This is a genomic window from Cronobacter sp. HA18003, assembly GCF_011605905.1.
GTDB lineage: Bacteria > Pseudomonadota > Gammaproteobacteria > Enterobacterales > Enterobacteriaceae > Cronobacter > Cronobacter sakazakii.
Map to the genome: position 1 here is coordinate 57672 of NZ_JAANQO010000028.1, position 85158 is coordinate 142829.

Below are 85158 nucleotides of genomic sequence, written 5' to 3' on the forward strand. Positions count from 1 at the left end.
CTGAATGCCGCATGTCCCGCGCCACACGCGCGGGATACAACTTCTTTCCGGTGGCGTCCTGCCACTGAAAATTGTCAGGCTGTGCTAAGGCCTGCCATATCCCTCCGCCACAATTGTCTTAATCATCAGGAAACGGTTCGGTGAAAGAACGCCCTGGTGTTAGCGATCAAAAAGCAGACCGATCAGCGTTTGATAGTGACTTTCTTCTTCAACGCTGGACGCCATTTCAAGACGACTAAGCAATTTGGTGCAAATACTTTTTTTATTCAGGAGACGACCATCGCGCAGGATCTCTACGACGATTTGCCCTAATGTTTCTTGCTGAGTCGGCAGAGCCGCTTTATCAAAGTATCGGGCAATGGCATTAGCTGTATCCGGAATGTAACCGTTCTGACGCATATGTCACTCCTGTTAAAATTTCGTAACTACGCAAGGAATAGTTAGCAGTATACTAATTACGTGAATCTTGTACACCGTTATTGTATAAGTTAGCGATCTTTTTTTGCGCAAATAATAACTAGTTCATTAATTTCATGTGGTTACAGTAAAATTTATTTTTAGCTTTTGGTCTGAAATTGTACTTATTATGCATCCTGGCGTGCAAAATATGCCGTTTTGCCTTGTACAAGGCGGGATGGACGTAACCATTTTGTAAAAACCTGTACAGAAACCCACCTGAGCCTCAGTCGCTAAAATCCTTACCTGACTCATTATTTGTCTCTTTATAGACATCACTGCAAGACGCCCGGCAGGTCATCTGTTAAGGTGGCTGCTTATTCACCTATTCACAGGATGCATGATGCTCACAACCATAATTTATCGCAGCCATATCTGCGACGACGTTCCGGTCACCGTGCTGGAAGAGATGGTGGATGCAGCGAATAACAAAAATGGCCAGGCCGACGTGACCGGCATTCTGCTCTTTAACGGCCGCCACTTTTTCCAGCTGCTGGAAGGCCCGGAAGAAGGGGTTAAAGCTATCTATCGCGCCATTTGCGCGGATACGCGTCATTACAATCTGGTGGAGCTGCTGTGCGACTACGCGCCGTCGCGTCGCTTCGGTAAATCGGGTATGGAACTCTTTGATTTACGGGATTATGAGCGTGACGAAGTGCTCCAGCATGTGCTGGATAAAGGCACCTCGAAATACCAGCTGGTGTACGGCGACCGCGCGCTGCAGTTCTTCCAGACGTTTGTCGAAGCCACTGAAAAAGAAAACTATTTTGAGATCCCGCCGGGTGACAGCTGGGATTTCATCATCGAAGACGACGGCGTTCAGGCGCCCGCGTCTGTCAGCGCGCGTACCGATTGTACCTTCGCGTTTCAGCCGATTATCGACCCGCTCTCCCGCGAAGTGGTCTCGCTGGAGGCGCTGCTGCGTACCCCTGACGGCGCGCCGCCGCAGACGTTTTTTGAAGGTCTGGAAGGCGAAGCGCTGTATGAGGCCGATCTGAAGAGCAAGAAAACGGCGTTTGAAATCGCCGGCGCGCTGAATATTGGCCAGCAGACGCTGTGCGTAAACCTGCAGCCGATGACCCTGGTGAAAATCCCTGGCGCGGTGGAGTTTCTGGTACAGGAGATCCACGCCAACGGGCTGGTGCCGGATCAGGTGATTGTTGAGTTTACCGAAAGCGAAGTGATTTCCCGTCTCGATGAGTTTACCGGTGCGATTCGCCAGCTAAAAGCGGCGGGGCTGCGCGTGGCGATTGACCACTTTGGTGCCGGTTTCGCCGGGCTGTTGCTGCTGGCGCAGTTCCAGCCAGACCGCATCAAAATCAACCGCGAGCTTATTCGCGATGTGCATAAGAGCGGCCCGCGACAGGCCATTGTGCAGGCGCTGATCAAATGCTGCGCGTCGCTGGAAATCGCGATTTCTGCCGTGGGCGTGGAGAAAGCCGAAGAGTGGATGTGGCTCGAATCCGCAGGCATTACGCTCTTCCAGGGGCATCTTTTCGCAAAACCAGCGCTCGGTGGCATTCCTGCCGTCGCCTGGCCTGAAAAAAAGTTCGGCTTGTAACGGTTTGACCTTCTCTCTGGCGCATGTCAAAGCCGCATGCGCCATCTCTCTGTGATTTAATGCATTTTATGTACACTTTTTTGTTGCCCGCAGCACGTTGAATTCATACCCTTATCAACCAGACGGCTCTTAAATTAACTTCACGGTTGTACAATTATTAAAAATTGTACAAGCTAAGGGGAGTTAACTTTTTGAGAGATTCCTGTGTCGGTTTTGATCGTGAGTGAAGATCCTATGGCGTTTTACAGCATTGGCGAGATAGCAGAACGGTGCGGGATCAACCCCGTGACGCTACGCGCCTGGCAGCGGCGCTATGGCCTGCTAAAACCTCAACGCAGCGAAGGCGGCCACCGCCAGTTTGATGAAGATGACATTCAGCGTATCGAAGAGATTAAACGCTGGATCAAAAGCGGCGTGCCGGTCGGCAAAGTGAAAGCGCTGCTGGATAAAGATGTCGTGGTGGGGCCGGAAGCGTGGAATGTGGTGCAGGAAGAGATGATGGGCGTGGTGCGCCAGGCGCGGCCGGCGACGCTGCGAGCCAAAATCACCGCGCTGGTGCGTGAAAACGCCGTGGACGGGCTTATCGATAACGTCTTTCTGCCGGTACGCCATCGGTTAAGCCTCGATCAATACACCGCACCGTCGATGCGCAGCATGATGGATGGCGCGCTTATCGAATACGCCACGCTGTTTCTGGCCGAAGCGCGCAAAAAAACCACCAAAGAAGCGCTGCTGATGGGCTGGGGCAATGTGGATCGCGCCCGCCTGTGGCTGGAAGCCTGCCGTCTGGCGCACCAGGGCTGGCATATTGATTTACTCGCCGAGCCGCTCGATTTGCCGCACCCGGAGCTCTTTCCCAATCAGCACTTTTTCGTCTGGACTGACGAGCCGCTCAACGCTGAGCAGCAGGAGCGCGCCGCGCACTGGAAGGCGCAGGGTTACGCCATTACTTTCCTGACCGGGAATAAATCCGCGTAACGGTAAACATGTCGGTCATTCACTGAACCGCAAAAAGCCCGGCACCGGCCGGGCTTTTTGTTGCGCTTAGAACAGCGCTCAGAACGTTTCCCAGCTTCCCGCGCCATCGACAGCCAGCGTCCTTGAAGGAACCATCGCCGGTCGCGCGACTGGTTTTTTCACAATGGCGTCGCCCAGTTTGAAGCGCGAGATAAGCTGCGACAGTTCGCCCGCCTGCTGTTCGAGCGACGCGGCGGCGGCAGAAGATTCCTGTACCAGCGCGGCGTTCTGTTGCGTGGTGGAATCCAGTTCGCTGACGGCCTTGCTTATCTGGTCGATACCGCGGCTCTGCTCATCCGAAGCGTGAGAGATTTCCGTCATGATCCCGCTGACGCCCTCGACGGAGGAGACGATATCCTTCATGGTGGCGCCCGCTTTGTTGGCCATTGCAGAGCCAGAACTGACGCGGTCTACCGATTCCTGAATCAGGTTTTCAATCTCTTTCGCCGCCTGTGCGCTGCGGCTCGCCAGCGTTCTGACTTCACCGGCGACCACCGCGAACCCGCGACCCTGTTCGCCCGCCCGGGCGGCTTCCACAGCGGCATTCAGCGCCAGAATATTGGTCTGGAAGGAGATGCCATTGATGACGGTGATGATATCTTTGATCTTGTTTGAGCTGTCGGTAATGGTCTGCATGGTTTCGACCACATCCCAGACAATTTGCCCGCCGCTGCGCGCATTCTGCGCGGCGGTGTTCGCCAGCGTGCTGGCCTCGCGGGCGTTATCGGCATTACGTTTCACGGTTGAGGTTAACTCTTCCATGCTGGCCGCGGTTTCCACGACGGCTGCCGACTGCTCTTCGGTACGCGACGCCAGATCGGTGTTGCCGATGGAAATCTGTGAAGACGCCGAGGCGACATACACCACTGACTCTTTAATCTGGGTAATCAGCTCACGCAGTCTCAGGTTCATGGTCGCCATCGCGGCGCTCAGACGGCCCAGTTCATCGGTGGAGCTCGCTTCAATCTCCGCGGTCAGATCGCCTGCGGCGATTCGCTCGGCAACGCTCAGGTTATAGCGGATTTGCGACGTCATCTGACGCGTAATCAGCCAGGCGATGAACAGGCCGATAACCACCGAGCAGAGCGCGACAATCAGCACGATATAGATAACATGGGCGATTTTGGCACTGCTTTTATCCGCCTGAAGCTGCGCCAGCTCTGCGGTGGCGCTATTGAGCTTGTCGGCAACGAGCGTCATGTTATCCGCGCCGCCTTTTGCGTTTTTCAGCGCGAGGCTGTAGGCATTGACCGCGCTGTCGAGTGTACTGAACGCTGACTGCAACGCGGTAACGGAACCCGCGAGAGGGGAGGTGGCGTCACTGTTGAGGCTGGCGAGTAAAGCAAGCGCCTGCTGTGTGTCAGCCGTAAATTGCTGCTGCCCGCTGACGCCGCGTGATGAAACGACAACGCCCGCGTCTGAGCGAATTTTCTCAATAAAATAGAGCAGATTAGCACTGCTTTTCGACAGTGACTCGCTGTTACGCAAGGTTTTCGTGACTTCATCAAAAACGGGCTGTTGGGCCGCGGCCAGCACGTTTTTGCTCTGCTCAATGCTGGCGCTTTCAAGGCTGATAAAATTGCTGCGCGCCTCGCTGTACTCTTTTACCCGTGAGCCCAGCGCCTCAAATAACACACCAGCGTCTTGTTCCCAGGTAAATTTATCGCCTTCTTTGATTTTTTCCGCCATTTTATTAATGGCAGCCAGATTCGCCTGGGCCGCTTTATCGTCATGGGTTAACTGATAAGTGAGACGGTTGCGTCTGGCGGTATTGAGATCGTTATTAATCTGATTAACCAGTTGCTCTTTATCAGAATGCTCGCTGATAGCCGAAAGCTGTTTAATATTAATGGCAGAGGAGATGATGATAACGCCAACTAATACTGAAAAACCGCCAAATAATTTCGCTGCTACGGAAAGATTTTTAAAAATACCGGGTTTGCCTGTCATTGTTGATTCCTCAGCTGCTCATCATAATGATATCACCCGTTCCGACGCCGCCTTCGGGCGCGCCGCAAGCGTGCGCGTGCTTTTAACGCGTCGGGCCAGTTATAGTCTGTTTAATCCATAAGTGTTATCGGCAGGTTATTAGTGTTTATGCAGGATATATCTTTAATCTTTTTTACGTTTCAGATAAATCAATGGGTTGGTTATTTTTCTTATTCTGTGTTTGTGACGAAACTAACAATTTGAGAACGGTGTGGCGTTATTTTTCAATGCTTTTCATAATAACCATAAGCCTGCTCAGAATATTGACTGGTGGCGGATTTATTAGCAGGCTAATTCAGCTGAGAAAACATCCGATAAAAAGCTTTTGAGGACAAATGGCGCTGCGCCTGGCGGGTAAACTGGAGACGCATTCATTATTCATTCGAGGTGGATATGTCTTTTACTCATATGCGTATCGCAAGGCCAGTCACCAGCCTGGAAACTTCTTTCCGGCTCTGGTCGCAGGGGCTCGGCCTTGTACGACTGGGAGAATTTACCGATCACGCAGGCTTCAGCGGCGTGATGCTGGGGCGCAAGGATTTGCCCTGGCACCTGGAATTTACGGTATGCCTCGATAGTCCTGTTATACCGTCGCCCGGCCATGAAGATCTGCTGGTGCTCTATTACCCTGAGCACGACGAATGGCAGCGCGTATGCCGCTCGCTTGAAGAAGTTGGGTTTATCCGCACGCCCTCTTTTAACCCTTACTGGGATATGAACGGGCAAACCTGGATGGACCATGATGGTTATCGTGTAGTGGTGCAAAATCAGGCGTGGTAATGCGTTCTGCACTGTCGCATCAGTAATCAGTCACACACTAAAGCGATAACCTCATGGCGCACCGGCTGTCACGCGCAAAGCCGTGCGCGGCTTCTTCATCAAGCAGACGTGCCAGCGCGTCCGGCATATCTGCTTCTGAAATCACGCTAAACCCCAGACGCGCATAAAACGGCTGATTCCACGGCACGTTTCGGAAGGTGGTAAGCGTCAGCGCGGTGAGCTGTTTTTCCCGTGCATGGCGAATGGCGTCGGCCATCAGCCTTTTCCCAAGCCCCATTCCCTGACAATCGCGCTTTACCGCCACGCCCAGAATGTGCAGCGCGCCGTCAATATAATCGCCGTTAATAAACCCGACGGGAGCGTCATTCGCATTGACCACCACGGCGGAATAGCCGCGCTCACACAACCGGCGATGTAAATCGTCGGGCTGAACGCCATCGGTCGCCACCCAGGCGAGCGCCGGGATCGTCTCAAAGGCGCTGTCTGCCGAGCGCTCAATGGCTGCCAGGCTTGCGATATCGTTGATTACGGTCTTTCTGATTCTAAATGTCATTTCGGGCTCCCTGTTATGCCGTATCCATATTTCGCCCGCGGGCGAAGCATCGTTTCTTCATCACTTTACACTGCAACAACATTCCGTGATGGAGAAAGCCCATGATAGCCGTTTTATTTGAAGCGCAGGCGCTGCCAGAGGCGCAGCAACGTTATTTTGAACTCGCCGCCGCGCTGAAGCCGCTGCTGGCGGATGCGCCAGGTTTTATCGACCTTGAGCGGTTTCAGAGCCTCACCGCGCCCGAGAGAATTCTCTCGCTCTCCTGGTGGGAAAGCGAAGCGGCGGTGCGGGCGTGGAAAGGCAACCTGATGCATCAGGCCGCGCAGCAGGAAGGACGGGAACATATTTTTGCCCATTATCGTATCCGCGTGGCGCAGGTGCTCCGCGACTATTCCTCTGAGACAAAGGATAACTCACATGTATGATATCCACGTGATCATCAGTAACACGCCGGGCGCGCTGGCGACGCTCGGGACGCTGCTTGGTAAAAATGGCGTCGGCCTTGAAGGCGGCGGCGTGTTTTCACTGGCGCAGGAAAGCCATGCGCATTTTCTGGTGGAAGAGGGCGAAACGGCACGGCGCGTGTTGCAGGACGCCGGGTTTACGGTGCAAAACGTCACCCGTCCGCTTATCCGTAAACTGTCGCAGGCACGACCGGGCGAACTTGGCGAGATAGCCCGCGCGCTCGCCGAAGGCGGCGTGAATATTCTTGTGCAGTACAGCGATCACGCGAACCGGTTGATTCTTGTCACCGATAATCCTGAACAGGCAGAAAAGGTAACCAGACCATGGGCAATCCCGGACGACACCCCCTGACAGACGCCGACACCGCGCCGGAGCTTGGACAGGCGATGTCGGGCGTCGCGGCGGCGATGGCCGATCCGTCGCGCGTGGCGATGTTGTGCGCGCTGATGGATGGCCGGGCGTGGACGGCGACAGAGCTTAGCGCGGTGGCGGATATCGCGCCGTCCACCGCGAGCGCGCATCTCGCGCGGCTGCTCAGCCACGGTCTGGTGGTTTGCCTTTCTCAGGGGCGGCATCGCTACTACCGGCTGGCGGGCCATGAGATCGCCGGGCTGCTGGAGACGCTGATGGGCGTCTCCATGAATCCACAGCGCCAGCCAGTGTCCAGCACACCCGGACATTTACGCCAGGCGCGCACCTGCTATGACCATCTGGCGGGCGAGCTCGCCGTGCAGCTCTACGCGTTTATGCTGGAGGAAAAATGGCTGACGCCGGACGGCAATGCGCTCACCGAACGCGGGCGCGAGCGTTTTACGGCGCTTGGCGTACCGCTTAATCCAAAGCCCCGGCGCAAAGCGTGCTGCCCGTGTCTCGACTGGAGCGAACGGCGTTATCACCTGGGCGGTGATGCCGGTGCGGCGCTACTGACGCTCTTTTTACAGGAAGGCTGGCTTCTGAGAACGCCAGGCTACCGGGAAGTGACCGTCACCGCCGCCGGGCGCGCTGCGCTGCAACGCGTCTTCGCTGTTAATGGCGCGGTAACAGTCTGAAAACCGCACGATAATTCATCGTCCCGTCATGCAAACACTATACTTATCAGCCTTGGACCATCGCTAAATGAGGAACCACTGATGAGCACGATCAAGACGCAGGACGGCACGCAGATCTATTACAAAGACTGGGGCGCAGGCAAACCGGTGCTGTTCAGCCACGGCTGGCCGCTGGATGCAGACATGTGGGACAGCCAGATGAATTTTCTGGCTGAGCGCGGCTACCGCGTGATTGCGTTTGACCGTCGCGGCTTCGGGCGTTCCGATCAGCCGTGGAACGGTTATGACTACGACACTTTTGCGTCTGACATCAACGACCTCATTGAGGCGCTGGATCTTCACGATGTCACGCTGGTGGGCTTCTCCATGGGCGGCGGCGATGTGGCGCGCTATATCGGCAACTACGGCACGTCGCGCATTGCGGCGCTGGTGCTGCTGGGTGCGGTGACGCCGGTGTTCGGTAAAATCGGCGATTACAGCCAGGGCGTGGATCTCTCTGTTTTTGAAGGTATTCGCGATGGCCTGCGTAAAGATCGCGCGCAGTTTATCAGTGATTTCGCCGCGACGTTCTACGGCACCAACGCAGGCCAGACGGTGTCGGAAGGCGTACTGACCCAGACGCTGAATATCGCGCTGCTGGCCTCGCTGAAAGGGACTATCGACTGCGTGACCGCCTTCTCGGAAACCGACTTCCGCGGCGACCTGCAAAAAGTGGATGTGCCGACGCTGGTCATTCACGGCAGCAACGACCAGGTCGTGCCGTTTGAATCCACCGGTAAAGTGGCGGCGGAAATGATTGCGAACGCGGAACTGAAAGTATACGACAACGGCCCGCACGGCTTTGCTGTGACCCATCAGGACCAGCTGAACGACGATCTGCTGGCGTTCCTGAAATCCCTGTAAGACAGCTCTGGCTGGCCGGTTTTCCGGCCAGCGTATCACTGCGGCGTTACGCCTCCCCGGAGGCCTCTTTTCCCACCAGCAGCGTGGTTAACACGAACGATATCACCAGCGCCATAACGACGCCTGCCAGCGCAAAGATAAAATACGGGCCGATATAGGCGGGCAGGCTGAAAATACTCGACAGAATGTAACCGTACAGCCGTACGCCAAAGAACGCGATAAACGCTGAGGCCAGCGAGCTTGCGATCGTTGCGGAGATAAACGCTTTTTTATAGCGCGTCAGGACGCCAAACAGCGCGGGTTCAGTAATGCCCAGCAGCGCGGAGATGGCCGCGGACAACGTGACGGTTTTCTCGTGGCGTGTTTTATTCAGGCGCCAGATGGCAAATGTCGAGCCAGCAATCGCCATATTCGCCATAAACATCATCGGCATCAGCATGTCATAGCCGCGATCGCTGAAGTTTTGCAGCGCAATTGGCGTCATGGCGTGGTGCATCCCGGTCAGGACGGCCACCGGGCGGATCGCGCCCACAATCAGCCCGGCGAAACTCGCCGAGACACTAAAGAGCCCTTCGATAAACAGCGCCAGCCCTTTGCCAAGCCAGATACCAATCGGGCCTATCACCACCAGCGCCGCCAGCGCGCCAATAAACAGGGTTAACGTGGGCGTAAACACGGTTTTCAGCACGTCAGGCATGATGTGGTCGACCCAGCGGTAGATGTAGCTCAACGCCAGGACAGAGAAAATCACCGGAATGACGCTTGCCGAATAGTTAAACACCGAGACCGGAATGGCATTGAGCAGCCAGAGCGCGCTGACCGCGCCTTCCTGGTGCGTCGCCAGCGCTTTGGCAGCCTCAATCAGCGACGGATACATCAGGCACGCGGCGACAGCAGCCGCCAGATACTCATTGACCTTAAAGATTCTGGCGGCAGAGACTGCAAGCAAAAAGGGCAGAAAGTAAAAGACGCCGCTGGCGATAAGATCGATGATCACGACCGTATCGCTTTTGGCGGAAACCACTTTCAGGGCGACTAAGCCTGCCAGCAAGCCCTTGATCATCCCGGCTCCGGCAATTGCCGGCACAATCGGGCCGAACACGCCAGAGACCGTATCCATAAAGAGCGATACCAGGCCTTTGCGTCCTTTGGCGGGCGTCGTGGCGGCTGCGGGTTTATCGCCCAGCGCGCTGAGCATTTGTTCGTACCAGCTATTCACCTTCGGCCCGATGATGACCTGAAACTGATCGCTCTGAAGCTGTGCGCCCAGCACGCCGGGGAGCTTTTTAATCGCAGTCTGATCGACTTTATCATCATCAACTAAATCGAAGCGCAGCCGCGTCATGCAGTGCCAGACTTTATTAATATTCCCCTGGCCGCCGACCAGACGAATAATATTATTAATGGCTTCTTGCGTCCCCATAATGACTCCTGCCGAATGTTGTTGTCGTTTTAATGGTCCTGTGAAGGATAATTAAACCTTTTTGACAAAACAAACCAATAAAAGTTGATTCTGCTCACATCTTTGCTTCTGGTGTGGATTGAAAGCAGTGTAATGGTAAAATTGGTATGGTTTATTGGTGCTTTTAAAAAGAAATTACTGACCAAAATAAATAGTCAAAAAAAGGGTTTACCCGCCATTATTTTTAAGGTCATGATATTGACATTCCGTATTTCCATAGCGCTGCAAAGGAGTGATTTCGTGACGCCTGTGAACATCAAAAATATCGAATGTTTTATCACCCGCCCGGACAGGCATAACCTGGTGACGGTTCGCGTGACGACCGACCAGGGCGTGACGGGGCACGGCTGCGCCACGTTCCAGCAGCGCCCGCTCGCTGTTAAAACGCTGGTGGAGGAGTATTTACAGCCGCTGCTGACGGGCCGTGATGCGAACAATATCGAAGATCTGTGGCAGATGATGAACGTCAACGCCTACTGGCGTAACGGCCCGGTGATGAACAACGCAATATCGGGCGTGGATATGGCGCTGTGGGATATTAAAAGCCAGCTCGCCGGTATGCCGCTGTACCAGCTTTTCGGCGGTAAATCCCGTGACGCGATCCCGGCATACAGCCACGCCAGCGGCGACACGCTGGACGCGCTTTTTGCGTCCGTGGATGCGCTCATCGAACAGGGATATCGCCATATTCGCTGCCAGCTCGGTTTTTACGGCGGCACGCCTTCCGGCCTGCACGCGCCGGAAAACCCGACGCCCGGCGCGTGGTTCGATCAGCAGGAATATATGCGCAATACCGTCGATATGTTCCGCGCGCTGCGTGAGAAATATGGCTGGAGCCTGCATTTTCTGCATGATGTTCACGAGCGTCTGTTCCCGCAGCAGGCCATACAGCTTGCGAAACAACTGGAGCCTTACCAGCCCTATTTTATTGAAGATATTCTGCCTCCCCAGCAGAGCGCCTGGCTTGAACAGGTACGCCAGCATAGCTGCGTGCCGCTGGCGATGGGCGAGCTCTTTAATAACCCAAGTGAATGGCACGATCTGATCGTCAACCGCCGTATCGATTTTATCCGCTGCCACGTTTCGCAAATCGGCGGGATCACCCCGGCACTGAAGCTTGCGCATCTGTGCCAGGCGTTCGGTGTGCGTCTCGCGTGGCATGGCCCGGGCGATATGACCCCGATTGGCGTGGCGGTGAACACGCATTTAAACATTCATCTGCATAACGCGGCGATTCAGGAATTTATTCCGCGCTCGGCCATGACCGATCGGGTTTTCCCCGGCGCGCCGGAGGTGAAAGACGGGTTTATCTATCCGCCGGTCAATGCCGGCATCGGCGTCGGATTTAACGAGGCGCTGGCGCAGGCGCATCCGGTGATGTATCGCCCGCATGAATGGACACAAAGCCGCCTGCCGGACGGCACGCTTCACACGCCCTGATGCTGGCGGCGGGTCAGCGTGTCGCGGTTATACGGAATGACATAGGTGCAGGTGTAGTTGATATCAATAATATCGCTCACCTCAAACACGCGACCGCCTTCCAGAATGCCTCTATTGTTAATATGCATCGCCGGGCTGCCTTTCTTGCAGCCCAGCAGTATCGCCTGTTCGCGGCCCACGCTCACGGCGCGGTAGGTGGTCAGCAGGTGCGAAATCGTCAGCCCTTTACTCAGCACATATTGCTGAATGGAATGCTCAATCACCTGTTGGTTAAGGTCAGGAAAATCCGCCGCCGGCATGCTGGAGATTTCCAGCTGAACCGGCGCGTCGTCGACATAGCGCAGGCGGCAAAAATGCCAGATGAAGCTCTCCTCACTAATGCCGAAAATCTGCTGCGCCGCTTTGTCCGGGCGCTTTTTATGCAGGCTAATCATCCGGTAGCGAATTTGATCGAAGCGTTTTTCGGTAATCGAGTTATACACCAGCGGATTACTGCGCGCCTGCTCGTTGATCCAGGCGCCTGAGCCCTGAACAATCCGCACCACGCCGATGCTCACCAGCTTTTCCAGCGCCTGGCGAATGGTAAAACGCGAGACGCCATATTCTTCCGCTAACTGCCGTTCCGGCGACAGCTTCCGCGGGCCAGTCGTAGTGTCCTGGTAAATTTTGCTGAGCAGATCCTGAGTCACAAACTCTGTTTTATTCATTATCTTTACCTGCATAACGTCGGCGGGGCGCGGGGTCAAGCGTATCATTTAGCGGCGTTTTTTTCAGTCTGCCGGAAGGAAAGCTGTGTGGTGAATCGCTGCGGGTAAGCGTGAGGCAGGGGCTGCCCGGAAGCAAAAAACAGAAAAGTCATTCCACATGAGCGGCATGCGGAATGACTTTAACATCAGGACTTATCAGCCATATTTACGCGCAAAGTTTTCATCGGTATCACACAGATAAATGATGAACTCGACAAACGCGATAATCGAAGGAATAAAGGTCCAGCAGAAGATGAGATAAAGTAAGCCCTGGCCGATTTTACCTAAATAGAATTTATGTGCTCCGAAACCGCCCAGGAAAAATGCGAGTAACGCGGCGCTGATTCTGTTTTTATTCCCGCCAGTGAATTGCGTCGCACCGCACTGCGGGCAGGCTCTGGCCGATTCATGAATTTCTTTCCCGCACCCGCGGCAAAACACCATCGACATTTTGGTATCCTTATTGTCGTTATTGATTTCTACGAAACGATTGCTGTTCAGCGCAATAATACGCTTTTAGTGCATTAAGAGATAACCCTAAATAACGGGCTGAACGGCACTTATTCAGTGCGATCGAAAAGAGGCATCATGTTACTGGAAAGGCTCACTACGCTCGAACAAAGCCTGCATGGCGACCAGCGCCGCGACCCCGCCTGGCTTGAATACCTGCTTCACCCGCAGTTTTGCGAGGTGACACGCTCCGGTGTCCTGGTCAATCGGGATGAAACAATTGATGCGCTGACACAGGAAACCGGCACCGCGTTTATTGTGAGCGATGGTTTTTCGCTGCTGTCGGTAAACGCCGGTAGCGCTATTCTGCGCTACCGCACGTGTACGGCCGAAGGCCATCGTCCGGCATGGCGCGCGTCGCACTGGGTAAAAGTGGACGAAGCCCGCTGGCAGCTTATTTTTCATCAGGGCACGCCTGCCGTCTGAACATTATCCGTCATGTTACCGTTAACGGTGTGAGCCTGTACTCCGCACGGTTAAATTATTGTCACCAGACGGGCGTAAGCCCCTCCAGAAACGGCCGCCGATACCGATAACCCCTGAAGCCATGTTGGTGATTTCCGGGGAACCGTTTCGTGACTCTCAGACAGTTTATTTCCTACCGACTTGGGTTGAGCACGTCGCTTGGCCGAAGTCTGGCTGTCTTACTTCTGTTCCTCCTGGTGGGCGGGATCGGCACGAACGTACTGGTGTTTATGCACTCCTGGGATGATGAGATAGCACAGGCCGCCAATAAGGCAGTCAACCTTTCTGTCGCCCAGGTGCGTCAGGCGGAAGATACCTTTATGGCAGTCGGCCAGACGCTTGATGACGTGCGCGCGGCGGTCAGTGCCGGGCAGGCCGCAACGTACCATAGCTATCTGGTGCGCCTGAAAGCGCGTCAGCCGCTGCTCGACGGGCTCTATTTCTACAACGCGCAGGGCGTTATCAAAGGTTCTTCATCCGGCATCAGCGGCATTCCGGGCGATATCACGCATCAGGACTATTTCCAGTTTCATTATGAGAACCGCCAGACCGGCATTCATATCGGGCGCGTGATTAAAAGCCTGGCGTCCGGTGAGCTTGTGATCCCGGTATCGGTGAGAGTTAACGATCTCAGCGGTGGCTTCGCGGGCGTGGTGCTCGCTACCGTTAAGCTTGACTATTTCCGCCGCTTTTACAGCTATTTCGAGCTCGGCCCGCGCGACATGCTGGCACTGCTGCTGACTGACGGTTCGGTGCTCTGTGTGCGACCCTACGATGAAGCGAAAATTGACATGAATATTGCCGGCAGTCCGCTGTTTACCCGCGAGCTGATTCGCGCCGACCGCGGCACCGGCACCTGGGTGGCGTCGCTCGATCATATTGAAAGGGTATTCGGCTTTGCCCGTACGGAAAAACTGCCGCTGGTGGTGGTCGCCGGTTACGATCGCGCCGAAGTGCGTATGCACTGGCTGCGTAATAATCTGCCGGGTCTGCTCTCCAACTTTATGCTGCTGCTCGGGTTTCTGCTGTTCAGTTCTGTGGTGTTTCGCAAAGTGCGGGGCAGCATTCGCGATCAGCAGGAGCTCAAACAACTGCGCGACGAGCTTCTCAAAGCAAACCAGACGTTTAAATCGATGGCGATGGCCGACAGCCTGACGGGGCTTGCCAACCGCCGCAAGTTTGATACCACCCTCGCGAAAGTGCTGGCGGACGCCGCGGCTACAGGAAGCCCTGTGTCGCTGATTATGCTCGATATCGATTTCTTCAAGCGCTACAACGACAGCCGCGGCCATGCCGCCGGGGACGCCTGTCTGCGGCTTATCAGCAATACGTTGCAGATGGTGACGCTGCGCACCAGCGATCTGGTGGCGCGTTACGGTGGAGAAGAGTTCGCGATCGTGCTGCCGGATACCACCGGCGAAGAAGCGCTGGCGCTCGCGCAGCGGGCTGTCTGTATGGTCAGGGAAAAACATCTGCCGCATCCGTCGACGGATCTGCCGGAGCAGATCGTCACCATCAGCGCCGGTTGCCATACGGTGCGGGGCAACGGGCGCGAGGACGCATTCAGCGTACTCATTCGTGGTGCCGATACTGCGCTTTATCTTGCGAAAAACCACGGGCGTAATCAGGCATACCGGTTCTCAAATACCATTGCGACCGGCAATGATAAATCCATTTATGCGGCTTAGGGCGCGTGGAGCAGGGCAAGGCGTGCGTGGGTAAACGACGGGGATTCACCGTCAGGCGCGTTCCCCTGACGGTGTGGGGGCTTTAATGCTTACTGACACGCGCCAGGAACGTGTCCCACTGCGCTTTCAGGGCATCGACATGCGCTTTTTCGAGTGTGGAGAGTTTAGAAAAGTCTGCAAAGTTATCGTTGATTTCACTGTGCAGGACAAGGCCTGGCACACTGCTGTTCGCCTGCTGCTCCAGCACGGCGCGACGCTGTGCCAGCATGTTTTGCAGGCTTTTTTCACGCTCTTCTTTGCTTTGCCCGACATTGACGGGCGTGTCACTGCCGGACTGCACGGCGCTGGTTTTGTCGGTTGAAATAGCGACCGTTTCCGGGGCTTTTTTACGGGTGTAATAATCACTGCTTACGGCGTAGCTGTCCTGCATGGCGGGTACGATGGCGGTCACTTTCCGAACTCCTTCCGGTTGAAATAGCATCAGGAAGCTTATCGGCCTGTTAAATTAACCCTTTAGGGCTGTATGGTTTTCCCTACCTGTTCTGGGAGGGGCGGTATTTTTCTCCGCGATTAATTACATTATTAATACTTCATTTTCTATTAAATATGAGATTTAAGATAAATCGCAGGTTCGCTTTTTTATTAGCATGGAGATCATGATAAAACCCTTTTGTTTTATAACGTATTCTTTCCAGAGCAACGCATCGGCAATGGGTGTGATATTTTTTCCTTATTACCTTTAATAAATTTCATTATGATTTTCTTTATCCTGATCCCGGGGTTTTTTGTGAACCACTCCACATTTAATTCGTTCATAACGATTAATGCTCCTGCAATAAAAGTGAAACACATACAGGATATACGCGGAAATAATTCGAATGAGATTCGTCTTAATTTCCGGAGCGGTATTGTTTAGCGTTTTGAATGAACTTACAGTGAAACCGAATTATTTGCCTCCGGGCTTTGCTTATTCTCACCTGCTATCTGATAACACGGAGTATTACATGGCTATTGATATGTTCCTGAAAGTGGAAGGCGTGACCGGCGAATCTAAAGATGCTAATCATGCCAGCTGGATCGATGTCCTTTCTTTTAACTGGGGCGCAGCGCAGCCGGGCAATATGGCGGTCGGCGGTGGCGGCGGTGCCGGTAAAGTTAACTTTCAGGATTTAGCCGTACAGGCCATTGTGGATAAAGGCACGCCCGCCATTCTTAAATTCTGCGCCAGCGGTAAACATGTCAATAAGGTGGAGCTTTCTGTCTGTAAGGCCGGTGGTCAGCAGGTAGAATATTCAAAAATCGTTCTTGAAGATGTGCTGGTGACCCGCACGGAATTCACGGGCGTGGGGCAGACAGATACGGTTCTTGTCAGTTACTACTTCCAGGCCGCGAAGGTGAATTTCCATTACTGGGAACAGTCGAACCAGGGTACCAAAGGTGCGGAAACCAAAGCCGGTTGGGATATTAAACAAAATAAAGAGCTCTGATAAGAAAGGAGTGGCAAGATGGCAGAAATTAACTCCATGATAAATGCCCTTCTTTCCGATCGGTCCCACTTTACTGAACAAGAAATACATACCATTATCGACTTCGTGAATGAACTCGATGATGACATGCTGTATCAGTTTGAAAATGCTGAAGAACGCAGCGTAATGTATAGCTATGAGCAATTGCTGGCCAGTTCCAGACCTATTGGCATCAATAATGGCGGGCGCGATATCGAGCTGGGGTTACTTAATTCGGGACCGAATACGACGATTCAGAATAACAGTAATTTTTTCAACCGTTTTAATACTCGCGTACCGCTTTTAGGCCGCCGTGCGGGTAACATTTATAATGAAGCCACCAAAATCTCTTATGATTATGCCGGAAAAGTTATTGCCGGCATTGGTGGGATTTTTGGTGTTTCCGCCGGGGTCACTGCGGTTGTCACAACAGGGAGCGAAGCGGCAAAAGCGGCGTCTACAACCGGGGTTCGTACCGCATTTCTGGTCGCAGGCGGTTTTTGCGGGGTTGTGGGTGGCTTTCTGGTACTCCTGCGCAATACGATGTCAGACAGACAGACGGCGAATAACAAACGCTTTCTGGAAACCGTAAAAAAGGCCGTGAAAATCCGTACCAAAGTGAATAAGTTTTTCGAAGAGACCAATAACAAGGTAGTGAAAGATCCGGCGAAAGCGAAAACACAGCTTGAATCCGGTCTTGCCTCACATCCGGCCCGCTTCGCGGCAGGCCCAGGCGGCTCGACGGTTTACGCCGATTTGTCGCCGGTCGAAAAGCTCATCACCGAGGATTTCGCGACACAGCACTATGATATCCGCTCAAAAGTGGTTATCAGCCGTGGCAATCCGTGGCAAATCACACTCACTACGCTGCGTGGCGGCACTAAGCAGTTTACTCAGGAAGAGATGACCGTACTGCAGAATATCGCGAGCCGGTTGTAGCGTTCCCGCATGCGGCGGGCAACCGTCGCTTTGCTCTCCTTTCTCCGGCGGCGGCGTTAGCCCCGCCCGCATCTTTTCTCTCCGGCTCTGGTCATGGTTATGACCTCGGGCAATGCTGAGCGCTTTTTTATACAGATTATTCATAAACGGCCCAAAACATGGCGCAGTCGAATCCTGCCTGACACACTTTTCCTGTGTTTAACCACTACAGGAGAAACCGAATGACGCTACGTTATGCGCAATGTATTGAGGCGTGTTACGCCTGCGCGACGGCGTGCGATCGCTGCGCGGCGGCCTGTCTGAAAGAAGACGATCTGGATATGATGCGAGAATGCATACGACTGGATATGCAGTGCGCCAGTCTGTGTCGTCTGGCCGCGCAATTCATGGCACAGGAGAGTGAATTAGCGCACCAGGTATGTCAGCTCTGCGCGCAAATATGCCGCCAATGCGGCGAAGCGTGCGGCAAACACGAGGCTGACCATTGCCAGCAGTGCTCGCAGGCGTGTCTGCGCTGCGCTGAGGCCTGCCATAACATGCAGGCCTGATGGTCTCTGTACAGGGATGTATGGCCGCGCTGCTGCGGTCTATACCACTTTTTTTACAACATTTTTATACGCAGGGCAGTTTAATAAGCGGATCTGTCAGTCGATTGTTTTGAGGCCTGGTTTTGCTACAGCTCGCTCCTGCAACATCTTCGCGTCCCGCCATTGTCATTCATCTGTGTGGTTTTCTGGTATTGCTCTACAGCTTTTCGATGCTGCCTCCGATGCTCGTTGCGCTGTTTTGCAAGGATCGCAGTTATTTTTCTTTTCTGATGACCTTTGTCATTTTTTTTGTGCCGGGCTGCGCTGCATGGCTTGCCACACGCCGCCACATCGCGCCGCTCAAAACCCGTGACGGTTTTCTGATTATCGTGCTGTTCTGGATCCTGTTTTCCCTTATCAGCGCAATGCCGTTCTGGCTCGATAACGCGCTCGGCCTGAACGCCGCGCAGGCGCTTTTTGAAGGGGTATCCGGCATAACGACGACGGGAGCCACCATCATTAACGATGTGAGCGGGCTTCCGAAGGCTTACCTTTACTACCGCGCACAGCTCAACTTTATCGGTGGTCTTGGCGTTATTGTTCTCGCGGTTGCCGTGCTGCCGCTGCTTGGGATCGGCGGCATGAAACTGTATCAGTCTGAGATGCCAGGGCCTTTTAAGGAAGAGCGCTTAACGCCGCGTCTGGCTGATACGTCGCGCACGCTCTGGTTCACCTATGTTTTGCTGGGCGCAGCCTGCGCCGTGGCTTACCGTATAGCGGGCATGCCGTGGTTTGACGCGCTGTGCCACGGGCTTTCAACGGTTTCTCTTGGCGGGTTTTCCACGCGTAATGAAAGCATCGGCTTTTATGACAGTTATCCGGTCGAGCTGGTGGCGGGGCTGTTTTCACTGTTATCCGCCGTGAATTTTACCGTCTGGTTTGTCGCTTTCACCCGGCGAACCCTGAAGCCATTTCGCCGCAACGCGGAGCTGCACTTTTTTCTTCTGGTCACGCTGATTATCGTGCTGCTGACCGCCTGGCAGGTCTGGCATGAAGGGATGTACGATCTGACGGGCAGCCTGGTTCACGCCTTCTTTCTGGCAAGCTCAATGATTACCGATAATGGCCTTGCGACGTCAGACTATGCGAGCTGGCCTGCGCATACTATCGTCATGCTGTTGTTGGCGAGCTTTTTTGGCGGGTGCGTGGGGTCAACCTGCGGGGGGATTAAAGCGCTGCGCTTTCTGATCCTGTTTAAACAAAGCCGTAATGAGGTGCATCAGCTGGCACATCCGAGGGCAATTTTAAGCCTGCATGTCGGACAGAGTGTGGTCAATGAGCGTGTGCTGCGCTCGGTATGCAGCTTTTTCTTTCTCTATATGCTGGCCAGTATTTTGTTTATCTGGGCGCTGACCTTAATGGGCTATGATCTGCTGAGCGCTTTCGGCACGGTGGCCGCCTGCATCAACAATATGGGGCTTGGGTTCGGTGTGACGGCGGCGAGTTTTGACACGCTTAGTGACGGCGCAAAATACCTGATGTGTCTCGCGATGATTCTGGGACGCCTTGAGATCTATCCGTTTCTGATCCTGCTGTCGCGGTTTTTCTGGCGTGCGTGAGTCTGGCGGTAAACGGCCCCCTGAACGGGAGCCGTTGCCTGCGCTTAACGCATTACCGACCTTGCGGAATCAAAACCTCGCCATCTTCTTTTGTAAACGGGCCTTGCTGCGGATCGGGCAGAATAGCCAGGACTTCTTCTGAGGGACGGCACAGGCGGGTGCCGAGCGGCGTTACCACAATCGGGCGATTAATAAGAATCGGGTGCGCCAGCATCGCATCCAGCAGCGCCTCATCACCGATTTTCTCATCGTCCAGCCCGAGCGCCTGATACGGCTCGACATTTTTGCGCAGCAACGCCCGCACGCTAATTCCCATATCGCTTATCAGCGTCTTCAGCTCGTCGCGGGGCGGCGGCGTTTCCAGATAAAGAATAATGGCCGGCTCCACGCCGCTGTTGCGGATAAGGCCAAGCGTATTGCGTGAGGTGCCGCAGGCCGGGTTATGGTAAATCGTAATCGGGGTCATCAGGGTTCTCCGTCAGGGCGCGTTTTGCCGCGCCCTGGACCAGGTTAAAAGGAAAGGCGCAGGGCGAGGGCCGCAAGCGTTACCAGCAGCACCGGCAGGGTCATCACAATGCCTGCCCGGAAGTAATAGCCCCAGCTAATCGCAATATTTTTCTGCGCCAGCACATGCAGCCAGAGTAGCGTGGCGAGACTGCCGATCGGCGTGATTTTTGGGCCCAGATCGCAGCCGATGATATTGGCGTAAATCATGGCTTCTTTAACCACGCCCGTGGCGGCACTGGCCTCAATGGAGAGCGCGCCAACCAGCACCGTCGGCATATTATTCATCACCGAGGAGAGCGCGGCGGTCAGAACGCCCGTCCCGAGCGTCGCTCCCCAGATCCCGTGTTGTGCAAAGACGTTAAGCAGGGCGGAGAGATAACCAGTCAGCCCGGCGTTGCGCAGGCCATACACCACCAGATACATGCCCAGCGAGAAAATGACGATTTGCCACGGCGCGCCTTTCAGCACTTTGCGCGTATCGATAACGTGTCCCTGGCGTGCTACCAGCCAGAGCAATGCCGCTGCCACGGCGGCGACCAGACTCACAGGCACGCCGAGGGGCTCCAGCGCGAAAAACCCCACCAGTAGCAACACCAGCACCAGCCAGCCAGTCATGAAGGTGCGCCGATCGCGGATCGCCGTCTGCGGCGCGCTGATTTTTTCACGATCGTATGTCGCCGGAATGCCTTTGCGGAAAAAGAGGTGCAGCATCACCAGTGAAGCCGCTACCGAGGCGAGGTTTACCGGCACCATCACAGCGGCGTAATCGCTGAAGCCGAGCGAGAAAAAATCCGCGGTCACGATATTCACCAGATTCGAGACCATCAACGGCAGGCTGGCGGTATCGGCGATAAAACCTGCCGCCATGACAAACGCCAGTGTGGCCCCGCGGCTGAAGCCGAGCGCCAGCAGCATTGCGATAACAATCGGTGTGAGGATCAGCGCCGCGCCGTCATTGGCAAACAGCGCCGCCACCATCGCACCCAGTAAAATTATGCAGGTAAACAGCCGGGCTCCTTTACCGTTGCCCCAGCGAGCCACGTGCAGCGCCGCCCAGCGGAAGAAACCGCACTCATCCAGCAGCAGGCTGATGATAATCACAGCGATAAACGTCGCGGTGGCGTTCCAGACAATATTCCACACCACCGGAATATCGCTGAGGTGTACCACGCCGGTGAGTAGCGCAAGTGCTGCGCCTGCCGACGCGCTCCAGCCGATGCCGAGCCCTTTCGGCTGCCAGATAACCAGAACCAGGGTCAGGATGAAAATCGCACCCGCCAGAAACATACCGCTCTCCTTGACTGAATTTCATGGCTTTGATGCCAGTGAACGACGTAACAAATATGATTATTCATATATGTATTAACAAAATTTTTAGCCGCAGCGTCTGGTGTTTGCCGCGTTTTGCGTGGCCAGCGACGCAATCGCTTCACGTTCGCATAAAAACGCCTGCTCAATCACCGCAGCAGCCCAGGCGGGCATATGAGGCGAAAGCCGGTAGTGGATCCACTTACCGTCGCGGCGATCGCTGAGCAGGCCGCTGTCGCGCAGCAACGCCAGGTGACGGGAGATCTTGGGCTGGGAGAGGTTTAACGTGGCCGAAAGCTCGCAAACGCACAGCTCGCCCTGGGCACGCAGCAGAAGTGCGAGGCGCAACCGGGTGTCATCAGCCAGTAATTTAAACAGCTGTAGCGGCGTGAGAGACATCATTCACCCTCCATAAAACAGTGGAGGGTAGTGTGGAGCGCTCAAACACTGACGTCAACAACATATTCGTATTTCCGAATATGTTTAGTGGATTAGTGATATTCCTGTTGTGATAGCACCGCCTGCAACTGTGCGCGCGCTTCGCCCTGCAGACTCAGCAGCGGCTCCGGCAGACAGGGCGCCGCGACGCGTCCGCAGATTTCCGCAGCGGCCGCAATCACCCGCAAACTGCCGTGGCGGCGAAATAATTCCCACAGCGGTTCAAACTTCTCGTTCAGCGCCGCGGCCTGCGCCTCGTCGCCCTTCAGCGCGGCGTCGGTCAGCGCCCGGATGTCGCGTGGCCATAATCCGGCGACGACAGAATAGAACACGTCGGCCCCGGCCAGCAGAGCACTGGCGGCCTGCGGATCGCCACTGGTGCCAAGGGTGACGGTGGCGGGGATCTCGCGGCGCAGGGCGGAGATTTTCGCGGCCGCCTGGGCGGCATCGCTGAACGGGCTGAGTTTAATCGAGCCGATATTGGGCAGGCGCGCCACGGCGCACAGTAATTCCTGGGTAAAGGTAAAGCCCGTCGTGGCCGGATTATCATAAATGCACAGCGGTACCGAAACCGCGTGCGCGACACGCTCATAAAGCCGGTATGCCTCTTCCTGACTGAGCGGCTGATAGGAGAGCGGCGAGAGCAGCAGGCCGCGCACGCCTGCGCGCTGGGCGTCATCGGCGAGTTGCAGGATATCGTCCAGGCGCAGCGCGCCGATGCTCGTTATTACCGGAATATCCTCTGCGGCCCCGATCGTCAGCGCCGTGATGCGCGCGCGTTGCTTCCGGGAGAGGTAAGCGTAGCTGCCGGTGGAGCCGAGCGGGGCAATAATATCCACCCGCGCAGCCGCCAGATTTTCAATCAGCGACACAAAGGTTTTTTCATCCACCCTGCCGTTAATCAGCGGCGTCAGCGGGAAAGCGGCGAGACCTTTAAACATGGTGTTTCCTTATTAAATGGCCTGTCAGCGTGCAAATTTCTTCGAGCCTGCCACGCAGAGGATCACCCCCAGCGTCACGGCCAACATCAGCGCGCTAACGTGTTCATTGAGCAGCGTCGCGGCGAGCGCGAGGCCGAGAAACGGCTGTAAGAGCTGAAGCTGGCCGACGGCGGCGATCCCGCCCGCGGCAAGCCCACGGTACCAGAAGATAAAGCCGACCAGCATACTGAACAGCGATACATACCCGAGAGACACCCAGCCGGCAGGTGCCACCGTACTGAACGAGGCGGGCTGCGTCAGCCAGGCGGCGCACAACATCAGCGGCAGCGCGAGGATCAGCGCCCAGCCAATTGTCTGCCAGCCACCGAGCTGGCGCGACAGCGCTGCGCCCTCCGCATACCCTAAACCACAGAGCACTACGGCGGTTAGCATCAACAGATCGCCCTGTAGCGAGATCCGCACATTACCGGTGAGAGCAAACCCTGCCACCAGCATGCTTCCTATTAATGAGAAGATCCAGAAGGCCGGGCGGGGGCGCTCGCCGCCGCGCAGTACGCCGAAAAGCGCCGTCGCCAGGGGGAGCAGGCCGATGAACACCATTGAATGCGCGGACGTCACATGCTGTAGCGCCAGCGCGGTCAGCAGCGGAAACCCCACCACCACGCCTGCGCAGACGATAGCAAGCGACGCCGCCTGCCGCCGCGTTGGCCGCGTTTCACGTCGCAGCATTATCAGCAGCAGCGCCAGCCCTCCGGCGATGGAGGCGCGGGCGAACGTCAGAAAAAAGGGTGAGAAATCGCCAACGGCGACACGCGTGGCAGGCAGCGAACCGCTGAAAATAACCACGCCCAGCAGGCCATTCAGCCAGCCTGCCCATGGGCCCGGACGGGACGGATTTTCCATAACACTCTCCTGATAAATTGCGGCCATTGACGCCCGCCATCGTAGAGCGCTAGATTCATGACAATCAAAAAATTGTCATGGATACATTGCCGTGAAAGCGCGCTACAAAACGCTAGTCGATCGCTATGCATCGGCCATCCGCAGCGGTGAGTTAACCGCAGGCGTTCAGTTACCCACGCACCGGCGGCTGGCGGCGGAACACCATGTCTCGCTTGCCACGGCGACGCGCGTTTACGCCGAGCTGGAGGCGATGGGGCTGGTGAGCGGTGAAACAGGGCGGGGAACCTTTGTAAGGGATATCGCGCTGCCGCCGGGGCTGGGCATTGATCAACATGCCGTGGCGGCCGATGCGCTGGATCTGAGTTTTAACTATCCCGCCCTGCCAGGGCAGGCGGAACGGCTGCGCGACGCGTTGCGCCAGCTTGCTTCGGCCGGTGATATCGAGGCGCTGTTACGTTATCAGCCGCACGCCGGACGCGCGAAAGACAGAGAGGCTATCGCCGCGTATCTGGCGGGCGCAGGGCTGAAGACCTCGCCGGAGAACGTGCTGGTGGTGAGCGGCGCGCAGCATGGCCTTGCGGTGTCGGTGATGAGCCTTCTGCGCCCCGGCGATGTCGTGGCGGTGGACGCGCTGACTTACCCCGGTTTTAAAGTGGCGGCACAACTTTGTCATGTTGAGCTGGTGGCGGTGCCGTTTACCCCGCAGGGGCCGGATCTCGGGGCGTTGCAGGCGCTCTGCGAAAAGCGTCGTGTGCGGGCGGTTTACACGATGCCGACGCTGCACAACCCGATCGGCTGGGTCATGACGCCGCGCCAGCGACGCGCGCTGGTGGCGATTGCACGGCAATACGATCTGTTGCTGATTGAAGATGCGCCTTACGCCTGGCTGGTGAAACCCGCGCCGGTGCCGCTCGTGGCGCTGGCACCAGAAAGAACGGTGTATGTGACCGGGTTTTCGAAGAATATCGCGACGGGCTTGCGCGTGGGCGCGGTCGTCTGCCCGCCGCGTTTTCGGAGCGCGTTCGAACGAACCATCCGCGCCACCGCCTGGAATACGCCTGCGCTGATGACCACGCTGGTCTGCAACTGGCTGCGTGACGGCACGGTAAACCGGTTTGAGGTGCTGAAGCGCCGCGATGCGCGGGCGCGCCAGCGTCTTGCCAGGCAGGCGCTGGCTCCGCTTGAGGTGATGGGCAATCCGTCATCCTATTTCCTCTGGCTGCCGCTGCGGGAAGGCGTCCGGGCCGAGCAAGTGGCGCAAAAACTGCTGCATAAAAAGATTTCGGTTTCGACCGCCGAGCCGTTCAGCGCATCACTTCATACACCCCACGCGATACGGCTCGCACTCGGCTCTTTACCGCTGGAGACACTACGGCAGGCGCTTGAAACGATCCGGGAAACGATACTGTATGAGGAAAATCTTTAGAAGCCCGGAGAGGCGGCCTGCTGCCAACATCTTTGTTGCTCAGGCCGTAGCTTCGATAATACGCTCCCGGACGGTGTTGTCGTATATTTTGTGTCCTTATGATTAATGCTCTCCAGTATATAAATTATTAATTATTCAGCGCTGGCATTTTCCCGAAATAATTCTCGATAATTAAGTAGGGGGTGTTGTTATCTGGCAGGAAGAAAAATAACGTTACTGAAAGACAACTGAATTTATTCGTGAGGCTGGTGTGGGTTTAATATTTTTTATGCCAATTGTTTTCGCGGATTCATTCCTTGGATACATGATATTAGTCCATTTTCTTTGCCTTTTTTAAGGAAAGGATGATAAATTCCAGCGCAATTGTTACGCGCTGGAAATAATGTTTTTTTAATTAAGTATATGAATGCTTTCGGACACGGGGGTACGCCCTGATATCGCTAATGACGAAAATAATTTGCCATTAATACAGGTTCGAAAATGGATAGATTGTCATTTTTTTAGCAAAATTCATTTACATTTGCCGTTGTTCATTGTCTTGTGAATAACCACGATGCGCGTAGCATTTATCAATGTAACTCTCTGTTTTAAAGCTCCTTGTTCATTGCCGTAAGCGCAGTGAGATGTGGTGGGCGGAGTCTCGCGGCTTCCGGTTCTCCACAACCTGAAACCTTATTGTGAAGGAACACGTCATGTCTGGTTCATTTCAGGAAGAAATTCCTAAAGCCCGTATTAACCTGAAGTTAAATCTGCACACCGGCGGCGCGCAGAAAAAAGTTGAGCTGCCGCTGAAATTACTGGTCACCGGCGATTTCAGTCACGGCCAGGAGCACCGGCCGCTGTCTGAGCGCAAAAAAATCGACATAAACAAAAATAATTTCGACAGCGTGCTTTCGGAATTTTCACCGGCGCTGAATCTCGCCGTGGAAAATACCCTGACCGGTGACGGGTGCGAAGAAAACGTGCGCCTGACCTTCCGCCAGATGAAAGATTTCGAGCCGGAGCAGGTGGCGCGGCAAATTCCCCAGCTGAAAGCCATGCTCGCGATGCGCAATTTACTGCGCGACCTGAAATCCAATCTCCTTGATAACGCCACCTTCCGCAGGGAGCTGGAAACCATCCTGAAGGATCCGGCGCTGAGCGATGGCTTACGCGCGGAACTGGCGTCGCTGGCCCCGAAACACGCCTGAGGCGCACCGGGTTTATTACGGATTAACGAGAGAAATGCTGATGTCTGTTCAGAACACCCCCACTGCTGCCGGCGCCACGCAGGTGCAGGAAACCACCGGCGGCGTTTACGCCTCGCTGTTTGAAAAAATTAACCTTCATCCGGTCGACGCGCTTGATGATATCGACGCCTGGCAGGACAGCCAGCGCCTGGCGGACGCCTCCGCCGATGAGCGCGTGACCGCCGCGGTCCGGGTTTTCCTGGAGCGCCTGAAACAGTCCGGCCAGCAGGTTGAAAAGCTCGACAAAACGCTGCTTGACCACCATATCGCTGAGCTGGACCGGCAAATCAGCCGCCAGCTGGATACGGTGATGCACCATCCGGAGTTTCAGCAGGTGGAATCGCTGTGGCGCGGCCTGAAGCATCTGGTGAACCGCACCGACTACCGCCAGAACGTGCGCACGGAAATTCTCGATATCGCCAAAGAGGATTTGCGCCAGGACTTCGAGGACGCGCCGGAAATCATCCAGAGCGGCCTCTACTGGCACACCTACACGGCGGAATATGACACGCCCGGCGGTGAGCCGGTGGGCGCGGTGATTTCCTCGTATGAGTTTGACGCCAGTGCGCAGGATATGGCGCTGCTGCGTAATATTTCTAAAGTCTCCGCCGCGGCGCACATGCCGTTTATCGGTGCCGTTGGCCCGAAATTTTTCCTCAAAGATTCCATGGAAGAGGTGGCGGCGATTAAGGATATCGGCAACTACTTTGACCGCGCCGAATACATCAAGTGGAAATCCTTCCGCGACACCGACGATGCCCGCTATATCGGCCTGACCCTGCCGCGCGTGCTGGGCCGCCTGCCGTACGGCCCGGACACCGTGCCGGTGCGCAGCTTTAACTATGTGGAAGAGGTGAAAGGGCCGGACCACGAAAAATACCTGTGGACCAGCGCGTCGTTTGCCTTCGCGGCCAATATGGTGAAGAGCTTCATTAATAACGGCTGGTGCGTGCAGATCCGCGGCCCGCAGGCGGGCGGCGCGGTGCAGGACCTGCCGATTCATCTCTATGACCTCGGCACCGGCAATCAGGTGAAAATCCCGTCGGAAGTGATGATCCCGGAGACGCGTGAATTTGAGTTCGCGAACCTCGGTTTTATCCCGCTCTCCTACTACAAAAACCGCGACTACGCCTGCTTCTTCTCGGCGAACTCGGCGCAGAAACCGGCGCTGTACGACACGCCGGACGCCACCGCCAACAGCCGCATCAACGCGCGCCTGCCGTACATTTTCCTGCTGTCGCGCATCGCGCACTACCTGAAGCTGATTCAGCGCGAGAACATCGGCACCACCAAAGACCGCCGTCTGCTGGAGCTGGAGCTGAACAACTGGGTGCGCGGTCTGGTGACGGAGATGACTGACCCGGGCGACGAGCTGCAGGCGTCGCACCCGCTGCGCGACGCGAAAGTGGTGGTGGAAGATATCGAAGACAACCCGGGCTTTTTCCGCGTCAGGCTGTACGCCGTGCCGCATTTCCAGGTGGAAGGCATGGACGTCAGCCTGTCGCTGGTGTCGCAGATGCCGAAAGCGAAGTCATAAGGCTGTCGGGATGAAAATCTATCGCCCGTTATGGGAAGACGGGGCCTTTCTGGCCCCGCAGCAATTTCAGCAACAAGCCCGCTGGGACGCCTGGGTCGCGGATACGGTTGCCAGAATGACCCTGGCGAACCCGTGGGGAGTGCTTTGCGCAGAATTTGACGAAGGCGCGTTAACGCTCGCCAGACTCAATGCGACGCGCCTGGTGGTACGCTTTGCCGACGGAACGCTGATTGACACCGATCTTGCCGATAATTTACCGCCAGTATGCGATTTATCCGGGCTGGAACAGGAAAGTGTCGACGTTTTACTTTGCCTGCCGCTCCTCAGTGCAAATGGCGGCAATCTGGAGAATAGACAGGACAGCGCCCGTCCGCGACGCTGGCAGTCTGAACGGGTAACCGTTCAGGAGCTGGCGGGACATGAGCGTAGCGAGCTGGCTGTTCTGCGCCACGCACTGACGCTTCGCCTCTCAGGTCAGGATAACGGCGCCTATCTCACCTGCCCGGTGGCGCGATTACAGCGCAATCTGCAAGGGCAGTGGGTAATGGATAAGCGTTTCATCCCGCCGATGCTATCGCTGGCGGCAAGCCCTGTGCTGTGCGGCGAACTCCACGATCTTTTACACCGCCTGCAGGCCAGGCGGAAACGTCTGATGGCGATGCGGCGGGAAAGTAATGAGCGTATGGCTGATTTCGCCGTGGCGGACGTTTCTTTGTTCTGGCTGTTAAATGCCCTGAACAGCGCAGAGCCCGTTTTAAGTGAGCTCTATCAGTTTCCCTCGCGTCACCCTGAAATCCTCTACCGTGAGCTGGTAAGACTGACTGGCAGCCTGCTGACCTTTTCGCTTGAACATCACGCGGAGGAAATCCCGGCGTATCAGCATGAGCAGCCGGAACAGGTATTTCCGCCGCTTTTTGCTCTGCTGGATACGTTACTGGAAGCGAGCCTGCCCTCACGTGTCATTGCTGTCGCGCTGGAACAGGGGCCGGACTGTGAGATCTGGCGAGGGAAGTTACACGATGCGCGGCTGCGCGAAGGGGCGGATTTCTATCTTTCGGTGCGTTCAGCGCTGCCGAATCACGAACTCCAGACACGTTTTCCGCAATTGTGCAAAGCGGGCAGCCATGACGACGTTTCAGAGGTCGTCAATATCGCGCTCAGCGGTATGGTAATCAAACCGCTCAGTCATGTTCCTGCAGCGATTCCGCTGCGTCTTGAGAATCAGTATTTCGCGCTGGATCTGACCACCGATGCCGCCCGCGCCATGCTCGACGCCGGGAACTGCGCCTTCTACACGCCGCAGTCTCTCGGTGAGGTAAAACTGGAACTGTTTGCGGTGCTGCGGTCATGAAAAAAGATGAAATAAACCTCATAAACAGGGTGTTTTATCCTGGCTGGCTGATGGTCAGCCAGTTACGCAGCGGGCAGGCGATCAACGATGGTGAAGCGCTTTATCGCCGCGCCTGCCAGTGGATCACTACAGCACGCCAGACGCTGACTGACGCAGGTTTCAGCGAGGCGAGTTGTGAAACGATGGTGTATGCGTACTGCGCGCTGATCGATGAAAGCGTGATGAACCGTGACAGGCAGGACGACGGGTATCGTAAATGGCGCCAGGATCCGTTACAGGCGCGTTTTTTCAGCACGCTGAATGCAGGTGAAGAGCTGTGGGAACGCATCCGCATTGCCCTTCGCGATCCTGCGCCGGACAGTGCCGTGCTGACCTGTCTGTATCGCACTCTGCAGCTGGGTTTTGTCGGCCTGTACCGCGCGCAGGATGACGAGCGGCGCGAAGATGTGGTACGCGCACTGAGTGAATATGTCCCTCCGTTTGAGCTGACGCAGGGGGAATCTGTTGTAGTCAGCGCCTCCCGCCTGCGAAGCGGACGTCGTTTCTACTGGCTGGGGTGGATCGCGGGGATAGTGACGCTGGCGGCGCTGTGGCTTGCGTTTTCCGCTGCGCTGACGCGCCAGGTTGCGCAAATAGCAGGGCAGGGATGACGGATGCGTGAACGAAACCGCCCGCTTTTTACTCTCTTTGCCACAGTGCTGGCGCTATGGCTGGTGCTGGGGTTCTGGCCCTTTTCTGCGTTGAATAAGCTTTTACTGAGTGTCGGTATCCTTCTGACAGGCGGGGCAGCGCTGTGGTACCTGCGGCGTTATAGTTTGCGTCGTCAGGCTTCGTGCGCCCAGGTGGCAGCCGCTCTTTTGCCGCCGGAAAATTTCCAGGGGGCGCTGGTGTTGGTCGGCGGTGACACAGGAGCACTCTTTCCGGCAGGGGGTGATTATCGGGAAAGCCGACAGGGCTGGTATCTTCGCGCGGCAAATGCAGAGCAGCTCCCTTTACTGGCGCAGCATATTGCGCTCACCCGGCCTGCTCTGGTGTCGCAATTGTCGATTCTGTTGGCTGTCGTGCCTGAGCAGCAGGTCTGCGATGACACGCTGACGCAGTCGCTGCGGGTATGGCACAGAAGTATTCTGGCGTGCCGTAACTGGCTTAATGGCTTGCCGCCCGTATGGAGCGTGGTCTGGCTCAACACGCTTGATGCCGGTGGTAACACCCTGTGGTTTACCCTTACACCGGGGCGTCCGGGTTTACAGGCCCGGCAGGCTGACCATGTGACATTACCGATAGCAGAGTGGCAGCGGGAGCCCGCTTTCAGCCCATCACGTTTATCTCCGGTACTCTGGCTGGATAGCGTGATGGCTTTTATTCACCGGTATATCTGTCAGCCACTCGCCAGCCCTCAAAATGAGCTTCCTGCGCTGCCTCTCGCTGCAGTGGGTGTTTGCATGACGTCTGTTGAATCAGTGGTTGATAACCTCTGGCATAAGCAGATTGCCAGCATGACCACACTCCCGCCTTTGACACAGAAATCCAGTGAACCATTGCCATTGCCCGATATGTTGCTGGCGTCACTGCCTTGCTGGCGAGGCATTAGCTGCAGAATGCGGGATCTCCGCATCGCGGGGGTTATCACCTTCTTGTTTATCGGGCTGGCGTTGTGTGCCTCGTTTATGAATAACCAGCGGCTGGTACGTCGTATTGGCGACCATCTTGCGCGTTATCACCATCTCAGCGGGATGCCACCCGCACCAAAAGCGCAGGCACAGCAGCGCCTGCGTACTGACAGTCAGCTGCTTGATGACTGGCTGAGGCGCGGCGAACCGCTGCGTTACGGGCTTGGACTCTACCAGGGCGAGAAACTGATACCGCCATTAGACGCGGCCATCAGTGACTGGTCAGCGCCTGTCTCATCACCTCCGGTTAACAAGAACATCATTACCGAACCACAGACGATCCGCCTGGACGCGCTTTCGCTGTTCGACACCGGTCAGTGGCGGCTGAAAACCGGCTCCACGAAAGTGCTGGTGAACGCGCTGGTGGGCATTAAGGCCAGGCCGGGCTGGCTGATTGTGGTCGCCGGGCATACCGACGATGTGGGCGACGAACGCGCCAACCAGCAGCTGTCGCTTAAGCGCGCCGAAGCGGTGCGCGACTGGATGCGCGACACCGGCGACGTGCCGGAGAGCTGCTTTGCGGTGCAGGGCTACGGCGAAAGCCGCCCGGCGGTGCCCAACACCACGGCAGAAGGGCGGGCGCTGAACCGTCGCGTTGAAATCAGTCTGGTGCCGCAGGCGGACGCCTGCCGGCTGCCGGACATTCCCCTGCCGCCCTCACAGGATGAGAGCGGTACTCAACCTTAAATGGAGACAATCCCATGGCAATTCCTGTTTATCTCTGGCTGAAGGACGACGGTGGCGCGGACATCAAGGGTTCCGTTGATGTGAAGGACCGCGAGGGCAGCATTGAGGTGGTGGCGCAGGAGCACTCGCTGTACATCCCGACCGACAACAACACCGGCAAGCTGACCGGCACCCGTATCCACACGCCGTTCCTGTTCACCAAGGAAATCGACGCCTCCAGCCCGTATCTGTACAAGGCGGTGACCACCGGCCAGACCCTGAAGTCCGCCGAGTTTAAATGGTACCGCATCAACGACGCGGGCCAGGAGGTGGAGTATTTCAACACGAAGCTTGAGAACGTGAAGCTGGTGAAAGTGGCGCCGCTGATGCACGACATCAAGGAGCCTTCCAAGGAGAAGCACAACCATCTTGAGCGCATTGAGCTGCGCTACGAAAAAATCACCTGGACCTACAAGGACGGCAACATCATCCATTCCGATTCGTGGAACGAACGTACCACTGCCTGACCCAGCCAGCAGACGGGAGACCGTCTGCTTTTTTGTCTGCAGAGCGCCTGGTGCGGATGTTCTGCAGACAAAAAATATCACCACTCCGCCCCTGTGCGCTTCGGGTAACAGCGAGGGGCGGTAGCGTGTCTGAAAACAGAGGAAGATGAGCATGGAACACCAGTCAGCCGTATTACTGCGCCGTTTAAATCCATACTGCGCCCGCGCGCTGGAAGGCGCTGCGAGCCTGTGCCAGGCCCGCGCCCACGCGGAAATTTTGCCCGAACACTGGGTACTGAAACTGTTTGAGCAGGGCGAGGGCGATCTCACCGTGCTGGCCCGCCGTTACGAGTGGGATATGGATGCTATCTGGCTGGATCTGCTGGCTTACCTTGACCGCCTGCCACGCTCGGTCAAAGGTCGACCGCAGTTGTCTGACAATCTGGAATCGCTGCTGAAGCAGAGCTGGCTTATCGCTTCACTTGAAAACGGCGAGGAGATCCGCAGTGTGCATCTGCTGGCCGCGATGATTGAGATGCCAGCACTGCTTTCCTGCGATGGCCTCTGGCCGCTACTGACAGTGGGTCGTAGTCAGCTTGAGCGGCTGCGCGGACTGCTTGATGCGCAGTCAGACGAACGCCCGGAGGCGCAGCAGGAAGCGCTGTTATCCCGTGCGCCTGCCGGTGAAACAACAACGTCACCTGTAACGCTCCCCAGCGACCCGACAGAGGATCCGCTTTCCGCAAGGCCAGGACTGAACAAAGCGCTCCAGGCGGTGCTGGATAAATTCACCCAGGACATTACAGCGAAGGCGAAAGCCGACGGTATTGATCCGGTTTTTGGTCGCGATAACGAAATCCGCCAGATGGTGGATATTCTTTCGCGTCGGCGTAAAAACAACCCGATTCTGGTGGGCGAGCCAGGCGTCGGGAAAACCGCGCTGGTGGAAGGACTGGCGCTGCGCATTGCTGAGGGCAATGTGCCGGAGAGCCTGAAGTGTGTCACCTTGCGTACCCTTGATCTTGGGCTTTTACAGGCAGGCGCAGGCGTGAAAGGCGAGTTTGAGCAGCGACTGAAAAATATCATAGAGGCTGTACGTCAGTCGCCGACGCCGGTCCTGCTGTTTATCGACGAGGCGCATACCATTATCGGTGCGGGCAACCAGGCGGGCGGCGCAGATGCGGCTAACCTGCTGAAACCGGCGCTGGCACGCGGTGAACTCAGGACCATTGCAGCCACCACCTGGAGCGAGTACAAGCAATACTTTGAGCGTGACGCTGCGCTGGAGCGTCGCTTCCAGATGGTGAAAGTCGACGAGCCGGATGACGACACCGCCTGCCTGATGCTCAGGGGGCTCAAGTCCCGCTACGCGCAGCATCACGGTGTGCATATCACTGATGATGCGGTCAAAGCCGCCGTCACGCTCTCACGCCGCTACCTCACTGGTCGTCAGCTTCCTGATAAAGCGGTGGATCTGCTGGATACCGCTTCGGCGCGCGTGAGAATGAGTCTCGACACCGTACCGGAGCCACTGACGCAGCGGCGTGCCCGTATCAGCGCACTGGCGATGGAAAAACAGGCGCTGCTGGAAGATATCGCAATGGGTAGCCACGCCCACAGCGAGCGGCTGGCAGAGATTGAAGAGGAAGAGGTCAATATCCTCACGGAACTGGACGTACTGGAAACGCAGTACGGTCAGGAAATTACCTTAACAGAACAGTTGCTGGCCTGTCGCCGTGATCTTTCCCGGCAGGCGGAGAGCGCGTCGCTGCAAAGCGAACTGGCGATTGTGCAGCAGGGCACTCCGCTACTGGGGCTGGACGTGGACGCGCGTACCGTGGCGACAGTGATTGCCGACTGGACCGGCGTACCGCTTTCATCCCTGATGAAGGATGAACAGACGGAGTTGCTGAGCCTGGAGCAGCGGCTGGCCGCCCGGGTGGTTGGTCAGGACGTGGCGCTGGAGGCCATTGCACAGCGCTTACGCGCATCGAAAACCGGGCTGGCATCAGAAAACGGCCCGCAGGGTGTGTTCCTGCTGACCGGGCCGAGCGGTACAGGTAAAACCGAAACCGCGCTCGCGCTGGCGGACACGCTCTATGGCGGCGAGAAATCGCTGATTACCATTAACCTCTCGGAATACCAGGAACCGCACACCGTTTCGCAACTCAAGGGCTCTCCTCCGGGTTACGTGGGTTACGGCCAGGGCGGCATCCTCACGGAAGCGGTGCGCAAGCGCCCCTACAGCGTGGTGCTGCTGGATGAGGTGGAAAAGGCGCACCGCGATGTGATGAACCTCTTTTATCAGGTGTTTGACCGCGGTTTCATGCGCGATGGCGAAGGACGGGAAATCGACTTTCGCAACACGGTCATTCTGATGACCTCCAATCTCGGCAGTGATCACATCATGCAATTGCTGGACGAAAAACCGGACGCCAGCGAGACCGATCTGCATGAACTGCTGCGTCCGATATTGCGCGATCACTTCCAGCCAGCGCTGCTGGCGCGATTCCAGACGGTGATTTATCGCCCGCTAAATTCGCAGGCGATGCGCACCATCGTGGAAATGAAACTGTCGCAGGTCAGCCAGCGCCTGAGCCGCCACTACGGGCTGACGACGCATATTGATGAGAGCCTTTACGACGCTCTGACCGACGCCTGCCTGCTGCCGGACACCGGGGCACGCAACATCGACAGCCTACTGGCGCAGCAAATTCTGCCAGTATTGAGCCAGCAATTGTTATGCTACAGGGCGGCAGGACAGAAACCCCAGCACCTGACGCTTGGCTGGAGTGAGGAAGAGGGGATTTTGCTGGAGTTTAAACATGACTGAAGAAACTAAGGATGAGTTCAGAATCAAAGAAGGTGGTATCAGGCTGCTTACGCCAGGTGAAATAATGCTGGCGCAATCTGTTTTAAATCCACTATTGACTATTCGAAAGTCTGGATCCACAGGGAAAGTTATCTGCCCTTCAATCTTCAGAATAGAAATGCAGCAATGACCCCTAATGGTGAAATTTATTTTCGTGACCATTACCGGGATGATTTCTCTCAGTCTACAGATCATATGCAACATATATTTATTCATGAAATGAGCCATGTCTGGCAACGCGAGAGAGGAATGAACGTTATCTGCCGGGGCCTGGTGAGTTGGCTGGTTAGTTATCGATATACACTTGATGGTCGATTGCTCAGTGAATATCCAATGGAGCAACAAGCACAGATTATTGCGGATAATTTTATTTTGCAGACATTTGGCTATGAAATATGGAGTCACCTTGAAAATCAAAAATACCCTGACATCACCCTCGATGGGGATATTTCTGAAACGGTGATACGTGCCGGTTACAGAGCGACTTTAAAGGGGTTCCCATGGTAAGTGAGAACAACGTTAATACGTTTAACCTTCTGTTTTTATCATTTGCTTGTGTTTCAATCCTGACGGGATGTCCGGGGCCCGGTGACATAATGCGCTTTGATGAAACCGCAAAGGTGAGCAGCAGAGGGAGGGATGTTTGTATAAATATTGATAATGCACAGGATTATCAGCCAGTGGATATCGGGATAAATCTAAGGGGAATACCCCCAAAAGAGAAAAAGTTTGATTTTTCACCAGGTCTCAGGATTAGTGCCGGGGAGCTGTGTATTCCTCCTTCATACTATAGTTTTGAAAATGGTAATAAGTATATTGTTGAATTTGTACTTCATGCAACTTCAGGAGTTAAGGATCCGAGAAGTTTTGTTGTCGGTGTTGGAGTAAATAATAATCATGTCTATAATTTTCCTTTGAGCGAACGTGAATTCGCAAGGCCGTATGGTTCAATTCAGGTTCCAGAATAATAAATATCCGTATTTAACGACGCATTCGTAAATATGGATTTTACATTGGGGAATCTACACATCGTACTGGTTAATCAGGCAAGAGTATTTATCTCTTGCCTGCATATCATGACCGGAAAATTATTTCAGATAAATATTTATCAAGTATTACAGCTCTTGCCTGCGCCTTTAAGGCATGGGGCCGTAATCACCTTTTTCGTGCTCGCTGAGTACCCCTGATTAAACCTGTTACTTGCCGTTGGCAATAAAGTTATGGACAGCAGATTACCCCAAGGAGCCAATATCATGAGTCGGACCGATACGCTTAAAAATACCCTGGCTGCGCTAACGGGAAGCAGGTTGAACCGCTACCGTCTGGATATTCCGTCATGCCCTTCATTACTGGATGTCGAAGATTTTAGCGGCGTCGAGGCAATGAGCCAGCTCTACCACTATGACATCCGGTTCACCAGCAGCGACCTTAACATTGATGCCACGCAGCTGCTGAGCAAACCGGCCACGCTGACCATGGGTGCCGGCCCACTGACGGGGCTGGTTGAGCAGAATGTGGTGCACGGCGTGGTGACGCACTTTAAGCGTATCAGCGGCTCACGCGACCAGGCGACATACCAGATTAGTATTGAGCCGTTTCTGGCGCTGCTCGGTAATCAGTTCCGCACCCACCGCTTTTTCGTCAATAAATCAGTACCGGAAGTGGTGGAGCAGATCCTCCGGGAACACGGCCTGCACGAGTGGGAATATGAGTTCCGCCTTAAACAGGTTTATCCGCCGCGTGAGCAAATTAATCAGTACCAGGAAAATGACCTGGCGTTTATCGAACGTCTGCTGTCTGAGCTGGGAATATTTTATTTCTTTACCCTGCAACCAGACGCCAGGACGGAGGTGGTGCATTTTGCCGACAGGCAGAGCGCCTGGCAGTTTGGTAAAACACTGCCGCTGAACAGCCCGTCAGGCGCGCATGACAACGGTGTGGATTCGGTGTGGGGCGTGAGTGTACGGCACAACGTAGTCGAACGCAGCGTGACGGCCAATGATTACAACCACCGACAGGCGCAGAAAATACTGATGTCCGCCCCGGCGGATATGACCCGGGGCGACGGAGAGGGCGTCACTTACGGCGATGTATATCACTATCGTCCGCGCCATCTTGAGCGAGGCGACAAACTCGATCCAGCAGCGGAAACCGGAAATTTCTGGGCGCGGCTGGAGCATGAGCGTTTTCTGTCTGAGCAGACCCGCGTAACTGGCAGCAGTACCGACCATACGCTGAGCCCGGCACAGGTGCTCACCATTACTGAGACCGCCATTCCGCCGACGCTGCCGGATGAGATCGACAATGGCGTCGTCATTATCAGTGCCGGTTACTCTGCCAGCCGTAAAAATGCACTGCACGTGGCGTGGGTGGGAATGCCCTACAGCGAAACAGTGTGCTGGCGTCCGCCGTTGCTGCCGCGCCCGAAGGTCAGCGGCACCATGACGGCCCGGGTGACCAGCGCCCGGGCGGGGGATATCTACGCCTGGCAGGACGCGGCCGGTCTGTACCGGGTGAAGTTTGACGCAGACCGTGACGACAAATCGCCCGGCCAGGAGAGCATGCCGGTACGCCTGGCGAAACCCTACGGCGGGGACGTGTACGGGTTTCACTTCCCGCTGATACAGGGCACGGAGGTGGCGATAGCCTTTCACGAAGGCGACCCGGACCGGCCATATATCGCCCATGCGCTGCACGATTCGCGCCATCCGGACCACGTGACGGAGGCGAACAACACCCGCAATGTGATACGCACGCCGGCCAACAACAAGCTGCGGATGGAGGACAGACGCGGCGAGGAACATATCAAACTCAGTACGGAGTACGGCGGCAAGTCGCAGCTTAATCTGGGACATAACGTGGATGCGGGGCGGTCACTGCGTGGCGAAGGCGCAGAGCTGCGCACCGACAGATGGGTGAGTATCCGCGGCGGCGCCGGGGTGTTTATTACGGCGGACAAGCAGTCAGCGGGCGATAAAATGCTTTCCATGAAAGAGGCGATTGCGCAGCTGGAGAACGCGCTGAGCATCGCGCGGAGCCTGTCGGATGCGGCAGAAAGTGCAGACGCGCTGCCGTCGGATATCCGGAGCCAGGTGACGCTGACGAACGCCCTTAAAGACCTGGTGAAACCGGGGATGGTGCTGAATGCGCCGGAAGGGGTGAGCATCACCAGCCCGCAGGCGGTGCGCGTGGCGTCCGGCAGCGCGAGCGTGGGGATAATGTCTCAGCAGAACACGGACATCAGCGCCCTGAGTCGCGTTACGGTGGCGGCGGGTGAGGCGGTGAGCGTGCTGGCGAAACAGGCTGGTATGAAGCTGTTTGCGGCGAAAGGGAAAGTGGAAATCCAGGCGCAGGATGATGCGCTGGAGGCGCTGGCCAAAAAGGAAGTCACCGTCACCAGTACGGAAGGTCGGGTGGACATCACGGCGGCAACAGAACTGGTGATTAACTGCGGGGGCGCCTATATCCGGCTCAGCGACGGAAATATCGAACTGGGATGCCCCGGAAATATTTTACTCAGATCAACGAATGCGCAAAAAATGTCTCCTTATGAATACAAGGGAAACAGCTGGTCAAAATTGGGCAAGGGAAACGGAGTTATTTTAAGAAATCAGTATGGCGATCCGGTAAGAGATGCGAATGGTAATATCGTCTATGAGATGGAGGAAAGTAAGCGGCCTTCTCCGGAGGTTATGAAAAAGGCATTGCAGGCTCAGAAAGAGATGCTGCTTAAGAGGAAAGCCGAACTGGAACGCTGGAGCGAAGAGGATCAGAAAGCCTTTAAAAAAGCGTTTGGACGTACAGATGATGCTTCCAGAAAAAAGATCGCTGCTGCGGTTGACAAAGAAATCGAACTCAACGACTCAATGTCCTACGATAACTTCAAGTTTGCCGATCAGAATGTACATGCATATGTTTTTCAAGGAGACACAGAGGACCATTTTATCTATATAGGTAATAAATTTTCTGGAGATCCTTTAACTGGCCCGGATTCTCAGGTAGTGACTCTCAGCCATGAAATGTCACATTATAATGATGTTTTGGGAACTGATGATATAACTATCGGAAATATGGATTTTGAGAAAGCTGCGATTAATTTTGCGCAAGACTGTTCAGATAATGCGCTTGATAATGCTTATAACTTTGAAAGGTATTTTCAATGAAAATGATAATCTTGTATATGTTTCTTGCTTTTTTGACGATCACAGGAGAGAGCATGGCTGACGAAATTAATAGTAATGGATATTATAACCATCGTTATAATAAAAGAGAAAGCCTACATTCAGTGTTTAGGGTTGCTGGCGATGGTGAAAAATATGCATACGATATTAATGATTCGCAAAATGAAATTATAAAAAAACAAGAGGGCATTTTATTCTCTTTGTCTATACATAATGTTATAAATGATCTGTACGCCTACGTCAGTATCAAAAACACCGGTAAAAAAATCTATACGCCTGGAAAGGAAATCTTTATGCTTTTAAAAACCAACTTTCCGGAGATTTTTTCAATGTAATTTCCGAAAAAACAAGAATGGATTATCTCGGCGTTAAAGTTAACTTCGGATCTGCGCCTGATTCTGTAGAGGATTATATTGAAATAGTGCCGGGTAACGAACTGACAGAAAAGATAAAGCTAAGTGGTTATTATCAATTTTTACCGAGTACTCATTCATATGATATTGGTACAGTCACTATACCTTTTATGCGTAGCCCCAAGGTTGGGAAAAATTATCTTACACCAGATAACTTTTTTCTGGCCAGAAGTAACCGGGTTGCTCTGACAGTCGACGGAAACAAACTCAACGACAAGATAATTGACTACTATACAGTAAGATAACCTTCCTTCCTGTTTATACGGTGATGCCATGCAAACTTAATATTGAAATTCTGGGAACCAGCAAATCAGTCTGGAATATGAACGGAGATAAAGCATGAAGCTGTCCATTACACTATTGTCAGCGTTATTACTGACAGCCTGCAACAGGGTGTTGTCTGCGAACGAGCAGGGTGAAATAAAAGCGCCTTTTGATGAGTGGTACTTCACCTTTACCACGCCCCGGGCGTTGCCGGCGCAGGTTACGCTGGTAAAAATGCTCGACATCAACGGGTACGCCAGGATTTTCCGCACGATAGACCAGCCCCAGGGCAGCAGTGTGGGAAGCTGGGATCAGTATGCAGGGATGGGGCCATCTCCTTTTAACCAGGCCCCCTCACCGCCGACTATCATGATTTTCTGCTGGGATTCGATCATTGACAAGAAAGTGTACGAGACCACGCTGCTGTTCGCGCCCGAAACCTGGCATAAAATGCTGAGCACGGAGAAAAGTAACTACAGCCCGAAAGAGATTTATTACTTTCAGTATATGGTTATCGGTCTTGCGCCGGAAGGCAAAGTACGGGTGTGGCTGAATAATAATGGCCGTCCTAACCTTGAGCAAACGAAGACGGAGATTAAAACCAGGTCAGGGAAAGATCTCAATATGTGCAAGGGAGTTACGGGAAGTGATTTTTCCAAAGGTTATAGCAATACTACTAAAAATTTTATAAAAGGGAAAACCTATCCCTACGGAAACTGGTGAGCTAACAGTTATTTATTCGGCCTAAATTAAATTCTGTATTCTTTTCCTGCTAATAAACGGAGAATAAAATTGTCAAAAGGATTCGTCGTGCTGGGCGATAAAACTACGCATGGCGGCGTGGTGATTTCTGCCTCTTCAACAATGGTAGTCAATGGGCGCATTGTGGCACTGGTAGGAGATAAAGTAAACTGCCCGGTTCCAGGGCATGGTACGAATAAAATTATTGAAGGCTCGCTAGAGTGGATTTCAGATGGCAAGGCTATTGTAGTTAATGGATGTCGGTGTGAATGTGGCTGCCAGGTCATTTCTGCTGACCCGGAATGTTCAATAGGATGAGTAATGAGCTGGGAAAGGAAGAACGCTGTTGTAACAGAGTTGCCTCCGGCACCATCATTATATCGATGGCTGTGCACAGGCGTTTTAGCATTCATCGTGGGAGCATTATTATTTGTACTTCATGCGTCCAGTAAAATAAATGTGTTATCAGCGATTAATATCTGGGCGGTTTCTTTTTTACCTATCATAGCATGGCTTTTGATCTTTTTTGTCAGATGCTATTTACGCCTGCGGGAGGTAAAACAGCATCTTTTTTTGCAGAAAGAAGCGCAATACAGTCAGCAACAATGGACGCAGTGGGCTGAGCGCTATGTTGCTATTTTAGCCAGCGCTGTCATGCTGCCCGACCATTTTTCTGCCCGCGATTTTGGGACAGAGCGTGTGCAACAATACGGACTTTCTCGCAGATTAGTTTTTCCTGTCGGTAAGAAGAGAGATGATATCAGTACCCTCAGATTACTGATCGGCGCTGTAGAAAATGAGCTGCGGGATGTTTCTGCAAAGTTGCCATTGCAAATTACGATAGTGAGCGATTGTCCTTGTGATCGTTTGACGGATGATTTCTTCACTGTCTGGCATGAATATCTGACTCAACCGATTACCCCAGAAAATTTGCGAATTACAGCTTCACTCTCTTTTTCGGCCGTAGAAGAACGACTAAAAAAAGCAGAGCTGGCGGCTGAATTAATTCTTGTGATGCAACTCAGCGGAGAAGAAAACTATTCCGATGGTTTGGCGGCGCTGTTGCTGGCAAGTGATGATGTAGTGCGCAATTGCGGTATGCCATACCCCACATCTGGATATCCGGGCAAGGGAAGGCGTCAATAACAATGAGAGCGGGGCGGCGCTGGCGACGGTCGTGCGTATTTACCAGCTGAAAGACCGTAAGGCGTTTGACAGCACTGATTACCCCTCGCTATTCGCCGATGACAGCCAGGCCATTAAAGCGGATCTGGTCGCTGAAAAAGATATCCAGCTGCGGCCAGGAGAATCATTCTCACTGGATATGCCTCTGGAGGAGACGGCGCAGTATGTGGCCGTGGCGGGGATGTTTATGGCCCCTGACGACACCAACGATAGCTGGCGTCTGGTGCTGTCACGCGACGATCTCGAACCGGATACGCCGAGAATTATTGAGGCCAGCAATAATCGCCTCACGCTTCAGCCGGTTAACGACAAATAAAGAAAGGGCCACCCGCAAAAGTGGCCCTTTTTATTACTTACAGGCCACCAGATCGGCCATCTGTTCAGCGTTCGGCAGGCCAATTATCTGCTGAAGCAGTCGGTCTTTGTTCAGATAATAAATCGCTGGCGTGCCATTCGCGCCAAGTTGCGTCATCAGCTGCTGGTTATACTGAATCTGCTTAAAGGCCGCAGGCGACGTTTTTTCCGGCAGCGCCGGTTTGTTTTTCCCGGCTGAGCTTTCAAGATCCTGCCAGGTTTTTTGCGGATCGTCGGAGCCCAGCACCGCGGCGGCGTAGCGCCCGCTGTCCGGGCGGATCACGCCCACCAGCAGCGTTTTCAGGCTGATGCTTTTATCGTTGAGGTACGGCTGCGCCTGCTCCCAGAACTTATGGCAGTAAGGGCAGAACGGATCGGCGAACACCACCACTTTGCACGCGGCCTGCTCGCTGCCTTCGTGAATGCCCTTCGCCTGATCCAGCGTTTTCCACATTTCGCGCCCGGCCGGGATGTACAGCTCGTCGTTAATCAGCTTTTCACTGAGGTTATTACCCTGCGCGTCATACATATAGCCGGTGATGACATGCTTTTTATCGGGCGTCAGATAAAGCGTCACGCCGGTATCCTGATATTTACCGAGCCACGCCTGAACGCCGCCCGGTGCGGTGAAAGGCTTGATAATCGTAATGCCCTGTTTTTCCAGCTGCTTTACCGGCTCCGGTAAATCATCAGCCTGCGCGTGGAAAGCCGCGAGCAGCGCGCCCGCCATCAGCATCTTTTTCATTTTCTGTCCTTATTCATTGTCTGAGAGGTGGCCGCGCCAGCGTTATCCAGCGCGCTAAGCAGTTCCGTTTTATTGAGCAGCGAGGAGAGCATTTTGCCATCCGGTATAGCAGGGCCGAACACGGCGTTAAACGGAATGCCGCTTGCGCCGTGGCGGCGCAAAAATGTTTCAATCTCTGCCGAGGGTTTGCTCCAGTTACCCTGTAACAGCACCACGTCATTCTGATGCAACGCGTCTACGACATCGGGGCGGTGCAGCACCATCACTTCATTGACCTTACAGTTCAGGCACCAGTCGGCGGTGATATCGACAAGCACCCGTTTATGCGCGGCAAGCGCGTTTTCGAGCGCCGCCTGGCTGAAGGGCTGCCAGTGAAGCGGCCCTTCGCGGCGGCCGTCCGGTGCAGGTGCCAGAAACGCATATAACCCGGCACCGAACAGCACGCCGAACGCCAGCGTTCGCAGATTTTCCCGATGGCGCGGCAGTTTTACTGCGCAGCGCCAGAGAAACAGCGCAATCATCAGACCGCCTGCGATAAGAACGTAGCGCGCGCCCCATTCCTTCGCCAGCAGCGACATCAGCCAGAGGCTGGAGCCGAGCATCATCAGCACCAGCACCAGGCGCAGCTTACTCATCCACGGGCCGGGCCGCGGCAGCCAGCGCGCCACGCCGGGCATCAGGCTGACGAGCAGCCACGGCAGGCTCATGCCGGTGCCGAGCGCGAGGAAAATCAACCACAGCTCCGGTAACGGCGCGGCCAGCGCAAAAGCGACGGCAGTGCCGAGAAAAGGCGCGGTGCAGGGCGTTGCCAGCAGCGTCGCGAAAGCGCCTTCCAGAAAACTGCCGCCCACGCCCTGGCCACCCGCCGTGGCGAGCCGGGTAGTGAGCGCGGCGGGCAGCCTGATCTCTATCACGCCCGCGAGGCTAAAACAGAAAGCCCAGGTGACGACCGCCATCGTGGCGATAAATCCGGCATGCTGGAACTGAAATCCCCAGCCCGTCCACGCGCCCGAGAGCCGCAGCGCGCTCATGATGGCCGCCAGCACCATGAACGAGAAAATCATCCCGGCGCTGGTGGCGAGAAAGCGGATGCGGGTCTGGCGACGGTCCGCCTGCGCCAGCGTCATCAGCGAGGCGAGCTTCATTCCCATCACCGGCAACACGCAGGGCATCAGGTTCAGAATAAGCCCGCCGAGCAGCGCCACCGCGACGGCTTGCCAGAACAGCGGCGCGCCGTCCGGTTTTACCGTCATCTGCTGGCTGGTGGTCCCACTGCTGAGCACCAGCGAAACCGCCTGAATACGGCTGGCGTCTGTAGGTTCGCCACGTTCGTTGAGGGCGGTGAAATGTGCTGTGAGCGTGTCGCCTGAAGGTTCCAGCACGGGCACCGAAAGCGACACGTTGTCAGGGTTATCGGCAAACAGCGCCGGTTGCGGCCAGCCATCGGGTGAGGTCGCCGTCAGGCTGAGCGTCGAACCGCGAGCGGAGACGTTCTTCACCGTAATGTTGCCGGTGTCTGGCGGAACGGTCGCCATTGCCGCGTTCCAGTCATCATCAAAACCAGGTGACGAACCATCGGCCAGATCAACATCCAGCGGGAAGGTGTTCACCACGCAGAGGTTGCTGCACAGCGAGAGCGTCAGCGTGCCGCGCAGCCGCGCGGTTTCAGTGGTGGTGACTTCCAGCGGGAAGGTCACGCCGTCATGATAGCCGACCGAGCTGAACCCGGCGGCGTCAAAGCGCACCGGCTGCGGCCAGTGCCAGGTGGTCTGCGCTGGTGTTGACCAGTCAATAACGGGCCGGAACCCGCCGTCGCCGGGTGTTCGCCAGTAGGTTTTCCAGCCTTTATCGAGCGTGATAGCCAGCAGCAGACGCACTTTACCGTCGGCGGGCGCGCTGCTGCGCACCTGAATATGGGCGTGGGAAGGCTGCGCCGGTAGCAGCCAGCCGCTGTCCGCAGCCCAGGCCGCAGACATGCTGAGCGCCAGAAGCCACAGGCTTCTGAAAAGCATTTTCATCTATTTTCTCCATGAATAATTAACTGAACAGGACGAACCCGGTCAGTCATTCACGGAAGACGCAGTTTTTAAGGTGTATTCGTAATAGCGGAGGGCGCGGGATCGCATCCGGCAGGGCGCGGACGTTCACGGTGACCAGCACAGCAAGCAGGATAACCAGCAGGCCGGGCAAGAGAATGATGGTGTCGAAGTGGAGCGGCTGCGCGGCAAGGAGTGAGTGTGCGCTGAGTTCGCACGGGGAGAGCGACGGCGTGGTCGCTTCATGACCACTGTTTTGCGTCGCGAGGCTGATCTCAGCCGCTTTGACCTGCATCTGATGCAGAATGCTGGCGCGCTGAGTCAGGCAAATCAGCATCACGCAACAGGCAATGACCAAAAGCAGTGTTGCTTTCAGTTGCCGGTTTTTTGTGTAAGCGGAGCCTGCGGTCGTCATCATCGGCAAAAGAATAGTGAGCGCCCGGTTATCGGGCAAGCGCTGTTTTGTAAAGTAATCATGACAATTCACGCAAAGCCATTCAGCGCGGCAATAAAACTCGCCCGCAGGCAAGCTCAGCCGCGATCGTCTTTCGGCCCCAGAAAATAGAACGCGAAGGGAAGCGAGATGATAAACGAGAACGGCACGCTGTAAATCAGCACCCACGCGCCCTGCATGATAAACATCGACGCGCTCCAGTGCTCCATCGGCATGTTGTACTGTTCTTCCACGCCCTCAAACGTGACGCGGGAGACGACCGTCAGAACGGTGATGAAAACAATCACCAGTGCCGTCAGAAATTTTTTCCCGTCACGGGTACGCAGTTTTTCCAGCATGATCTCTCCGGTTTGTTTTCCCGCGGTGTTTTGGTGTTTGTACCGGCTGGCGACGCCATGTAGTTGCATAAACAGCGAGAATGAAAAGTGGCGCAAGTGTATCGTAAATGGCAGACAAATGTTACGGTCTGGAGGCAGATGCTGCGGTGTCGATATCAAATTCCATAGTGCGCGCAATCTATCTTATGTTAAATAACCATATTGTGGCTGATAATTTCCGGTTTTCAGTTGCCACTCTTCTCCATGTCATGCTTACTATAAAACGTTTATCACAAAGCCGGATCCTGGGCTTATCAACAGCGTAAACGACAAAGAGAAAAGCATTTTATGACAGCTCCAGAACTGACGTTTTATGTGGATGATGAAGGAATTTCCGTTGACCTGGTGTTGTCGGCGTTTGGCGAAAACCCTGTCCAGTGCATAAATCTGGATGCTGATACAGTCGATAAAAAATACCAGGCCGATATTCAATTTCTTATTAAGAATCAAAATGCTTTTTTTGAGAAAATCACTGATGAAGCCAGGGAATACTGCCAGCGAGTGTATGGTTGCGCTGCAAAAAATCTTCTCCTGATAAAAATTTATCTTTCTCCTGAGACGGAAAAAAGCGTTGGATTTATGTTTTCTGTCGATGTGGATCCCGAACACGGATTGGGATTAAAATTCAATGGGTTGCAGTTGATAAAAACAGGTAGTAGCGAAACGGCATTTTTATAGTGTTTTAAAGCAATCTGGCGTGAACTTATCTTTAGCTGTCAAGATAAAATCTCTCCTGGTAGATTGAAAGAGCCAGTCAACATAACTCAGAGAAGGAAAAGTATGCCGGTTTCCTGTGGAAAAATGATTACAGAAGCGGATATCCAGCGCCTGGAAAAAACATACTGCATCAGCTTGCCTGAAGATTATAAAACGTTCCTTCTGTTAAATAATGGCTTTGTGGTTAAAAGCCCGGATTATTGTAATTTAGCGTATGGCGGTGTCGATGAGGGCGCTATTGCGTTTAATGCCCTGTTTGGGTTGGGGACTGAAAATGAATACTGTGATATTGAGTATAATAATGAAGAACTATTCAGTGAACTGGATTTTATCGACAGCAAATTAATCATCGGCGACGATCCGGGTGGTAACTATTATTTGATGCTGAATGGAGAACGCCAGCAGGGCATATTTTACTGGGACAGAACGCATCTGCATGCTGAAGATATCCTTCAACAGTTTGAGATACCTGAGCAAAATGAGTGCGGCAACCTTTACAGGTTAAGCGATACATTTACGCAATTCTATCAAAGCGTTATCGACAATACGCTTGCTCAGGGAATGCAGGTAACGCGTGATCTGTGATAGCCATTGCTGACCCCGCTTCGCCATTTTCCGCGCCAGCGCGCAGCCAGAAATGATACTATCTTACTCATAACGCCCTGTCCCGGCAGGCATAAACACCACCATCAGGAACGCCCTATGAGTAATGATATTCCTATCAAGTTTTACGACATCGCTGACGAGTACGCGACGGAAACAGAGTTGCCGGTAAGCGATGCGGAGCGCGACCGCCTGGCGCACTACTTCCAGTTGTTAATCACCCGTCTGATGAACAACGAAGAAATCAGCGAAGAAGCGCAGCATGAGATGGCGCGCGAAGCGGGGATCCCTGAAGGGCGTATCGATGAAATCGCCAACTTCCTGAATCAGTGGGGCAATGAGTAACGCCTCTGCGCTACACAGCCTTTGCGAAAAAAAACGGCCCCTTTACGGGGCCGTTTTTACATTACCGTTTCTGATTACACAAAGTGGATGTGCTTCTTGCCATGATGGGGTGAAACCTCAATGCGCGCCTCCACCTTGAATACCTCGCGCAGCATCGCCTCCGTCAGCACCTCATCCGGCGTGCCGCTCGCCACCACCTGCCCGCCCTGCATCACAATCAGCGCATCGCAAAACATCGCGGCGTGGTTGAGATCGTGCAGCGCCACAATGCTCGTCACCGGCAGCTCGCTGATGAGGCGCATCAGGTGCATCTGATGATGAATATCGAGATGGTTGGTCGGTTCATCCAGCAAAATCTCGCCGGGCGACTGCGCCAGCGCGCGGGCGATATGCACGCGCTGCCGCTCGCCGCCGGAAAGATGCTGCCACCCGTCGTCACGACGGTCGAACATATCCACGCGCTCCAGCGCCTGACGCACGATCTCGTCATCCTGGTGCGTCCAGGACGAGAGCGGCGAATGGTGCGGAATGCGCCCAAGCTTCACCACGTCGCGCACGCGAATGTTGGCATCGGTCATCGCGTGTTGTTCAACGAACGCCACGCGCTGCGCCAGCTTTTTCCTGGACAACCGCGCGATGTCGCCATCGTCCAGCAGCACCCGGCCCGCATCCGGGCGACGAAGCCCGGCGAGAATGCGCAGCAGCGATGATTTCCCGGAGCCGTTCGGCCCGAGCAGGCCAAGCGTTTGTCCGGTTGGCACGCTCAGCGACACGTTATTCACGATACGCTTTTTACCCGCCGACCAGCTGAGGTTTTCCGCGCGGATGCTCATGAGAATCTCCTTGAGCGATACAGGATCACCGCAAAGAACGGTACGCCAACCAGCGCAGTCACCACCCCCACCGGCAGGCTCTGCGGCGCTATCAGCGTGCGCGAGGCGATATCCGCCAGCACCATCAGGATGGCGCCCATCATCGCGCAGGCGATCAGTAACCGGCGATGCAGCGGCCCGAAGAAATAGCGCATCACGTGCGGCACCACCAGTCCGACAAAACCAATCGAGCCCGCCATACTGACGATAGCCGCCGTCATCAGCGCCGTTACCGCAAAGAGGATCAGGCGCACGTAACCGACTGGAATGCCGAGTGAGGCCGCCGCGTCATCGCCAAAGGTAAAGGCGTCCAGCGCTTTGGCGTGCCACAGGCAGACCGCCAGCCCAATGACGACCACCGCCAGCACCAGCTGAAATTCCGGCCAGCGCACGCCGCTGAAGCTGCCGAGCAGCCAGAACATCACGTCGCGCGCCTGCTGGGCGCTGGCGGCGGTACTGATGGTATAGGCGGTGATGGCGTTGAAAAGCTGAGAAGCGGCGACCCCTGCGAGGATCGTACGCTCATTGCCGCCGCGCGCGCCGTTGGTCAGCAGTGCGACGAACGCGAACGCGGCGAACGCCCCGGTAAACGCGCCCACAGAGAGCGACACCGCCCCGCTGCCGATGCCGAGTACGACGATCGACACCGCGCCGGTCGACGCCCCGGCGGAGACGCCGAGCACGTAAGGTTCCGCCAGCGCGTTTTTCAGCAGGCTTTGCAGCACCGCGCCGCAAATGGCGAGGCCCGCGCCGCTGCACGCGGCCACCAGCGCCCGGCTGAGACGAAAATCCCAGATAACCGTTTCATGGATGCGGTTAAGCGGAACGGCGGTCAGCCCGAGTTTGTTAGTCACCGCTGCAAATGTGGTTTGCAGCGGAATGGAGAGTTCGCCGATGCCCACGCTCAGCGCGATCACCAACGCGAGCACGACGACAGAGAGCGCCAGCAATATGAACGACGGCAGACGCCGGGTGACGGTTAAAGAGACCTCCGCCATCAGTTCAGCCCGAGCTTCTCAAGCTGCGCCGCCACCTGCTCCGCGCCGTAGAGCGTGCGGATGGTCGGATTCATCGCCTGGCCATCCATCACCACGATATGCCCCTTTTTCACGGCGTCGAGCTGGCTGACCGCCGGATCGGTTTTCAGGAACTGGATTTTGGCGTCGGCGTTATCCAGCGCCCAGCGGTTGCGGTCAAGGCTTGAAACGACGATCACATCCGGGTTGGTGGCGATGATGCTCTCCCAGCTGAGCGTCGGCCACTCGCTTTCTGACGTGACGGCATTGTGGCCGCCGAGCAGATGCGCGATGTAACCCGAAGCGCCGTTTTTGCCGCCGACGTAGGCGTCAGAGGAAGGCGACGCGCTGGAGAACCAGAAGAGATACGACAGGTTTTTATGATTTTTGCCGAATTTTTCTTTCAGGGCCGCTTCGCGCGCTTTGAAATCTTTGGTGAGCGCCTCACCGCGCGCTTCGACGTTGAAAATCTTCGCCAGATCGTCGATTTCTTTATAGAGGTACGTCATATCCCACAGCTGGCTGCGGCTGCCGTAGATATCGCCGGTGTTTTTCTTCGTAACGCAGACACCAGGTGAGAGATAGCTGTTGATACCCACCGCCGCGAAATCTTCACGCTTCGCCACTTTACTGTCCGGGCCTAACAGCAGCGGGATCTGCGCGGCGACAAAATCGGGGTTCTGCGCGAGGATTGACTCAAGCGTCGGGATTTCAACCGTCAGCAGTTTGACCTTTTCATTTTGCTTCGCGAGCTGCGGCAACACTTTTGTCGGCCAGAAGGCGCTGGCGGCCATTTTGTCTTCAAGGCCCAGCAGCAGCATGATTTCGGCGGTGTTCTGCCCGAGCGCCACCATGCGCTCCGGCGCTTTTGTAAAGGTGACTTTCATGCCGCAGTTATCAAGGGTCAGCGGGTATTGTGTGGCAAGAACAGGTTCCGAAGCGGCGCAGAGCAGGCAGAGCGCCAGCGCGTGTTTTACTAAAGCATTCATCAACATCAACCTTAACGTGTTTTATCGCCGCGTGCCGCACGGGAATGGTTACGGGCCGGACAAATTAGAATTTGTATTATGCAAATGAAAATCATTCTTAAGAGGAGGTCTTATACCGGGGCGCCTGCGGGAAGTCAATATCGTCTCGTTGACGGTTTTCGGCAGGCGAAAGTTGCCAGAGACGGCGCAAATATGTTTTAAGAGAGCCCTCACTTTTTCTGAACAGTTATGCGGTTTTCATGTCCACTCATGCACCCCATGCCGCAAGGCATACTTCTCCTTATCTGCTCTCCGCCAGCCAGCTGGTATTTAACATCGGTTTTTACGCGGTGGTGCCGTTCCTGGCGATTTATCTGCGCGATGACATGCTGCTCTCCGGTGGGCTTATCGGCACTATCATCGGGCTGCGCACGTTTTCACAACAGGGCATGTTTCTGCTGGGCGGCGCGCTTTCCGACCGCTACGGCGCGCGCGCCATTATCCTGTGCGGCTGTGTGGTGCGAATTACGGGCTATCTGCTGCTGGCGCTGGGCGGCTCGCTGTGGGCGGTGGTACTCGGCGCGTGTCTGACGGGCGTTGGCGGCGCGCTGTTTTCGCCGTCGATTGAATCGCTGCTGGCGCAGGCCGGCACGCGCAGCGAAGCGGAAGGCAAGCGCAGCCGCGCCGAGTGGTTCGCGCTCTTTGCCGTCTGTGGCGAACTGGGCGCGGTGCTCGGCCCGGTCCTTGGCTCGCTGATGGCCGGGTTTGGTTTTAAAACGATGGCGCTCGCGGGTGCGGGCGTATTTATTGTCGCGCTGGTGGCGCTGTTTATACTGCTGCCGCGCACGCCGCATCGCGACGGCCCGCTGCAGATTGTTCCCTGGTGGCAGACCTTTCATCAGCCGCGCTTTGTCGCGTTTATCCTCGCCTACAGCGCGTATCTTTACAGCTATAACCAGCTCTATCTGGCGCTGCCGGTGGAGCTGCGCCGCTCCGGCAGCAGCGATGCCGCGCTCGGGCCGCTCTTTATTCTCGCCTCGCTGTTGATTATCACGTTGCAACTGCCGCTCGCGCGGATCTCGCGCCGTTTCGGGGCGGCGCGTATGTTACCGCTCGGTTTCGGGCTGCTGGCGGCCTCGTTTGTCAGCGTGGCGCTGTTTGCCCCGCTCCCGCCTTTCGCGGGCTGGCTGCGGCTGTTGCCTGCAGCATGTATGGTGACGCTCCTGACGCTGGGTCAGATGATTATCGTTCCGGTGGGGATGGATCTGGTTCCGCGTTTCGCCGCGGGCCGTAATCTCGGCGCGCACTACGGCGCGCTGGCCTCGATGGGCGGCGTGGCGGTGCTGGCCGGTAATTTTCTGCTGGGCGACGCGCTGGATAACGCGCTGACGCCCGGCCCGCAGGCGGCGGTGCCGTGGCTGCTGCTGGCGGTCTTTCCGTTGTGCAGCGCGCTGGCGATGGCCGTGCTGTGTCGCTTCTACGCACCGAAGGGCTAAGGGGCAGTCGGGAGAAGGAATATTACCCGATGAGTGACATTGTCACGTTTTAAACGGTTCCGTGGGCTGTTCACCCGCTATGGCGGCGGGGAAACCACACAACGGCTGGCTTCTTTGAATGCTATGTGTGCACTACGGTTACGCGTTAGCGGAACAGGTCAAACGGTAACTTATCTTTAACAAAATTAATCTATCGCTGCACACGCCAGTGTGCAGCGTCGGCTGCCTGAAGAGAACGTTCAGGTGCAAATTATCAGGCCAGTTATCATCCACAAGGCGCGCCGGGATCCCAGGACGTGACCGTTGGGAGTGACGGATCGCAGCGCATAAACACACACCATGCCAGGCGTTGATGCCTGCCGTCTCCCTTTACTTTTTATGAATGGTTAAAAACAGCAGAATAATATTAGAAACGCTTAAGAATTTTCTTGGTTTCTGAAACCGGTCTCATCATAAAATCCTCACATGTCTTTATTTTTGTGTTTTTTCATCAGGCTTACCTTTAGTGATACTTTCCTGACAATATCTCCATACTTTTTTAAATAAGATGGCAGGATATAACCTTTTCAATAAGTTCTAAAACTGTGTTTTAAATAAAAGGAATAATGGGTGAGGTAATAAAAGCCGTACGCTATTTCACCACGGTGATTAAAGAAGATACAGATAAGTGGGTGAAAAAAGGAGATTTAATGAGAGATCGGAAGCGTCATCGGCCCTGATAACGCTTCCGGGAGAGTGTTTAACGGCGCTTGCCGCCGCGTGAAGGCAGCGTACGCGATTTCACCAGAACAGTATGCTTATAAAAAGCATAGCCGATGATGACAACCAAAAAGACGATCAATGCTATGGTCATTTTGACGATAACCTTCCTGATGGTGCGACTATTTTAATAATGACGGTATATCATACATGAATCTATATTACAGATGCATCTTTATTATTTTCAGGGCTGTTTAGTCTGCGTTTAATAATATTCTGTGGCGCAATCCATTATCAATAGCACGTTAAACCGGCGCAGGTTTTATCCCGAGGTTATTTGTTATGCACGTCCATGTTGGTGAAAAAAACGCCCGCTGATTTACGCTACCATAACCCCTGTATTCGGTTGTCATAGCAAAAACGGATGATCCGCTGTTTCCGCCCTTTCTGTTCTCCTCCACATACCACCTCTGCAGATTGCTACTTATTAAAATGTACCTTTGAAAAAGTAGCTTTACCGAAAAGCACGCTTAAGGGGATAATCCTGCTACTTTTTACGAGGCGCAACATCGCGGCTGCGTGCGTTTACGAGGGGATGATGACGGAACTGCCTGACGACAATCTGCTGCCTGGCGCTTTTTCAGGTCTCGATCCCCATGCGCTGTCAGTGGGTGACGAGGCGCTGCCCCTCAACCCGGCGATGGCATATCTTTTAAGCCTGCCTTCCGCCGCGAGCCGCCAGACCATGCGATCCTTCCTGCATATCGTCGCAGGCATGCTCGGTGCTCGCGCGTTGCAGCACTGCCCCTGGGGCAGCCTGCGCCGCCATCATGTGCAAGGACTGCTGGAGATGCTTTCGGCTTCCGGGCGCGCACCTGCCACCATCAATACCTATCTGTCTGCCCTGAAAGGCACCGCCCGCGAGGCGTGGATGATGAAGCTGATGGACACCGACAGCTATCAGCAAATCCTTGCCGTGCGGGCGGTACGCGGCAGTCGTCTCACCCGCGGGCGTGCATTAACTCCGGAAGAAGTGCGCGCGCTGTTTTCGCTCTGCGAGCAGGACAAAAGCTGTAAAGGCCCGCGCGACGCGGCGATGCTGGCGGTAATGCTGGGCTGCGGACTGCGCCGTTCGGAAGTGGTCGGGCTGGATTATGCGAGCATTCTTGAGCAGGACCAGGCGCTGCGCGTGCTCGGCAAAGGAAACAAAGAGCGGCTGGCATTTATGCCGGACACCGTCTGGCAGCGGCTCCGGCACTGGACTGACAGCGTACGCGGCGAATACCCCGGCCCGCTCTTCACCCGCATCCGCGCGGGTGACGATGTCACGTCTGAGCGCCTGACCCCACAGGCGGTGTATCATATTCTGAACGAACGCCGTATGCAGTGCGGCATTGATAACTGCGCACCGCACGATCTTCGCCGCACGTTCGCTTCCATGATGCTCGATAACGGCGAAGATCTGATAACGGTACGCGACGCAATGGGCCATGCCAGCGTCACGACAACACAAAAATATGACCGCCGTGGCGATGCCCGCCTGCGCCGCGCGGCAGGCAAAATTAAGCTTTAAAAAAGCGGTTAACGGCCCATTGCGTGGCCCGGCAAAATGTTACGCTCACCATCATCGTTCAACACTTTCTCAACTTCCAAAACCAGGGACAGGTATGGTTTCAACACTGACATGGATTGACCACGACAGCCGCGCGCGTGAACGCACACTTCGCATCCTCGCACAGTTTCAGGAAAAAGAGAGCCGGGATGAACTCGGCATCGGCACGGTGCGTGATAGCCTCGCGGACTTACTTTTTCCCGGTACCAGCACCATCCAGACACGGCTGCGTTACATGCTCTTCGTTCCCTGGATTTACCGGGCGCTGGAAGACAAAAAAGTGACTGCCGCGCAGTTTGCCGGCGCGGCGGATAAGCACGAAAGAGAACTGGTCAGACGGCTCCAGACGGCCGATGACCATCACGGGATGTTCGGTAAAAATGCCGGTGGAGATATTAAACGTCTGCCCAGCTCCGTTTACTGGGCTGGTCTTGGTGCCTGGCACATTCGGCTTACACCTTTTTCTCAGGGCCAGTATCACCAGCGGATCGATGAGACCTATCGCCAGAAGCGCCGCATTGCACGCCAGCAGCGTCACGCCCGCGATCGCGCGGATGATCCCGATACCGAACCCGACAACGTGCATAACTGGCATCCGCGATTACCGGCGACGCCTGCTGACTTTCCTGAAAAGGTGACGTTCCTGCTCACTCGCGATGAGGCTGAGTTCATCCGCGACCGTCTCCAGGCGGCATGTCCGCATAGCCTGCTGGCCTTTCTGGCCTTACAGGACGATAAGCCGACAGGCGCGTATCCCTGGGAGTATGCCAATAGCGGTCGCTTTTCCGCGACACATCAGACGATCCTTCACCATGCACGCCTTTTCTCGGAAGTCATGCATGGCGCGGCGCTCTCCTATAACTACCAGCTTGCCGAAAAGATCGAGCGTGAGGGGCTGCGTGAACTGCATGAAGAGAATTTCCAGGAATGGCGCAATGCTCTGCCGCTTGCGGAGATTGCACGCTGGAACATAAACGAGTTGTGGGCGCTTACTCACCGGGAAGGCCATCAGATAGCTCCGCAGACACGCCATTTTATCGAATCCTGGGTGCGGTATCTTCGCACGACGCCAGACGCGCTTCTGAAGGGCGATGCCAGCGCGCTGATTCAGTATCGTGAACAAAAATTAAAAGGACCGCGCTCGCGGTTCACTAACAAGCGCGCGCAGGAGCAATGGCGCGGTCACTCGGGTACGAGACGGATCAATTATCGCTGGAATACCGTTAAAACGTTGCTCGCTGATTTGCACCAGGGGCTGTGTCAGGAGGCGGTATGCTGAGCCCGGATGCAAGAAGCCTCTATACCGCCGCGCTGACGCCACCGCCGGGTATGCGTTTTGATGAAGCGCTGGCCACGACATTTTCACTGGATCCTACCTGTCTGCTCGAAGCGCCGGTGCATCTTGCACTGATGTCCATGGAAAACCAGGCGGAACAGGACGGCCTTGCCATGCTTGAATCCCTGCGACGTTATGCCGGACGCATGACGGTCTATGTTCAGCGCGGACGCATTCAGTTGCCTGCCATAGTGCGACCCAATCCGTTATTTAGTCTGCTTGAGCCGATGATTGTCGAAGTGAGCGCGCCCAACGTCGGTGTGTTTCACCCCAAAATCTGGGTGTTGCGTTTTGTCGCTCCCGGTCAGGACACGGTGATGTACCGCCTGTTGGTGCTGACCCGCAATATAACGACCGATCGCTCGTGGGATCTTTCGCTGCAGCTTGAAGGCGTCATGGGGCGCAAAAAAAGGCCGGTGAATAAGCCGCTGGCTTATCTGCTGCGCCTGCTGCCGGGTCTCGCGAGCAGAGGCATTGCAGATGAGAAAACGATGCAGGCGCAGCGAATTGCTGATGAGCTTTATCGCGTTGAATGGGAGTTACCGGCAGGTTTTCAGGAGATGGCGTTTTATCTGCCGGGTATTAAGGCATTTAACTGGATCCCGCCTGCCTCACTGCGCATGGCTGTCATTTCACCGTTTTGTTCCGATGAGGCGCTGAACGCGCTGGTACAAACGACACAGCGTGCCGAGGCGTTGATTTCCCGACCGGAGGCGCTGGCAGCGTTAAAACCCGCCACGCGGGAGGCGTTCACGCAGTGCTCTCATTTAGACGATGCTGCGGAAACCGACGATGGTGAAGACACAGACGCTGTCGATATGGCGGCATCGCTCGCGACGGGCCTGCACGCCAAAGCGTATCTTTTTGAAACCCAATATTATTCTTTATATACGCACCTCGTAATGGGCTCTGCCAACGCGACTAATGCCGCGCTAAAAGCTGCCAGAAATATTGAGCTGCTGGTCGAGCTAAAGGGTCGTCAGCGCGATATCGGCGGCATCGATACGTTGCTTGACAAAGAGGGGATGGGCGAATACCTGGTGGATTTTCAGGCAGATGAGTTACCGCCGGTGGATGCAAGCGCCCAGGCTGCCGCGCAGGCGCTGGAACACGCCAGAGCACAACTGGCCGCGTTGCCGCTGTCGCTTACCTGCGATCCGGTGGACGATGAGCAATGGCGGCTCACGCTGGAGGGCGTTTTGCCGAAGTTTAAAGGTGTTGCGACGCTCAAGGCGTGGCCGGTCACGCTCATTGGCGAACATGCGGTTTTATTGCCGACAGAAGGCGCTGACGGCCCTTTCCCCCTCGGGCAGTTTTCGCTGCGGGCTGTCACCGGGCTGACGGCGTTTGAGCTCACTACCCGCGAGCCCGCATTGTGCGTCCGGTTTGTGCTTAATCTGCCCGTGACGGGCATGCCTTCAGAGCGCAACGCGGCTATTCTGCAAAGCGTTATCAGCAACCCTGACGGCTTTCTGCGTTATCTGCTGTTATTGCTGGATCAGGATGACCCCGCACTGCCGCTACAGGAAAAGTACAGAGTCGCTGCCGGGTGGCTGGCCCGTCTTGCCGATGGCGAGGATTTTCCTCTGCTGGAAATGCTGACACGCGCCGCCAGCCGCACGCCAGAACGTTTAAAAGAAATCGCGTCGCTTATCGGTGAGCTGCGCCAGGGAAACCGGAACGCGGTGATCCCGGAGGATTTTCTGGCGCTCTGGACGGTATTTGAAGCCGCCATGGAGGACGCGAATGTCTGATAATCGATTTTCTGCGCAGGCAGCGCTGGCCACGCTGAAAGATTTTCAGCGTGATACGGTCGATTATGTGTTTGAGCGGCTGTTTGGCGAAAACAACACCACACGGTTTCTTGTCGCCGATGAAGTCGGGCTTGGCAAAACATTGATTGCACGGGGCGTTATCGCCAGAACGCTGGAACATCTGCAGGATAAAAAAGATCGCGTCGATATCATCTATATCTGCTCCAGCGCGGCGATTGCTGGTCAGAATCAAAAAAGGCTCAATCTCAGCGGCTCTGAAGGGTTCTCGCTCTCTACCCGGCTGACCTATCTGCCACGGCAGGTCAGCGAGCTGCGCAATAATAAAGTTAACTTTATCAGCCTGACGTCAGGCACAACCTTCGACCATACCGTAAGTCGTGAAGGCCATGCGGGAGAGCGCGCCATTTTGTACCGGATTTTGTACGACCTCCCGCTGGGCCAGGGCGAGCGACGCACCCGGCTGCGTACAGGGCTGTTAAATCTTCTACAGGCGCGAATGGGAAAAGCGAGCTGGCGCGCCACCGCGCAGGGGCTGCGGGCTGATGAACTGGATAATGACCTCTGCAGGATGTTCCGACGCGAAGTGCTCGACGATAAACCGCTTTACGCGCAGCTTAAGCAGGGTTGCGAGCAGTTTATACGTTACCGTGACAGCAGCCGGATCCCGCCAGACGATACGCAGTTACGGCTTCGGCTTATCATGGCGCTGCGTCAGAAACTGGCTTTCGTTTGTCTGAAGGCCCTGAAGTCCGACCTGGTGATCCTCGATGAGTTTCAGCGGTTTAAGCATCTACTGGACGCTGAAGACGATACCGCGCGGCTCGCCACGGCCCTGTTTGAACAGAAGGAGGCGCGTGTTCTGCTGCTTTCCGCCACGCCTTATAAAATGTTCACGCTGGATAACGAAACCGGGGAAGACGATCATTACCCGGATTTTATCCGCACACTGTCATTTCTGATGCGCGATCCGGCGCAGGTCAACCACGTCAGCGCGCTGCTTTCCGCTCACCGGGCCGCACTGCATGCCGGTATGCCTGAAGGTGAAAAAGCACGTCTTCAGGATGCGCTTTTGCGTGTGATGTGCCGCACCGAAAGGATTTCTGATACCCGCGACCGTAACGCCATGCTCGTTGAAGTTCCCCGCATAGCGCCGCTGCAGGCCACGGATATCCGGCATATTCGTGCCGTTGATGCGGTTGCGGCCTGTGTGGACGCAGGCGATCTGGTGGAGTACTGGAAATCGACGCCCCATTTGCTCAACTTTCTGAAGCGCTATGCGCTGCGTAATAAACTTGATGCGGCTATCGATGCGCCGTCACCTGCGCTCTCTGCGGCGCTGAGAGCGGCCCGCGATGAGTGGCTGACGCCCGGTCAGCTGGATGATTACCAGCCGCTTGAACCCGGCAACGCGCGGATGCGGCTTCTTTTTGAAGACACCATCGATAACGGGCTCTGGCAACTGTTATGGATGCCGCCATCGCTCCCGTATTACACACCAGGCGGCGTCTGGCAGGGGAAAACCCATCTGACCAAGACGCTTATCTTCTCCTGCTGGAATGCGGTGCCGGATGCTATCGCCACGCTCTGCTCTTATGAGGCAGAGCGCCGGATGGTCAGCGGCGCGTCGGTTACGCATCGCGAGCTTTATCAGAAAATCAAACCGCTGTTGCGGTTTGCGAAAGCCAGCGCGGACGACCGTCTGACCGGTATGCCAGTCATGGCATGGCTGATGCCCTCACCGGTCCTGGCGACGGCGATTGATCCACTCACGATGGCCTGTGCCGGGGATAACGGCCCGCTCCCGCTGGAAACCGTGCTGGAAGCCGCCCGTGACATCTGCGAGACGCTTGTCGCCGCTTTACCCTCCAGCCCGGCGGAGGGCAAAGCCGATCCGCGCTGGTACTGGGCTGCGCCGGTGCTGCTCGATGCGCAGGGCGGGCTACTGGCGTGGTGTAAAGACCCACAAGGCTGGCGGGCGCTGGTGACGCCTGATGCGGATGACGACTCCCACTTCACCGCGCATCTGGAACAGCTGACAGACGCCGCCGAGGGACGCCTTACGCTCGGGCCGAAGCCAGACGATCTGGCGGACGTGCTCGCACTGTTCGCGCTTGGCGGGCCTGGTACCTGCGCATTGCGTGCGTTACAGAGGGTAGATCCGCAGACGGCGGGCGACAGCATGACCCTTCTCACCGGTGCGGCGACCATCGCCTCGGGGTTCAGAACCCTGTTCAACATGCCGGAGACCATTGCGATGCTGCGTGGCGCAAGTGAGGAGACCTACTGGCGTTTAACGCTGAAATATGGCGTTGAGGGCAATCTGCAATCCATGCTGGATGAATATGTCCATACGCTACGGGAATCGCCCGGCGTGCAGGGATCTGGCGTCGCGGCACAGGTGGCCACTCTGTCCGCGCATATCCAGTCTGTTCTATCGTTGCGTGTCTCCCGGCTGCATCTGGACGCGCTGGAGGCTAACGATGCGGGCTTTGAGCGTGTAGAGTTTTCGACCCGCTGCCGCTTTGCGCTGCGGTTTGGTGATATCCGGGATGACAATAACGACGCGCTGGTACGGGCAGAAAGCGTTCGCGATGCTTTCAATTCGCCGTTTCGCCCGTTTGTGCTGGCCTCCACGTCCATTGGCCAGGAAGGGCTCGATTTTCATACGTGGTGCCATGCGGTGATGCACTGGAATCTTCCCGCAAATCCTGTCGATTTAGAGCAGCGCGAGGGCCGGGTGCATCGTTACAAAGGGCATGCGGTGCGGAAAAATATCGCGCATGCTTATGGCATTGCGAGCCTTAAGGGCCACAACGCGGGCGACCCGTGGCAAACCCTTTTTGCGCGGGCAGCGCAGGACAGAGCGCCTGGGCAGTCCGAACTTATCCCTTACTGGATCTTTGAGAACGGCCCGGCGCGCGTGGAGCGCCGTATTCCCGTGCTGCCTTACAGCCGGGAAACCGGCAAGCTCAAACGACTGAAGCAGGGGCTCGCGTTGTATCGCCTGGCGTTCGGACAGCCGAGACAGGAGGACTTACTCTCAAGTCTCAGCCATAACGCCCCGATCTCTGAAGATGCCCTTGCCGGAGGGCTGATATCACTTAAGCCGCCCGGCCGGTCCGGTAAAGCGTAACGCCGGTTACGGTGCAATCTCCTGCCCGCGATAATCGATAAACCGGCACTGCAGATTATCCAGCGCGGCGTTGATGACGTTTTTCAGTCCAGCCGCGCTCTCGTCTACCGTCACCGGCGCACGTTCGCCGCCCATATCGGTCTGGACCCAGCCGGGATGCAGCAACAGCACGCTGCGTTTACCCGGCAGCGCCGATGTCACCGCGAATGAGCGCGCCAGCGAATTCAGCGCGCTCTTACTGGCGCGGTAGAGCGCCATGTCGCCGGTATCGTTATTTGTAAAGCTTGCGGTACTGGAGGACATAAACGCGATGACACCGCCTTCACGGACCTGCGAGAGCATCGTCTCCGCGAGTCGCACCGGTGCGATAGCGTTGGTCAGAAAGAGTGAGGCGATCTCCTGTTCGGTGGCCTGCGATACGCTCTGATGATCGGGGCCAAAAATACCGGCGTTGACGATGAGCGCGTCAAAGGTCACAGCGCTGAGGTGTTCTTTGAGGTGGACTACGCTTGCCGTGTCGGTCATATCGACGATTTGCGTGGTGATACGCGGATGGGTGTCTTTGTGCGTTGCGTCACGCACCGTCGCTATCACGTCGGCGCCCTCCTGCGCGAAAGCATTCGCCAGACCACGGCCAATCCCGCGCGATGCGCCGATAATCAGGATATGTTGTACAGTCATGATTTTTTAACCTGCAATAATAATGAACCCATACTGATGGGCTTAATCACTCCGCAAGGCGGTAGACCCCTGCTCCCCAGTAGCCTTTTTCCGGTTTACGGATTTCACGCCAGCCCTGACGAACAAGGCTGCGGGCAATCAAACGATTCATGATGCCATGCCCCATCAAAAGCACCGGACTTTGCGCGTTACCGGCAAGCGCAGCGAGATTTTGCGCAGCCATTGCCGCGCGTGCTTTTGCGGCATGCAGCGTTTCAGCATTGCCCGATAACCCGCACAGCCATAACATGCGGAAAATGCCACTCCAGGCCAGCGGCGACAAACGCAGCCTGCCAATACTGTGCACCGGCAGTTCTGCCTCCCGGTATAGCGCATCGGTTTGCACTGGATCACACCCCATTGTTTTTAGAGAAGAGAGGGCACGAGGTAAATCGCTGCTGATAACAATGCCCGCTCTGGCTGCTAACGCGCGGCTTGCCTCAGGCGGTAAGTCATTCCCCGTACCGGCCTCGTTATAACGGCTTATCCAGCCTGGCATATCGCGGGAGCCGATCGCGCCTGAATGCGCTATATCAGGGCTGCCGTGACGCATCAGAATAATTTCCATATCTTCCATTCCACGGGTGGTTTACCTGGCGTGAAAAAAATATCCCACCAGCGCCAGTACCACCACAATAACGCCTGAGAAAATCGCTCCGCTGGCCCATGCGAAGGGAGCGATCTCTTCTTCTTTTTTGATATCCGCGTAACGCTTTAGTGCCTGCTCTGCCAGGGGCGCGTCAATCTCTTCGAACTGCTTTTCATAGCCTTTGGCTTTAAGCCGCGAGGCTTTTTCGGTATCGGCTTTATCGAACGCAAACAGCTGAGTGCCTTTCTTATAGAAGACAAATGTGGTCATGGTGGACTCCTGTCGTGGTGACGCGCTATGCCTAACATACCGGAGCGGAATACATTTTGTACATGAATACCTTAAAGCGCTTTTAGCAGAAAAGCAGACCGTCGCTGATACATACAACCATGAATAAGTGTCCATCAGCCGGAATGGAAAAACAGAGGAAGTGGTGGCGGGGAATTATTCGCAGGGCGGTCGGGCATACAGGGAATGATCGGTAATCCGCCTGTAAAAACGCCCGGTACAGGTACCGGGCGTGGCATAAAAAATAACGTTTTTTATCTGCTAATCAGAAGCTCTGCCAGTCGTTATCTGATACCGCGGCGGCGGCGGGCACCGGGCGCAGCGTTTTGATTGGCGTCACCGGCGCGGCGACATGACGCGCCGCGCTTTTCGCATGACTGGCGGCGGCGATGGTAAATGCACCAACCAGCTGGTTCAGGGATGCGGCCTGCTCCATCAGCGACTGCGACGCCGCCGAAGCCTGCTCGACCAGCGCGGCGTTCTGCTGGGTTACATCGTCCATCTGGTTGACGGCCAGATGCACCTGATTGATGCCCTGCGCCTGCTCCTGCGCGGCGACCGAAATCTCATCAACAATATCCGTTACCTGACGCACCGCCTCGGTCATTTTGCCGATATTCTGGCCGACGCCTTCCGCCTGCGCGGAACCGGTTTCGACGTATTGCATTGAGTTCTCAATCAGTTCTTTGATTTCCCGCGCGGAGGAGGACGAACGCTGCGCCAGCGTGCGCACTTCACCGGCCACCACGGCAAACCCTCTGCCCTGCTCGCCCGCACGCGCGGCTTCTACCGCAGCGTTGAGCGCCAGGATGTTGGTCTGGAAGGCAATCCCCTCGATCATCGCGATAATGTCGGTGATTTTCGAGGAACTGTCGCGAATACTGCTCATGGTCGTCAGCATGGTATTGACGCGCGACTGGCTGTCTTCCGAAATATCACGCGCGTTTTTCGCAAGCTGGCTTGCAAGCTGGGTATTTTCCGCAGTCTGACGCACGGTTTCGCTCAGCTCTGACATGCTGGCGGCAGTCTGCTCCAGCGAAGCGGCCTGTTCTTCTGTGCGCGACGAGAGATCTTCGTTACCGGCGGAGATCTGCCCGGAGGCCGAGCTGACCGACTGCGCGGACGCTTCGACAGCGGCGAGTGATGAAGCCACATTGGCTGCCAGCGTATTGTACGCTTTGGCCGTCTGGCCTATCTCATCCTTACGGGAATCGTCAGCGCGCAGTGTCAGATCAAGATGCTCGCTCGCCGTTTCCAGCGTCTGGCGCATGCTGTTGAGCTGGTTGCGAATCGAGAAGATGGTCTTCAGCGTGAAAAAGCCGAGAATAAGGATGACCACTGCCGAGCCGCCAATCAGCGTCCAGAGCGTCTGGTAATAGGAGCTATCATTTTCCTTACGCAGCGTTTTGCCGACGTCAATGTTGACCCCCAGCTGTTTCTGGTACAGCGCGATCAACTGACGCGCGGCACCGCCGACACCGTTGTCATCACGCAGTGCGGCGAGCGCGAGAGCGTTGTTGTGTGCACGCGAGCTCTCTAAAAATGCCGGTAACCGGGACTGAACCGTCTGAATCAGCGTACCGGCGCTTTCAGAAATCTGCCGGTCTTCCTCGCTGGAGATTTCATTTTGCAGGTAAAACTGGTTCTGCGTGGTGATGCGGTTAATGACCGTATCAATCTCTTTTTCAATCTCGGCCTGACCTGATGCGTCAGCGGTATTCTGGTGGCGGTAGAGCCAGATAATTAATGTATTACTACCATCAATCATTTTGCCGATATCAAGCACCGACGGAAGCGTGTTTTCCTGGACGTACTGGAACCTTGCCTGAAAATTGCTGACGACCACTACCGATGTGATCACCATAGCGATCAGCGCGGCAGAAAGTAATGAAAACGTCAGCATAAGACGTTGTGTAATGGACATGGAGTGTTTCCTCGGTGATGCTTATTTTTGCTGTATGGAGCCAGTGCTTAAATCAAACCGGCACAACGAATATCGGCAGCCAGGCATGCAATAATTAGCCTCCGGCAGACGCTTTCTCGTATGCCCATGATTAACAAAACATTAAATTTTTTAAAGTAATGACCTGGGAATGGTGTGGGAATTTGTTGCGGTGCTTTTTTAGGCTCGCCACGGCGCTTTGCTCTAAGGTTTATGTCAGTAAGCGAAAGCCTGTGCGCCGTTGCACTGGCGTCGCCACACCTCAGGAGGCCTTTGTGATCACACTGTGTAACGCCTGCGGCACGTCATATCAGGTTGACAATGCCCGGCCACAGCGCTGCAAAATTTGTGACGATGAGCGGCAGTTTGTTCCGGTAACGGGGCAGCAATGGGTGGACCATGATGCGCTGCTGGCGACCCATTCCAATAAATGGAAGCAGCATACCCCGGATCTTTTCAGCATCCGGACGGTGCCGGATTTTGCGATTGGCCAGCGTGCGTTTCTGCTGCGTACCCCGCAGGGAAATATTCTCTGGGACTGCGTCGCCACCCTGGATGACGCCACAAAAACCCTGATTGCCGCGCTGGGCGGTCTGATGGCCATTGCCATTTCGCATCCGCACTTTTACACCACCATGCAGGACTGGGCGGCCGCCTTTAACGCGCCGGTGTATCTGCATGCCAGCGACCGCGAATGGATAATGCGCGACAGCCCGTTTATCCGCCTCTGGGAGGGAGATGAACTGACGCTGGCTGAGGATATCCGCGTGATTCGCCTCGGCGGCCATTTTGCCGGTGGCTGCGTACTGCATGACGCGCGCGGCGACGGCCTGCTGCTGAGCGGTGATATTTTGCAGGTGACGCCGGGGGCGAAGAGCGTCTCATTTATGTGGAGTTATCCGAATATGCTGCCGCTACCGGCCGCCACCGTCAGCGCGATGACAGACCGGCTGCGCGGCGTGTCATTTTCGACGCTATGGGGCGCGTTTGAAGGCCGTGAAATCACTGCCGACGCCAGCGAGCGGGTGCGCCGTTCGGGGGAAAAATATGTGGCGTGTCTGAATCGCGCGGATTAACGCTTTTTATTTCGTGACGCTCAGGCCCGTTCATACGCGACCCGACCATCAACATAGGTGCGGTATATCGCGCGATCGTCACCCAGCGTCATCATCACGAAAAGCTTATCAAACAGGGTCGCGGAATTGTCATAGCGGAGCTGCTGCAGCGGCGTTGAGGTCGGCTCCAGCACCACAAAATCGGCCTCTTTGCCGGGCATAAAGTTACCAATAAGATGATCAAGCCCCAGCGCTTTCGCGCCGCCGAGCGTGGCAAGATAGAACGCCTCGTCAGCGGATAACGGATAGCCCTGCAACTGCCCGACTTTGTATGCCTCGTTCAGCGTTTGCAGCATGTTGAACGTGGTTCCCGCGCCGATGTCCGTTCCCATTCCGACTTTCACTTTTTTCTGCCACGCTTTTGGCAGATTAAACAAACCGCTGCCGAGATAGAGATTAGATGTGGGGCAGAAAGCGATGCTGGAGCCCGTGTCTCGCAGGCGATCCCACTCGCGCTCTTCAAGATGAACACAGTGCGCGAAGATGCAGTTGTGCCCGGTCAGGCCATAGTGATGATACACATCCAGATAGTCGTCACGCTCCGGATACAGCGTTTTCACCCACTCGATTTCAGCCTGATGTTCAGACAAATGCGTCTGGAACCAGGTATCCGGATATTCTTCGCGCAGGCGCTGCGCCATCGCCAGTTGTTCCGGTGTCGACGTCGGGGCAAAACGCGGCGTGATGGCATACAGCAGCCGCCCTTTTTTATGCCAGCGTTCAATCAGCGCCTTGCTCTGTTCATAACTGCTTTGCGCATCATCCAGTAGCCAGTCGGGCGCGTTGCGATCCATCATGACTTTACTGGCGATAAGACGCATATTGATTTGGCTGGCTTCCTCGAACAGCGCGTCCACTGACTGCGGATGCACTGAGCCAAAAACCAGCGCCGTTGTGGTGCCGTTTCGTAATAACTGCTTAATAAAAAAAGCGGACATTTCGCGCGCGTATTCCCGATCTTCATAGCGTCGCTCGGCAGGGAACGTATATTTATTGAGCCAGTCGAGGAGCTGTTCGCCATACGCGCCGACCATTTCACTCTGTGGGTAATGAATATGCGTATCGATAAAGCCCGGCACCACCAGTTTTCCGCGGTAATCACGCACGCGGACCGTATCCGGAACCTGTTGTTTTCCTTTTTCCCACTCACCGAACCATTCAATTTTCCCGTGACGAATCAGCAGTAAGCCGTCTTCCATAAACCGCAGCGCCGGTGCTATCTCCTGAGGCGTTTCAGCGGTCCTGGTGAAATCAATAAAACTGCCGCGTACGGCTTTTAAGGTCTGTTCTGCTGACATCATCACCTCCTGCAGTCTGTCTTTTTTCTTCTGTGACTCTCTGTTGATGGGTTTTAATGCACTTTTCGTAGTATAGGATTTTCTCTCTGAGGGGCATTGCGATGGCGCACGTCATGTCCGGCGCACAGGCTGAAACGGCGTGCCTTTACCCTGCTAAGCCAAAAACCGTGCAGCGAATTAATGGTTTCACTACACCTTCGGAGTGGGACTGACGGAGTCAGGCCGTATCTCCGGCCTGCGGGTCCGCAGGAGCCGCCTGGCGGTGTAGTTACAACATACATTTAAGCGAATCTAGTTTACCCGCCCTTCGGGCGGGCGCGGGCGGCCCGGCAATGGGCAATCGCGCGCTCAGGGGTTCAGGAGTGAAACTGACGCCACAACCGTGGCCGGAAGCGACGCGGGCGTTTCCGAACGGTGCCTACGGTTTCAGTGGCGGTCCAGCATGTTTGAATTGTATGTTGTAACTATAAAAAGGCGTTTGTGGTGTGCTTTTACTGGTAATGGTGACTGACAACATCGATAGTGTATTGCCGTCAGTAAGCGTAAACGTTACGCAACTACGACGCTAACAGGAGACGTTCCGTGATTGTTTATACTTATCCCAAGAGCCGCTCGCTCAGGGTGCTCTGGACGCTTGAAGAACTGGGCATGCCGTATGAGTCCATCAAAGCCGATATTCTTTGCGACGCCCCGGAAGTACCCTCGCCGCATCCGCGCGGTAAAGTCCCGTTTCTGACAGATGGCGACGTTTCCATTTGCGAGACGCTGGCCATCTGCACCTGGCTTTGCGAAAAACAGCCTGCCACCGCGCTTTTTCCCGCCGATCCCGTCCGACGCGCCGCGATAAACAGCTGGATCAGTTTCGCCTTAACGGATCTGGAATCGCCGGTATGGAATTTACTTAAACAGATGATTTTTGTGCCGGAAGCGCAGCGGTCCGCCGCACTGACACATTACTTCAAAACCGAAGCCGCAAAAGCCGTGGCGATGGTGGATTTGGCGGACAACGCACCGTGGATAGCGGGCGATGATTTTACGCTGGCCGATATTTTTATGTCGCATACACTTTTCTGGGCAAAACTGGGCGGTATTACGCTTGGCGAGACGCTCGAAAATTACGTGAATCGCGCCTTTTCCCGCCCCGCGTTTATCCAGGCCCAGCAGCGAAATAACCAGTGATGACGGCCAGCAGGTATATTATCGCCACCGCGTATGCCCTCACCGGCCGTAAAAGCCGTCCAGATAGGTTTGCGCCAAATCGTCACCCAGCATCCGTTTTTCGCGCGGGCTGGTGTTGTCATCGAGAAACTGGCCGCGATGATTGGCAAATTCACTGGTGGTCTGCATACCGCAGGCATCGTCACGGTAAGCCTTCGCCTGACGCTCTGCCCAGGCGATGTCGCGCCCCTGTGCTTTATCCGTTTTGCCCTGATTGTAGACGCTGGTAAATGCCGGCAGAAACGCGGCGATGCTGCCTGCTTTATCGACCCTTAAATTCGCGTCGTGTGATTCCATACCCTGCAAAACATAGTGGCGCGCGTGCATTTCTGGCGACGTTCTGGCCGTACATCCTGCCAACAGCGTAGCCACAGCCACAACTACCATTCCATAACGCCTCATATTTTCTTCCTGAAGTTGTCTGTTTATCGTGTTGAGGCCCGGCGCATGTTGCTTTTGTGCGCTAACCCCATGTATCAAGCGACAAATATTACCGCGCTAAATACAGGGTTAATACATACCGAATCAGGGGATTGCGCGGACTCAGAAGACATGCATTTGTCCGATGCCCATAAAAAAGCCGCGCAGGGTGAGCCCTGCACGGCTTATCTGCAACATCCTCTCGTCAGCCCCTCTGCTGGCGGGTACTGAAGAATGCCAGCGCGGTTTCCAGCGCTTTCGCCTGCTCTTCAAGCGACATCGCCGCGGCCGAAACCTGCTGCACCAGCGAGGCGTTCTGCTGGGTCACGCTGTCCATCTGATTCACCGCCACGCTAATTTGATCCACGCCGCGGGTCTGTTCATCCAGCGCCCGCACGATTTCATTGATAGCCAGATGAACGCTGGTCACGGCTTCGATTATCTGTTTCATCGTTGAGCCGGTTTCATTGACCAGCGTCACACCCTGCCCGACGCGACCGGTCGATTCTGCGATGAGTTGCGAAATTTCCTTCGCCGCGTTGGCGCTGCGGCTCGCGAGCGTGCGAACTTCACCGGCCACGACGGCGAAACCGCGCCCCTGCTCACCGGCGCGTGCCGCTTCCACGGCCGCGTTCAGCGCCAGAATGTTAGTCTGGAAGGCGATGCTGTCGATGATGCTGGTGATGTCGCTGATTTTCTGCGAACTCTCATCCACCTGCGACATCACATGCACCACGCGATCGACCAGCGCTTCGCCCGCACCGGCGATATCTTTCGCGTGCTCCGTCAGCACAATGGCGCGTGAAGCGCTTTCGGCGTTGTTTTTCACCGTCGCGGAAATTTCTTCCATGCTGGCCGCCGTCTCGACAATTGCCGCCGCCTGCTCCTCGGTGCGGGAGGCGAGATCGGTATTGCCTGCGGCGATTTCACTGCTGCCGGCGCGCACGGAATGACTGGCGTCGCTGATATCGCCGACAATCTCGCGCAACCGCGACTGCATGGTGCTTAACGCATAAAAGATGCTCCGGGTATCGCCCTGCTGTACCGGAATCGCGTTATTCAGGTTGCCATGCGCGACAGAGAGCGCGATTTCGGACGCCTCCAGCGGCTCACCGCCCACCGGGCGCGCCACTTTGCGGGTAAACACCAGCGCCACCACCAGGCTCACAACCGCGATGCTCAGCACCATCAGAATGAGGGCATTGATAAGCCCCTGCCAGGCTTCGGCCATCACCACGCTCACCGGCGTGACCACCGCCAGCTTCCACGGCGTGCCGCTGTTGCCCACGGCAATCGTGTTCCAGGTGATAAACGCCGGTTCGCCCAGCACCGGGTCGTCATAGCGAATCACTTCGCGGCCCGTCACAGTGCCCTTATAAGGCTTGCCGATAGTCGCTTTATCCGGCGCGGAGATCACTTTATTGTCAGCCGAGAGGAGCAGCGCATAGCCCACGCCATCCCAGGGTTTGATCGCGCCCACCATTCTTTGCAGCGTTTCGAGAGAGAAATCGGACGTCACCGAGCCCTGGAATTTGCCGTCGCGCATTATCGGGGCGGCAATCGAGGTCAGCATCACATCCACGCCGTTGTACGGGTAAATGTACGGCTCGATGATGACATCTTTCTGGCGCTGACGCGGGAGGACGTAATAGTCACCGCTGCCGGGCGTTTCATAATCCACCAGATTATGCAGCGCCGGGTTACCTGCACTGTCACGATCCACATAACGCGCATAGCGCCCTTTGGGATCCTGGCCCGCCTGCCCTGCAAACGTGGCGTCGTTGGCATCAAACGCGTTGGGTTCAAAGGTCAGTGACATCGATAAAAAATCATCATGCGCACGCAGAAAGCTGACTAACAGCTGCTCCAGGCCTTTACGATCGTTAAGCCCGGACTCACGCAGCGACCACGCGCTGATACCCACATCGCGCGCGGCGGTTAACGCCGAATCCAGACGACGGCTCACCTCTAAGGTTTCCGTTTGCGCAATTTGTTGCAGGTGTTTTTTCGCGACATATTCCTGCTGCGACATCGATTGCCAGAGCAGTAAACCCATCGTGATACCAAAGCCTGCGGTTATCGTGACGAAAATCGATAACAGCATGAGGGTTTTGGTCTTAAGCCTTCTTTTCGAAGGATGCTGAGCGATCATTCTCTTCTCCCGGACGCCGCCAGAAAGGCGGGACATATTTACTCACTATCGGCAACTATCCAGGAAGCCTTATGCGTACAGGCCATTAAATTTTCTTAACGCAAACGGGTCGGAATAAGCGAAACGGGGAAACGTATTACGATCAACGAGAAGGGAAACAGACTGGATTCAGAAAAAAAGCGGGCCGCCTGACATCGCAGCGGCCCGTAAACAGAATATTGGCTAAGGTGCCCCTTTTCCTGATGATGCTATCGTAGCGCCATAACCTTAAGGGAAACTTAAGGCATAAGTTAAATCTTAAATATTTACAAAGCGCGCGTTCCGCAGGCAATAAAACGATGGGCATCCGCGCCCGCACGATCAGGACTCAACAAATTCCAGTTTCGCTTTTACGCGTTCAAGCGACTGAAGATAATCGATATTCTCAATAAGTTGATGTAATTCCCGGGTTTCGCCGCCCGACGCCGCCAGCGCATCTTTAATAAAAGGCGAATGGCCGAAACGATGTAAGATCACATTTTTCTTTTGCATCCCGTTCAGCGAACAGAGTGTGATATAGCGGAAGCGTTTTTTATACGTGGCGTCATTTTTCAGTTTTTCCGTCGCCTCACAGGGCGCGGAAATAATGCAGCGGAACGGCGTCATCAGATACGGCTTAAGCAAGTTCAGTAAGCGCATTCCCGGCGACATCTCGTCGTTTTCCGGCGTGAACGCGTGCGTGCCATCCAGATACAGTATGACCTTATACCGCCCGGCGAGCGCCACGGCGAGTGCCAGCTTTTTCTCTATCTCTTCCTCACTGGCATTCCCGGCAAACAGCGACACCATATTTATTTCAGCCAGATGGCACCCTGGCTGGATCTGCAACAGGTAACGCGAGAGATTACGGACAAAACAGGATTTGCCAACCCCTTCATTTCCCGATACCACCAGGCTGTTGGTATTACGGCATGACAGAATCGCCAGCGCCGAAAGAATTTCCGTTTCGCGATACATCACGTCAGGAATATTTCCGACCGCAAGCATAGCCATCAAATCGGTGGCGTGAATGCCGTTCTCTTCCAGCCCGGAATAAAACGCCTTCCTGTCATGTTGTGGCTCAATCGTGAACAAATTGTTAGGTGGTGTCATTTTATTTTCCTTAAGCGTGTAATTACAAATGTAATAATCCCGGCCTCATTCATTACGGAATAAGGCCTTTGATCGCGCTACGCTTTTATCTTTAAGAATAATGATGGCGCCAGTGAGCAGACACGATTTATCCGACGCCAGAGCCATTTCTGCCTGCGTTTTTACGTGTCTTTTCTGCGCATTACGATGTTAAAAGCGTCCCGTTGAATACCCCATGTAGGTTTTGCATCTCCCGTCAGGCTTGCAGGTCATCAATACCCGACGAGATTGCATCAGGAAAACTTGATAATTAAGTATCACTAAAATTTGATTTAGCGTGAAGATAGGCAAAAATCTTAAAGCCGTCAACCGCCGAAATAATTATCGATAAATAAGTTATTCCTTATCCCGTGAATCGGCGAATTAAGATTTTCCTCAGTATTAATTCCGGAAATAAAGCGGTAATTTGTCCTGTTATTTTTTGACGCGGTTAAACACTGACGTCACCGAAATGACCGCAACCTGCCATGCGTACACAGAAAAAACCCTGCCGGAGCAGGGTTTGTTGCGCAATAAGATGCAAATCGCGTATCAGAACGTACTGTAAAGCAGCGCGGACACCGTGAGCAGGCCACCGGTGGCGACCATGACAGCCGTCGGGCCGCGCAGTGAACGCAGCGCATCGCGGGTGTAAATGAGGTACGTCGGGATCAGGAAAAGAAAGATGGCGGTCAGCGGTCCGCAGACTGTCTCAATCAGCGTAATCACGTCCGGGTTAAGATCCACCACGCCGAATGTCGCGATAAACATCGCGAGGAACGCGAGCGTCTTCGCCTGTTTCTTCATGCCTGCGTGCCCGGCCACCAGCGCCGTAATGGTTTCCGCAACAGGCAGGCACACGCCAAGAAACGATTTCGTCATCCCGACGATGGCAATAAAAGGCGCGATCATAAACAGCAGATCCAGGCCGCCCTGGCTTTGCATCACCGAGAGCATATTGAGGTTTTCCGCTTTCGCCCGGGCGAAGGTGGCCGGAGGGTTCGCGAGAAGGCAGCTCAGCACAAAGAACACGATGCTGAAAATGATCAGCGCATAGGCCACACGCACAACCCGCACCGACTTCATCTCGCCGCCATGACCACTCTCGCGATAATATGACGCCAGCGGCGCAATCAGCGGCGCAGAGCAGAGCGCGAAAGAGATAAGCGGCAGCGTCAGCCAGATATTTTTAAACGCCTCACCGGCGGGCTCGCCAGCCGGGATGAGCGGCATACTGAAATTCGCCAGGCTCCAGGCGGGGATCTGGATAACCGCTATCAGCAGCAGCGACAACGCAAACGGCAGCGCCAGCGCACCCATCATACTCACCACTTTGTCACGGCCTTTACTGAGCGCCAGGAATAAAGCCGCGACGACAATAAACGCCAGCAGTGCGCGGTTCACCGGGGCGAAATGCAGACGATTAACCAGATAATCCGAGAGCGCGTTAACCAGCGAAATGGCATAGACCAGGGTGACCGGGAAATGGGCGACGCAGAAGAAAACACGAATTGCCGTTCTCCCCTTTGCGCCGAAAAATGCGCCAAAAAGCGGTAACGTACCGTCATCGGGCTGGTTGTCGCGCATAAATACACGGCAGATTAGCACATGCGGCACCAGCGAGAGGGGAATGCCCAGCACCAGCAGCAGAAGAAAAACCAGCGGGCCGCGCGTGCCGATTTCGACAGGAAGGAACAGTGTCCCTGCGCCAACGGTGGCACCATAAACGCCCAGCATCCAGAGGGTATCTCTGAATGTCCAGCCGGTACGGGCAGGCAGGCTGCTGTCCGTAGTGGTTGATATTGTCATTGTCTCTGTTTTCAGCTTGTAGATTAAGAATGTACCGATGCCGTTTTCACAGGCCGGTTAAGGAAAAACGCACAGGGCGCAAACAGGGGCTGAATGATATAGAAATCGGCCGCTGAATTCGAAGTTCACTGCGGATAAAACGTAAATAAACGCAACGACGCGCGTGGTGTACACAGACATTAAAGTTGTCTCCTTTAACATGAAAAAGACTTTAAAGTTGTCTACTTCTTCAGATAGACCTACTTAACAGGATACTAAGTAGGTCATCTCCTTTCTCGCGTAGCATCTCTCGACGTTCACAGCAGAGGACACGTTTCAAAATGTCATCCAAAATTTTTTTCCATTATCTGACGTTGGGTGATTTTGATGGTCAGCGAGTAGAGGCTTTAACAATGTGGGTTGCCCTGAGCAAAGTAAGGGAAGTAGATGTACCAGAAATGTACGCGTTGCCTTGCATGAAGGGGGGCATCTTAAAGCTCATTGATTAAACAAACTCACTATGCCGCTACAAACAGCCCAAAACCGTCACTTGATAACGTGTTATTTAGATAAATTAATGCTCAGGGCTTTTAGCCAAACTGTCACTTGATGTAAGAATCCAGAACCTTCAGCACAACGTCCAGGTCTTCTTCTCGTTTCTGTTCTTCACTTTCATGAACAATATGTTCAGTCAAATGTCCTTTAATCACTTCACGCAATAAACCATTCACGGCACCACGTATGGCGGCTATTTGTTGCAGTACAGCGGCACATTCGTGAGGTTCATCAAGCATTTTTTTCAGCGCAGCAACCTGCCCCTGGATCTTGCTTGTACGTGCTTTCAGTTTTTGTTTATCGCGGATGGTATGTGACATGTGGGCTCTCACTCTCCTGGATATTTTATGTAACTATACCAGCGTTATTCTACTGGGGGGTAGTATATTTTACTGGGGGGGAGTAGAATCCGGCCTACACTTAATAACCAAGAATGATTCTCATGAACGAATTTACGACACTTCTTCAGCAAGGCAACGCATGGTTTTTCATCCCCAGCGCCATTCTGCTTGGCGCGCTTCATGGACTGGAGCCCGGGCACTCCAAAACAATGATGGCAGCATTCATCATTGCTATAAAAGGCACCGTACGTCAGGCCGTGATGCTGGGTGTCGCGGCAACATTGTCGCACACTGCAGTCGTATGGCTGATTGCTTTTGGAGGGATGTATATCAGTAATAAATTTACCGCAGAATCAGCCGAACCCTGGCTACAGATGGTCTCTTCAGTGATCATCCTTGGTACGGCTTTTTGGATGTTCTGGCGAACCTGGAGCGGTGAGAAAAACTGGCTGGAGGGAATGCAGGAGAATGAACATCATCACCATGACGAAACAAGGTTGATCGATACTGGCCATGGAAAAGTTGAACTGTCCATTTTTGAAGAAGGACAACTTCCCCACTGGCGGCTACGCACTCTTAGTGGCCAAAGATGGGCTTCTGAAGATATCTCATTAACCACACTTCGGGAAAACAGTACGATCTCTCAGACTTTTGAATTTGTTGATCATGGTGATTATCTGGAGTCAACATCTCCCATCCCTGAGCCTCACAGTTTCAACGTACGTCTGTCTCTGGGACATCGTGGTCATGTCCATGACTATGATGTGGCGTTCGCTGAACACGACCATGACCATGACCACTCTGAGCTTGATGGGCTGGATGTGAATTCGAAAGAGTATCAGGACGCTCACGAACTGGCTCATGCCAATGACATAAAACGCCGCTTCGACGGGAAAGAAGTAACCAACGGGCAAATCCTGATATTTGGACTGACAGGAGGGCTTATCCCTTGCCCGGCAGCTATAACTGTATTGTTGATCTGCCTTCAGCTTAAAGCGCTTACGCTGGGTGCCACACTGGTTGTTTGTTTCAGTATCGGCCTGGCATTGACCCTCGTAACGGTTGGAGTGGGTGCGGCGATCAGCGTTCGTCAGGTCGCCAAACGCTGGAGTGGCTTCAATACCATCGCCAGAAGAGCCCCCTATATTTCAAGCGCCCTGATTGCTGCTGTTGGGATTTACATGGGTATACATGGCTGGAATGGGCTGGTGCATTAACACCGGTACTGATGACACACACTCTGGGTACTTACAAAGTACATCCTAAGCGCCACCGTTGAGGTTATGAGCAGAAAAACCCGGAATATAAAGCTGCTCTTTCCGGGACTTGTTGCTGAGGCAGGGATTAAGTAACTGATTAAATCCATTCCCATAAGACTCAATGATAAATGAAAGAATAAAAAAAACGCTCCCGGACGGGAGCGTAAGCCAGTGACTTCGGCGTCAAATGAGGGTCTAACAAGTGGAGCTGCGGGTTAATTCTGGGTGATCTGGCTGCGATGCTTTTCAGCCTGCTGCTGATGAATAACGGAAGACTGACCATTATTCGCCTTCTCGTGCACAACAGCGGCTTTTTCATGCTCGTTCATTTCTGAAAATGACGTTGCTGATTCGTTGGTGGCCCCTGGTTTGCCTTTCATCATTTTTTTATGCATCTCCGCCATGTCCTGGTGGGCAGAAGCGTTGCCGTTTTGCATCATTTCATGGGACATTGCAGCCTGATCGTGTCCGCTCATATCCATCATTGTCATACTGTCTCCCTGAACAGCGCTTTTTTCAGAGGTTGACTGCATCTGATGGGCGGGTGCCTGGGCATTATTTACCTGGTCATGCATGTTCATTGTCTCTGCAGCCATGGCGGATGAAGCGACAGCCATAATGGCAACAAATGATACAAGGATCTTTTTCATGGTTGGGTCTCCGGTGTTTTCATACCCAAACAATCAACGGCTTATAACAGAGAAAGCATTTGATCTCAGGGCGGGTTATTCATCACTCCAGGAACCAGGTGATTGTGTTATCACTCTGCTCCTGATTTATGTATGATTATAAAAAACCGCCTCTGTTTATCGCGTGACTGAATGATGACAATTTTGTCACCTTCCAGGTTTCTCCTGAAGAACGGGATTAATCCATTAACAGGCGCACACTGAACACAATTTCCCGCCCCTGCTGTTCTGCTGACAGCTCGCCGCCATGAGCATGAATGATCGACCTTGTAATTGATAATCCCAGCCCCGCGCCTTCCGTGTTGTGGACCCTTGATGAATCAGCTCGATAGAACCGATCAAACAAACGTTCCAGATTAGCGGGAACCTGGCCGGACATCGTATTCGTAATCATCACGTTCACACAGTCACTGTCACGCTCAAGGTGTATCGCTGTACAGGTGTTATCGGGAGAATACTTGATTGCATTGGAAAGCAGGTTACTGAAAGCACGTCGCAGCATATCGCTGTCTCCGGCAACAACGCCCTCTCCTTCAACGGTGATTGTCTTTCCTGTTTCGTCTGCCAGAGGCTCGAACAGCTCACGTAATTCATTCAGTTCGGCGGCCAGATCCACATCATGTTTATCCAGCTGCAGCAGACCATGCTCTGAACGTGCCAGAAAAAGCATATCACTGGTCATTCGTGACAACCTTTTCAGTTCTTCCAGGTAAGCGAATAAGATTTCGCGGTAATGCGAAACATCCCTTTCCTTAGCCAGTGCAAACTGCGTCTGCATCATCAGATTACTGACCGGTGTGCGCAGCTCATGCGCGATGTCAGACGAGAAATCTGACAGTTTCCGGAATGACCCCTCCAGGCGATCGAACATGTTATTGAACTCCTGCATGGTCTCAGAAATTTCCGGCGGAGCCAAATCGGGATTAAGACGCTGATCCAGGCTGTGTACGGTCATGGAGGAAGCCAGACTGGTCATTTCCCGTAGCGGTTTCAGACCAATACGTGTGGTCAGCCAGCCCAGAAAAACAGAAATAAAGACCAGACCGATATTGAACCAGAACAGCCAGGTACTGAGCTTATCCATAAACAGGGTGTGATACCCAGTATCCGTGGCAACCGTAATGATGACATGTTTGCTTTTACCCTGTTCCGGCGTCACGGCAACCCGCCGCGAGATACTGCGGTACACGGTGTTATTTTCTTCCGTCTGGATCATATAGTCGAGAATATCACCCGACTTATTAAGCAGGACCGCTGGAACAACAGAATTTTTGGCATAGAGTTCAACAATTTTTTCATTTTCCATGTTTTTTATAGAAATGAATAAACCATTGTGCCCTACCATCGCATCGTTTATTTTTTCTGATAATGACTTAATATCCGTTTTGTTCCGGAACGTCTCTGTTTTAAGAAACTCTTCGGTGAGCTGAAGTTTACCTGTCAGAAAATCGCGGTCCTGATTATCGAAATAGCCATTAAGGGTGCTAATCAGGATAAAACTTGATAACCACCATACCGTAAGCATCACCGCGGCTTTGTTGAATAAATCGAACTTTTGCTGAGTTGAAGGATCAGATCACGCATCTTCCCGACAACGCAGACCGTTCCGTGGCAAAGCAAAAGTTCAAAATCACCAACTGGCCCACCTACAATAAAGCCCTCATCAACCGTGGCTCCATAACTTTCTGGCTGGATGATGAAGCTATTCAGGCCTGGTATGAGTCGGCAGCGCCTTCTTCACGAGGCAGACCTCAGCGCTATTCTGACCTTGCCATCACGACTGTGCTGGTCATTAAACGCGTATTCAGGCTGACCCTGCGCGCTGCGCAGGGCTTTATTGATTCCATTTTTTCTCTGATGAACGTTCCGCTACGCTGCCCGGATTACAGCTGTGTCAGCAGGCGGGCAAAGTCGGTTAATGTCAGTTTCAAAACGCCCACCCGGGGTGAAATCGCACACCTGGTAATTGATTCCACCGGGCTGAAGGTCTTCGGTGAAGGCGAGTGGAAAGTCAAAAAGCATGGCCAGGAACGCCGCCGTATCTGGCGTAAGCTGCATCTCGCCGTTGACAGTAAAACACATGAAATCATCTGCGCTGACCTGTCGCTGAACAACGTTACGGACTCAGAGGCCTTCCCCGGGTTAATCCGGCAAACCCACCGGAAAATCAGGTCAGCCGCCGCCGATGGCGCTTACGATACCCGGCTATGTCACGATGAACTGCGGCATAAGAAAATCAGCGCGCTTATCCCTCCCCGAAAAGGTGCGGGTTACTGGCCCGGTGAATATGCAGACCGTAACCGTGCAGTGGCTAATCAGCGAATGACCGGGAGTAATGCGCGGTGGAAATGGACAACAGATTACAACCGTCGCTCGATAGCGGAAACGGCGATGTACCGGGTAAAACAGCTGTTCGGGGGTTCACTGACGCTGCGTGACTACGATGGTCAGGTTGCGGAGGCTATGGCCCTGGTACGAGCGCTGAACAAAATGACGAAAGCAGGTATGCCTGAAAGCGTGCGTATTGCCTGAAAACACAACCCGCTACGGGGGAGACTTACCCGAAATCTGATTTATTCAACAAAGCCTCGTTAAGGTTAACCTAAGATTTCAGAATGATAATCTCTGCTTTGCAGCGAATAAGGCAATCATAATATTAGATTGAATTGTTGTAATTATCATCAATGTTTTTACTGGTTTACTATTTTCCGGAGGTGTTAATGCCTGTACTTTTCAGGGTGAAAGTTATTCCGCTGGTTTTACTTCTGGCAATGATCTTTGCGTTTTTACTTAACTGGCCAATATTGCTGCATTTTTACGAGATTTTGTCGCATTTAGAGCATGTCAAAATTGGTTTTGTCATTTCTATTCCCTTTGTTCTGGTTGCGGCGCTTAACGTTGTTTTTATGCCTTTCTCAGTTCGTTTTCTGCTGAAACCTTTCTTTGCTTTACTGTTTATCACTGGCTCACTGGTCAGTTATTCGACACTAAAATATAAAGTAATGTTTGATCAAACGATGATTCAAAACATTATTGAAACTAACCCCCAGGAAGCGCATTCCTATCTTAATGGCTCAATTATTATATGGTTCGTCTTTACCGGTATCCTTCCTGCCATCCTCCTTTTTTCAATAAAAATTCAATATCCTGAAAAATGGTATAAAGGCATTGCTTACCGTTTGCTCTCCGTGCTGGCATCGTTGAGTTTGATTGCAGGTGTTGCCGCACTTTATTATCAGGATTATGCCTCTGTCGGCCGCAATAACTCGACATTGAATAAAGAGATCATCCCGGCGAACTACGCTTACAGCACTTTCCAGTATGTTAAGGATACGTACTTTACGACTAAAGTGCCTTTCCAGACGCTGGGGAATGATGCTAAACGCGTCGTCGCTCACGAAAAACCCACGCTGATGTTCCTGGTGATTGGCGAAACGGCACGCAGCCAGAATTTCTCGATGAACGGTTATTCGCGTGATACCAATGCCTTTACCAGCAAATCCGGCGGCGTTATTTCGTTTAAAAATATGCATTCCTGCGGTACCGCTACCGCAATATCCGTTCCGTGCATGTTCTCGAATATGAATCGCACCGAGTACGACAGTAAAAAAGCATCTAACAGTGAAAATTTCCTCGACATCGTGCAGAAAACCGGTGTCTCGCTGTTATGGAAAGAGAACGATGGCGGTTGTAAAGGCGTATGTAGCCGCATCCCGACTGTCGAAATTAAGCCTAGTGATAACCCGAAACTGTGCGATGGCAAAACGTGCCATGACGAGGTGATGCTGGAAAACCTTGATGATGAAATCGCCAAAATGCCAGGTGATAAGCTTGTCGCCTTCCATATCATTGGCAGCCATGGACCGACTTATTACCTGCGTTATCCGGCTGAGCATCGCCACTTCATGCCCGAATGTGCACGTAGCGATATCGAAAACTGTACTCAGGAACAATTGGTCAACACCTACGACAACACCCTTCGTTATACAGACTATGTATTAGCTGAGATGATTGAAAAGCTAAAAAATTACAGCGATCAGTACAACACCGTGCTGCTTTATGTGTCCGATCATGGTGAATCATTGGGCGAAAGCGGGCTATATCTGCACGGCACGCCGTACAAACTGGCACCGGATCAGCAGACGCATATTCCGATGCAGGTCTGGATGTCACCGGGCTTTATCGCCGGGAAACACATCAACATGTCTTGCCTTGAAAATAATGCGGCGAAAAAATCATATTCCCACGACAACCTGTTCTCATCGATTTTGGGGCTGTGGGACGTAAGCACCAGCGTCTATAATCCTGACCGCGATTTGTTCCGCGAATGCCGTGGCTAATCGATTGTTAGTATAACAAAAAGCCTTACGGCAACCTGGTTGCCGTAAGCTGCAAGAATGCAATAAGGCTTATAATATGAAACAACTTACTTTCAACGACCTACGCAAGCAAAGCGCACAAGCCGCAAATTCCCCCCGCTTACGTGCCCATCATAATTTCCACCCTGAATTGAGCGACCCGGTGCAGCGTCTGGCTATTGCTATGGAACCGGGAACTTATGTTCGCCCTCATCGCCACCCGCATACTTTTGAACTGCTGACATCCCTTACCGGTCGCTTTTTGGTATTGAACTTTGATGACCTGGGTAACCTGACCCAGCGCGTCGTGTTAGGTGAGGACTGTAAAGTGCTGGAGATGGATGCAGGCACCTGGCATACCGTATTGTCACTGGATGAAGGCGGCGTTATTTTTGAGGTAAAACACGGTAGGTACCAGCCTGTTGCTGATCAAGATGCCGCCCCATGGGCCCCCGCCGAAAACGAGCCGGGAACTGCAGAGCTGATGAAATGGTACACACAGGCGCAAGTAGGTGATGGCGGATATCCGCGGTAATTAATGCGTTGCACGGAGTGCCATTCTCTCCTTCGCGCCAACTTCAAAGGCTAAGACGCTTCCTCCCAAATCACCTACTCGTAAACCTGTGGCAAGAGTAGAAAATCATCTTATGCAAATAACAGGCAATATCCTTACCGAGGTCGGGATGCAGGCAAAACACCAGCAGAACGCAAAGTATCTCCAGTAAGAGTACAATTTTCATCTACATTTTATCGCGCAGATTGCAGTGGCAGGACAATGCTGACCAGTACGCCTGAGGTAAACTGGCTGGCAGGGGCTAAAGTAACTTTCCCACCCAGCCGCGTGACGCATGCTTTGACTATCGCTAAGCCCAACCCAGAGCCGGGTTGGGTCACGCCTTCAGGGCGATAAAATGCATCGAACACGCGCATCCTTTCTTCTGCGGCAATACCGGGACCGTTATCTTCAACTTTAATGATCGCTTCGTGCTGCGATACCATCACGCTGAGATCAATTTGTCCGTGTTCCGGTATATAGCGGATTGCGTTTTCTACCAGATTTTTCACGATAATAGTGAGTGTGTATTTATCGGTGTAAACCAGCTGACTCGCACTGGCAGTTTCCAGTACGCCAATATCAATACTTTTTTCCAGAGCAAGTGGATGCAGGGATTCAATCACCTCCCTGAATAACTGTGTAATGAGCAGAGGCTGATTATTTCCTTGCCGCGTATTTTGCTGTTCGCGGGCAAGCAGAAGCAGCTGTTCTAACAAGTTTTTGGTTCGGCTTAACCCTTGTTGCAGGCTGTTCAGCCGGAATTGCGCTTCGGGCGACATTTCGCTCGCCGACAGCCGCTCCGCCTGTAGCGACAATGCCGTTAGCGGGGTACGTAACTCATGGGCCGCATCGGCGATAAAACGTGACTGTGTCTGCATGGCATCGTTAACTTTGTGCAACAATTTATTGATACCACCCACAAATGGACGAATTTCATCAGGAATGGCATCTTCAGGGAACGGCGTCAAATTGCGTTCATCTCGCTGATGCACCTCATCGGCAAGGAGTGAAACGGGGCGAAAGGCTTTCCGGATCAGATCAGTCGCAACCAGCAACAGTATCGGCAACAGCAGACTGAGCGGGATCAACGTGCGCAGTGCGCTTTCAAATGAGATTTCGTCGCGTACGTCAAGCTGCTGACCAATGGCGACCAATTGGGTGGGTGAAAGTCGATGCACCAATACACGATACGATTCTCCGCCGGAAATTACGTTCTGAAAACCTTCATGCATGGGCGTTTCCAGCTGAAAAGTGGGGTCGCGGGCCTGCAGGGAATTACCGTTTTCCGATATGAATTCCACCACCACTCGGGAATCATTATCACCATCCAGTTGCTTAACAAGAGTCTGCGAGTCAGGGTTGTCATATATCACACTGGCGATTTGGGTCAGGGTGCCATCCTGTAGTTCATGGGCTTCGTCGAGTGCAAAATAGAAGGTAAGACCACAGGAAATAACTGCGGTAAATAAAATGGCGACGCTCAGGGCTACCGAGAGCTGTAGCTTCAGAGAGTTTTTCACTCGCTTTTGGAAACCAGCCATCCGACCCCCCTGACATTTTTGATGGCATTCCGGCCGAGCTTTTTACGTAGAGCGTGGATGAAATACTCAACAGCGTTACTTTCAATCTCATCCCCCCAGCCATAAATACGGTCTTCAAGATCGCTGCGAGAGAGAATACCGCCGGGGCGCTGCATGAGTGCTTCCAGAAGAGCATACTCGCGCTTCGAAAGTAAAAAGTTCTCTCCGCTGGCCAACAAACACACTTCGTGACTGACCGGGTTCAGGCTGAGCACACCGTTACTCAGCAATCGATCACTGTTGCCGTTATGTCGTCGCAAAACAGCGCGTATCCGCGCGAGCAGTTCGCTGAACTCGAACGGTTTAATTAGGTAATCGTCTGCTCCACTGTCGAGGCCGTGAAGTCTGTCCGTAAGGGCATCCCGCGCGGTGACAATCACCACCGGTACGGATGATCCCTGACGGCGAAGTGCGTTCATGACGCTAAAGCCGTCCTGTCCCGGCAGCCCAAGATCCAGGAGCACAATGTCATAATGCTGCGCGAAGCAACTGGCCAGCGCATCATTGCCATTTTTCATCCAGTCCACCGCATACGACGCATCGCGTAACGAATTCGCCACCACGTCGCCGATCATCAGATCATCTTCAACCAGTAAAATTCTCATCGCGTTGATAATCCCTATGTGTAGTGGCTCGCAATCGAAATCCCTCCGACTCGCAATCAGCGCATATTTCGGCTCACATTAACTGCAAATGAAAAACGCCCCCGACTCACATTAAGTGACAATGGGCTCGCAATCAGCCAGACGGACTCGCAATCCAGTCCGCCGGGCTCACAATAACTGCAAATAGACATCGTCATATCGGTAGGCCGACCGCCAACATTCTGTCGCGTAGCTCGGCTGTGCGGGCAGGGTCTAACTGATTGTTAAATAATGCCCTGATTTCAGCAGGTTTTGCATCAAACTGCTCCACCATATCTTTCAGCCGGTAACCATGCCGCGTGAGTGTCGGTTCCAGGTCATCCAGTTGACGTGACAGTACGGATTCAACCAGCGTGGCGGTAATCGGCTTTTCACCTGTCTGGTATCCTGCTTCCATCGCCAGCGTCAGGTGCAACTGGACCTGCAGCGGTGTACGAAGTTTCATCGCCAACAGGTCAACTGCTTCGGTCGTCAGAATATCTTCCGGCTTACCCTTGCCGGTGCTGGTTTTCAGCAACCACTGGATATATTCGCGCTGGCTGCCGGTGATCCCGTCCAGCGTAAAAATATCGGTACGATAACCGATTTCCTCCATCGTCGGACGACGCAGGTCATTACGCAGTTTAGGGTGACCTGCCAGAACGACAGATAGCCGTCCTCCGCCGTCTTCAACCACTTCCATCAACCGTTTGAGCCCCGTCAGTGTATTACCGTTCAGGTCATGCGCCTCATCAACAAACAGCGCCACCGGGCGTTTACCTTTTTTGACCAGCTCCTGCAGTTCCCGCTCGCGACGTTCACCCTGCTTGGGGATCTGCACCTGCTTATCCTGCGCCAGGTCGTAAAACAGGGCGTTAATCAGCGTGGCGAGCCGGACACTCTGTTTGTCGACCGACAGGGAACGGGCGACAATGATTTTGTTTTCATCCATCAGTTGCTGCTGCAGGCGTCGCAGAGTGACTGTTTTGCCACTTCCGACCACACCACAGACGGCTATCAGACGCCCTTCGCGTATCGCCCCTTTAATGTCTTTCATCAACTGCTTATGGTGAGCAGTTTCATAATACCTGGCCTGTTCAATAGACTGCGTCAGCCCATAATGCTCCATCACTTCAACCCGCATGGTCTTCTCCTGGTTGTCTGTTACGAAAATAGTCTCTGATGCGGGCGAGTACTTCATTACGGTTTAGCGTCTCAGCCAGAATACTGTCGATAAACGCCCGGTCTTCATCCGGCATTCTGGCCAGCGGAATGGCCAGATCGTCGGCAATAGCCAGTTTTGCCGCAATAACGGTGGGAAAGTGGTATTCAAATTTTCGGGCATCAAAGGGCTGATGTGGCAATTCATCAATGCGCTGCTGGGTGTCATCACTGACCACGCGGAGATCGCTTCCGGACAACGCGCTGATGGGGATGTTCAGCTGTCTGGCCAGAGCATGAATACGATCGGCCCGTTCAGCCGCTTTGCCACGCCTGAACGTCCGATAACGGTGTAGTGGCACAGGCCCCGATACCGGATAATAAGGCCCCCATGTTTCACCGGTAAACTCCACATACATCTCTTCGTCAAACAACCCCCACAGCAGAATGACGATTTCCCCCGCCATATCCGGTTCAACTTCCCATGCGGTGCCGTCTATCGTTACCCGCGCATCAACACCCACCTTGCGGGATTCCGGCTCCCGGGCGAACCGACCGTATTGTTCCCAGCTGCACATATCTCTCACGCCGTCCCGGGGGATATTTGCCAGCCAGTCCTCCAGGCGCGAGTGTTTCTCGCTGCGGTGTTGCTGCGCATTGTAACGACTCAGATAGTTCCAGAGCCATTCGTTGGCCTGCAGCTCCGTCTCCGGTTTATGGAAATGGTACAGGGTTTCATGTGCCTCTTTAACGGTCCTGAAAGGACGCTCTACTTTACCTTTGGACCGTGCCGTTGTCCGGGTGCCATCCTTACCTGCCGGTGTATGCGTCAGCCAGTCAACTTTCAGGGACTGCATCACATTCTGGAATACATGGCTTTGGCACTGTTGCAAAGTTAGCGATGAGGCAGCCTTTTGTCTTATTCAAAGGCCTTACATTTCAAAAACTCTGCTTACCAGGCGCATTTCGCCCAGGGGATCACCATAATAAAATGCTGAGGCCTGGCC

The 85158-nt window shown here is 54.5% G+C and carries 77 protein-coding genes and 4 pseudogenes; 45 read left to right on the forward strand and 36 right to left on the reverse strand.

Features of this window, described 5'->3' with window-relative positions; translation table 11 throughout:
* Positions 1-159 precede the first annotated feature (159 nt).
* Positions 160-399 carry a regulatory protein YcgZ gene (gene ycgZ, locus G6041_RS20465; protein WP_007670514.1) on the reverse strand — a complete coding sequence of 80 codons (240 nt, stop codon included), beginning with the start codon at positions 397-399 and terminating at the stop codon, positions 160-162.
* A 400-nt stretch (positions 400-799) separates the two neighbouring features.
* On the opposite strand from ycgZ, the gene G6041_RS20470 reads away from it, so the two are divergent.
* The gene (locus G6041_RS20470) at positions 800-2017 is read left to right on the forward strand and encodes a diguanylate phosphodiesterase (protein ID WP_041460765.1); all 1218 of its coding nucleotides are present in this window, start codon (positions 800-802) and stop codon (positions 2015-2017) included.
* A gap of 234 nt (positions 2018-2251) precedes the next feature.
* Entirely contained in the window at positions 2252-2995 is a 744-nt protein-coding gene (locus tag G6041_RS20475) for a MerR family transcriptional regulator (protein ID WP_007873161.1), read from the forward strand.
* Positions 2996-3073: 78 nt separating this feature from the next.
* Here G6041_RS20475 and G6041_RS20480 read toward each other — a convergent pair whose 3' ends face one another.
* A complete protein-coding gene (locus tag G6041_RS20480) occupies positions 3074-4984 on the reverse strand; it encodes a methyl-accepting chemotaxis protein (protein ID WP_011998950.1) in 1911 nt (636 codons plus the stop codon).
* A 432-nt stretch (positions 4985-5416) separates the two neighbouring features.
* Between G6041_RS20480 and G6041_RS20485 the strand changes: the two genes are divergently transcribed.
* Positions 5417-5803, forward strand: coding sequence for a hypothetical protein (locus G6041_RS20485; protein ID WP_041460766.1), 387 nt, complete (start codon positions 5417-5419; stop codon positions 5801-5803).
* Positions 5804-5840: 37 nt separating this feature from the next.
* Here G6041_RS20485 and G6041_RS20490 read toward each other — a convergent pair whose 3' ends face one another.
* On the reverse strand, positions 5841-6356 hold the full coding sequence (locus G6041_RS20490) for a GNAT family N-acetyltransferase (RefSeq protein WP_054628797.1): 516 nt from the start codon (positions 6354-6356) through the stop codon (positions 5841-5843).
* 101 nt (positions 6357-6457) lie between these two features.
* Here G6041_RS20490 and G6041_RS20495 point away from each other — a divergent pair, with 101 nt between their 5' ends.
* The 4 genes from G6041_RS20495 to G6041_RS20510 all read left to right on the forward strand — a co-directional run bounded on the left by G6041_RS20495 (position 6458) and on the right by G6041_RS20510 (position 8773).
* A complete protein-coding gene (locus G6041_RS20495) occupies positions 6458-6781 on the forward strand; it encodes an antibiotic biosynthesis monooxygenase family protein (RefSeq protein ID WP_011998954.1) in 324 nt (107 codons plus the stop codon).
* On the forward strand, positions 6774-7172 hold the full coding sequence (locus tag G6041_RS20500; RefSeq protein ID WP_011998955.1) for an amino acid-binding protein: 399 nt from the start codon (positions 6774-6776) through the stop codon (positions 7170-7172). The genes G6041_RS20495 and G6041_RS20500 overlap by 8 nt, the downstream gene beginning before the upstream one ends.
* The gene (locus G6041_RS20505; RefSeq protein ID WP_011998956.1) at positions 7145-7870 is read left to right on the forward strand and encodes an ArsR/SmtB family transcription factor; all 726 of its coding nucleotides are present in this window, start codon (positions 7145-7147) and stop codon (positions 7868-7870) included. Before G6041_RS20500 ends, G6041_RS20505 begins: the two co-directional genes overlap by 28 nt.
* A gap of 81 nt (positions 7871-7951) precedes the next feature.
* Positions 7952-8773, forward strand: a complete 822-nt coding sequence (locus G6041_RS20510) for an alpha/beta fold hydrolase (protein ID WP_007798787.1) — start codon at positions 7952-7954, stop codon at positions 8771-8773.
* 46 nt (positions 8774-8819) lie between these two features.
* Here the strand turns inward: G6041_RS20510 and G6041_RS20515 are convergent, their stop codons facing one another.
* Positions 8820-10196, reverse strand: coding sequence for a PTS transporter subunit EIIC (locus tag G6041_RS20515; protein ID WP_011998957.1), 1377 nt, complete (start codon positions 10194-10196; stop codon positions 8820-8822).
* Positions 10197-10475: 279 nt separating this feature from the next.
* On the opposite strand from G6041_RS20515, the gene G6041_RS20520 reads away from it, so the two are divergent.
* Positions 10476-11675, forward strand: coding sequence for an enolase C-terminal domain-like protein (locus G6041_RS20520; RefSeq protein ID WP_041460768.1), 1200 nt, complete (start codon positions 10476-10478; stop codon positions 11673-11675).
* On the opposite strand, the gene G6041_RS20525 is transcribed toward G6041_RS20520, so the two are convergent.
* The gene (locus tag G6041_RS20525) at positions 11663-12382 is read right to left on the reverse strand and encodes a GntR family transcriptional regulator (RefSeq protein WP_041460769.1); all 720 of its coding nucleotides are present in this window, start codon (positions 12380-12382) and stop codon (positions 11663-11665) included. The two genes, G6041_RS20520 and G6041_RS20525, sit on opposite strands and share 13 nt — an antisense overlap.
* 195 nt (positions 12383-12577) lie before the next feature.
* The gene (locus tag G6041_RS20530) at positions 12578-12871 is read right to left on the reverse strand and encodes a TM2 domain-containing protein (RefSeq protein WP_007780690.1); all 294 of its coding nucleotides are present in this window, start codon (positions 12869-12871) and stop codon (positions 12578-12580) included.
* Between the two features lie 138 nt (positions 12872-13009).
* On the opposite strand from G6041_RS20530, the gene G6041_RS20535 reads away from it, so the two are divergent.
* Positions 13010-13357: a nuclear transport factor 2 family protein gene (locus G6041_RS20535; RefSeq protein ID WP_041460770.1), complete on the forward strand. Its 348-nt coding sequence runs from the start codon at positions 13010-13012 to the stop codon at positions 13355-13357.
* A gap of 149 nt (positions 13358-13506) precedes the next feature.
* Complete coding sequence (locus tag G6041_RS20540; RefSeq protein ID WP_011998962.1) at positions 13507-15084, forward strand: GGDEF domain-containing protein; 1578 nt, start codon at positions 13507-13509, stop codon at positions 15082-15084.
* An 82-nt stretch (positions 15085-15166) separates the two neighbouring features.
* Here the strand turns inward: G6041_RS20540 and G6041_RS20545 are convergent, their stop codons facing one another.
* Complete coding sequence (locus tag G6041_RS20545) at positions 15167-15535, reverse strand: hypothetical protein (RefSeq protein WP_243759934.1); 369 nt, start codon at positions 15533-15535, stop codon at positions 15167-15169.
* A 553-nt stretch (positions 15536-16088) separates the two neighbouring features.
* Between G6041_RS20545 and G6041_RS20550 the strand changes: the two genes are divergently transcribed.
* From G6041_RS20550 to G6041_RS20565, 4 genes are all read left to right on the forward strand, one after another.
* Positions 16089-16571 (forward strand): Hcp family type VI secretion system effector, encoded by a 483-nt coding sequence (locus tag G6041_RS20550; RefSeq protein WP_041460772.1) that lies wholly within the window; start codon positions 16089-16091, stop codon positions 16569-16571.
* An 18-nt stretch (positions 16572-16589) separates the two neighbouring features.
* Entirely contained in the window at positions 16590-17528 is a 939-nt protein-coding gene (locus G6041_RS20555) for a hypothetical protein (protein ID WP_007854506.1), read from the forward strand.
* 221 nt (positions 17529-17749) lie between these two features.
* Positions 17750-18076: a four-helix bundle copper-binding protein gene (locus G6041_RS20560; RefSeq protein WP_011998967.1), complete on the forward strand. Its 327-nt coding sequence runs from the start codon at positions 17750-17752 to the stop codon at positions 18074-18076.
* Positions 18077-18198: 122 nt separating this feature from the next.
* On the forward strand, positions 18199-19674 hold the full coding sequence (locus G6041_RS20565; RefSeq protein ID WP_041460773.1) for a TrkH family potassium uptake protein: 1476 nt from the start codon (positions 18199-18201) through the stop codon (positions 19672-19674).
* A 52-nt stretch (positions 19675-19726) separates the two neighbouring features.
* On the opposite strand, the gene arsC is transcribed toward G6041_RS20565, so the two are convergent.
* The 5 genes from arsC to G6041_RS20590 all read right to left on the reverse strand — a co-directional run bounded on the left by arsC (position 19727) and on the right by G6041_RS20590 (position 23771).
* Positions 19727-20140: an arsenate reductase (glutaredoxin) gene (arsC, locus tag G6041_RS20570; RefSeq protein ID WP_011998969.1), complete on the reverse strand. Its 414-nt coding sequence runs from the start codon at positions 20138-20140 to the stop codon at positions 19727-19729.
* 44 nt (positions 20141-20184) lie between these two features.
* Positions 20185-21468 carry an arsenic transporter gene (locus G6041_RS20575; protein WP_011998970.1) on the reverse strand — a complete coding sequence of 428 codons (1284 nt, stop codon included), beginning with the start codon at positions 21466-21468 and terminating at the stop codon, positions 20185-20187.
* An 87-nt stretch (positions 21469-21555) separates the two neighbouring features.
* A complete protein-coding gene (locus G6041_RS20580; protein WP_011998971.1) occupies positions 21556-21891 on the reverse strand; it encodes a metalloregulator ArsR/SmtB family transcription factor in 336 nt (111 codons plus the stop codon).
* A gap of 89 nt (positions 21892-21980) precedes the next feature.
* Entirely contained in the window at positions 21981-22868 is an 888-nt protein-coding gene (locus G6041_RS20585; RefSeq protein ID WP_011998972.1) for a dihydrodipicolinate synthase family protein, read from the reverse strand.
* A gap of 24 nt (positions 22869-22892) precedes the next feature.
* Entirely contained in the window at positions 22893-23771 is an 879-nt protein-coding gene (locus G6041_RS20590; RefSeq protein ID WP_041460774.1) for a DMT family transporter, read from the reverse strand.
* 91 nt (positions 23772-23862) lie between these two features.
* Here G6041_RS20590 and G6041_RS20595 point away from each other — a divergent pair, with 91 nt between their 5' ends.
* From G6041_RS20595 to tssJ, 17 genes and pseudogenes are all read left to right on the forward strand, one after another.
* On the forward strand, positions 23863-25197 hold the full coding sequence (locus G6041_RS20595) for an aminotransferase-like domain-containing protein (RefSeq protein ID WP_011998974.1): 1335 nt from the start codon (positions 23863-23865) through the stop codon (positions 25195-25197).
* A 692-nt stretch (positions 25198-25889) separates the two neighbouring features.
* Positions 25890-26387: a type VI secretion system contractile sheath small subunit gene (tssB, locus tag G6041_RS20600; protein WP_011998975.1), complete on the forward strand. Its 498-nt coding sequence runs from the start codon at positions 25890-25892 to the stop codon at positions 26385-26387.
* Positions 26388-26421: 34 nt separating this feature from the next.
* The gene (tssC, locus tag G6041_RS20605; protein ID WP_011998976.1) at positions 26422-27963 is read left to right on the forward strand and encodes a type VI secretion system contractile sheath large subunit; all 1542 of its coding nucleotides are present in this window, start codon (positions 26422-26424) and stop codon (positions 27961-27963) included.
* Positions 27964-27973: 10 nt separating this feature from the next.
* Entirely contained in the window at positions 27974-29314 is a 1341-nt protein-coding gene (gene tssK / locus G6041_RS20610; protein WP_011998977.1) for a type VI secretion system baseplate subunit TssK, read from the forward strand.
* The gene (gene tssL / locus G6041_RS20615) at positions 29311-29964 is read left to right on the forward strand and encodes a type VI secretion system protein TssL, short form (RefSeq protein WP_011998978.1); all 654 of its coding nucleotides are present in this window, start codon (positions 29311-29313) and stop codon (positions 29962-29964) included. Before tssK ends, tssL begins: the two co-directional genes overlap by 4 nt.
* 3 nt (positions 29965-29967) lie before the next feature.
* Entirely contained in the window at positions 29968-31671 is a 1704-nt protein-coding gene (locus tag G6041_RS20620) for an OmpA family protein (RefSeq protein WP_054628787.1), read from the forward strand.
* Between the two features lie 14 nt (positions 31672-31685).
* The gene (locus tag G6041_RS20625; RefSeq protein ID WP_007796459.1) at positions 31686-32177 is read left to right on the forward strand and encodes an Hcp family type VI secretion system effector; all 492 of its coding nucleotides are present in this window, start codon (positions 31686-31688) and stop codon (positions 32175-32177) included.
* Positions 32178-32322: 145 nt separating this feature from the next.
* Positions 32323-34989, forward strand: a complete 2667-nt coding sequence (tssH, locus tag G6041_RS20630; RefSeq protein WP_373886427.1) for a type VI secretion system ATPase TssH — start codon at positions 32323-32325, stop codon at positions 34987-34989.
* A pseudogene (locus G6041_RS20635) lies at positions 34982-35535 on the forward strand (type IV secretion protein Rhs). Before tssH ends, G6041_RS20635 begins: the two are co-directional and overlap by 8 nt.
* Entirely contained in the window at positions 35529-35996 is a 468-nt protein-coding gene (locus tag G6041_RS20640) for a putative T6SS immunity periplasmic lipoprotein (protein ID WP_080515388.1), read from the forward strand. The pseudogene G6041_RS20635 and the gene G6041_RS20640 overlap by 7 nt, the downstream one beginning before the upstream one ends.
* Positions 35997-36281: 285 nt before the next feature.
* The gene (gene vgrG / locus G6041_RS20645) at positions 36282-39191 is read left to right on the forward strand and encodes a type VI secretion system tip protein VgrG (protein WP_166491617.1); all 2910 of its coding nucleotides are present in this window, start codon (positions 36282-36284) and stop codon (positions 39189-39191) included.
* Between the two features lie 53 nt (positions 39192-39244).
* Positions 39245-39544, forward strand: a complete 300-nt coding sequence (locus tag G6041_RS20650; RefSeq protein WP_166491616.1) for a hypothetical protein — start codon at positions 39245-39247, stop codon at positions 39542-39544.
* A gap of 17 nt (positions 39545-39561) precedes the next feature.
* Positions 39562-39867, forward strand: a complete 306-nt coding sequence (locus tag G6041_RS20655; protein ID WP_166491615.1) for a hypothetical protein — start codon at positions 39562-39564, stop codon at positions 39865-39867.
* A 94-nt stretch (positions 39868-39961) separates the two neighbouring features.
* Positions 39962-40609, forward strand: a complete 648-nt coding sequence (locus tag G6041_RS20660; protein WP_011998986.1) for a DUF2931 family protein — start codon at positions 39962-39964, stop codon at positions 40607-40609.
* Between the two features lie 69 nt (positions 40610-40678).
* Positions 40679-40945: a PAAR domain-containing protein gene (locus G6041_RS20665; protein WP_011998987.1), complete on the forward strand. Its 267-nt coding sequence runs from the start codon at positions 40679-40681 to the stop codon at positions 40943-40945.
* Between the two features lie 3 nt (positions 40946-40948).
* Complete coding sequence (locus G6041_RS20670) at positions 40949-41773, forward strand: hypothetical protein (protein ID WP_176686722.1); 825 nt, start codon at positions 40949-40951, stop codon at positions 41771-41773.
* Positions 41733-42128, forward strand: a pseudogene (gene tssJ, locus G6041_RS20675) (type VI secretion system lipoprotein TssJ); the annotation flags it as partial. The gene G6041_RS20670 and the pseudogene tssJ, both read left to right, overlap by 41 nt.
* A gap of 33 nt (positions 42129-42161) precedes the next feature.
* Here tssJ and dsbG read toward each other — a convergent pair.
* Genes dsbG through G6041_RS20695 form a run of 4 tightly spaced genes read right to left on the reverse strand, consistent with a single transcriptional unit; the run spans position 42162 to position 45739 of the window.
* Entirely contained in the window at positions 42162-42911 is a 750-nt protein-coding gene (dsbG, locus tag G6041_RS20680) for a thiol:disulfide interchange protein DsbG (protein ID WP_011998990.1), read from the reverse strand.
* Positions 42908-44929: a protein-disulfide reductase DsbD family protein gene (locus G6041_RS20685; protein ID WP_011998991.1), complete on the reverse strand. Its 2022-nt coding sequence runs from the start codon at positions 44927-44929 to the stop codon at positions 42908-42910. The genes dsbG and G6041_RS20685 overlap by 4 nt, the downstream gene beginning before the upstream one ends.
* Positions 44930-44975: 46 nt before the next feature.
* On the reverse strand, positions 44976-45434 hold the full coding sequence (locus G6041_RS20690) for a hypothetical protein (RefSeq protein ID WP_041460790.1): 459 nt from the start codon (positions 45432-45434) through the stop codon (positions 44976-44978).
* Between the two features lie 44 nt (positions 45435-45478).
* Positions 45479-45739 carry a DUF2534 family protein gene (locus G6041_RS20695; RefSeq protein WP_007780653.1) on the reverse strand — a complete coding sequence of 87 codons (261 nt, stop codon included), beginning with the start codon at positions 45737-45739 and terminating at the stop codon, positions 45479-45481.
* A gap of 327 nt (positions 45740-46066) precedes the next feature.
* On the opposite strand from G6041_RS20695, the gene G6041_RS20700 reads away from it, so the two are divergent.
* The 3 genes from G6041_RS20700 (at position 46067) to G6041_RS20710 (ending at position 47443) form a co-directional block, all read left to right on the forward strand.
* The gene (locus tag G6041_RS20700; RefSeq protein ID WP_011998994.1) at positions 46067-46456 is read left to right on the forward strand and encodes a hypothetical protein; all 390 of its coding nucleotides are present in this window, start codon (positions 46067-46069) and stop codon (positions 46454-46456) included.
* A gap of 102 nt (positions 46457-46558) precedes the next feature.
* The gene (locus G6041_RS20705) at positions 46559-47080 is read left to right on the forward strand and encodes an SMI1/KNR4 family protein (RefSeq protein WP_054628793.1); all 522 of its coding nucleotides are present in this window, start codon (positions 46559-46561) and stop codon (positions 47078-47080) included.
* Between the two features lie 117 nt (positions 47081-47197).
* On the forward strand, positions 47198-47443 hold the full coding sequence (locus G6041_RS20710; protein WP_007798844.1) for a YmjA family protein: 246 nt from the start codon (positions 47198-47200) through the stop codon (positions 47441-47443).
* A gap of 74 nt (positions 47444-47517) precedes the next feature.
* On the opposite strand, the gene G6041_RS20715 is transcribed toward G6041_RS20710, so the two are convergent.
* From G6041_RS20715 to G6041_RS20725, 3 genes are read right to left on the reverse strand one after another with little or no spacing between them, the layout of a single operon-like run.
* The gene (locus tag G6041_RS20715; RefSeq protein WP_011998998.1) at positions 47518-48276 is read right to left on the reverse strand and encodes an ABC transporter ATP-binding protein; all 759 of its coding nucleotides are present in this window, start codon (positions 48274-48276) and stop codon (positions 47518-47520) included.
* Positions 48273-49313, reverse strand: a complete 1041-nt coding sequence (locus G6041_RS20720) for a FecCD family ABC transporter permease (protein ID WP_011998999.1) — start codon at positions 49311-49313, stop codon at positions 48273-48275. The genes G6041_RS20715 and G6041_RS20720 overlap by 4 nt, the downstream gene beginning before the upstream one ends.
* A complete protein-coding gene (locus G6041_RS20725) occupies positions 49313-50320 on the reverse strand; it encodes an ABC transporter substrate-binding protein (RefSeq protein ID WP_041460777.1) in 1008 nt (335 codons plus the stop codon). Before G6041_RS20725 ends, G6041_RS20720 begins: the two co-directional genes overlap by 1 nt.
* Before the next feature lie 239 nt (positions 50321-50559).
* Between G6041_RS20725 and G6041_RS20730 the strand changes: the two genes are divergently transcribed.
* The 5 genes from G6041_RS20730 (at position 50560) to G6041_RS20750 (ending at position 60350) form a co-directional block, all read left to right on the forward strand.
* A complete protein-coding gene (locus G6041_RS20730; protein WP_011999001.1) occupies positions 50560-51795 on the forward strand; it encodes an MDR family MFS transporter in 1236 nt (411 codons plus the stop codon).
* Between the two features lie 1297 nt (positions 51796-53092).
* Entirely contained in the window at positions 53093-54067 is a 975-nt protein-coding gene (locus G6041_RS20735; protein WP_041460791.1) for a tyrosine-type recombinase/integrase, read from the forward strand.
* A 94-nt stretch (positions 54068-54161) separates the two neighbouring features.
* Positions 54162-55385 (forward strand): DUF6361 family protein, encoded by a 1224-nt coding sequence (locus tag G6041_RS20740; RefSeq protein ID WP_011999003.1) that lies wholly within the window; start codon positions 54162-54164, stop codon positions 55383-55385.
* On the forward strand, positions 55379-57196 hold the full coding sequence (locus G6041_RS20745; RefSeq protein ID WP_166491614.1) for a phospholipase D family protein: 1818 nt from the start codon (positions 55379-55381) through the stop codon (positions 57194-57196). Before G6041_RS20740 ends, G6041_RS20745 begins: the two co-directional genes overlap by 7 nt.
* Positions 57189-60350 (forward strand): helicase-related protein, encoded by a 3162-nt coding sequence (locus tag G6041_RS20750; protein WP_011999005.1) that lies wholly within the window; start codon positions 57189-57191, stop codon positions 60348-60350. Before G6041_RS20745 ends, G6041_RS20750 begins: the two co-directional genes overlap by 8 nt.
* Before the next feature lie 6 nt (positions 60351-60356).
* Here G6041_RS20750 and G6041_RS20755 read toward each other — a convergent pair whose 3' ends face one another.
* From G6041_RS20755 to G6041_RS20770, 4 genes are all read right to left on the reverse strand, one after another.
* Complete coding sequence (locus tag G6041_RS20755) at positions 60357-61031, reverse strand: SDR family oxidoreductase (RefSeq protein WP_011999006.1); 675 nt, start codon at positions 61029-61031, stop codon at positions 60357-60359.
* 46 nt (positions 61032-61077) lie between these two features.
* Entirely contained in the window at positions 61078-61647 is a 570-nt protein-coding gene (locus G6041_RS20760; RefSeq protein ID WP_007896792.1) for a histidine phosphatase family protein, read from the reverse strand.
* Between the two features lie 12 nt (positions 61648-61659).
* Positions 61660-61929, reverse strand: coding sequence for a hypothetical protein (locus G6041_RS20765; RefSeq protein ID WP_007873284.1), 270 nt, complete (start codon positions 61927-61929; stop codon positions 61660-61662).
* Positions 61930-62212: 283 nt separating this feature from the next.
* Positions 62213-63871: a methyl-accepting chemotaxis protein gene (locus tag G6041_RS20770; RefSeq protein WP_029039502.1), complete on the reverse strand. Its 1659-nt coding sequence runs from the start codon at positions 63869-63871 to the stop codon at positions 62213-62215.
* Between the two features lie 293 nt (positions 63872-64164).
* On the opposite strand from G6041_RS20770, the gene G6041_RS20775 reads away from it, so the two are divergent.
* Positions 64165-64965 (forward strand): MBL fold metallo-hydrolase, encoded by an 801-nt coding sequence (locus tag G6041_RS20775; RefSeq protein WP_041460779.1) that lies wholly within the window; start codon positions 64165-64167, stop codon positions 64963-64965.
* 20 nt (positions 64966-64985) lie between these two features.
* Here G6041_RS20775 and guaD read toward each other — a convergent pair whose 3' ends face one another.
* Positions 64986-66302: a guanine deaminase gene (guaD, locus tag G6041_RS20780; RefSeq protein WP_041460780.1), complete on the reverse strand. Its 1317-nt coding sequence runs from the start codon at positions 66300-66302 to the stop codon at positions 64986-64988.
* A gap of 582 nt (positions 66303-66884) precedes the next feature.
* On the opposite strand from guaD, the gene G6041_RS20785 reads away from it, so the two are divergent.
* Positions 66885-67481 (forward strand): glutathione S-transferase family protein, encoded by a 597-nt coding sequence (locus tag G6041_RS20785; RefSeq protein ID WP_007854604.1) that lies wholly within the window; start codon positions 66885-66887, stop codon positions 67479-67481.
* A 39-nt stretch (positions 67482-67520) separates the two neighbouring features.
* Here G6041_RS20785 and G6041_RS20790 read toward each other — a convergent pair whose 3' ends face one another.
* The 5 genes from G6041_RS20790 to rcnR all read right to left on the reverse strand — a co-directional run bounded on the left by G6041_RS20790 (position 67521) and on the right by rcnR (position 73904).
* A complete protein-coding gene (locus G6041_RS20790; RefSeq protein WP_007854605.1) occupies positions 67521-67907 on the reverse strand; it encodes an Exc2 family lipoprotein in 387 nt (128 codons plus the stop codon).
* A gap of 238 nt (positions 67908-68145) precedes the next feature.
* Positions 68146-70092, reverse strand: coding sequence for a methyl-accepting chemotaxis protein (locus G6041_RS20795; protein WP_041460781.1), 1947 nt, complete (start codon positions 70090-70092; stop codon positions 68146-68148).
* A gap of 360 nt (positions 70093-70452) precedes the next feature.
* A complete protein-coding gene (locus G6041_RS20800; protein WP_011999011.1) occupies positions 70453-71223 on the reverse strand; it encodes an AAA family ATPase in 771 nt (256 codons plus the stop codon).
* Between the two features lie 570 nt (positions 71224-71793).
* A complete protein-coding gene (locus tag G6041_RS20805) occupies positions 71794-73050 on the reverse strand; it encodes an AAA family ATPase (protein WP_171966393.1) in 1257 nt (418 codons plus the stop codon).
* Positions 73051-73631: 581 nt separating this feature from the next.
* Positions 73632-73904: a Ni(II)/Co(II)-binding transcriptional repressor RcnR gene (gene rcnR / locus G6041_RS20810; RefSeq protein WP_000019951.1), complete on the reverse strand. Its 273-nt coding sequence runs from the start codon at positions 73902-73904 to the stop codon at positions 73632-73634.
* Between the two features lie 122 nt (positions 73905-74026).
* Here rcnR and G6041_RS20815 point away from each other — a divergent pair, with 122 nt between their 5' ends.
* Complete coding sequence (locus G6041_RS20815; protein ID WP_001572377.1) at positions 74027-75142, forward strand: nickel/cobalt efflux protein RcnA; 1116 nt, start codon at positions 74027-74029, stop codon at positions 75140-75142.
* Between the two features lie 257 nt (positions 75143-75399).
* Here G6041_RS20815 and G6041_RS20820 read toward each other — a convergent pair whose 3' ends face one another.
* Together G6041_RS20820 and pcoS are read right to left on the reverse strand one after the other, a co-directional pair.
* Positions 75400-75834 carry a hypothetical protein gene (locus G6041_RS20820; protein WP_000723070.1) on the reverse strand — a complete coding sequence of 145 codons (435 nt, stop codon included), beginning with the start codon at positions 75832-75834 and terminating at the stop codon, positions 75400-75402.
* 217 nt (positions 75835-76051) lie between these two features.
* On the reverse strand, positions 76052-77398 hold the full coding sequence (pcoS, locus tag G6041_RS20825) for a copper resistance membrane spanning protein PcoS (RefSeq protein WP_001572376.1): 1347 nt from the start codon (positions 77396-77398) through the stop codon (positions 76052-76054).
* An 83-nt stretch (positions 77399-77481) separates the two neighbouring features.
* Here pcoS and G6041_RS20830 point away from each other — a divergent pair, with 83 nt between their 5' ends.
* The 3 genes from G6041_RS20830 to G6041_RS20840 all read left to right on the forward strand — a co-directional run bounded on the left by G6041_RS20830 (position 77482) and on the right by G6041_RS20840 (position 80766).
* Positions 77482-78405 carry an IS5-like element IS903B family transposase gene (locus G6041_RS20830; protein ID WP_001572374.1) on the forward strand — a complete coding sequence of 308 codons (924 nt, stop codon included), beginning with the start codon at positions 77482-77484 and terminating at the stop codon, positions 78403-78405.
* Positions 78406-78593: 188 nt separating this feature from the next.
* On the forward strand, positions 78594-80213 hold the full coding sequence (locus G6041_RS20835; protein ID WP_001572373.1) for a phosphoethanolamine--lipid A transferase MCR-9.1: 1620 nt from the start codon (positions 78594-78596) through the stop codon (positions 80211-80213).
* Positions 80214-80289: 76 nt separating this feature from the next.
* On the forward strand, positions 80290-80766 hold the full coding sequence (locus G6041_RS20840) for a WbuC family cupin fold metalloprotein (RefSeq protein WP_001572372.1): 477 nt from the start codon (positions 80290-80292) through the stop codon (positions 80764-80766).
* Between the two features lie 212 nt (positions 80767-80978).
* On the opposite strand, the gene qseC-like is transcribed toward G6041_RS20840, so the two are convergent.
* The 5 genes and pseudogenes from qseC-like to G6041_RS20865 form a co-directional block, all read right to left on the reverse strand.
* Positions 80979-82328 carry a QseC-like sensor histidine kinase gene (gene qseC-like / locus G6041_RS20845; RefSeq protein WP_001572371.1) on the reverse strand — a complete coding sequence of 450 codons (1350 nt, stop codon included), beginning with the start codon at positions 82326-82328 and terminating at the stop codon, positions 80979-80981.
* Positions 82304-82972, reverse strand: coding sequence for a QseB-like response regulator transcription factor (qseB-like, locus tag G6041_RS20850; protein ID WP_001572368.1), 669 nt, complete (start codon positions 82970-82972; stop codon positions 82304-82306). The genes qseC-like and qseB-like overlap by 25 nt, the downstream gene beginning before the upstream one ends.
* 193 nt (positions 82973-83165) lie before the next feature.
* Positions 83166-84191 carry an ExeA family protein gene (locus tag G6041_RS20855; RefSeq protein WP_077909719.1) on the reverse strand — a complete coding sequence of 342 codons (1026 nt, stop codon included), beginning with the start codon at positions 84189-84191 and terminating at the stop codon, positions 83166-83168.
* Positions 84124-85032, reverse strand: a pseudogene (locus G6041_RS20860) (IS481 family transposase); the annotation flags it as partial. The gene G6041_RS20855 and the pseudogene G6041_RS20860, both read right to left, overlap by 68 nt.
* A 51-nt stretch (positions 85033-85083) precedes the next feature.
* Positions 85084-85158 (reverse strand): annotated as a pseudogene (locus G6041_RS20865) (IS6 family transposase); the annotation flags it as partial.

What these genes read in the sequence shown, in the direction of transcription:
- G6041_RS20735 (WP_041460791.1), top strand. Translation starts at nt 53,093, where the DNA reads ATGACGGAACTGCCTGACGACAATCTGCTGCCTGGCGCTTTTTCAGGT.
- G6041_RS20560 (WP_011998967.1), top strand. Translation starts at nt 17,750, where the DNA reads ATGACGCTACGTTATGCGCAATGTATTGAGGCGTGTTACGCCTGCGCG.
- G6041_RS20725 (WP_041460777.1), bottom strand. Translation starts at nt 50,320, where the DNA reads ATGAATGCTTTAGTAAAACACGCGCTGGCGCTCTGCCTGCTCTGCGCC.
- G6041_RS20805 (WP_171966393.1), bottom strand. Translation starts at nt 73,050, where the DNA reads ATGACAATATCAACCACTACGGACAGCAGCCTGCCTGCCCGTACCGGC.
- qseC-like (WP_001572371.1), bottom strand. Translation starts at nt 82,328, where the DNA reads ATGGCTGGTTTCCAAAAGCGAGTGAAAAACTCTCTGAAGCTACAGCTC.
- G6041_RS20755 (WP_011999006.1), bottom strand. Translation starts at nt 61,031, where the DNA reads ATGACTGTACAACATATCCTGATTATCGGCGCATCGCGCGGGATTGGC.
- tssB (WP_011998975.1), top strand. Translation starts at nt 25,890, where the DNA reads ATGTCTGGTTCATTTCAGGAAGAAATTCCTAAAGCCCGTATTAACCTG.
- G6041_RS20685 (WP_011998991.1), bottom strand. Translation starts at nt 44,929, where the DNA reads ATGAAAATGCTTTTCAGAAGCCTGTGGCTTCTGGCGCTCAGCATGTCT.
- G6041_RS20490 (WP_054628797.1), bottom strand. Translation starts at nt 6,356, where the DNA reads ATGACATTTAGAATCAGAAAGACCGTAATCAACGATATCGCAAGCCTG.
- G6041_RS20525 (WP_041460769.1), bottom strand. Translation starts at nt 12,382, where the DNA reads ATGAATAAAACAGAGTTTGTGACTCAGGATCTGCTCAGCAAAATTTAC.
- G6041_RS20535 (WP_041460770.1), top strand. Translation starts at nt 13,010, where the DNA reads ATGTTACTGGAAAGGCTCACTACGCTCGAACAAAGCCTGCATGGCGAC.
- G6041_RS20505 (WP_011998956.1), top strand. Translation starts at nt 7,145, where the DNA reads ATGGGCAATCCCGGACGACACCCCCTGACAGACGCCGACACCGCGCCG.
- G6041_RS20530 (WP_007780690.1), bottom strand. Translation starts at nt 12,871, where the DNA reads ATGTCGATGGTGTTTTGCCGCGGGTGCGGGAAAGAAATTCATGAATCG.
- G6041_RS20720 (WP_011998999.1), bottom strand. Translation starts at nt 49,313, where the DNA reads ATGGCGGAGGTCTCTTTAACCGTCACCCGGCGTCTGCCGTCGTTCATA.
- G6041_RS20855 (WP_077909719.1), bottom strand. Translation starts at nt 84,191, where the DNA reads ATGAAGTACTCGCCCGCATCAGAGACTATTTTCGTAACAGACAACCAG.
- G6041_RS20660 (WP_011998986.1), top strand. Translation starts at nt 39,962, where the DNA reads ATGAAGCTGTCCATTACACTATTGTCAGCGTTATTACTGACAGCCTGC.
- G6041_RS20765 (WP_007873284.1), bottom strand. Translation starts at nt 61,929, where the DNA reads ATGACCACATTTGTCTTCTATAAGAAAGGCACTCAGCTGTTTGCGTTC.
- qseB-like (WP_001572368.1), bottom strand. Translation starts at nt 82,972, where the DNA reads ATGAGAATTTTACTGGTTGAAGATGATCTGATGATCGGCGACGTGGTG.
- G6041_RS20515 (WP_011998957.1), bottom strand. Translation starts at nt 10,196, where the DNA reads ATGGGGACGCAAGAAGCCATTAATAATATTATTCGTCTGGTCGGCGGC.
- G6041_RS20820 (WP_000723070.1), bottom strand. Translation starts at nt 75,834, where the DNA reads ATGAAAAAGATCCTTGTATCATTTGTTGCCATTATGGCTGTCGCTTCA.
- G6041_RS20625 (WP_007796459.1), top strand. Translation starts at nt 31,686, where the DNA reads ATGGCAATTCCTGTTTATCTCTGGCTGAAGGACGACGGTGGCGCGGAC.
- G6041_RS20575 (WP_011998970.1), bottom strand. Translation starts at nt 21,468, where the DNA reads ATGTTTCTGGCGGGTGCGATTTTCATCCTGACCCTGGTTCTGGTTATC.
- G6041_RS20790 (WP_007854605.1), bottom strand. Translation starts at nt 67,907, where the DNA reads ATGGTAGTTGTGGCTGTGGCTACGCTGTTGGCAGGATGTACGGCCAGA.
- G6041_RS20550 (WP_041460772.1), top strand. Translation starts at nt 16,089, where the DNA reads ATGGCTATTGATATGTTCCTGAAAGTGGAAGGCGTGACCGGCGAATCT.
- G6041_RS20585 (WP_011998972.1), bottom strand. Translation starts at nt 22,868, where the DNA reads ATGTTTAAAGGTCTCGCCGCTTTCCCGCTGACGCCGCTGATTAACGGC.
- G6041_RS20745 (WP_166491614.1), top strand. Translation starts at nt 55,379, where the DNA reads ATGCTGAGCCCGGATGCAAGAAGCCTCTATACCGCCGCGCTGACGCCA.
- G6041_RS20710 (WP_007798844.1), top strand. Translation starts at nt 47,198, where the DNA reads ATGAGTAATGATATTCCTATCAAGTTTTACGACATCGCTGACGAGTAC.
- G6041_RS20470 (WP_041460765.1), top strand. Translation starts at nt 800, where the DNA reads ATGCTCACAACCATAATTTATCGCAGCCATATCTGCGACGACGTTCCG.
- arsC (WP_011998969.1), bottom strand. Translation starts at nt 20,140, where the DNA reads ATGACCCCGATTACGATTTACCATAACCCGGCCTGCGGCACCTCACGC.
- G6041_RS20760 (WP_007896792.1), bottom strand. Translation starts at nt 61,647, where the DNA reads ATGGAAGATATGGAAATTATTCTGATGCGTCACGGCAGCCCTGATATA.
- ycgZ (WP_007670514.1), bottom strand. Translation starts at nt 399, where the DNA reads ATGCGTCAGAACGGTTACATTCCGGATACAGCTAATGCCATTGCCCGA.
- vgrG (WP_166491617.1), top strand. Translation starts at nt 36,282, where the DNA reads ATGAGTCGGACCGATACGCTTAAAAATACCCTGGCTGCGCTAACGGGA.
- G6041_RS20730 (WP_011999001.1), top strand. Translation starts at nt 50,560, where the DNA reads ATGTCCACTCATGCACCCCATGCCGCAAGGCATACTTCTCCTTATCTG.
- pcoS (WP_001572376.1), bottom strand. Translation starts at nt 77,398, where the DNA reads ATGCTTACGGTATGGTGGTTATCAAGTTTTATCCTGATTAGCACCCTT.
- rcnR (WP_000019951.1), bottom strand. Translation starts at nt 73,904, where the DNA reads ATGTCACATACCATCCGCGATAAACAAAAACTGAAAGCACGTACAAGC.
- G6041_RS20620 (WP_054628787.1), top strand. Translation starts at nt 29,968, where the DNA reads ATGCGTGAACGAAACCGCCCGCTTTTTACTCTCTTTGCCACAGTGCTG.
- G6041_RS20795 (WP_041460781.1), bottom strand. Translation starts at nt 70,092, where the DNA reads ATGATCGCTCAGCATCCTTCGAAAAGAAGGCTTAAGACCAAAACCCTC.
- G6041_RS20495 (WP_011998954.1), top strand. Translation starts at nt 6,458, where the DNA reads ATGATAGCCGTTTTATTTGAAGCGCAGGCGCTGCCAGAGGCGCAGCAA.
- G6041_RS20740 (WP_011999003.1), top strand. Translation starts at nt 54,162, where the DNA reads ATGGTTTCAACACTGACATGGATTGACCACGACAGCCGCGCGCGTGAA.
- tssH (WP_373886427.1), top strand. Translation starts at nt 32,323, where the DNA reads ATGAGCATGGAACACCAGTCAGCCGTATTACTGCGCCGTTTAAATCCA.
- G6041_RS20800 (WP_011999011.1), bottom strand. Translation starts at nt 71,223, where the DNA reads ATGACACCACCTAACAATTTGTTCACGATTGAGCCACAACATGACAGG.
- G6041_RS20475 (WP_007873161.1), top strand. Translation starts at nt 2,252, where the DNA reads ATGGCGTTTTACAGCATTGGCGAGATAGCAGAACGGTGCGGGATCAAC.
- G6041_RS20750 (WP_011999005.1), top strand. Translation starts at nt 57,189, where the DNA reads ATGTCTGATAATCGATTTTCTGCGCAGGCAGCGCTGGCCACGCTGAAA.
- G6041_RS20590 (WP_041460774.1), bottom strand. Translation starts at nt 23,771, where the DNA reads ATGGAAAATCCGTCCCGTCCGGGCCCATGGGCAGGCTGGCTGAATGGC.
- G6041_RS20705 (WP_054628793.1), top strand. Translation starts at nt 46,559, where the DNA reads ATGCCGGTTTCCTGTGGAAAAATGATTACAGAAGCGGATATCCAGCGC.
- guaD (WP_041460780.1), bottom strand. Translation starts at nt 66,302, where the DNA reads ATGTCAGCAGAACAGACCTTAAAAGCCGTACGCGGCAGTTTTATTGAT.
- G6041_RS20580 (WP_011998971.1), bottom strand. Translation starts at nt 21,891, where the DNA reads ATGATGTCTCTCACGCCGCTACAGCTGTTTAAATTACTGGCTGATGAC.
- tssL (WP_011998978.1), top strand. Translation starts at nt 29,311, where the DNA reads ATGAAAAAAGATGAAATAAACCTCATAAACAGGGTGTTTTATCCTGGC.
- G6041_RS20670 (WP_176686722.1), top strand. Translation starts at nt 40,949, where the DNA reads ATGAGCTGGGAAAGGAAGAACGCTGTTGTAACAGAGTTGCCTCCGGCA.
- G6041_RS20770 (WP_029039502.1), bottom strand. Translation starts at nt 63,871, where the DNA reads ATGTCCATTACACAACGTCTTATGCTGACGTTTTCATTACTTTCTGCC.
- G6041_RS20840 (WP_001572372.1), top strand. Translation starts at nt 80,290, where the DNA reads ATGAAACAACTTACTTTCAACGACCTACGCAAGCAAAGCGCACAAGCC.
- G6041_RS20480 (WP_011998950.1), bottom strand. Translation starts at nt 4,984, where the DNA reads ATGACAGGCAAACCCGGTATTTTTAAAAATCTTTCCGTAGCAGCGAAA.
- tssK (WP_011998977.1), top strand. Translation starts at nt 27,974, where the DNA reads ATGAAAATCTATCGCCCGTTATGGGAAGACGGGGCCTTTCTGGCCCCG.
- G6041_RS20650 (WP_166491616.1), top strand. Translation starts at nt 39,245, where the DNA reads ATGGCTGACGAAATTAATAGTAATGGATATTATAACCATCGTTATAAT.
- G6041_RS20500 (WP_011998955.1), top strand. Translation starts at nt 6,774, where the DNA reads ATGTATGATATCCACGTGATCATCAGTAACACGCCGGGCGCGCTGGCG.
- G6041_RS20640 (WP_080515388.1), top strand. Translation starts at nt 35,529, where the DNA reads ATGGTAAGTGAGAACAACGTTAATACGTTTAACCTTCTGTTTTTATCA.
- G6041_RS20510 (WP_007798787.1), top strand. Translation starts at nt 7,952, where the DNA reads ATGAGCACGATCAAGACGCAGGACGGCACGCAGATCTATTACAAAGAC.
- G6041_RS20700 (WP_011998994.1), top strand. Translation starts at nt 46,067, where the DNA reads ATGACAGCTCCAGAACTGACGTTTTATGTGGATGATGAAGGAATTTCC.
- G6041_RS20715 (WP_011998998.1), bottom strand. Translation starts at nt 48,276, where the DNA reads ATGAGCATCCGCGCGGAAAACCTCAGCTGGTCGGCGGGTAAAAAGCGT.
- dsbG (WP_011998990.1), bottom strand. Translation starts at nt 42,911, where the DNA reads ATGAAAAAGATGCTGATGGCGGGCGCGCTGCTCGCGGCTTTCCACGCG.
- tssC (WP_011998976.1), top strand. Translation starts at nt 26,422, where the DNA reads ATGCTGATGTCTGTTCAGAACACCCCCACTGCTGCCGGCGCCACGCAG.
- G6041_RS20695 (WP_007780653.1), bottom strand. Translation starts at nt 45,739, where the DNA reads ATGCTGGAAAAACTGCGTACCCGTGACGGGAAAAAATTTCTGACGGCA.
- G6041_RS20815 (WP_001572377.1), top strand. Translation starts at nt 74,027, where the DNA reads ATGAACGAATTTACGACACTTCTTCAGCAAGGCAACGCATGGTTTTTC.
- G6041_RS20485 (WP_041460766.1), top strand. Translation starts at nt 5,417, where the DNA reads ATGTCTTTTACTCATATGCGTATCGCAAGGCCAGTCACCAGCCTGGAA.
- G6041_RS20555 (WP_007854506.1), top strand. Translation starts at nt 16,590, where the DNA reads ATGGCAGAAATTAACTCCATGATAAATGCCCTTCTTTCCGATCGGTCC.
- G6041_RS20655 (WP_166491615.1), top strand. Translation starts at nt 39,562, where the DNA reads ATGGATTATCTCGGCGTTAAAGTTAACTTCGGATCTGCGCCTGATTCT.
- G6041_RS20835 (WP_001572373.1), top strand. Translation starts at nt 78,594, where the DNA reads ATGCCTGTACTTTTCAGGGTGAAAGTTATTCCGCTGGTTTTACTTCTG.